The sequence below is a fragment of the Streptomyces erythrochromogenes genome (assembly GCF_040684695.1).
GTDB lineage: Bacteria > Actinomycetota > Actinomycetes > Streptomycetales > Streptomycetaceae > Streptomyces > Streptomyces erythrochromogenes_C.
Genome location: NZ_JBFBGM010000003.1, coordinates 169416 through 283668, shown reverse-complemented (window position 1 = coordinate 283668; position 114253 = coordinate 169416). Strand labels below are relative to the sequence as shown.

Annotated in this window: 101 protein-coding genes and 1 pseudogene (2 of these 102 only partly in view); 53 read left to right on the top strand and 49 right to left on the bottom strand. The window is 73.6% G+C overall.

Annotation, left to right across the window (positions count from 1 at the left end; genetic code table 11):
* The 5 genes in view from AB0O53_RS08505 to AB0O53_RS08485 are tightly spaced (each overlapping or abutting the next) and all read left to right on the top strand, a layout consistent with a single transcriptional unit that may run on beyond the window.
* Positions 1-608: the 3' end of an ABC transporter substrate-binding protein gene (locus AB0O53_RS08505; protein ID WP_365194043.1), read on the top strand. It extends 1060 nt beyond the left edge of the window; 608 of the gene's 1668 nt are visible here — the last part of the coding sequence; the start codon falls outside the window, past its left edge; its stop codon occupies positions 606-608.
* Positions 605-1564: an ABC transporter permease gene (locus AB0O53_RS08500; RefSeq protein WP_365194041.1), complete on the top strand. Its 960-nt coding sequence runs from the start codon at positions 605-607 to the stop codon at positions 1562-1564. Before AB0O53_RS08505 ends, AB0O53_RS08500 begins: the two co-directional genes overlap by 4 nt.
* Positions 1561-2415 (top strand): ABC transporter permease, encoded by an 855-nt coding sequence (locus AB0O53_RS08495; protein WP_350990988.1) that lies wholly within the window; start codon positions 1561-1563, stop codon positions 2413-2415. The genes AB0O53_RS08500 and AB0O53_RS08495 overlap by 4 nt, the downstream gene beginning before the upstream one ends.
* Positions 2412-3431, top strand: coding sequence for an ABC transporter ATP-binding protein (locus AB0O53_RS08490; protein WP_350990990.1), 1020 nt, complete (start codon positions 2412-2414; stop codon positions 3429-3431). Before AB0O53_RS08495 ends, AB0O53_RS08490 begins: the two co-directional genes overlap by 4 nt.
* A complete protein-coding gene (locus AB0O53_RS08485; RefSeq protein ID WP_350990992.1) occupies positions 3424-4227 on the top strand; it encodes an ABC transporter ATP-binding protein in 804 nt (267 codons plus the stop codon). Before AB0O53_RS08490 ends, AB0O53_RS08485 begins: the two co-directional genes overlap by 8 nt.
* Before the next feature lie 117 nt (positions 4228-4344).
* Here AB0O53_RS08485 and AB0O53_RS08480 read toward each other — a convergent pair whose 3' ends face one another.
* Positions 4345-4998, bottom strand: coding sequence for a TetR/AcrR family transcriptional regulator (locus tag AB0O53_RS08480; protein ID WP_365194036.1), 654 nt, complete (start codon positions 4996-4998; stop codon positions 4345-4347).
* Positions 4999-5165: 167 nt separating this feature from the next.
* Between AB0O53_RS08480 and AB0O53_RS08475 the strand changes: the two genes are divergently transcribed.
* Both AB0O53_RS08475 and AB0O53_RS08470 read left to right on the top strand, forming a co-directional pair.
* Complete coding sequence (locus AB0O53_RS08475) at positions 5166-6320, top strand: agmatine deiminase family protein (RefSeq protein ID WP_365194033.1); 1155 nt, start codon at positions 5166-5168, stop codon at positions 6318-6320.
* A gap of 169 nt (positions 6321-6489) precedes the next feature.
* On the top strand, positions 6490-7752 hold the full coding sequence (locus tag AB0O53_RS08470) for an MFS transporter (protein ID WP_365194031.1): 1263 nt from the start codon (positions 6490-6492) through the stop codon (positions 7750-7752).
* On the opposite strand, the gene AB0O53_RS08465 is transcribed toward AB0O53_RS08470, so the two are convergent.
* Together AB0O53_RS08465 and AB0O53_RS08460 are read right to left on the bottom strand one after the other, a co-directional pair.
* Complete coding sequence (locus AB0O53_RS08465; protein WP_365194028.1) at positions 7724-8794, bottom strand: FUSC family protein; 1071 nt, start codon at positions 8792-8794, stop codon at positions 7724-7726. The genes AB0O53_RS08470 and AB0O53_RS08465 overlap by 29 nt on opposite strands.
* Positions 8795-8852: 58 nt before the next feature.
* Positions 8853-9608, bottom strand: a complete 756-nt coding sequence (locus tag AB0O53_RS08460; protein ID WP_350991002.1) for a GntR family transcriptional regulator — start codon at positions 9606-9608, stop codon at positions 8853-8855.
* A 275-nt stretch (positions 9609-9883) separates the two neighbouring features.
* Here AB0O53_RS08460 and AB0O53_RS08455 point away from each other — a divergent pair, with 275 nt between their 5' ends.
* The 5 genes from AB0O53_RS08455 (at position 9884) to AB0O53_RS08435 (ending at position 16256) form a co-directional block, all read left to right on the top strand.
* A complete protein-coding gene (locus tag AB0O53_RS08455; RefSeq protein ID WP_365194186.1) occupies positions 9884-11032 on the top strand; it encodes an ABC transporter substrate-binding protein in 1149 nt (382 codons plus the stop codon).
* Between the two features lie 77 nt (positions 11033-11109).
* Positions 11110-12024, top strand: coding sequence for an ABC transporter permease (locus AB0O53_RS08450; protein WP_403137620.1), 915 nt, complete (start codon positions 11110-11112; stop codon positions 12022-12024).
* On the top strand, positions 12012-12857 hold the full coding sequence (locus AB0O53_RS08445; protein WP_350991004.1) for an ABC transporter permease: 846 nt from the start codon (positions 12012-12014) through the stop codon (positions 12855-12857). The genes AB0O53_RS08450 and AB0O53_RS08445 overlap by 13 nt, the downstream gene beginning before the upstream one ends.
* A gap of 8 nt (positions 12858-12865) precedes the next feature.
* Complete coding sequence (locus tag AB0O53_RS08440; protein WP_350991006.1) at positions 12866-13972, top strand: ABC transporter ATP-binding protein; 1107 nt, start codon at positions 12866-12868, stop codon at positions 13970-13972.
* Positions 13973-14363: 391 nt separating this feature from the next.
* A complete protein-coding gene (locus tag AB0O53_RS08435) occupies positions 14364-16256 on the top strand; it encodes an HAD-IA family hydrolase (protein ID WP_365194023.1) in 1893 nt (630 codons plus the stop codon).
* A gap of 25 nt (positions 16257-16281) precedes the next feature.
* Here the strand turns inward: AB0O53_RS08435 and AB0O53_RS08430 are convergent, their stop codons facing one another.
* Positions 16282-17700, bottom strand: a complete 1419-nt coding sequence (locus AB0O53_RS08430; RefSeq protein ID WP_365194020.1) for an FAD-dependent monooxygenase — start codon at positions 17698-17700, stop codon at positions 16282-16284.
* 46 nt (positions 17701-17746) lie between these two features.
* On the opposite strand from AB0O53_RS08430, the gene AB0O53_RS08425 reads away from it, so the two are divergent.
* The 3 genes from AB0O53_RS08425 (at position 17747) to gdhA (ending at position 20632) form a co-directional block, all read left to right on the top strand.
* A complete protein-coding gene (locus tag AB0O53_RS08425; protein WP_350991011.1) occupies positions 17747-18331 on the top strand; it encodes a TetR/AcrR family transcriptional regulator in 585 nt (194 codons plus the stop codon).
* Between the two features lie 153 nt (positions 18332-18484).
* On the top strand, positions 18485-19129 hold the full coding sequence (locus AB0O53_RS08420; protein WP_350991012.1) for a dihydrofolate reductase family protein: 645 nt from the start codon (positions 18485-18487) through the stop codon (positions 19127-19129).
* Between the two features lie 147 nt (positions 19130-19276).
* Positions 19277-20632, top strand: a complete 1356-nt coding sequence (gene gdhA, locus AB0O53_RS08415) for an NADP-specific glutamate dehydrogenase (protein WP_350991014.1) — start codon at positions 19277-19279, stop codon at positions 20630-20632.
* Between the two features lie 127 nt (positions 20633-20759).
* Here gdhA and AB0O53_RS08410 read toward each other — a convergent pair whose 3' ends face one another.
* Positions 20760-21410: a TetR/AcrR family transcriptional regulator C-terminal domain-containing protein gene (locus AB0O53_RS08410; protein ID WP_350991016.1), complete on the bottom strand. Its 651-nt coding sequence runs from the start codon at positions 21408-21410 to the stop codon at positions 20760-20762.
* Between the two features lie 27 nt (positions 21411-21437).
* Here AB0O53_RS08410 and AB0O53_RS08405 point away from each other — a divergent pair, with 27 nt between their 5' ends.
* Positions 21438-22928, top strand: coding sequence for an FAD-dependent oxidoreductase (locus AB0O53_RS08405; protein ID WP_350991018.1), 1491 nt, complete (start codon positions 21438-21440; stop codon positions 22926-22928).
* Between the two features lie 211 nt (positions 22929-23139).
* Positions 23140-24339 carry a S8 family peptidase gene (locus tag AB0O53_RS08400; RefSeq protein WP_365194014.1) on the top strand — a complete coding sequence of 400 codons (1200 nt, stop codon included), beginning with the start codon at positions 23140-23142 and terminating at the stop codon, positions 24337-24339.
* A 73-nt stretch (positions 24340-24412) separates the two neighbouring features.
* Here the strand turns inward: AB0O53_RS08400 and AB0O53_RS08395 are convergent, their stop codons facing one another.
* From AB0O53_RS08395 to AB0O53_RS08380, 4 genes are all read right to left on the bottom strand, one after another.
* Positions 24413-26167 (bottom strand): SulP family inorganic anion transporter, encoded by a 1755-nt coding sequence (locus AB0O53_RS08395; RefSeq protein ID WP_365194012.1) that lies wholly within the window; start codon positions 26165-26167, stop codon positions 24413-24415.
* Entirely contained in the window at positions 26167-28881 is a 2715-nt protein-coding gene (locus tag AB0O53_RS08390) for a cation-translocating P-type ATPase (protein WP_403137474.1), read from the bottom strand. The genes AB0O53_RS08395 and AB0O53_RS08390 overlap by 1 nt, the downstream gene beginning before the upstream one ends.
* Before the next feature lie 2 nt (positions 28882-28883).
* The gene (locus AB0O53_RS08385) at positions 28884-29783 is read right to left on the bottom strand and encodes a polyphosphate kinase 2 family protein (RefSeq protein ID WP_365194007.1); all 900 of its coding nucleotides are present in this window, start codon (positions 29781-29783) and stop codon (positions 28884-28886) included.
* 99 nt (positions 29784-29882) lie between these two features.
* Positions 29883-30875, bottom strand: a complete 993-nt coding sequence (locus AB0O53_RS08380) for a DUF4436 family protein (protein ID WP_435886621.1) — start codon at positions 30873-30875, stop codon at positions 29883-29885.
* 258 nt (positions 30876-31133) lie between these two features.
* Here AB0O53_RS08380 and AB0O53_RS08375 point away from each other — a divergent pair, with 258 nt between their 5' ends.
* The 3 genes from AB0O53_RS08375 (at position 31134) to AB0O53_RS08365 (ending at position 35148) form a co-directional block, all read left to right on the top strand.
* On the top strand, positions 31134-32690 hold the full coding sequence (locus tag AB0O53_RS08375; protein WP_365194005.1) for an alpha/beta fold hydrolase: 1557 nt from the start codon (positions 31134-31136) through the stop codon (positions 32688-32690).
* A 12-nt stretch (positions 32691-32702) separates the two neighbouring features.
* Entirely contained in the window at positions 32703-34316 is a 1614-nt protein-coding gene (locus AB0O53_RS08370) for an alpha/beta fold hydrolase (protein WP_365194003.1), read from the top strand.
* Between the two features lie 94 nt (positions 34317-34410).
* Positions 34411-35148 carry a class I SAM-dependent DNA methyltransferase gene (locus AB0O53_RS08365; protein ID WP_350991032.1) on the top strand — a complete coding sequence of 246 codons (738 nt, stop codon included), beginning with the start codon at positions 34411-34413 and terminating at the stop codon, positions 35146-35148.
* A 37-nt stretch (positions 35149-35185) separates the two neighbouring features.
* Here AB0O53_RS08365 and AB0O53_RS08360 read toward each other — a convergent pair whose 3' ends face one another.
* Positions 35186-35821 (bottom strand): TetR family transcriptional regulator, encoded by a 636-nt coding sequence (locus AB0O53_RS08360; RefSeq protein ID WP_365194000.1) that lies wholly within the window; start codon positions 35819-35821, stop codon positions 35186-35188.
* A 98-nt stretch (positions 35822-35919) separates the two neighbouring features.
* Between AB0O53_RS08360 and AB0O53_RS08355 the strand changes: the two genes are divergently transcribed.
* Positions 35920-36111 (top strand): hypothetical protein, encoded by a 192-nt coding sequence (locus AB0O53_RS08355; RefSeq protein WP_350991036.1) that lies wholly within the window; start codon positions 35920-35922, stop codon positions 36109-36111.
* 8 nt (positions 36112-36119) lie between these two features.
* Positions 36120-36407 carry a DUF4190 domain-containing protein gene (locus AB0O53_RS08350; protein ID WP_350991038.1) on the top strand — a complete coding sequence of 96 codons (288 nt, stop codon included), beginning with the start codon at positions 36120-36122 and terminating at the stop codon, positions 36405-36407.
* Between the two features lie 40 nt (positions 36408-36447).
* Here the strand turns inward: AB0O53_RS08350 and AB0O53_RS08345 are convergent, their stop codons facing one another.
* The 3 genes from AB0O53_RS08345 to AB0O53_RS08335 all read right to left on the bottom strand — a co-directional run bounded on the left by AB0O53_RS08345 (position 36448) and on the right by AB0O53_RS08335 (position 39305).
* Positions 36448-36786, bottom strand: a complete 339-nt coding sequence (locus tag AB0O53_RS08345; RefSeq protein WP_350991040.1) for a hypothetical protein — start codon at positions 36784-36786, stop codon at positions 36448-36450.
* A 216-nt stretch (positions 36787-37002) separates the two neighbouring features.
* Positions 37003-38838, bottom strand: a complete 1836-nt coding sequence (locus AB0O53_RS08340) for a serine/threonine-protein kinase (protein ID WP_350991042.1) — start codon at positions 38836-38838, stop codon at positions 37003-37005.
* Positions 38839-38927: 89 nt separating this feature from the next.
* Entirely contained in the window at positions 38928-39305 is a 378-nt protein-coding gene (locus AB0O53_RS08335) for an FKBP-type peptidyl-prolyl cis-trans isomerase (RefSeq protein WP_350991044.1), read from the bottom strand.
* A gap of 226 nt (positions 39306-39531) precedes the next feature.
* On the opposite strand from AB0O53_RS08335, the gene AB0O53_RS08330 reads away from it, so the two are divergent.
* Positions 39532-40902, top strand: a complete 1371-nt coding sequence (locus AB0O53_RS08330; protein ID WP_350991046.1) for a DUF5685 family protein — start codon at positions 39532-39534, stop codon at positions 40900-40902.
* 158 nt (positions 40903-41060) lie between these two features.
* Positions 41061-42575, top strand: a complete 1515-nt coding sequence (locus AB0O53_RS08325; RefSeq protein ID WP_365193995.1) for a DHA2 family efflux MFS transporter permease subunit — start codon at positions 41061-41063, stop codon at positions 42573-42575.
* Positions 42576-42872: 297 nt separating this feature from the next.
* On the opposite strand, the pseudogene AB0O53_RS08320 reads toward AB0O53_RS08325, so the two are convergent.
* Positions 42873-43514 (bottom strand): annotated as a pseudogene (locus tag AB0O53_RS08320) (glycosyltransferase 87 family protein); the annotation flags it as partial.
* Positions 43515-44107: 593 nt separating this feature from the next.
* Between AB0O53_RS08320 and AB0O53_RS08315 the strand changes: the two are divergent.
* Both AB0O53_RS08315 and AB0O53_RS08310 read left to right on the top strand, forming a co-directional pair.
* Positions 44108-45250, top strand: coding sequence for a molybdopterin-dependent oxidoreductase (locus tag AB0O53_RS08315; RefSeq protein ID WP_365193993.1), 1143 nt, complete (start codon positions 44108-44110; stop codon positions 45248-45250).
* Complete coding sequence (locus tag AB0O53_RS08310; protein ID WP_365193990.1) at positions 45250-45654, top strand: hypothetical protein; 405 nt, start codon at positions 45250-45252, stop codon at positions 45652-45654. Before AB0O53_RS08315 ends, AB0O53_RS08310 begins: the two co-directional genes overlap by 1 nt.
* Before the next feature lie 81 nt (positions 45655-45735).
* Here AB0O53_RS08310 and AB0O53_RS08305 read toward each other — a convergent pair whose 3' ends face one another.
* The 4 genes from AB0O53_RS08305 to AB0O53_RS08290 form a co-directional block, all read right to left on the bottom strand.
* On the bottom strand, positions 45736-46395 hold the full coding sequence (locus tag AB0O53_RS08305) for a class I SAM-dependent methyltransferase (RefSeq protein WP_350991054.1): 660 nt from the start codon (positions 46393-46395) through the stop codon (positions 45736-45738).
* Positions 46392-47012: a TIGR04282 family arsenosugar biosynthesis glycosyltransferase gene (locus tag AB0O53_RS08300; RefSeq protein WP_365193987.1), complete on the bottom strand. Its 621-nt coding sequence runs from the start codon at positions 47010-47012 to the stop codon at positions 46392-46394. Before AB0O53_RS08300 ends, AB0O53_RS08305 begins: the two co-directional genes overlap by 4 nt.
* Positions 47009-47722: a glycosyltransferase family 2 protein gene (locus AB0O53_RS08295; RefSeq protein WP_350991058.1), complete on the bottom strand. Its 714-nt coding sequence runs from the start codon at positions 47720-47722 to the stop codon at positions 47009-47011. The genes AB0O53_RS08300 and AB0O53_RS08295 overlap by 4 nt, the downstream gene beginning before the upstream one ends.
* Before the next feature lie 279 nt (positions 47723-48001).
* A complete protein-coding gene (locus AB0O53_RS08290) occupies positions 48002-49066 on the bottom strand; it encodes an NAD-dependent epimerase/dehydratase family protein (protein WP_365193984.1) in 1065 nt (354 codons plus the stop codon).
* Positions 49067-49474: 408 nt separating this feature from the next.
* Here AB0O53_RS08290 and AB0O53_RS08285 point away from each other — a divergent pair, with 408 nt between their 5' ends.
* Complete coding sequence (locus tag AB0O53_RS08285; RefSeq protein ID WP_365193981.1) at positions 49475-50728, top strand: molybdopterin-dependent oxidoreductase; 1254 nt, start codon at positions 49475-49477, stop codon at positions 50726-50728.
* Positions 50725-51285 (top strand): hypothetical protein, encoded by a 561-nt coding sequence (locus AB0O53_RS08280; RefSeq protein ID WP_350991062.1) that lies wholly within the window; start codon positions 50725-50727, stop codon positions 51283-51285. Before AB0O53_RS08285 ends, AB0O53_RS08280 begins: the two co-directional genes overlap by 4 nt.
* 44 nt (positions 51286-51329) lie before the next feature.
* On the opposite strand, the gene AB0O53_RS08275 is transcribed toward AB0O53_RS08280, so the two are convergent.
* The 4 genes from AB0O53_RS08275 to AB0O53_RS08260 form a co-directional block, all read right to left on the bottom strand.
* On the bottom strand, positions 51330-53039 hold the full coding sequence (locus AB0O53_RS08275) for a TCP-1/cpn60 chaperonin family protein (RefSeq protein ID WP_365193978.1): 1710 nt from the start codon (positions 53037-53039) through the stop codon (positions 51330-51332).
* A 19-nt stretch (positions 53040-53058) separates the two neighbouring features.
* Entirely contained in the window at positions 53059-53451 is a 393-nt protein-coding gene (locus tag AB0O53_RS08270) for a hypothetical protein (protein ID WP_350991066.1), read from the bottom strand.
* A 203-nt stretch (positions 53452-53654) separates the two neighbouring features.
* Positions 53655-54773 (bottom strand): fatty acid desaturase family protein, encoded by a 1119-nt coding sequence (locus AB0O53_RS08265; protein WP_365193974.1) that lies wholly within the window; start codon positions 54771-54773, stop codon positions 53655-53657.
* 7 nt (positions 54774-54780) lie between these two features.
* Complete coding sequence (locus AB0O53_RS08260; RefSeq protein WP_350991443.1) at positions 54781-55791, bottom strand: ferredoxin reductase; 1011 nt, start codon at positions 55789-55791, stop codon at positions 54781-54783.
* A 133-nt stretch (positions 55792-55924) separates the two neighbouring features.
* On the opposite strand from AB0O53_RS08260, the gene AB0O53_RS08255 reads away from it, so the two are divergent.
* Complete coding sequence (locus tag AB0O53_RS08255) at positions 55925-57064, top strand: PucR-like N-terminal domain-containing protein (protein ID WP_350991070.1); 1140 nt, start codon at positions 55925-55927, stop codon at positions 57062-57064.
* A gap of 50 nt (positions 57065-57114) precedes the next feature.
* Here the strand turns inward: AB0O53_RS08255 and exaC are convergent, their stop codons facing one another.
* The 4 genes from exaC to AB0O53_RS08235 form a co-directional block, all read right to left on the bottom strand.
* Complete coding sequence (gene exaC, locus AB0O53_RS08250) at positions 57115-58638, bottom strand: acetaldehyde dehydrogenase ExaC (protein WP_365193971.1); 1524 nt, start codon at positions 58636-58638, stop codon at positions 57115-57117.
* A 54-nt stretch (positions 58639-58692) separates the two neighbouring features.
* Positions 58693-60003: a transcriptional regulator gene (locus AB0O53_RS08245; RefSeq protein WP_365193968.1), complete on the bottom strand. Its 1311-nt coding sequence runs from the start codon at positions 60001-60003 to the stop codon at positions 58693-58695.
* A 238-nt stretch (positions 60004-60241) separates the two neighbouring features.
* A complete protein-coding gene (locus tag AB0O53_RS08240; RefSeq protein WP_365193965.1) occupies positions 60242-61525 on the bottom strand; it encodes an SWF or SNF family helicase in 1284 nt (427 codons plus the stop codon).
* A complete protein-coding gene (locus AB0O53_RS08235; protein ID WP_365193962.1) occupies positions 61522-64494 on the bottom strand; it encodes an SCO1167/SCO6262 family helicase in 2973 nt (990 codons plus the stop codon). The genes AB0O53_RS08240 and AB0O53_RS08235 overlap by 4 nt, the downstream gene beginning before the upstream one ends.
* Before the next feature lie 127 nt (positions 64495-64621).
* Here AB0O53_RS08235 and AB0O53_RS08230 point away from each other — a divergent pair, with 127 nt between their 5' ends.
* A complete protein-coding gene (locus tag AB0O53_RS08230; RefSeq protein WP_350991080.1) occupies positions 64622-64804 on the top strand; it encodes a tail-anchor membrane protein in 183 nt (60 codons plus the stop codon).
* 130 nt (positions 64805-64934) lie between these two features.
* Here the strand turns inward: AB0O53_RS08230 and AB0O53_RS08225 are convergent, their stop codons facing one another.
* From AB0O53_RS08225 to AB0O53_RS08215, 3 genes are all read right to left on the bottom strand, one after another.
* On the bottom strand, positions 64935-65933 hold the full coding sequence (locus tag AB0O53_RS08225; RefSeq protein WP_365193958.1) for a polyprenyl synthetase family protein: 999 nt from the start codon (positions 65931-65933) through the stop codon (positions 64935-64937).
* Positions 65934-66125: 192 nt separating this feature from the next.
* Positions 66126-66581, bottom strand: a complete 456-nt coding sequence (locus tag AB0O53_RS08220; protein WP_350991447.1) for an SAM-dependent methyltransferase — start codon at positions 66579-66581, stop codon at positions 66126-66128.
* Positions 66582-66691: 110 nt separating this feature from the next.
* Positions 66692-67471, bottom strand: a complete 780-nt coding sequence (locus AB0O53_RS08215; RefSeq protein ID WP_365193955.1) for a hypothetical protein — start codon at positions 67469-67471, stop codon at positions 66692-66694.
* Between the two features lie 135 nt (positions 67472-67606).
* Between AB0O53_RS08215 and AB0O53_RS08210 the strand changes: the two genes are divergently transcribed.
* Positions 67607-68521: an oxygenase MpaB family protein gene (locus AB0O53_RS08210; RefSeq protein WP_365193952.1), complete on the top strand. Its 915-nt coding sequence runs from the start codon at positions 67607-67609 to the stop codon at positions 68519-68521.
* A gap of 89 nt (positions 68522-68610) precedes the next feature.
* On the opposite strand, the gene AB0O53_RS08205 is transcribed toward AB0O53_RS08210, so the two are convergent.
* A complete protein-coding gene (locus tag AB0O53_RS08205) occupies positions 68611-69210 on the bottom strand; it encodes a class I SAM-dependent methyltransferase (RefSeq protein WP_350991086.1) in 600 nt (199 codons plus the stop codon).
* Positions 69211-69387: 177 nt separating this feature from the next.
* Here AB0O53_RS08205 and AB0O53_RS08200 point away from each other — a divergent pair, with 177 nt between their 5' ends.
* From AB0O53_RS08200 to AB0O53_RS08180, 5 genes are all read left to right on the top strand, one after another.
* Complete coding sequence (locus tag AB0O53_RS08200) at positions 69388-70167, top strand: MHYT domain-containing protein (protein ID WP_365194180.1); 780 nt, start codon at positions 69388-69390, stop codon at positions 70165-70167.
* A 61-nt stretch (positions 70168-70228) separates the two neighbouring features.
* Positions 70229-72883 carry a sensor histidine kinase gene (locus AB0O53_RS08195; RefSeq protein WP_365193948.1) on the top strand — a complete coding sequence of 885 codons (2655 nt, stop codon included), beginning with the start codon at positions 70229-70231 and terminating at the stop codon, positions 72881-72883.
* A complete protein-coding gene (locus AB0O53_RS08190) occupies positions 72883-73326 on the top strand; it encodes a roadblock/LC7 domain-containing protein (protein WP_350991090.1) in 444 nt (147 codons plus the stop codon). Before AB0O53_RS08195 ends, AB0O53_RS08190 begins: the two co-directional genes overlap by 1 nt.
* A 17-nt stretch (positions 73327-73343) precedes the next feature.
* A complete protein-coding gene (locus AB0O53_RS08185) occupies positions 73344-73727 on the top strand; it encodes a DUF742 domain-containing protein (protein WP_350991092.1) in 384 nt (127 codons plus the stop codon).
* Positions 73727-74476, top strand: coding sequence for a GTP-binding protein (locus tag AB0O53_RS08180; RefSeq protein ID WP_365193945.1), 750 nt, complete (start codon positions 73727-73729; stop codon positions 74474-74476). The genes AB0O53_RS08185 and AB0O53_RS08180 overlap by 1 nt, the downstream gene beginning before the upstream one ends.
* Before the next feature lie 23 nt (positions 74477-74499).
* On the opposite strand, the gene AB0O53_RS08175 is transcribed toward AB0O53_RS08180, so the two are convergent.
* A complete protein-coding gene (locus tag AB0O53_RS08175) occupies positions 74500-74937 on the bottom strand; it encodes a PPOX class F420-dependent oxidoreductase (RefSeq protein ID WP_350991096.1) in 438 nt (145 codons plus the stop codon).
* A gap of 106 nt (positions 74938-75043) precedes the next feature.
* Between AB0O53_RS08175 and AB0O53_RS08170 the strand changes: the two genes are divergently transcribed.
* Both AB0O53_RS08170 and AB0O53_RS08165 read left to right on the top strand, forming a co-directional pair.
* The gene (locus tag AB0O53_RS08170; protein WP_030657457.1) at positions 75044-75442 is read left to right on the top strand and encodes a roadblock/LC7 domain-containing protein; all 399 of its coding nucleotides are present in this window, start codon (positions 75044-75046) and stop codon (positions 75440-75442) included.
* A 126-nt stretch (positions 75443-75568) separates the two neighbouring features.
* The gene (locus AB0O53_RS08165; RefSeq protein WP_365193941.1) at positions 75569-76417 is read left to right on the top strand and encodes a DUF6397 family protein; all 849 of its coding nucleotides are present in this window, start codon (positions 75569-75571) and stop codon (positions 76415-76417) included.
* Here the strand turns inward: AB0O53_RS08165 and AB0O53_RS08160 are convergent.
* The 3 genes from AB0O53_RS08160 to AB0O53_RS08150 are packed head-to-tail and all read right to left on the bottom strand — an operon-like array spanning position 76381 to position 80289.
* Positions 76381-76782 carry a YchJ family protein gene (locus AB0O53_RS08160; protein WP_350991101.1) on the bottom strand — a complete coding sequence of 134 codons (402 nt, stop codon included), beginning with the start codon at positions 76780-76782 and terminating at the stop codon, positions 76381-76383. The two genes, AB0O53_RS08165 and AB0O53_RS08160, sit on opposite strands and share 37 nt — an antisense overlap.
* A gap of 8 nt (positions 76783-76790) precedes the next feature.
* A complete protein-coding gene (locus tag AB0O53_RS08155; RefSeq protein ID WP_350991103.1) occupies positions 76791-77714 on the bottom strand; it encodes an acyl-CoA thioesterase in 924 nt (307 codons plus the stop codon).
* Positions 77715-77766: 52 nt separating this feature from the next.
* The gene (locus tag AB0O53_RS08150) at positions 77767-80289 is read right to left on the bottom strand and encodes a DEAD/DEAH box helicase (RefSeq protein WP_350991105.1); all 2523 of its coding nucleotides are present in this window, start codon (positions 80287-80289) and stop codon (positions 77767-77769) included.
* 142 nt (positions 80290-80431) lie between these two features.
* Here AB0O53_RS08150 and AB0O53_RS08145 point away from each other — a divergent pair, with 142 nt between their 5' ends.
* Together AB0O53_RS08145 and AB0O53_RS08140 are read left to right on the top strand one after the other, a co-directional pair.
* Positions 80432-81223, top strand: coding sequence for a metal-dependent hydrolase (locus AB0O53_RS08145; protein WP_350991107.1), 792 nt, complete (start codon positions 80432-80434; stop codon positions 81221-81223).
* Positions 81224-81287: 64 nt separating this feature from the next.
* Complete coding sequence (locus tag AB0O53_RS08140; protein ID WP_365193936.1) at positions 81288-82073, top strand: hypothetical protein; 786 nt, start codon at positions 81288-81290, stop codon at positions 82071-82073.
* A gap of 19 nt (positions 82074-82092) precedes the next feature.
* Here the strand turns inward: AB0O53_RS08140 and AB0O53_RS08135 are convergent, their stop codons facing one another.
* The 4 genes from AB0O53_RS08135 to AB0O53_RS08120 all read right to left on the bottom strand — a co-directional run bounded on the left by AB0O53_RS08135 (position 82093) and on the right by AB0O53_RS08120 (position 89350).
* Positions 82093-83874 carry an ABC transporter ATP-binding protein gene (locus AB0O53_RS08135; RefSeq protein WP_350991111.1) on the bottom strand — a complete coding sequence of 594 codons (1782 nt, stop codon included), beginning with the start codon at positions 83872-83874 and terminating at the stop codon, positions 82093-82095.
* Positions 83871-85760 carry an ABC transporter transmembrane domain-containing protein gene (locus AB0O53_RS08130; protein WP_365193928.1) on the bottom strand — a complete coding sequence of 630 codons (1890 nt, stop codon included), beginning with the start codon at positions 85758-85760 and terminating at the stop codon, positions 83871-83873. The genes AB0O53_RS08135 and AB0O53_RS08130 overlap by 4 nt, the downstream gene beginning before the upstream one ends.
* Before the next feature lie 160 nt (positions 85761-85920).
* On the bottom strand, positions 85921-88857 hold the full coding sequence (locus AB0O53_RS08125) for an FAD-binding and (Fe-S)-binding domain-containing protein (RefSeq protein ID WP_365193925.1): 2937 nt from the start codon (positions 88855-88857) through the stop codon (positions 85921-85923).
* 40 nt (positions 88858-88897) lie between these two features.
* Complete coding sequence (locus tag AB0O53_RS08120) at positions 88898-89350, bottom strand: MarR family winged helix-turn-helix transcriptional regulator (RefSeq protein WP_350991117.1); 453 nt, start codon at positions 89348-89350, stop codon at positions 88898-88900.
* A gap of 133 nt (positions 89351-89483) precedes the next feature.
* On the opposite strand from AB0O53_RS08120, the gene AB0O53_RS08115 reads away from it, so the two are divergent.
* Both AB0O53_RS08115 and mltG read left to right on the top strand, forming a co-directional pair.
* Complete coding sequence (locus AB0O53_RS08115) at positions 89484-91346, top strand: ABC transporter ATP-binding protein (protein WP_365193921.1); 1863 nt, start codon at positions 89484-89486, stop codon at positions 91344-91346.
* 71 nt (positions 91347-91417) lie between these two features.
* Complete coding sequence (gene mltG / locus AB0O53_RS08110; RefSeq protein WP_350991121.1) at positions 91418-92263, top strand: endolytic transglycosylase MltG; 846 nt, start codon at positions 91418-91420, stop codon at positions 92261-92263.
* Positions 92264-92293: 30 nt separating this feature from the next.
* Here the strand turns inward: mltG and AB0O53_RS08105 are convergent, their stop codons facing one another.
* The 8 genes from AB0O53_RS08105 to AB0O53_RS08070 form a co-directional block, all read right to left on the bottom strand.
* Positions 92294-92938 (bottom strand): response regulator, encoded by a 645-nt coding sequence (locus AB0O53_RS08105; RefSeq protein ID WP_365193918.1) that lies wholly within the window; start codon positions 92936-92938, stop codon positions 92294-92296.
* Positions 92929-94131: a sensor histidine kinase gene (locus AB0O53_RS08100; RefSeq protein ID WP_403137417.1), complete on the bottom strand. Its 1203-nt coding sequence runs from the start codon at positions 94129-94131 to the stop codon at positions 92929-92931. The genes AB0O53_RS08105 and AB0O53_RS08100 overlap by 10 nt, the downstream gene beginning before the upstream one ends.
* Before the next feature lie 92 nt (positions 94132-94223).
* On the bottom strand, positions 94224-94889 hold the full coding sequence (locus tag AB0O53_RS08095) for a DedA family protein (RefSeq protein WP_350991125.1): 666 nt from the start codon (positions 94887-94889) through the stop codon (positions 94224-94226).
* 184 nt (positions 94890-95073) lie between these two features.
* Complete coding sequence (locus AB0O53_RS08090) at positions 95074-96180, bottom strand: FAD-dependent oxidoreductase (protein ID WP_365193915.1); 1107 nt, start codon at positions 96178-96180, stop codon at positions 95074-95076.
* Positions 96181-96220: 40 nt separating this feature from the next.
* Complete coding sequence (locus AB0O53_RS08085) at positions 96221-97591, bottom strand: cytochrome P450 (RefSeq protein ID WP_350991128.1); 1371 nt, start codon at positions 97589-97591, stop codon at positions 96221-96223.
* A gap of 76 nt (positions 97592-97667) precedes the next feature.
* Positions 97668-98354 (bottom strand): HAD family hydrolase, encoded by a 687-nt coding sequence (locus AB0O53_RS08080; RefSeq protein ID WP_350991129.1) that lies wholly within the window; start codon positions 98352-98354, stop codon positions 97668-97670.
* A gap of 53 nt (positions 98355-98407) precedes the next feature.
* Positions 98408-98887, bottom strand: coding sequence for an Lrp/AsnC family transcriptional regulator (locus AB0O53_RS08075; protein ID WP_350991130.1), 480 nt, complete (start codon positions 98885-98887; stop codon positions 98408-98410).
* A 25-nt stretch (positions 98888-98912) separates the two neighbouring features.
* Positions 98913-99716 (bottom strand): YoaK family protein, encoded by an 804-nt coding sequence (locus AB0O53_RS08070; protein ID WP_350991131.1) that lies wholly within the window; start codon positions 99714-99716, stop codon positions 98913-98915.
* Positions 99717-99740: 24 nt separating this feature from the next.
* Here AB0O53_RS08070 and AB0O53_RS08065 point away from each other — a divergent pair, with 24 nt between their 5' ends.
* The 4 genes from AB0O53_RS08065 (at position 99741) to AB0O53_RS08050 (ending at position 102948) form a co-directional block, all read left to right on the top strand.
* Positions 99741-100334, top strand: coding sequence for a histidine phosphatase family protein (locus AB0O53_RS08065; protein ID WP_350991132.1), 594 nt, complete (start codon positions 99741-99743; stop codon positions 100332-100334).
* Between the two features lie 109 nt (positions 100335-100443).
* Positions 100444-101952 carry an APC family permease gene (locus AB0O53_RS08060; RefSeq protein WP_365193909.1) on the top strand — a complete coding sequence of 503 codons (1509 nt, stop codon included), beginning with the start codon at positions 100444-100446 and terminating at the stop codon, positions 101950-101952.
* Positions 101953-101961: 9 nt separating this feature from the next.
* Entirely contained in the window at positions 101962-102387 is a 426-nt protein-coding gene (locus AB0O53_RS08055) for a universal stress protein (RefSeq protein WP_350991134.1), read from the top strand.
* A gap of 51 nt (positions 102388-102438) precedes the next feature.
* Complete coding sequence (locus tag AB0O53_RS08050) at positions 102439-102948, top strand: GNAT family N-acetyltransferase (protein WP_365193906.1); 510 nt, start codon at positions 102439-102441, stop codon at positions 102946-102948.
* 35 nt (positions 102949-102983) lie between these two features.
* On the opposite strand, the gene AB0O53_RS08045 is transcribed toward AB0O53_RS08050, so the two are convergent.
* The 3 genes from AB0O53_RS08045 to AB0O53_RS08035 form a co-directional block, all read right to left on the bottom strand.
* Complete coding sequence (locus AB0O53_RS08045; RefSeq protein ID WP_365193903.1) at positions 102984-104261, bottom strand: cation:proton antiporter domain-containing protein; 1278 nt, start codon at positions 104259-104261, stop codon at positions 102984-102986.
* Complete coding sequence (locus AB0O53_RS08040) at positions 104248-104868, bottom strand: flavin reductase family protein (RefSeq protein ID WP_350991140.1); 621 nt, start codon at positions 104866-104868, stop codon at positions 104248-104250. Before AB0O53_RS08040 ends, AB0O53_RS08045 begins: the two co-directional genes overlap by 14 nt.
* Before the next feature lie 84 nt (positions 104869-104952).
* Entirely contained in the window at positions 104953-106554 is a 1602-nt protein-coding gene (locus AB0O53_RS08035) for a tryptophan halogenase family protein (protein WP_326476513.1), read from the bottom strand.
* Between the two features lie 183 nt (positions 106555-106737).
* On the opposite strand from AB0O53_RS08035, the gene AB0O53_RS08030 reads away from it, so the two are divergent.
* The 7 genes from AB0O53_RS08030 to AB0O53_RS08000 all read left to right on the top strand — a co-directional run.
* Positions 106738-107736, top strand: coding sequence for an AfsR/SARP family transcriptional regulator (locus AB0O53_RS08030; RefSeq protein WP_365193899.1), 999 nt, complete (start codon positions 106738-106740; stop codon positions 107734-107736).
* Positions 107737-107879: 143 nt separating this feature from the next.
* Positions 107880-109391 carry an aldehyde dehydrogenase family protein gene (locus AB0O53_RS08025; RefSeq protein ID WP_350991453.1) on the top strand — a complete coding sequence of 504 codons (1512 nt, stop codon included), beginning with the start codon at positions 107880-107882 and terminating at the stop codon, positions 109389-109391.
* Complete coding sequence (locus tag AB0O53_RS08020; RefSeq protein WP_350991144.1) at positions 109388-111220, top strand: non-ribosomal peptide synthetase; 1833 nt, start codon at positions 109388-109390, stop codon at positions 111218-111220. Before AB0O53_RS08025 ends, AB0O53_RS08020 begins: the two co-directional genes overlap by 4 nt.
* A 3-nt stretch (positions 111221-111223) precedes the next feature.
* A complete protein-coding gene (locus tag AB0O53_RS08015; protein ID WP_365193896.1) occupies positions 111224-111979 on the top strand; it encodes a thioesterase II family protein in 756 nt (251 codons plus the stop codon).
* Between the two features lie 40 nt (positions 111980-112019).
* Positions 112020-112199 (top strand): MbtH family protein, encoded by a 180-nt coding sequence (locus AB0O53_RS08010; RefSeq protein ID WP_030657510.1) that lies wholly within the window; start codon positions 112020-112022, stop codon positions 112197-112199.
* 1 nt (position 112200) lies between these two features.
* Positions 112201-113415 (top strand): cytochrome P450, encoded by a 1215-nt coding sequence (locus AB0O53_RS08005; protein ID WP_350991149.1) that lies wholly within the window; start codon positions 112201-112203, stop codon positions 113413-113415.
* Positions 113416-113430: 15 nt separating this feature from the next.
* A protein-coding gene (locus AB0O53_RS08000) for a non-ribosomal peptide synthetase (RefSeq protein ID WP_365193892.1) crosses the window boundary here: on the top strand, positions 113431-114253 show its start. Its footprint extends 3116 nt past the window's final position; the window shows 823 of its 3939 coding nt (coding positions 1-823); it begins with the start codon at positions 113431-113433; its stop codon lies beyond the right edge, outside the window.

The window sequence follows — 114253 nt, the reverse complement described above, 5'->3', positions numbered from 1 at the left end:
CCGCCTGGGCCGCCGCACCCGAACGCACCCTGAAGACCGCGTTCGACGGCCTCCCGCCCACCGGCCAGGACATCGCGAAGGCCAAGGCCCTCGTCGAGGAGGCCGGCGCCACCGGAAAGACCCTCACCGTGGCCACCAGCTCCATAGGCCAGGACGTCTCCCTCCTCGCCACCGCCGTCCAGGCCGCCGGCACGCAGATCGGCCTGGACATCCGGCTGAAGACCATCGCCCCGAACGCGTTCACCGCGCTGTTCACCGACCCGCAGGCGCGCGAGGGCATCGACATGTTCCCGCTCACCTACTACGACTCGATCACCGACCCGCTCGACCTGCTGCAGAACTTCAAGACCGGCGCCTACATGAACTTCGCCGGCTACAGCGACCCCGAGTACGACCGGCTCGTCGACCAGGCCACCGCCGCCTACCCGACCGAGCAGCGCATGGACATCGAGGCGAAGCTCCAGCGCCACGCCGCCGAACAGCTGCTGTGGATCCCCGTCTCCGAATGGCCCACCGCGCTCTTCATGAACCGGCGGATCACCGGCGCGCCCACCACCATCTCCTACATGTACCACCCGTGGGCCGCCGACGTGGGGGCCGCGCAGTGAGCTTCGTCAGGTTCGCCGTGCGCAGGGTGGCGGAGATGGCCGCCACCCTCCTCACCGCCTCGTTCGTCGTCTTCGGTGCCATGTACCTGGCACCGGGCAGCCCGGCGAGCTTCCTGCTCGCCGGCCGGTCCGCCTCCCCGGAGGCCCTGGCCGCGATCAACGCCCAGTACCACCTGGACGACCCCTTCCTCGTACGGTACTTCCGCTGGCTCGGGGGCGTGCTCCAGGGCGACTTCGGCCGGTCGATCACCTACCGCACCGACGTCTCGCGCCTCCTGGCGGACCGGCTCCCCGTGACGCTGCTGCTGATCACCATGGCCCTGCTCCTGGTCGTCGCGGTCGGCCTGCTCCTGGGCCGGATCGCCGCCGTCCGCGGCGGCGCCACCGACTCGGCCGTCCTCGTCACCACGACGTTCGCCGTCGGCACCCCGTCCTTCGTCGCGGCGGTCCTGCTCCAGGGCCTCTTCGCCGTACAGCTCGGCTGGTTCCCCAGCAGCGGGGCCGGCGACGGCCTCGGCGACATGCTCTGGCACCTCACCCTCCCCGCGATCGCCCTGGCGCTCTACCTGACGGGCATGCTCGCCCGGGTGACCCGCTCCGCCATGCTCGAAGCGCTCGACAGCGAGCACGTCACCGTCGCCCGCAGCCGCGGGGTGCCCGAACGCCAGGTCATCCGCCGCCACGTGTTCCGCAACTCCCTCGGAACGGTCCTGACCACCGGCGGACTGATCGTCTCGACCCTCCTGGTGTGCACCATCCTCGTCGAGACCGCCTTCGGCATCGGCGGCATCGGCCAGCTCCTGGAACTGTCCACGACCACCAAGGACTTCCCGACCGTCCAGGCCGTCTCCCTGATCATCGTCGCCCTCTTCATGGTCGTGAACCTGGCCGTGGACCTGCTGCTGCCCCTGGTCGACCCCCGGGTCACCCTCGGATCCAGGAAGGCCGCCGCATGACCGCCGTCCTCACCCGCCGCCCCGGCCTGGCCCGGATCCGCGCCACCGGTTCCCCGCTCCACCTGCTCTGCCTGGGGTTCGTCTCCGTCGTCGTCCTCGCGGCCCTGCTCGCACCGCTCCTGGTGCCCTACGACCCCAACGCCGTCGACCTGGGCAACGCCCTCGCGGGCCCGTCCGCGGCGCACCCGCTCGGCGTGGACGCCGCCGGCCGCGACACCCTCTCCCGGCTGCTGCTCGGCGCCCGCACCTCCCTGCTCGGCCCGCTGGGCGTCGTCGTCTTCTCCACCGTCGCCGGCATCGCCGTCGGCATGGCCGCCGCCTGGCGCGGCGGCTGGCTCGACTCCGTCCTCTCCCGCAGCACCGAGCTGGTCTTCGCCTTCCCCGGCATGCTGCTGGCCATCCTGATCATCTCCGTCTACGGGGAGGGACTGCTCGCCCCCGTCATCGCGCTCGCCGTCGCCTACCTGCCGTACGTCAGCCGCCTCACCCGCTCGCTCGTCCTGGCCGAACGCGCCCGGCCGTACGTCAGCGCCTACCTGGTGCAGGGCCACTCGGCCGTGCAGATCTGCCTGCGCCACGTCCTTCCCAACATCGCCCCCGTCGTCCTCGCCCAGTCCACCATCAACTTCGGCTACGCCCTGATGGACCTCGCCGGGCTGTCCTTCCTCGGGCTCGGCGTACCGGCGCTCACCCCCGACTGGGGCCGCATGGTCTTCGACGGGCAGACGGCCATCCAGCACGGCTACCCGCTGTCCGCGATCCTGCCCTGCGCCTTCATGGTGCTGACCGTGGTCGCCTTCAACGTGGTGGGCGAGCGGTGGGCCGACCGTGTCGCCAGGAGAGACCGATGAAGACACCGATGAAGAAGCCGATGAACCCCGCGCAACCGGTGCCCACCCTCGACATCCAGGGCCTGCGGGTCACCCTGCCCGGCACCGCCCGGCCCGTCCTCGACGGCGTCGACCTCAGCGTCGGGGCGGGCGAGACCGTCGCCCTCGTCGGCGAGTCCGGCTCCGGCAAGAGCCTCACCTCCCGCAGCGCCCTGCGCCTGCTGCCGCCCGGCGCGGTCGTCGAGGGCTCCGTACGGGTCGGCGGGGAGGACGTCCTCACGATGGATGCCGACCGGCTGCGCGCCGTACGGGCTGGCTCGGCGGCCATGGTCTTCCAGGACCCGCGCGCCGCCGTCAACCCGCTGCGCCGCATCGGCGACTTCCTCACCGAGAGCGTCACCCTCACCGGGACCACGAGCCGGGCGGACGCCACCGCCCGCGCCGTGGAACTCCTGCGGGCGGTGGGCCTGGACGAGTCCGTCCTGCGCAAGTACCCGGGCCAGGTCTCCGGCGGCATGCTCCAGCGCGTCGTGATCGCGGCGGCCCTCATGGGCGACCCCGCGCTCCTGCTCGCCGACGAGCCCACCACCGCCCTGGACGTCACCAGCCAGGCCGAGGTCATCGCCCTCCTCGCCGCCCTGCGCGAACGCTTCGGCACCGGCCTGCTCTTCGTCACCCACGACCTCGACCTCGCCGCCGCCATCAGCGACCGGGTCTACGTCATGTACGCCGGGCGGATCGTGGAGACCGGCCCCGCCGAGGTCCTCTTCGCACGCCCCCGCCACCCCTACACGGCCGCGCTCCTCGCCTCCACCCCGCGGATGGAGGGACCCCGCGGCCGGCTCGCCGCCATCGAGGGCCAGCCGCCCGACCTGCGCGAGCCCCTGCACGGATGCGCCTTCGCCACCCGCTGCCCGCTCGCCACCGAGGTCTGCGACCAGCGGGCCCCGCTGCCGGCGACGGCCCCGGACCGGCCGGACCACAGGGCCGCCTGCCACCACAGCGACCTGCTCGAAGGGAGCGCCGTCGATGCCTGAGAACGTACTGGAGGTCAGGGGGCTGCGCCGCACCTTCGGGGCGGTCCGCGCCGTGGACGACGTCTCCTTCGCGCTCCCCGCCGGCGGATCGCTGGGCGTCGTGGGGGAGTCCGGCTCCGGCAAGACCACCACCGCCCGCATCGTCGTCGGCCTGGAGCGGGCCGACGGGGGAGAGGTCCTGGTACGCGGCCGGTCCCGGACCGGGCGCGGCCGCACCGGCGGACGGGCCGCGCGGCTCGCCCGAGCGCGGGAGGTGCAGATGGTCTTCCAGGACCCCTACCTCTCCCTGGACCCGCGCACCGGGGTCGAAGCGGCCCTGCGGGAGACCCTCCGGCTGCACTTCCCCGGCCGCGACCACACGCGGCGCGTGCGCGAACTCCTCGACCAGGTGGGCCTGGGCACCCGCGCCGCCGACGCCCTGCCGCGGCAGCTCTCGGGCGGCCAGCGCCAGCGCGTCGCCATCGCCCGGGCCCTCGCCGTCGAGCCGGCCGTCCTCGTACTGGACGAGGCGGTCGCCGCCCTCGACGTCTCCGTGCAGGCGCAGATCCTCAACCTGCTGGCCGACATCAGGGAGCAGACCGGGATCGGGTACCTCTTCATCACCCACGACCTCGGGGTCGTGCGGTGCGTGACCGACGAGATCGTGGTCATGCGCCACGGGGCGGTCGTCGAGCAGGGCCGCACGGAGGAGGTCCTCGCCGCGCCCGGTCATCCGTACACTCGGCTCCTGCTGGAGTCGGTGCCGCGCCCCGGATGGGACCCGCAGGCGATCGCGGCCGCCCGCCGGGCCCTTTAAGCGGTCTGCGGGGCTGCGGAGACCGCGCGGTTGCGGACGCCGCGGCCCGGTCCGGTCCGATCCGATCCGGCCTGATCCGGCTGGATTCGGCTTGATCCGCGAACGGCCCCGCAGGGGTCAGGCGCCCGCGGCGAGCGTACGGACCAGGGTGCGCAGCACCGGGCCGGAGTCGACCTCGGAGCCGAGCGACTCCGCGGCCGCCAGGCCGTCCACGGCGGCGGCCACGGCCTCGCCCAGCGCGAGCGGATCGACTGCGGGGCCGCCGGCCGGGCCCGCGGCCCGTTCGTCGGCCAGGACCTGGAAAAGGGCGACGAAACAGCGGCGCCAGCGCCGGTACTCAGCCTCCAGGCTCTCCCGCACCCGCTCGTCGTTCAGCGCGTGCCAGTGCAACGCGGAATGGAGGTGGGAGAGTTCGGCGCCCTCGGGCCGGGAGAGCAGCTCGACCACCCGCTCGGCCCGCTCGGCGAACGACCCGGGGGCCGCGACCGCCTCCTCCAGGGGCAGGATCCACTCCGGGCGGATGTCCGTGACGACCGCCAGGACGAGATCGGTCCGGTCCTGGAAGTGGTAGTGGCACATCCCGTGCGAAACGCCGCACAGGGCGGCCACGTTGCGCGTCGTGAAGCGTTCGGCGAGACCGCCCGCGAGGAGCGTCCGCGCGGCGGCGATCAGCCGTGCCCGGGTCTGCTCGCCCTTGGCCGAGGCGCGGGGCCGCCCCGTGCGCGCGGGCGGAGCGGACGGGTCCGGTGAGTCGTTCGCGGAGGCTGCCATGGCGTCACTCTAACGAGCCCGCCCGCCGCCACCTGGGGCTTTCCCGGATCCTCCGGAATACCCCCGTCCAAAGTATTGACCGAGCGCTTGGCCAGTTTTAGCTTTCCGGTCAACCCCGCAGTCGGCGCGGGGAGTTCACGGAGCTCACCCCCACAAGGAGACCCCTCATGAACGATCACGCAGCGAACCCGCCCAGTGCGGGCATGGACAGACGCCGGTTCCTCACGGCCGCGGGCGTCACCGCCGCGGCCGCCACCCTCGCGGTGGCCGAGGGCCGGGCCCGGGCCGCGGCCCGCCCGGCCCCCGCCGCGGCGGGAGCCTTCCGCGTACCGATCGAGGACGTCCGCCACACCCGCACCTGGATGGCCTGGCCGGACAGCAGCTCCATCTGGGGCAGCAAGCTCGCCGGCGTCCAGTCGGACATCGCCCTCATCGCCCGCACCATTGCCAAGTACGAACCGGTCTACCTCTGCGCCAACTCCGCCAGTGCCGCGAAGGCCCGGTCCCTGTGCGGCTCCACCGTCACCGTCATCACCACCATCCCCGTGGACGACTGCTGGATGCGCGACTCCGGACCGGTCTTCCGCACCGACGGAGCGGGCGGCCTGGACGCGGTCGGCCTGAACTTCAACGGCTGGGGCAAGAAGCAGGCCCATGCCAAGGACGCCCTGGTGGCGGGCCGGATCGCGGCCCACGTCGGAGTCCCCTTCACCTCCGCCGGCCTGGTGGGGGAGGGCGGCGCGGTCGAACAGGACGGCGCGGGCACCCTGATGGCCACCCGCAGCAGCCTCGTCAACCGCAACCGCAACCCCAACAAGTCGCAGTCGCAGATCGAGGCCGCGCTCTGCACCGCCTACGGCGCGACCAAGGTCATCTGGTTCGACGGGGTGGTCGGCCAGGACATCACCGACGACCACGTCGACGCGACCTCCCGCTTCCTCGCGCCGGGCAGGGCCCTCGTCCAGATGCCGCTGGCCTCGGACAACGACGTCTACGCCAAGGATGCGCGCCAGCAGTACCAGATCCTGTCCGGCGCCACGACCGCCGGCGGCGCCCGGATGTCCGTCGAGCAGCTGCAGGGCCCCGACTACTACAAGATCCGCTCCACCAACCCCGACTTCCTCGCCTCCTTCGCCAACTACTACGTGTGCAACGGCGCCGTCATCAGCGGCCAGTTCGGGGACACCCGGGCCGACCAGGCGGCCAGGGCCACGCTGACCCGCCTCTTCCCGGGCCGCGTCGTCGAACAGCTCAACATCGACCGCCTCGGCACCGGCGGCGGCGGGATCCACTGCGTCACCCAGCAGCAGCCGGTTCCGTAACCCGCCTGCCCCGCCCGCCCCGCCCGCCCCGACACCGCGAGGACGAGGCCGTCGGCCCGCCGGAACCCGGCGGACCGACGGCCTTGCCGGGTTGACCCGCCGTGCGCGGTTCGCTTTGATCCCGGGGGCGGCGCGAAGCCGTCCGTACGGAGAACGGGGCGGGCGGATCATGGTGGGCGGGCGGTCGCTGGGCCGGAGCTTCGGCTGGCTGTGGACCTCGTACGCCGTCAGCACGCTCGGCACCTGGCTCGCCTTCGACGCGTTCCCCCTGATCGCGATCCTCGTGCTGCACGCCGGCACGACCCAGGTGTCCTTGCTGGCGGCCGTGGGGCCGGCGGTCGGCGCGGTGCTGGCGCTCTCGCTCGGGCCGTGGGTGGAGTCCCGCCCCAAGAGGCCGGTGATGATCGCCATGGACCTGGTCCGCTTCGCGGCGCTGACCAGCGTGCCCGTGGCGTTCGCGCTCGGCGGGCTCACCTTCGCCCAGCTGCTGGTCGTCTCGGTCGTCGTGGGCGCGGCCGGCATCGCCTTCACGGCGGCCGGCGGCGCGTGCCTGAAGGAGATCGTCCCGCCGCAGGACCTGCTCGTCGCCAACGGCCGGTTCGAATCGACGACGTGGACCGCCACCCTCCTCGGGCCGCCGCTCGGCGGGGCCGCGATCGCCGCCTTCGGGCCGGTGGCGACCGTCATGGCCAACGCGGTCAGCCACCTGCTCTCGGCGGCGGGGATCCGCGCCATCGGGGGGCCGGAGCCGCGCCCCGTCCCCGACCCCGCCCCTGCCGGACCGCGGAAGCGGCTGCGGGCCGGCGAGGTCTTCGCCGGGTGGCGGCACATCCTGGGCGACTCCGTGCTGCGCCCGCTGTTCCTGAACACCGCGCTGGTCAGCGGCCTGATCATGGCGACTTCGCCGCTGCTGGCCGTCCTCATGCTCGGCCCGCTCGGATTCGCGCCCTGGCAGTACGGACTCGCCTTCGCCGTGCCGTGCGTGGGCGGCCTGATCGGCTCGCGGCTGGCGCCGCGGCTGGTCGAGCGGTTCGGTCGGCACCGGGTCATGCTCACCGCGGGAGCGTTGCGGGCCTGCTGGCTGCCGTGGCTGGCCTTCACCGGCCCCGGCACGCCCGGGCTCGTGCTCGTCATGGCGGTCGAATTCGGACTGATCACCTGCATGGGGGTTTTCAACCCGGTGCTGGCCACCTGCCGGCTGGAGCGGACCCCCGCCGACCGGGCCGCCCGCACCCTGCTCGCCTGGTCGGTCACCGGCAAGGCCGCCATCGCCGCGCTCACCGCCCTGTGGGGCCTGCTGGCCGTGCTCACCGGCCCGCGCGCCGCCATCGCGATCGCCGGCGTCCTGGCCATGGCCACCCCGCTGCTGCTGCCGCGGGCGGTCCCGGCCGAGCGGCCCGCGGTCAGCGGCGGGCCGCGAGGTGGTCGCTGAGGGCCTCGTGCGTCAGGTGCAGGCCCGCCCGCAGGACCGCGTCGTGCCGGGTGGGATGGGCCGAGCGGTGGGCGAGGTCCAGGCCGCGGGCCCGGTCGAGCTCCGCGGCGAACTCCTCGCCGCGCAGGGCCGCGTCCAGGGCCACGGCGGTCGCCCGGACCAGCGGGGCGATGTCGCGCAGCGCGGGATCGGGCGCGGGCGGTGCGTAGGCCGCCGGCGGATCCGGGACCGCCGACGCGTCCGGGGCCGACGGATCCGGGGTCGCCGGGCCGCGGGCCCGCTCCCGGAGCTCCTGCGTGAAGCACTGGAGGGTCACGGCGCTCCGGGCCGCCAGGCTCAGCCGCCCGTCGAGCCCGTCCGGCGGCGTGCGGGTCCGCCGGCGGTGCGCGGCCCGGTCGAAGGCGTCCCGGCAGGCCTGCGGCCGCAGCCACAGCCGCGCCCCCTCGGGCAGCGGGTCCGGGGCGGTGGCCGGCCCGCCGCGGGCGAGCCGGCCGGCCACCCCGTCGAGGAGGTGTCCCACCCCGGCCCGGTAGGCGTCGAGGCCCTCGGCGGCCGACCGGTACGGGTCCGGCGGCCACAGCAGCGGTCCGAGGAGCACCACCACGGCGATGCCGACCAGGGTCTCCGCCAGGCGCGCCAGCGGGTACCCGGGGAGAGCGGTGGCGTAGATCATCAGCGCGGTGATCAGGACCTGCTGGTTGGGGGAACCGGGCCGGCCCAGCAGGTACATGCCGACAGACCCGCACACGAGCACGGCGAGGAAGGACAGGGACGAGGGCGGCAGCCGGTCCAGGAGGAGCGTGCTGAGCACCACGCCGGCGAAGACGCCCAGGAGTCGCTCCCGGGCCAGGCGAGGAGCCGCGTACACGTCCTCACGGAGGATCAGGACGGCCGGCAGGGCGGCGGGCACGGGCGCCGTGCTCGTCCCCCACCACAGGCAGAGGTACCAGGGCACCGCGGCGCAGATCACCAGCCGGGCGCCGGACCGGAGCCTTGCGCCGGCGGAGGGGGCGAGAGGATCGACGGCTACCGTACCGGGCATAACGGACATCGTAGGGTTCGCCGTCCCGTAGTCGGCCGAACCGCGTGACGAACGGCGTTCAGGCGTCGTCGAGGGCCGGGCCCGTGCGGCGGGCCAGGGGGTTGCTGCCGATCGAGTTGTGGACGCTGAAGCCCACCGCGTCCGAGCGGTAGCGGTCGTCCGACCACTCGACCGGCCGGCCGTCGCGCGTGGTGGTCATGCGGCGCACCCGCAACAGGGGGCTGGTGCGCCGTACTTCGAGGAGTTCGGCGTCCCGGGCCCCCGCCGCGACCGCGTCGATCAGGTGCTCCCCGTATGCGAACACCAGCCCCGTGTCGTCCAGCAGACGCTGCGTCACCGACGGGCAGTCCGGCTCGATGCGCTCGACGGCGGGGGCGATCCAGTCGGCGTACACGGTGCGCTCCAGCAGGACGGGCTCGCTGTCCAGTCCGCGCACGCGCAGCACGTGCAGCACGGGTGCCCCGGGCTCCACCTGGAGCCACATGACGTCCCGGTCGGTGGCCGGCCGGTGCTGCGACGCCACCACCCGGCCGGTCGCGGTACGGCCCATGGCCGCGGCCCACTGGGCGAAGCTGCGCAGCTCGCCGAAGCTCTGGCTGCGGCGGCTGGCCAGCACCACGCGCCGGGCGCCCTGCCGGGAGCCGATCAGGCCCTCCGTGGTCAGGGCGAGCACGGCCTGGCGGACGGTGCCCCGGGAGACCCCGAAGCGCGCCGCCAGCTCGGTCTCGGCGGGCAGGAGCGCCCCCACCGCGTACTCCTCGCGGTCGATCGCCCGCCGCAGTTCCTCGGCGATCTCCTCGTGCCGGGCCGTCATCGGCTGTACTCCCGTCCCTCGTCGTGAACGCTTTATGTGCGCAATGCACTTGGCGCCTACAGCGTAAGCGCCGGGCCGCTCGGGCCGAAACGAACGGAGAGTGTCCAGGTTATTGGCCGGAATCCGTCGCTTTCCGTTCACCGGAAGGTCATGGATGCCGGGCCTACTGAGGCCAACTTGTTCAGACAAGTTGGTCTCGGAGCCTTCGAGTCCGCCGTACCCCTCCCACCCCTCCCCGCGCTCCCTCGCGCAACCTCCCAGGAGAGACCGTGTCCCTGCCGAGAAACGCCGCCCTCGCCGGCTGCCTCGCCGTCGTCGCCACCCTCACCCTCACCGCCTGCGGCGCCGCCCCCGAGAAGGCCGACAACAAGACCGCCACCGGCAAGGACGCCGCCACCGCGACCTCCGCGGCGGACTTCGGCGGCATGGACGCCCTCGTCGAGGCCGCCAAGAAGGAAGGCGTCCTGCACGCCATGGCCCTGCCCCGCGACTGGGCCAACTACGGCGCCCTCATCGACGGCTTCACCCAGAAGTACGGCATCAAGGTCGAGGTGGAGAACCCCGACGGCAGCAGCCAGGACGAGATCAACGCCGTCACCAGCCGCAAGGGCCAGGACCGCGCCCCCGACGTCCTCGACCTCGGCACCTCCTTCGCCGTCAGCGGAGCCCAGCAGGACCTCTTCGCCCCCTACAAGGTCGCCTCCTACGGCGACATCCCCTCGGCGCAGCGCGACGACCAGGCGCGCTGGTACAACGACTACGGCGGCTACATCTCCATCGGCTGCGACGCGAGCCGCGTCAAGAACTGCCCCACCACCTTCAAGGACCTCCTCAAGCCCGAGTACAAGGGCCAGGTCGCCCTCAACGGCAACCCCACCAAGTCCGGCTCCGCCTTCGGCGGCGTCTACGCCGCCGCGCTCGCGAACGGCGGCTCCCTCGACGACATCCAGCCCGGCATCGACTTCTTCGGGCAGCTGAAGAAGAACGGCAACTACACGCCCGTCGAGTCCACCCCGGCCACCGTCGAGAAGGGCGAGACGCCCATCAGCATCGACTGGGACTACCTGAACGCCGGCTACGCCGACCAGTTCAAGGGCAAGGGCGTCGACTGGAAGGTCGCCGTCCCCGAGGACGGCAAGTACGCGCAGTACTACGCCCAGGCCATCAACAAGGACGCCCCGCACCCCGCCGCCGCCCGGCTGTGGCAGGAGTGGCTCTACAGCGCCGAGGGCCAGAACCTCTGGCTGAAGGGCTACGCCCGGCCGGTGCTCATGAGCGCCATGGAAGGCGCCGGCACCCTCGACAAGGCCGCCGCCGCCAAGCTCCCGCAGGTCAGCGGCACCCCGACCTTCCCCACCGAGGCCCAGCAGACCAAGGCCAAGGGCGTCCTCGCCCAGAGCTGGGGCAAGGCGGTCGCCGGCTGACCGCCGGCCCGGCCACGGACACGAGAACCGATACGACCTCTGACACGACCACCGATACGACCTCCATGACCACCGACATGACCACACCCCGCACGGCGGCGGCCGCCCCCGCGGCCGCCGCGCCCGCCCCCGCCGCCCGGACCGGGCGGCGGGCCCGCCGCTCCGGCGCACTCGCGGTCGTCCCCCTGCTGCTGTTCACCGCGATCGCCTTCGGCCTGCCCGCCGTCGCCATGCTCGACGGCGCCTTCACCACCCGGGACCCGGCCACCGGCGCCGCCTCGTACGGCCTCGGCAACCTGGCCGCCTCCTGGCAGGGCGCCTACCTCACCGCCCTCCTCGGCAGCGTGAAGCTGTCCGCCACCTCCGCGGTCCTCGCCGCCCTCCTCGGCCTCCTCCTCGCCCAGGCCGTCGTCACCTCCCCGCTGCGGGCCCTGCGCGAAGCCGTCCTGACCGCCTCCGGCGTCCTCGCCAACTTCGGCGGCGTCCCCCTCGCCTTCGCCTTCGTCGCCACCCTCGGCAACTCCGGCGTCCTGACCCGCGAGCTGGGCCTGACCGACAGCGGCTGGAACCTCTACAGCTTCTGGGGCCTGGTCCTCGTCTACCTCTACTTCCTCGTCCCCCTCATGGTCCTCACCATCACCCCCGCCCTCGACGGGCTGCGCACCCAGTGGCGGGAGGCCGCCCAGAACAACGGCGCCACCCACCGCCAGTACTGGCAGCACGTGGCCCTGCCCGTCCTCGCCCCCTCCCTCCTCGGCGGCCTCGTGCTCCTCTTCGGCAGTGCCTTCGCCGCCTACGCCACCGCCGCCGCGATGGTGGGCAGCTCGGTCCCGCTGGTCACGCTCCAGATCGCCGACGCGATCTCCGGCAACGTGCTCATCGGGCAGGAGAACGTGGCCCTCGCCCTCAGCCTCGACATGGTCCTCGTCGCGGGCCTGGTCATGGCGGTCTACCTGCCCCTGCAACGACGGAGCGCCCGATGGCTCGCCTGACCGCCCGACCGACCCCGGCCGCGGCCCCCTGGCGCGCCCTCGTCCTCGCCGCCGCGGCCCTGTACTTCCTGGTGCCGCTCGCCGCCTCCGTCGTCTTCACCGTCGACGTGCCCGGACAGGGCGTGAACCTCGACGCCTACACCCGCATCCTGGACACCGAGGGCTTCCTGCCCAGCCTGCTCCTCTCCCTCGAACTCGCGGCCGCCACCATCGCGGTGGTGCTGCTGCTCATGGTTCCCGCCACGGTGGCGCTGCGGCTGACCGCCTCCAGGCTGCGGCCCGTCGTCGAGGTCGTCTGTTCGCTGCCGCTCGTCGTCCCGCCCATCGCCTTCGTCGCCGGCATCGGCACCGTCCTGAAGTGGGGGCCCGAGCACCTCTCCCGCACCCCGCTCTTCCAGACCTTCGTCGCCGTCCAGAACCCGGACTTCCCCGTCGTCCTCGTCCTCGCCTACGCCGTGATGGCCCTGCCGTTCGCCTACCGGGCCCTGGACGCGGGACTGCGCGCCATCGACGTGCGCACCCTCGTCGAGGCGGCCCGCTCGTGCGGCGCGAGCCTGCCCCACGCCCTTCTGCGCGCCGTACTGCCGAACCTGCGCGGAGCCCTGCTGAGCGCCTCCTTCCTCACCCTCGCCCTGGTCCTCGGCGAGTTCACCACCGCCCAGCTCCTCGGCTTCCGGCCGTTCGCCGTCTGGATCGTCAACATCAGCGGCTCGCAGTCCCAGATGTCCGTCGCCGTCTCCGTCATGAGCCTGCTGGTGACCTGGCTGCTGCTCCTGGTCCTCGCCGGCTTCGGCGGCCGCCGCACCCCCTCCTCGACCACCGACCGGAAATGACACCCCTCATGAGCCTCACCGCACCCGCGCCGGCCGCGAACGGCACGCCCGTACCGTCCGACGCGGCCACCGTCGAACTGCGCGGCCTGCGCCGGGCCTTCGGCACCACCACCGCACTCGACGGACTCGACCTCACCGTGCGCCCCGGTGAACTCCTGGCCCTGCTCGGCCCGTCCGGCTGCGGCAAGACCACCGCACTGCGCATGCTGGCGGGCTTCGAGCACCCCGACGCGGGCGAGATCCTCGTCGACGGCAAGGACATCACCGCCGTTCCCGCGCACCGCCGCGACGCCGGCATGGTCTTCCAGTCCTACAGCCTCTTCCCGCACCTGAACGCCCTCGACAACGTGGCCTTCGGACTGCGGATGCGCCGGGTCCGCACCAGCGAACGGCGCGCCCGCGCCGCGGAACTGCTCGAACTCGTGGGCCTCGCCGACAAGGGCGACCGCTTCCCCCACCAGCTCTCCGGCGGACAGCAGCAGCGCATCGCGCTGGCCCGCGCCCTCGCCCTGCGCCCGCGGGTCCTGCTCCTGGACGAGCCGCTGTCCGCCCTCGACGCCAAGGTGCGCCTGACGCTGCGCGAGGAGATCCGCCGCCTCCAGCAGGAACTGGGCATCACCACGCTCTTCATCACCCACGACCAGGAGGAGGCGCTGTCCATGGCCGACCGCGTCGCGGTCATGCGCGCCGGCCGTCTGGAGCAGTGCGCCGCCCCGGCGGAGCTCTACGCCCGTCCCGCCACCGCCTTCGTCGCGGAGTTCGTGGGCACCATGAGCCGCATCCCGGGCCGGCTCCTCGCCTCCGGCGCGGCCGTCGAGGTCCTGGGCCGCCGCCTCGCCGTCGACGGCACCCCGCCGAGCACCGCGGACGGCGCCGAGGTCGACGTCCTCGTACGGCCCGAGTCGCTCGGGGTCAGCGCCGACGCGGCCGGGGAAGGCCGGGTCATCGGCACCTCGTTCCTGGGCGCCACCGTCCGCGTGTCCGTCGCCCTGGCCGACGGCACCCTGGTCAAGGCCGACGTTCCCGCGCACGACGCGGGCCGGCCCGCCGTCGGCGAGGCCGTTCGCCTGTCGCTGCCGGACCGCCCCGTCCTGGTGGCCCCGCGCGCGGACTGACCCGCGCGGACCGGCGGCGCCGGGCCGTGCCCGAGGCGGCCGGGGTCCCGCCCGGGATCGCCCCGGGCACGGCCCCGCCGCGGTCCCGCCCGCGGCCGGCGCCCCCGTCCGGCGTCCCGCCGGCGCTCCGTCCGCCCGGACGGTCCGTCGGCCGCCCCGCCCCGCGTCCCGCCGTCGCTCCGTCCGTCCGGACGGTTCGCAGGCCCCGCCGCCCCGGCCCCGCGTTCCGCCCCCGCCCGGGTGCACCCGTACCGCACGCCGCCCCGCGTACCGCGGGCGCTCCGTCGGCCGCCCCGGCCCGGGTTCGGCCACCGCCGGGGTCCGCCCGTACCGCGGGCCCGCCCCGACCCCCGGCCCCGCACCCCCTCCGCACCGGAAAGAGAACCCGTTCGTGACGTCCTCGTACACTCCTGCCCCGACCCCGCTGCAAGCCGTCCTCTTCGACATGGACGGCACCCTCGTCGACACCGAGCAGCTCTGGTGGGACACCGTGGCGGAGGCGGCCGAGCGGCTCGGGCACGTCCTCGTCGAGGCGGACCAGCCGGACGTGCTCGGCCGGCCCGTGGAGCACACCGCCGGCGTCCTCGCCGCCCGCAGCGGCGCCCCCGCCGCCGCGATCGCCGCCGAGCTGCACCGGGCCTTCGCCGACCGCGTCCGCACCCGGGTCGTGCTCCGGCCCGGCGCGCTGGCCCTGCTCGGCGCCCTGCGCGACGAGGGCGTCCCCACCGCCCTCGTCACGGCCTCCCCCCGGGAGGTCGCGGAGACCGTCGTGGCCGCCCTCGCGGAGGCCGGCCACGGCGGTTTCACGGTCACCGTCACGGCCGACGACACCGCCCTGACCAAACCGAACCCCGACCCCTACCTGGCGGCCTGCCGCGCGCTGCGGGTCCCGCCCGCCGCGTGCGTGGCCGTCGAGGACACCCCCACCGGCGTCGCCTCGGCCGAAGCCGCCGGCTGCCAGGTCCTCGCCGTGCCCTCCGTCGCCAGGATCGACCCGGCCCCGGGCCGCACCGTGCTGGACTCCCTGGAACAGGCCACACCCGACGGGCTGCGGGCCCTGGTCGCCGACGCCCCGGCGCCCCGGTTCCTCGTCCCCGGGCTCACCACCCGCCGCGCCCGCGCCGGCCGGCCCTTCACTGCCCGTGTCGCGGGCCTCCTGCGCGGCGCGGCCCGTCCCGTGACCTTCGCGGCCGCCGAAGGCCCCGCCTGGCTCACGGTCCACGCCGACGGCACCCTCAGCGGCACCCCCACCCCCACGCCCCCACCGGGCCCGGACGGCGCGGAGGTCGCCGTCGCCGAGGTCGCCGAGGTCGCCGAGGTCACCGCGGTCGACGCGCACGGCGCCACCGCCCGCCTCACCGTCCGCATCCCCGTGGCGGCCGCGGACGCGCCCCCGCTCGACCGGGTCCGGGTGATGAGCTGGAACCTGTGGCTCGGCGGCAGCCCCGTCGACGGCCACCGCGACAAGCAGTTGGCCGTGCTCCTCGCCGCGGACATCGACGTCGTCGGCCTCCAGGAGACCGCCGTGCACGCCGCGCCCGAACTCGCCGAAGCGCTCGGCTGGTTCCACCACAGCGCCGGGGAGAACCTGGCGGTCCTCAGCCGCCACCCCGTCGTCGACACCCTCGGCGACCCCGCGGTCGGCTTCTACGGTGCCGCCGGCGCCCGGATCCGGCTCGACGAGCACCCCGACGGCACCCCGCACGAGCTGGTGCTGTGGACCGCCCACCTCAACTACACGCCGTACGGGCCCTACGACGCCTGCTTCGGCGGCCTCCCGGCAGCCGAACTGGCCGACCGGGAGGGGGAGTCGGGCAGGGTCCGCGAGATCGACGGGATCCTGGCCGCGATGGCGCCGGACCTGGCGGCGGCCGACCGTACGCCGGTCCTGCTCGTCGGGGACTTCAACGCCCCTTCGCACCTGGACTGGACGGCCGCGGCCGCCCCGCTGCACGGCGGGCACGGACCGGTGGACTGGCCCGTCTCCCGCGCCGTGGAACGGGCCGGGCTGCGCGACTCCTACCGCGAGGCGCACCCGGACCCGGTGGCGGCTCCCGGAACCACCTGGTCGCCCGTCCACCCGCGGCACGAGGACGGCAGCGGCCGCCCGGAACCGCAGGACCGCATCGACTTCGTGCTGCACGCGGGCGACCGCCTCGACGTCCTGGACTCCACCGCCCTGGCCACGGGCCGCATCGCCCCCTGGCCGGACGTCGCGGCCAACGACTGGCCCTCCGACCACGCGGCGGTGGTCACCACCTTCCGCTTCGCCCGACGGGGATGACCCGGCGGCCGCCCCCGCCGCCGGGTCACCCCCACCGCCCGGCGACCGCCGCCCGGGCATCGGCTTCGGGACCGTCACCCGCCCAGGCCACGTGGCCGTCGGGGCGGATCAGCGCGGCCGCCACCCCCGCCCAGTCCGCGTGCGGTGCGGCGAGCGGCCCGCGGTGGTGGGTGACGCCCTCGGCCGCAGGGGCCCCGCCGGCCAGGTCCAGCAGCACGTGCCGGCCGGACCGCAGGAGCGCGAACAGCCCGGCGCCGCCGAGCCGGAGGTCGGGGGCGCGGGTGCCGGCGAGCCGGTGGCCGCCCTCGCCGGCCGGGTAGGCGACCGACAGCGCCGACAACCGCTCGGCCAGGGTGCGCGACAGTTCCGGCAGGTCGGCGATGAGCCCGCTCAGCAGGGCTCTCAGCGCCTGTCCTTCGGGGGAGTGGCCGGTCATCAGCGCGGTCTGCGCGCGGGTCGACGCCAGCAACTCGGCGCCGACCGGGTGGCGTTCGTCGTGATAGGAGTCGAGCAGGGCGTCGCCCGCCTCGCCCCTGACCACGGCGGCCAGCTTCCAGCCGAGGTTGGCGGCGTCCTGGACACCGACGTTGAGACCGACGCCGCCGGTCGGGAAGTGCATGTGCGCGGCGTCGCCCGCGAGCAGCACCCGGCCGTTGCGGTAGCGCTCGGCCTGCCGGGTGGCATTGCCGAAGCGGGAGAGCCAGCGCGGGTCGCGCAGCCCGTAGTCGCCCCCGGAGATGGCCACCACCTTGGCCCGCAGCTCGTCGAGGGTCAGCGGGCCGGGCCGGGCGGGGCCGGCGCCGTCCGGGTCCCCGCCGACGATCCGGTGCACACCGCCCGGCAGCGGTACCACCATCAGGCCGCCGGCCGGACCGGAGACGCTGACCGGGCCCCGCGGCGGCGCGTCCAGCACGACGTCGCCGAGCCAGCCCCAGGTGGTGGCGTCCGTTCCGGGGAAGGCGATGCCGGCGGCGCCCCGTACGACGCTGCGCGTGCCGTCGCAGCCGACGACGTGGGTGGCCCGTACCGGGGGCCTCCCGGCGATCTCGACCGTGACGCCGGACGGGTCCTGGGCGAGGCCGGTGACGCGGTGGCCCCGCAGGATCCGGGCTCCGGCGGCCCGCGCGTGCTCCTCCAGCAGCGCCTCCGTACGGGCCTGGGGCAGGGCGAGCGTGAAGGGGAACGGCGTGTCGAGCACGCCGAAGTCCATCCGGTCGTCCAGGCCGCCGAAGTGGCCGTCCGGGATGCGGCGGCCCTCGTCCAGGAACCGGTCCACGATGCCGCGGCACGCCAGCAGCTCCAGGGTGCGGGGATGCACCGTGAGGGCCTTGGAGTGCGGATCCGGCTCCTCCCGGTCCTCCAGGACGGTCACTTCGGCTCCGCCCAGCCGCAGTTCTGCCGCCAGCCACAGGCCGACGGGCCCGGCTCCGACGATGACGATCATCGAGGATCCTCCTTGTTGGTCACTGACCAAGAAGTAGACTTGGTCAGTGACCAAAAAGCAAGACGGTGTGGTGCGGGCGGCGCTGGAGCTCCTGGACGAGCGCGGGGCGGAGGGGGTCTCCGTCCGCGGGGTCGCCGACCGCCTCGGAGTACGGATGAACACCGTGCTCTGGCACGCCAAGTCCAAGGCCCGCCTGCTGGAGCTGATGGCCGACGCGATCGTCGCCGAGGTCTCCCCCGAGGGGTTGCCCGAGGACTGGCGCGAGCGCGTCCACGAGCTCGCCCGCCGCTACCGGCGGGCGCTGCTCTCCCATCGCGACGGCGCGGTGATCGTGGCCGGCACGCACGTCGCGGAACCGGGCACGCTCCGCTTCGCGGACCGGATGGTCGAGGCGCTGCTCGCCGGCGGGTTCGGCGACCGGGAGGCCGCCTGGACCTGCTGGTCGATCGTCTACTTCGTGCTGGGGCTGGCCCAGGAGGAGCAGACCGCGGACCGGGCCCACGGCGAGACCCTGGCCGCGGCCCTGGCGCCCGGCGGATACCCCGCCCTGAGCCGGGTCGGCGCCCACCTGGGCGACGCCTCCTTCGACGAGCGGTTCGAACACGGCATCGGACTCATGACCCGCCGGTGACCGGCCGGTCACCGGCCGGACCGGATGCCGCCCGCGACTCCCGTCGCGAGGTTCGCGGCGATGTCCGTCGCGATGTCCGTCGTGGCGATGAGTTCGCGGGCTCCCGCCGGTCTATCCATGGACGGAAGAAGACCGACGCACCGGGAGCACGTCATGGGACTCATCCACATCGAGCTGTTCGCGACCCTCGACCTCGTCGGGCAGGCGCCCGGCGGCCCCGACGAGGACCCGGTCGGGTTCCCGTTCGGCGGCTGGCAGGCGCCCCTGCTGGACGAGGTGTCCGGGGAGCAGGTCGGCGCCGCGTACGAGGGCACGGACGCCCTCCTGCTCGGACGGCGGACCTACGACATCTTCGCCGCCTACTGGCCCCACCAGGAGGGCGGCGAGGACGACGGCATCGCCACCCTCTTCAACCGCGTCCCGAAGTACGTGGCCTCGCGCGGCCGGCCCGACCTGTCGTGGGCCGGGTCCACACAGCTCGGCCCCGACCTCGCCGCCGCGGTCCGCGAGATCCGCGACCGGCACGAGCACGTGAAGGTCGTCGGCAGCCTGAACCTCGTGCAGAGCCTGCTGCGCGAGAAGCTCTTCGACCGGCTCGACCTCTGGGTGCACCCGATCGTGCTCGGGGTCGGCAAGAAGGTGTTCGACGGGGGAGAGGTGCCCACCAGCCTCACGCTCCTCCAGCCCCCGGCCGCCGGCCCGAAGGGCACCGTGTACCTGCGCTACGGGCTCGCCGACGGGATCCCCGCGACGGGCGACATGAGCGCACCCGACCGCGGCACCGGGAACGGCCGCTGACGCGCTTTTTTGTCCGCAGGGCAGAAGCCTTCACCGGCCCGGCGGCGTGCGCGGTAGCCTCCGCGGAGGAGCCGCTCTGACGGAAGAACTCTTCCGAAAGCGCGCGTTCGCGGCGCGCTGCACGTGGAACCCTACGGAAGGACATACGTGAAGGACTCGAAGGACAGGCTGGAAGCACTGCGGGCCGAGATCGAGCGCCGCAACCCCGCACAGCCCGAGTTCCACCAGGCGGTACGGGAGGTCCTCGACACCCTGGCCCCCGTCTTCACCGCCCGGCCCGAGTACGCCGACCCGGCCGTGGCCCTGGTGGAACGGCTCACCGAGCCCGAGCGGCAGATCGTCTTCCGTGTCCCGTGGCAGGACGACCGGGGCCGGGTCCACGTCAACCGCGGCTACCGCGTGGAGTTCAACAGCGCCCTCGGTCCGTACAAGGGCGGCCTGCGCTTCCACCCCTCGGTGGACATCGGCGTGGTGAAGTTCCTCGGCTTCGAGCAGGTCTTCAAGAACGCCCTGACCGGCCTCGGCATCGGCGGCGGCAAGGGCGGCAGCGACTTCGACCCGCACGGCAGGTCGGACGCCGAGGTCATGCGGTTCTGCCAGTCCTTCATGACCGAGCTGCACCGGCACATCGGTGAGCACACCGACGTCCCCGCCGGGGACATCGGCGTCGGCGGCCGCGAGATCGGCTACCTCTTCGGCCAGTACCGGCGCATCACCAACCGCTGGGAGGCCGGCGTCCTGACCGGCAAGGGCCAGGGCTGGGGCGGCTCCGCGATCCGGCCGCAGGCCACCGGTTACGGCAGCGTGCTGTTCGCCGCCGAGATGCTGGGGGTCCGGGGCGAGTCGCTGGACGGGCTGGCCGCGGTGGTCTCCGGCTCCGGCAACGTCGCGCTGTACACGATCGAGAAGCTCCAGCAGCTCGGCGCGAACCCGCTGACCTGCTCGGACTCCCAGGGCTACGTCATCGACGACAAGGGCATCGACCTGGCGCTGCTCAAGCAGGTCAAGGAGGTCGAGCGGGGACGGGTGAGCGAGTACGCGGCGCGCCGCGGGTCCTCCGCGCGGTTCGTGCCCGGCGGACGGGTCTGGGAGGTGCCGGCGGACATCGCCTTCCCCTCCGCCACGCAGAACGAACTGGACGCGCGGGACGCCCGTACGCTCGTCGCGGGCGGGGTCAAGGCGGTCTCCGAGGGCGCCAACATGCCGACCACGCCCGAGGCCGTGCGGATCCTGCAGGAGGCCGGGGTCGCGTTCGGGCCGGGCAAGGCCGCCAACGCGGGCGGGGTCGCGGTCAGCGCCCTGGAGATGAGCCAGAACGCCGGCCGGGTGGCCTGGAGCGCGCAGCGGGTGGAGGACGAGCTCGCCGGCATCATGCGGTCCATCCACGCCGTCGCCCACGAGACGGCCGAGCGGTACGGGGCCCCGGGCGACTACGTCACCGGCGCCAACATCGCCGGCTTCGAGCGGGTCGCGGACGCCATGCTGGCCCAGGGCGTCATCTGACCGGTTGACCGGACGGCGCCGCCGCGCGCCGGTGCCGTGAGGGAGCGGTCCGGGACGGGTGTCCCGGACCGCTCCGGCGTGTCCGGGCCCGCCGTGCCCGGTGCGTCCGCCTGCCGGCGGCACTCCCTCAGGAGATGCCGTAGCGCGCCTCGATGCCCGCGACGAGCAGGCGCAGGCTCTCCTCGAAGCCCGTGGAGAAGTCCTGGAAGAGTTCCGCCCCCGCGGCCGCCGCCAGGGGGAACTCCGCCATGCGCGCGGCGCGTTCGTCCGGGTCGTAGCCGTCGCGGCGGTCGCCGGGGAGGGGCTCGACCCCCTGTTCCTCGGTGACGAAGCCCAGCGTGAAGTAGTAGGCCGTGGTGAGCGCGCGGACGGCCTGCGGGAGGCCGAAGCCGGCCTCGACGAAGGCCCGGAGGTGCTCCTCCATCTGTACTGCGTGCTCGGTGCCGGTGAAGCGGGAGCCGCTGTAGACCTTGGCGCCGTCGCGGTAGCCGAGCAGGGCGGCGCGCAGTCCGGTGTTGGCGGTCGTCAGCCGTTCCTGCCACGAGGCGTCGGCCGGGATCCGCTGCCCGGCGACCATCCGCCGGTACATCTCGGTGGCCATCTCGTCGAGCAGTTCCTGCTTGTTCTTGAAGTGCCAGTAGAGGGCGGGCGCCTGGACGTCCAGTTCCTTGGCGATCGCGCGCAGGGTCAGGCCGTCGAGGCCGACCTCGTTCAGCAGTCGCAGCGCGGTGTCGACGGCCTGCTTCTTGTCCAGCTTGGGGGGTCTCCGGGTTGCCACGCTTGACAGTTTAACGGCGTTAAATGCATGCTGGCGGTGCCTGAATTTAACAACGTTAAGGAGAGTGTCGTGGGCCTGCAGATCCAGCGCACGGAGGTGCTCGTCGTCGGCGCCGGCCCCACCGGGCTCGCGCTCGCCGTCGACCTCGCCCGCCACGGAGTCGACGCCCTCGTCGTCGAGCGGTCCGGCTCCCTCTTCCCGGGGTCCCGCGGCAAGGGGCTCCAGCCCCGCACCCTGGAGGTGCTCGACGACCTCGGCGTGTACGAGGAGATCCGGGCGGCGGGCGCCCCCTACCCGGTCGGCATGGTCTGGCGGGACGGCGTCCGCGCCGGCGAGCACCGGATGTTCGACGACGTCGCCCCGGACGAGGGCGCCCCGTACGAGGGCCCCTGGATGGTGCCGCAGTGGCGGACCCAGGAGATCCTCGCCGCCAGACTCGCGGAGCTGGGCGGCGCGATCGCCTTCGGCCGGGAGGTGACCGGCGTCGAACAGGACGCCGAGGGGGTGACGGTCGCCTTCGCCGACGGGACGCCCGTCCGCGCGCGCTACGCCGTCGCCGCCGACGGCGGCCGGTCCACCCTGCGGCGCGCGCTGGGCATCGCCATGACGGGCGAGACGGTCGACCCGAGTCCGATGCTCGTCGCGGACCTGCGCATCACCGGCCTCGACCGCGACAACTGGCACGTCTTCCCGCCCGCCGACGGCGGCGGCTTCCTGGCGATCTGCCCGCTGGCCGGTACGGAGGACTTCCAGGCGGTCGCGCAGTTCGCGGAGGGCGTCGAGCCGGACCTCTCGCTCGACGGGATCCGGACGGTGGTCGCGGCCCGCTCCCACCTCGCCCCCGGTGATGTGACGCAGGTGCGCTGGGCCTCGGACTTCCGGCCGCGGGCCGCCATGGCCGACCGGTTCCGCGACGGCCGCGTCCTCCTCGCGGGCGACAGCGCGCACGTGCACTCGCCCGCCGGCGGGCAGGGACTCAACACCAGCATCCAGGACGCCTACAACCTCGGCTGGAAGCTGGCGGCCGTCCTGCGCGCCGGAGTCCGCGCCTCGCTGCTCGACTCCTACGAGGAGGAGCGGCTGCCGGTCGCCGCCGAGATGCTCGGCCTGTCCACCCGCATCCACCGAGGCGAGGCCCGTCGCGGCGCCGCCACCCGGCAGCTCGGCCTCGGCTACCGCGACGGCGCCCTGGCCGTGGAGACCCGTACGGGCCTGGCCGAGGGGGCGCTGCGGGCGGGCGACCGCGCACCGGACGGCATCCGGGGCGGCGTCCGGCTGTTCGAGGAGTTCCGCGGGGCGCACTGGACGCTGCTCGCCGTCGGTGCGGCGGGCGCCGCCGGCCGCAGCCTGCCCGACCTGTCCGGACTTCCCGGGCTCGCGGAGGTCCGTACCGTCCGCATCCCCGCGTACGAGGCCTACGGGGACGGGGTGTTCCTGGTCCGCCCCGACGGCTACGTCGGGTGGGCCGGAGCCTCCGCGGAGGGGCTCGCCTCCTACGCGGCGGGCTTCGCGGGATAGCTCCGGTGTCGCCGCCGAAAGAACGTGCGTATTACACGCGGGAGTTCGTGAGAACGCGTGTGCGAGGTGGAGGAGGTGTGGAGGGGGTTTTAAGAAACCTTGTTGAACAAGTCCTTACCCCCGGTTCGCCCTTGATTTGCTCCTGTCAATCGGAACAGGGTTCTACAGAACGTTTGACGCCCCACACGTCAACACGAGGAGAACCCTCTTCATGGCAACTCACAAGCGATCCAAAGCCCTTCGCAACACGGCGATAGCCGCGTCAGCCGCAACAGCGGTCGCCGCGGGGCTGTTTGCGAGCCCCCTCGCGGGGGCGGCCACACCGGCCGAAGGGACTGTGCACGGCCTCGGCGCCCCGGGCGCCGTGGACGGCAGCTTCGTCGTCATCCTCGACGCATCCGCGAACAAGGAGGACCTGGCGAAGAAGTACGGCGGCAAGTTGGAGCGCGCCTACGGCTCCAAGGTCAACGGTTTCTCCGCCTCCGGTCTGACGGAGAAGGAGGCCAAGCGGCTCGCCGCCGACCCGGCCGTCGGCACGGTCGTGCAGAACAAGCGCTTCACCATCAGCGAGACCCAGGACAAGCCCCCGTCCTGGGGCCTGGACCGGATCGACCAGGCCGCCACGGCCGGCGACCAGAAGTACACGTACCCCGACGGCGGCGGTGAGGGGGTGACGGCCTACGTCATCGACACGGGCGTCCGCACCACGCACAAGGACTTCGGCGGCCGGGCCACCAGTGGCTTCGACGCGATCGACAACGATGAGAGCGCCGACGACGGCAACGGCCACGGAACGCACGTGGCCGGAACCATCGCCGGCGCCTCGCACGGTGTCGCGAAGAAAGCCAAGATCGTCGCGGTGCGGGTGCTGGACGACAACGGCTCCGGCACCACCGAGCAGGTCGTCGCGGGCATCGACTGGGTGACGCAGAACCACTCCGGTCCGTCCGTCGCCAACATGAGCCTCGGCGGCGGCGTCGACGAGGCGCTGGACGCGGCGGTCAAGCGGGCCATCGACGCGGGCGTGAGCTTCGCGGTGGCGGCCGGCAACGAGTCCTCCGACGCCGGGCAGGGTTCCCCCTCCCGGGTGCCCGAAGCCCTCACGGTCGCCTCCAGCACCGAGGACGACCAGCAGTCGGACTTCTCGAACTTCGGCTCGGTGGTGGACCTGTACGCGCCGGGCTCGGAGATCACGTCGGCCTGGAACGACAGTGACACCGGGGTCAAGACGATCTCGGGCACCTCGATGGCCTCCCCGCACGTGGCGGGCGCCGCCGCCCTGTACCTGGCGGCCCACCCGTCCGCGACGCCGGCCGACACGGCTGCCGCGCTGACCGGTGCCGCGACGGAGGGAGCCATCAAGAACCCGTCGTCCGGCACGGCGAACAAGCTGCTGAAGGTTACGAAGTAACGTTTCGGCAGAGTCGTCGGGAGCGGCCCTCCGCACAACGGAGGGCCGCTCCTCTGCGTGCCGCCCGCAGCGGTCAGCGGCCGCCGTCCGTCCACTCGGCCCCGGTGCGCCGGCGGAACTCCGCGACGGCGGCCCCCACGGTCGGGAAGAAGTGCCGGGGGTCGATGGTCCGGGTGAGCTCGTACCGCTCGATCTTCCGCCGCACCGGATCCTTCAGCTCGGCGAACACCAGGTGCACGCCGTCCGCGTTGAGCGCCTCGTCCAGGTCCTCCAGGACGTCAGCGGCGGTGGTGTCCACGTCCGTCATGGGCTCCGCCGCGACCACGATCCAGGCGGGCCGCGGGTCCGCGGCCGCCAGGCGCCTGATCTCGTCGCGGAAGGTCCTGGCGTTGGCGAAGAAGAGCGGCGCGTCGAACCGGTAGATCACCAGGCCCGGCAGCTGCCGGGCCCGCGGGTACGAGCGGACGTCGTGGTAGCCCTCCAGGTCCGGCACCCGCCCCAGTACGGTGCGGTACGGCCACCACGCGCGCCGGAAGACGTTGAGGACGGACAGGGCCACCGCGACGGCGATCCCCGGCAGCACGCCGAGCAGGGCCACACCGGCGAAGGCCGCACAGCACAGCAGGAACTCCGTACGGCTCTGCCGCCACAGCCGCACGCACCCGGGAACGTCCGCGAGGGACAGCGACGCCGTGATGACCACGGCGGCGAGGGCCGGCTGGGGGAGGTCGCGGAACAGGCCCGGGACCAGTACCAGCATCAGGACGATGAGCACGGCCCCGACCACCCCGGTGAGCTGGGTCCTGGCCCCCGCCCGCTCCGCCACCGCCGTACGCGACCCGCTGGTGCTGACGGGGAAGCCCTGGAAGAGGCCGGCCGCCAGGTTGGCCACCCCGACGCCCGCCATCTCCTGGTTGCCGCGCACCTCCTGCCCCGTACGGGCCGCGAACGCCGACGCGTTCGAGATCGTGTCGGTCAGCGACACCAGGGCGATGCCCAGGGCGCCCCCCAGCAGCAGCGGCAGGTCGGAGGGCCGGACGTCGGGGACCGTGAACGGCGGGAAGCCCTCCGGTAGTTCCCCCACCAGCGCGACACCGCGCCCGCCCAGGTCGAGGACGACCGCCGCGCCGATCGCCAGGACCACCATCACCAGCACCGCCGGGACCTGCGGCAGGAAGCGCTGCAGCACCAGCACCACGACGATCCCGCCGATGCCGACCGCGGCGGCGGCCGGTACGGCCGCGCCGCCGGCGAGGCCGCGCACGAAGCCGGCGCACTCGCCGATCAGGCTGTCCGCCTCGACGGAGAAGCCGAGCAGCTTGGGCAGCTGTCCGATCAGGATGGTCAGCGCCAGGCCGTTCATGTAGCCGATCATCGTCGGCCTGGAGATCAGATCGGCGACGAAGCCGAGCCGCGCCACCGAGGCCAGGATCATGACGGCCCCCACCATCAGCGCGAGCACCGACGCCAGCGCCACGGCCCGGTCGGGATCCCCGCCGGCGGCCACCAGCGGCAGGACGGTGGCCGCGATCATCGGGCCCAGCGCGGAGTCCGGGCCCAGCACCAGGATCCGGGACGGCCCGCACACCGCGTAGCCGAGGAGGCACAGGACGCTCGTGTACAGGCCGGTGATGGCCGGCAGACCCGCCAGCTCGGCGTACGCCATGCCCTGCGGCACCAGCAGCGTGGTCAGGACGACCCCCGCCACCAGGTCCTTGACCAGCCACTCGCGGCGGTAGGCCGCGGCCGCGCGGATCCCGGGTACGGCCCGCACCCGGGAGAGGAGCCTGCGGTTCGGCTGCCGGGCCTGCTCGGGCCCCCCGGCCATCAGGTGCCTCGGGACCGGCGGGCCACGAGCTTGCCCAGCTCCCACAGCAGCAGGAGGGCGACGGCGGCGAGCAGCGCCCAGCCGAACTGCCGGGCGTCGATCTCCGTCGTCCCCAGGAGGCGCTGGAAGCCGTCCATCTGGGTCACCAGCACCGCCAGCACGAACTGGGCCAGCGCCACCCAGTTCATCTGCTTGCTGTCGAAGGTGGACGCGGTCAGCACCGAGTCCGTCTCGCTGCGGCACTCGAACGCCGCCACGATCAGACAGAGCGCGAACGCGGTGAACGCGATGGAGCGACCGGTCCCGATGCTCCCGAAGTGGGACTCGCCCAGCGTGATCAGCCCCAGCAGGACGACGGTGATCGCCAGCCCGCCGAGTCCGACCGTGATCAGCACGGGCCGGGTGAGCACCGACTCCCCGCGCGGCCGCGGCGTGCGCCGCATCAGCCCGGGGCTCTCCCGGTCGAAGCCCAGCGCGAAGCCGAAAGAGGCGTTGACGACGAAGTGGATCCACAGCACCTGCGGCGGGGTGAAGGGCTCACCGGCGGCGATGTTGAACACGGTGGCCCCGAGGAAGGTCAGGACGAACGTGACCAGCAGGAGCAGGACGAACCGGATGTACTTGGTGAGGTTGTCGTAGATCCTGCGGCCCTGCTCCACGGCGTAGACGATGGTCGCGAAATTATCGTCGGAGAGGATCATGCGCCCGGCGTTCTTCGCGACGTCCGTACCGCTGCCCATGGCGATGCCGATGTCTGCGGCCTTGATCGCGGGCGCGTCGTTGACGCCGTCCCCGGTCATCGCCACGACATCGCCCCTCTTCTTCAGCGTGTCGGCGAGCAGCACCTTGTGCTCCGGCGCGACCCGCCCCACCACACCGATGCCGTCGATCCGGGCGATCTGCTCCTCCTCGCTCAGGGCGGCGAAGTCGGCGCCGAGGATCGCCTCGCCCGGGATGCCGAGCTGCCGGGCGATCGCCGCTCCGGTCGTGACGTCGTCACCGGTGACCATGCGGACCCGGATGTGCCCCGCGCGGGCGTCGGCCACGGCCGCCTTCGCCTCCTCCCGGGGAGGGTCGACCATGCCGACGAGGCTGGTCATCCGCAACTCCGTGACGTACGCGAGCAGGTCGCCCTGCGGATCGAAGGCGGCCGGGTCCAGGTCCCGGGTGGCCGCGGCCATCACCCGGCGGCCCTCGCCGCCCATCCGCTCGGCCTGCTCCTCGGCCCGCGCGGCCAGCGCGGCGTCCCACGGGACGGTCTCGCCCGCCGCGAGCGCGGTGGCGGCCCGCGCCACCACCGCCGGGGCCGCACCCTTGACGAAGCACCGCACGACCCGCCGTCCGGCGGCGTCGCGGGCCTCGTTGAAGGTGGCCATCAGCTTGTACCCGGGGTCGAACGGCAGGGTGGCCAGCCTGGGCAGGCCCTCCCTGGTGGTGTCGACGTCCAGCCCCGCCTTGTGCGCCAGCACCAGCAGCGCACCCTCGGTGGGATCGCCCACCACCGCGCCGTCCACCAGCTTGGCGTCGCTGGCCACCACGTACGGCAGGATCGCGTCCTCGATGCCGGCCGCGGAGCCCGCCGCGTGGTGGATCCTGCCCTCCAGCCCGTACCCCGTGCCCGAGACCGTGTACCGGTCGGTGGGGCTCAGCACCTCGACGGCCGTCATCTGGTTCATCGTCAGGGTGCCAGTCTTGTCGGAGTTGATCGCCGAGGTGAACGCCAGGGTCTCGACCGACGGCAACTCCTTGACGATGGCGTTCCGCTTCGCCAGGTTGAGGCTGCCGACGGACAGGATCGCCTGCGTCACGGTCGGCAGGGCCTCGGGGATGGCGGCGATGGCCAGCGAGACCGCGCTGACGAACAGCACGTCCCACGCCTGGTCCCGCTGCCTCCCCAGGGCGAACATCACGATCATGGTCAGGCCCGCCGCGGCCGTGATCCACAGCGTCAGGGTGTCGAGCTCCTTGGTGAGCGGCGGCACTTCCTTCTCGGTGGCCCTCAGCATCCCGGAGATCTTGCCGAGTTCGGTGCCGGAGCCGGTCGCGGTGACGACGAGCACGCCGCTGCCGTGGGTGACCGGCGTGTTCATGAACGCCATGTTCGTCCGGTCGCCGGGCGCCGGGAGGGTGCCCGTGAGCGTGCCGGAGTCCTTCGCGGCGGGAACGCTCTCGCCGGTGAGCGCCGACTCGTCGATCTGCAGGGCGCTGGCCCCGATGATGCGTCCGTCCGCCCCCACCTGGTCCCCGGCGGCGATGAGCACCACGTCCCCGACGACGAGCTGCTCCGCGGGGACCTCGGCCTCCGTGCCGTCCCGGCGGACCCGCGCCGTCGCCTTCATCATCGACTGCAGCGCGTTCATCGCGCTCTCGGCCTTGCCCTCCTGGCGCAGGCCGACCACCGCGTTCAGCAGGGTCAGCACGATCAGCAGGACCGCGGTGGTCCACTCCCTGATGAGGAGTGAGACGGCCGCCGCGGCCAGCAGCACGAGCTGCATGTAGCTGCGGTACTGCGCGAGGAACCGGCGCCAGGCCGGGGTCCGCTCCTCCTCGGGCAGCGCGTTCGCTCCGTTCGCGGCCAGGAGCTCAGCCGCCCGCGCCGCGGACAGGCCGACGGCCGGGTCGACGCCGAACGCGGCGACGACCTCCTCCGGCGTGCGCGTGTACCAGGCGTCCCCCGCAGCCGGGGGCCGCCCTCCCGCAGATTCCGCCCGCACCGTCATCGTCCCTCGGCCTCCAGCTCCCGCCGGGTGACGAGCAGCGCCTTGCGCGCTTCCTCCCCCACATCGGGGTACTGGGGATCGATGTCCATCAGGGTGTGCGCGAGGACCGCCGCCGCACAGATCCGGGCGAACCACTTGCGGTCGGCGGGCACCACGTACCACGGCGCCCACTTCGTGCTCGTGGCCGACAGCATCGCGGAGAACGCGTCCTGGTAGTCGTCCCACCGGGCCCGCTCCCGGACGTCGGCCGCGGAGAACTTCCAGTTCTTCTCCGGCCGGTCGATCCGCTTGAGGAAACGCAGGCGCTGCTCCTCCTCGGACAGGTTGAGGAAGACCTTCACGACCTTGAAGCCGTTGTCGGTGAGGTAGTGCTCCCAGCGGTTGATCTCCCGGTAGCGCCGGTCCCACACGTCCGGCCCGCACGCGTCGTGCGGCAGCTTCTGCCGGACGAGGTTGTCGGGGTGGACCCGTACGACGAGGACCTCCTCGTAGTGCGAGCGGTTGAAGATGGCGATCTCGCCGCGCGCCGGCAGCCGGCGGGCGTACCGCCACAGGTAGTCGTGGTCGAGCTCCTCGGCGGAGGGCACCTTGAAGCTGCTGACGCGCACGCCCTGGGGATTGACGCCGCTCATCACGTGGCGGATCGTCCCGTCCTTGCCCCCGGCGTCGATGGCCTGGAGGCAGAGCAGCACGCCGTACGTGTCCTGGGCGGCCAGCCGCTCCTGGTACTCGGCGAGCAACGACACCCCGCCACGCAACAGCTCCGCGCCGTCCCGCTTCTTCAGACCGGCCTTGTAGCGGGGATCGAAGTCCCGGTCGAGGCGTACTTCCGACCCCGGCTCCACCCGCAGCGGCTCGATGAAGTCCGCGATGCGTTCGGCTCTCTCGTCCGCCATCGTGCACCAGTCCTTCGCCGGCCCGTGGCACTGCCGCGGCGCGCGGCGCGCGGCGCGGGGCGCCCGTCCGGGCCGGTCACCGCGCCGGGCGCCTCGTGCTCATTGTCTGCTCGGCCGGCCAAGATCGCCCGCCCCGCCGGGCCCGGGCCCGGCGGCCCCTCCGCCGTCCGGCCCGTCGTCCCGCTCGTCCTCCCCGCCGTCCTCCCGCAGGGCGGTGCGGACGCCGGCGAGGACCACGGCGATCACGCAGAGGGCGATGACGGTCTCGGCCCACAGGAAGGCGAACCAGTCCAGTACGCAGCCGATCGGAGGTGAGCCCGGCGCCGTGTTGCGGAACGCCGCGAGGGCGAACAGGGTGGCCGCCATCCAGCCGAGGGCGGGCCAGACCAGGCCCTCGCCCCGGCTCGTCAGGTACCAGGTCCCGATGAGCACGGACGCCGCCAGCGCCCACATCACGACCATCATGAGGACCGCGAAGACGAGCAGGCTGCCCGAGCGGACCAACTCCACGCCCAGGGCGGCGTCCTGAGGGGAGGGCCAGGGGACCGTGGAGACGGAGAAGAGCGTGTCGTTGTTGGAGAACAACAACCGGACCGGCACCTTCCTGCCGTCCATCTGCGCCCAGAACCCGATGTCGGTCTCGTAGGCGTCGAACGGGTAGTCGGCGACCGACCCGCCCGCCATGACCACCTTGACGTCCTTGGTCGCGAGCCGTTCGTGCGCCCTGAACGACAGGTCGCCGAGGGTCGCCTCGGTGGTCTGGAGGCTGAGGTCCCCGACCGGAGCCGTCCCGTCCTCCTCGCCGAGGCTGCCGCGCGGAGTGACCCGGACCCGCAGCAGCAGCTCCCGGCCCGCGGCGTCGACGCGTTGGACGGTCGCCCGCACGTCGATCCGGTCGGCCGCCGCCGACCCCGCCGTGTGGACCGTGTCGAGCGCCTGCCGCTCGGTGAACTGCAGCCACGACCCCACGCCGACGGCCGCCACGATCAGCACCACGATGGGCAGCAGGACCGGCAGGAGCGACGCCCGCCGGGGGTGCGGCGGCCGGGACGGCCGGGGCGGCCGGGACGGGTCCGGGGGTGTTGGGGCCATGGTGACTCCGGCGAGGTGGGGAGGGCGACGGCCTCGTTCGGCTCGGAGCCGGCGCCGCCGCCGTACGATCCTCCTCGCCCCGACCGGTGATCCGCCGCACCCGGGCGGGTGTGTCGGGCCCGGCCGGGGCCGCCGTCCGGCTCCGCGTGCGCCCGTACGGTCCACCCGGTAGCGTCGAGGAGGAGCGTTCCGCCCAACCGCTGCGGCCCCGGGCCGCCCGGCGGGTCCGCCGCCGATGTCGGCAGAGGGACGAGGCCCATGCCCAAGCACAGCATCCGCGCGGTGCCCGTCGTGGCCGCCCTGGCCTGCCTGACGGCGGTCGGCCCCGCACTCGCGGGCCCCGTGCCCGCAGCCACGACGCCACCGACCCCGTCCGCCCCGCCGGCCTCCCGGTTCGTGCCCGGCGCCTGCCCGGAGCCGCCCGAGCCCGTCGAGGCGCTGAGCGGAGCCCGGTGCGGCGTCCTCCAAGTCCCCGAGAACCGTTCCCGCCCGGGCGGGAAGACCATCGATCTGGCCGTCGCCGTCATCCCGGCCCGCACCCCCGCGAAGCCGGCCCGGGAACCCGTGGTGTTCATGGCGGGCGGCCCCGGCGCCGACGCCTTCGACGACATCCCCTTCCTCGTCGACTCGGGCCTGAACAAGGACCGCGACCTGATCGTCATGGCCCAGCGCGGCAACCTCCACGACCGGCCGAACCTCGCCTGCCCGGAGGTGGACCGGTTCAACGCGCAGTCCGTGGGCCTCGGATACGACGCGAAGCAGGCCGAAGCGCTCCTGCTCAAGGCCGTCAAGGAGTGCCGCGGCCGGCTGACCTCCCAGGGCGTCGACCTGAGCGCCTACAACACCACGGAGAACGCCGCCGACTTCGCCGACCTGCGCAAGGCGCTGGCCATCCCCTCGTGGAACGTCTACGGGTACTCCTACGGTTCCGACCTGGCCCTGACCTATCTGCGCAGGCACCCCGAGGGGATCCGGGCCGTGGCGGTCGACTCGGTCACGCCGCCCCAGTACGCGACCCTGCCGTGGACGTGGAGCAGCGTCGACGAGGGCCTCGACGCCATCCTCGCCGCGTGCGCGGCCCAGCCCGCCTGCAAGGACCGCTACCCGGACCTCCGCCGTACCTTGACCGAGCAGGTGCGCAGGCTGGAGGCGCGGCCCCTGACCCTGAACGTCCCACCGCCGGGCGGGGGAGAGCCCGTCAAGGTCGTCCTCGACGGCGGCGCGCTGCTGAACCTGATCGTCGCCTTCACCCCCCGGCCCAAGGACCTCCCCGCGGCCCTCACCGAACTCGCCGCCGGGAACCCGCAGCGCTTCGCCCAGGCCCGCGCCGCCGGATCGGTCCAGAACGTCGGCGCGTTCGCGCACGGCCTGACGAACTCGGTGGCGTGCGCCGAATGGGCGCCCGGGTACTCCGAGAAGGACGTGCTGAAGGCAGGGCGCGAGGCCTTCCCCGGCTGGCCGGACACCGTCCTCGCGCAGGCCCCGCAACTCCCCTTCCAGTACCCGGTGTGCCGGCTGTGGAACGTCCCGGACCGCGCGTCCGTGCAGCGCGTCGCGACGGCCGGCTCCGTCCCCGTGCTCCTGCTCTCCGGCACCTTCGACGTGAAGACGGGGGCGAGGTGGGCCGAGGAAGCGGCCCGTACCCTGCCCCGCTCGACCACCGTGCAGATCCCCGGGATCGGCCACTGGGTGGTCCCGCAGTCGCCCTGCGCGCAGCGCGTCCTGGCCTCCTTCCTCGACCGTCCGACCGCGCCGCCGGACACCGGCTGCGTGGACGGCCTCGAACCCCAACCGTTCACGATCATCCCCGAATGACCGGGAGGGCAGATGACCACCGCCCGTGCGCCCCGCCGTCGCCACCCCGCAGGCGGCCTCCTCGCCCCGTCATCGGCCGGCCTCGCCGCCGCGCTCCTCGTTGCCGGCCTGCTCGCGGTACCCGCGCGGGCGCAGGGCCGCACCGCCACCGACCCCACCCCGGGAGCACCGACCGGCACCGTCGCCCGGACGGTCGGCGACGCCACGTACGAGCCGGGCCCCTGCCCGAGGACACCCGAACCGATCAAGGCGCTCGAAGGAGCCCGCTGCGGCACGCTCACCGTGCCCGAGAACCGCGAGAAGCCCGGCGGCCGCACGATCGAACTCGGCGTCGCCATCGTGCCGGCGGCGACCGACGCGCCCAAGGCCGACCCGATCGTCTGGCTCGCGGGCGGCCCCGGGGACGACGCGGTGGGGGAGGCGCAGATGGCGATCGACGGCGGCCTCAACCGCGACCGCGACGTCGTCTTCATGTCCCAGCGCGGAACGTACTCGGCCGACCCGAACCTGCTGTGCCCCAACATCGACGCGTTCAACGCCCGTTCCGTCGGCCTCGCCCACGACGCGCCGTCCACCGGGCGCCTGCACGTCGAGGCGACCAAGGCCTGCCGCGACAAGCTCGCGGCCGCCGGCATCGACCTCGGCGCGTACAACGACATCCAGAGCGCCGCCGACTACGAGGACCTCCGCAGGACGCTGGGCATCGACAAGTGGAACCTCTACGGCATCTCCTACGGCACCCACCTGGCACTGGCCTACATGCGCCTGCACCCCCAGGGGCTGCGCTCCGTGGGCATCGACGGCATCCTCCCGCCGTCCAGGGCCGGTTCGGCGGCGACCTGGAGCAGCGCCCGGCAGGGCTTCGACGGCCTGTTCAAGGCCTGCGCGGAGCAGCCGGCCTGCAACAAGCGCTACCCGAACCTGTCCGCCACCTTCGACGAGCTCGTCCGCCGACTGGAGGCCGAGCCGGTCACCACCACCGTCACCCTCCCCGGCAGCGACAAGCCGGTGAAGGTCGTACTCGACGGGGGAGCCCTGGTGAACTGGATGACCTCGGCCACCCACGTGGCACCCCAGGTACCCGCCGCCCTGGACGAACTGGCCCACGGCAAGCCGCAGCGCATCGCCGAGCAGTGGGCGGGCGGCAAGCTCAGCCCCCAGGCCATGGGCCGGGTCGCGCACGGCCTCGTCTACGGCGTCTTCTGCAGCGAGTGGACCCCGTACGAGAGCGAGGACGCGGCGCTCCGCGGCGGACAGGCGGCGTTCCCGTCCTTCCCCCGCTCGGTGCAGGCCCAGGCCCCGCAGCTGGCCTTCCTCCACCCGGACTGCGACGCCTGGAACGTCCCCGCGGCGCCGCCCTCCATCCGTGACGCCACCCGCAGCGACATCCCCACCCTCGCCCTGTCGGGCGGCTTCGACTCCCAGACCGGCGCGGACAACGGCCCGTACGTCGCCCGTACGCTGCCCAACGCCAAGGTCGTCACGGTCCCCTACGAGCCGCACGTGGTCTTCGCGACGTCGAAGTGCGCCCAGGAGATCGCCGTCTCCTTCTTCGACGACCCCTCCGCACCGGACACCGCATGCCTGAAGACCCTCAAGGCACCGGAATTCGACATCGCCCCGTAGGCGGCGCGCCGGCGGCGGAGTCCGAGGCGGAGCCGGCGGCCGGGGGAGGGTAAATGCGTCGACAGTGCCCGCCGCGCCCGGCACAGTGGCCGTCGTGACGAGCAGTGAACTGTGGACCCGCGCGACCGCCGACCGCTACGACGCCGAGGAGGCCGAGGCGTCCTCGGCTGCCGCTCTCGAACCGACCCTCGCCTTCCTCGCCGAACTCGCGGGGGACGGCCGGGCACTGGAGTTCGCCATCGGGACCGGACGCGTGGGCGTCCCGCTCCGGGAACGCGGCGTGCCGGTGGTGGGCATCGAACTGTCCGAGCACATGGCAGCGGTGCTCCGGCGCAAGACCGACGAGGACACGCTCCCCGTGGTCATCGGGGACATGGCCACCACCGTGGTCCCGGGCGGGTTCACCCTGGTGTACCTCGTCTACAACACCATCACGAACCTGCTCACGCAGGACGAGCAGGTCGAGTGCTTCCGCAACGCCGCACGCCATCTGGAGCCCGGCGGCCGCTTCGTCATCGAACTGGGCGTGCCGCCCCTGCGGTTCCTGCCGCCCGGGCAGGTGGCGGTGCCGTTCGACGTCTCCGACCGGCACGTCGGCTTCGACACCTTCGACCTGGTCGAGCAGATCCTCGTCTCGCACCACTTCACCCGCGACGACGACGGCCACTACCGCCGCGACAACTCCCGCCACCGCTACGCCTGGCCGGCGGAGCTCGACCTCATGGCACGGATCGCCGGGCTCGAACCGGAACGCCGTGTCGCGGACTGGGACGGGTCGCCGTTCACCCAGGACTCCGCGAAGCACATCTCCGTGTGGCGCAAGCCGGCCTGAGCGAGGCCGTCGTCACTGGCACGGTCACCCCGCCCGGTCACACCGCCCGGTCGTCCGCCCAGTGCACGCGCCCGACATGGATCAGGCGCAGCTGGGCGAGTGCCGTGCCGGTGGCGGCCGACCAGTCCTCGCCGCGCAGGGACGCGGTCAGGAACGCCGAGGCCGTCATGACCATGTGATCCACCAGCAGTCGCGACAGCATCGTCACCTCGCCGGTGTCCCAGCCCGCGCTCAGGGGATCGCAGCCCAGCGCGGCCCCTATCTCGTCCGCGAAGACGTCGAGTTGCGCGGCGATGGCCTCGCGCACCGCCGGTACACCGCCGTGGCGTTCGCGGACCAGGAAACGGACGTGTGCGGGGCGGTCGCGCACCAGGTCGCCGATGAGCCGCACCACGGCGTCGCCTCGCCGGTCGGCCTCGCCGGTCGCGGTGAGGATCTCCCGCACCGTCCCGTGCAGGCTGGCCAGCGCCTCCTCCACCAGCGCGGTCCCGAGGTCCTCCATGCTCCGGAAGTGCCGGTAGAAGGCGGTGGGGGCGACCCCGGCGGCCCGGGTCACCTCCCGGAGGCCGAGGCTGCCGAGGCTGCGCTCCGCCAACTCCGACAGGGCGGCGTCGAGCAGGGCGCGCCGGGTGCGGCGGCGCCTGGTCTCGCGAAGGCCGGTCTCTGTACTCATGACGCGAAGTCAACCGCGTCACAGTCACCCGCCGCCAGCATGATGCAAACTGAACTGGGTAGTCAGTGAACAACTGTAACCTGAACGGAGGACGTCTCATGCTCTTCCTCGTAGGCGCGTTGCTGGTGCTCGGCGTCGTCCTCGGCGTCGTGGCCCACGTACCCGCTCCCGTCAGCGCGGTCGCCGGTCTCGCCATCGCCCTCTGGCTCGCTCTCTTCGCCGCGCGCGAGCGCCTCTTCGGCCACCGCCGGTCCGGCCGGCTCGGCCACGACCCCCGAGGTGCCCGATGAGCCGGCCGGTGGATTCCCCTACCGCGGTCCGGAACCGGGACCGGGACCGGAACCCGGCCCGTACCCGGGACGCCGATGCGATGGCCGTCACCGGCTTCGTCCTCGGCCTCGTGGGGCTGCTCGTGATGAACCTGATCCTCGGCCCGACCGCCGTCGTCCTCGGCACCCTCGCGCTGCTGCGGCACACGACCAGGCCCGGCCGGGCCCGCCTGGCCATCGGCCTGGGCCTCGCGGACGTGGTGCTCCTCGTCTGCCTGGTCACCGCCGACGGGACCTGGTCGTGGAGCCTGGCCTGAGCCGTCCCGCCCGAAGGCGGTCCGGTTCGGGCGCGCCTTCCTAGGCGGACCTGCGGCGCAGCGCGCGGCGGACGGCGTAGAGGACGACGACCAGCACGATGACGACGAGCAGGACGATCAGCAGGGTCTTGAACAGGCCGCCCTTCTTCTTGCTCTTCTTCTTGCCCTTCTTGTTCCCGGTGATGGCCCGGACCTGGGACGATGCCGGTGCCTGGCGGAGAGCGGACGCCCCGTTGGCGCCGGCGAGCGGACCGCCCTGCGCCGGCGCCGCGGCGGCCGGGGCCTGCCGGGCGGCCGGAGCGGCCGCCGCGGCGGTGGCCCCAGGACCCAGGAGCAGTCCGGCGAGCACGAAGAAGGGCACGATCGCCGCCGCGACCATCGGGCGCTTCCTCGGACGTCTGTTCGTTGTCACTGTTCCCCCAGTTCTCCCCTGCCCCCGTCCCGGGCCCGGTGGGATCCGGCCGGCCGGGGCCTGAAAGCATCGTCGGCGAGTCCGGCCGCTCCTGCAAGGACATGGCGCAGGGCATGGGCAGGACATGGGCGGGACATGGGCAGGACATGGACCGGGCAACGTCGCCGGGTGGGCGTGCGACCGTCAGTTCTTCGCCGCGGGCTCGGCATTGCGCCAGACCGTCAGGTCGACGGTGACGAAGGCGGTCTCCTTCGCCCCGCCCGTCCTGCCGCGGAAGGTCGCCACCGCGATGTGGCCGGCCTTGCTCAGGACGCAGACCTGCGTCCCGTCCGTGAGCTGGTCGAGGCCGATCTTCTCGGTGAAGCGGGTCACGGAGCGGCAGGTCTCCAGCGAGCCCTTCTCGGAGTTGTTCAGTACGACGAGCTTGCCGTTCGTCGAGCCGAACTTCTCGTCCCCGAACAGGGTGTCCCGGAAGTAGAAGAGGTCGGCGTGCCCGTACAGCACCCCGGCCCCGGTCGGCTCCTCGGCCGGGCGCGGCGGATGGTCGGCGAACATCAGCTGGTGGTTCTGGGGGACGTCGATGCCCGGGTACGCGACCGGCTGCGGGTCGGGCCTCCCCGAGGAGGAGCCGGCGGCCCCCCGCGCCCTGTCGTCCCCTTTCCCACCGGAACCGTCCGGCAGCAGGGATCCGATGACCACGAGTCCGACGACCGCCGCCACCACCGCCCCGGCGACGATCAGCCCCGTCCGCCCGGGGCGCGGCCGAGCGGGCGGACCGGCGACGAAGCCCTGCGCGGGGTAGGGCGGCGGCGGGGTGCCGCGGCCCGGGCCGTACGAGGGCTGCGTGTACGGGGGTTGGCCGTACTGCGGCTGCGGCTGTGCGTACGCGTACGGGTGCGGGGCCTGCGCGTACGGCGGCGGTGTCGGGGGGCCCGGCGGTACCGCACCCGAAGCCCCCGGCGCGGGAGCCGTCTGCGTCGGCGCGGCGGCCACACCGGCCGGCGGGTACCCGGGCGCGGCGGGGACCGCGGGCGCACCCGGGACCGGCGGCCGCGGCGGGACCTCCGTCGGAGTCGGCGGAGCCGGGGCAGGGGCAGGGGCCGAGGCCGGCGCGGGCAGCCGCAGCCGCTCGGTGAGGGAACCGGCGACGGCCTGCGGCAACCAGTCCTCCCCCTGGCGCAGCGGAGCCTCCGAGGCCGCGTTGCACCGTTCGATGACCTCGGCCAGGGTCGGGCGGTCGGCCGGATCGCGGCTGAGGCAGCGGGTCACGACCGGTCGCAGTTCCTCCGGCAGGGCGCTCAGGTCGGGGTCCTCGTGCACGATCCGGTAGAGCACCGCGTGCGAGGGGCCGTCACCGAAGACCGATGCCCCGATGGCGGCGAAGGCCGCGATCTGCCCGAGGGCGAAGACGTCGGTGGCCGGGGTGACCGTGCCGGCCGAGGCCTGCTCGGGCGCCATGAACGCCGGGGTACCGACGCTGACGCCGGTACTGGTCAGGGCGGTGGTGTCGGCGGCCCGGGCGATGCCGAAGTCGATGACGCGCGGACCGTCGGAGGCGAGCAGCACGTTGGCGGGCTTCAGGTCCCGGTGGACGATGCCCGCGCCGTGGATGACGTGCAGCGCCTCGGCCACCCCGACGGTCAGCAGCAGCACGCTGCGCACCGGCAGCGCGCCGTGCCGGGCGACGGCGTGGGCGAGCGAGGGGCCGGGGACGTAGGCCGTGGCCAGCCAGGGCAGGGGGCCCTCGGTGTCCGAGTCGATGACCGGGGCGGTGTAGAGCCCCTGGACCCGCTCCGCGGCCCGCACCTCCTGTCGGAAGCGCCGCCGGAACTCGGGGTCCTCGCCGAACTCCGGCCGGATCACCTTGAGGGCGATGGGCCGGCCGCCCGGCGTGTGGGAGAGGTAGACCTTGCCCATGCCGCCCGCGCCCAGCACGGCCGCCAGCCGGTACCCGCCCACGACGGCCGGGTCGTCCGCCCGGAGCGGCTGCAGGAACTCGGCGGAAGGAGCGCTGCTCATGGGATCCGTCTCTGATTGCGGTGGTTCAGCACCTGCCGGCGCCCCGAAGTCGTCGAGAGCGTACCCAATTCCCGGCCCGCCGAAGGTCCTCAGACCACGGAGAGCAGGTCCACCACGAAGACCAGCGTGGAACCCGGCGGGATCAGCGGCGAGGGGGACTGCCTGCCGTAGCCGAGGCGCGGCGGAACGACGATCTCGCGCCGGCCGCCGACCTTCATCCCCCTGATGCCCCGGTCCCAGCCCTTGATGACCCTGCCGCCGCCCACGGCGAACTTGAACGGCTCGCCCCGGTCCCAGGAGGCGTCGAACTCCACTCCGGACTCGAAGGTGACCCCGACGTAGTGGACCCGGACGACCCGGCCCGGCTTCGCCTCGGGGCCGTCCCCGACGACGATGTCCCGGACGGTCAGCTCCTGCGGAGCATCACCCTCCGGCCGTTCGACCGCGGGCTTCGCCGTTTCACTCATCGCACCCTCACCACTCTGCACACTCTCCGCACTCTCCGCCGGCATCCCTCGTACCGGCCGGCCGCCGTACATCTAACCCCACAGGGCGGAGGGCCTAGGATGGCGCCGCGCGTCGATGTCGCACGCGGTTGACGTCACGCCGGGTCGCGCCCCATGCGCGGCTCCGCTCCCGTGAGCCGTCCGACCGGATGCGTCCGGGTAGCTGTTCCTACGGGGGAGAACGTCGATGTTCGGAATCATCAGGCCGTGCCGCCACCGCCTGGGCGAGGGCCTGCGCACCGAGTGGATGGCGCACCTGTGCGGGCTGTGCCTGGCCCTGCGCAGCGAGTACGGACAGTTCGCGCGGGTGGCCACCAACTACGACGGCCTGATCGTCTCGGTGCTGACCGAGGCGCAGTCGGAGCGTGCCGGGGACTGGCGCCGGGGCGCCGGTCCGTGCCCGCTGCGCGGGATGCGTTCGGCGGACGTGGCGCAGGGCGAGGGGGCGCGGCTGGCGGCGACGGTCTCGCTGGTGCTGGCCGCGGCGAAGATGCGCGACCACGTGGCCGACGGGGACGGCCTGGCGGGGCGCCGTCCGGTGGCGCTGGCGGCGCTCCGGATCGCCGACAACTGGAACCGTGTGGGCGCCGCGGGCGGCGAACGACTCGGCTTCGACACCGCGCTGCTGCTCAGGGCGGTCGAGCGCCAGCCGGACATCGAGCGTTCGACCGGGCCCGGTGGCTCGCTGCTGACGGTCACGGAGCCCTCGGAGACGGCGACCGCGGCCGCCTTCGCGTACACCGCGGTGCTCACGGACCGCCCGGGCAACGCCGAACCACTGGCGGAAGCCGGCCGCCTGTTCGGCCGGCTGGCGCACCTGCTGGACGCGGTGGAGGACCTGGACGCGGACGCGGCGTCCGGCGCGTGGAACCCGATCGCCGTGACCGGCGCGGACCGCGCCGAGGTGCGCCGGCTCTGCGACGACGCCGTCCGTGGGATCCGACTCGCCCTGTCCGACGCAGTGTTCGTCGACGAGCGGCTGGTGCGGGCGCTGCTGGGCGGTGAGCTGGAGCGCGCCGTCGACCGGGTCTTCGACCCGCGGCATCGCCACCACCAGCGCCGCCGCCCGGTACGGGGCCCGCGCCTGCTGCCCTGGCTGGGACGCCGTGCGGAGACGGAGACGGAAACGCCGTCGGGGGCGGTCTCGGGCGCGGCCTGCGGCGTGGGGGATCTCGCGGGCGCGGCCGCGGTGGGCGGGGTGACGGCGTCGGGCCGGCCGCAGGAGGGGTACTGCCCGCGGTGCCGCGAGTGGCGCCGGCTGTGCGGGAGGTGCGGGCTGTGCACCGCATGCTGCCGCTGCAACCAGGACGACGGCCAGGACGACGCGGAGTCGTGGCAGTTCGGCGACGGCAACCGCGGCGGCGGTTCGAGCCGGGACGGTTCCAGGGGTGACGGCTGGTCCGGCGGCCAGGGCGGCGGCGGTCACGGGTCCGGTGGATCCGGCGGCGGTCACGGCTCCGGCGGCTCCGGTGGATCCGGCGGTGGCTCGGGTGACGGCTGCGGCGGTGGCGGTGGCTGCTGCAACCCGTGCAAGTGCTGCTGCGACTGCTGCGACTGAACCACGGACGGGCACGGTTTCCCGGTTCTCCGGTTCCCGGTTTCGGCAAAATCGTTTGAGCCGGGGCGGCGGCACCAACAAAATCGGGGAACACCGATGAGTTCTTCCCGGTGCCGCGGTCTGTCACTGTGACCCGCCCACGCTCGGAGGACGCTCACATGACGGAAGGCACCATGTCCGCACCGCTCGCACCGCCCGCCCACTCGCCCGCCCGCGTCACCGCCGTGCTGCGGATCCTCGTGCTGTCCACGTTCGTCGTCCTCCTCAACGAGACGATCATGGTCAACGCGATTCCGCGGCTCATGCGCGATTTCGAGGTCACCGCGGCAGCTGCGGGCTGGCTGTCCACGGCCTTCATGCTCACCATGGCCGTCGTCATCCCGGTGACGGGGTGGTTCCTCCAGCGCGTGACGACCCGCACCGCCTTCGGCCTCGCCATGGCACTGTTCCTCGCCGGCACGGCCCTGGCCGCGGCTGCGCCCGCCTTCCCCGTACTGCTGGCCGCCCGCGTCGTCCAGGCCAGCGGCACCGCCGTCATGATGCCGCTGCTCATGACCACGCTGATGACCCTCGTACCCCCGCACGACCGCGGCCGCGTCATGGGCAACATCACCCTCGTCATCTCCGTCGCCCCCGCCCTCGGCCCCGCCTTCTCCGGTGTGCTGCTGCAGCTGGGGTCGTGGCGCCTGCTGTTCCTGGCCGTGCTCCCCATCGCCGGAGCCATGGCCGTGTTCGGCCGGCGCAAGCTGGTCGACATCGGCGAGCCGCAGGCCGTCCCGATCGACTGGCTGTCCGTCCCCCTGGCCGCAGCGGGCTTCGGAGCCCTGGTCTACGGCCTGAGCGGGCTGGGCGCCGGCGACGCGGCCCAGGCCCCCGTGCACCCGGCGGTCACCACCCTGGTCGGCGCGGTGCTGGTGGGTCTGTTCGTGTGGCGCCAGCTGGCACTGCAGCGCTCGTCCGCACCGCTCCTGGACCTGCGCGCCCTGACCTTCCGCCACTTCTCCGTCGCGCTCGGCCTGATGTGCCTGTCCTTCATGGCCCTCATGGGCGCCTTCATCCTGCTGCCGATCTATCTGCAGGAGGTGTGCGGGCTGTCCTCACTGCAGACCGGGCTGCTCCTCATCCCCGGCGGCCTGACCATGGGCCTCCTCGGACCGCAGGTCGGCAAGCTCTACGACCGGCTCGGCGCACCGCGCCTGGTCGTACCCGGCGCCGCGCTCACGGCGCTCTGCCTCGCCCTGTTCGCCCTCACGGGCGAACAGACCTCGCCGTGGCTGGTGCTCGCCCTGCACGTGGCGCTGAGCGCGGGCATGGCGTTCGTCTTCACCCCCGTCTTCACCTCCGGACTGTCCGTACTGCCGCCGCACCTCTACCCGCACGGCTCCGCCATCCTGGGCTCGCTCCAGCAGGTCGCGGCCGCCGCCGGCACCGCCCTGGTCATCAGCGTCATGTCGGGACACGCCGCCACGGCAGCGGCCGGGGGCGCCGACCCCACCGGCGCCCTCGCCACGGGCGTCCGGTGGGGATTCGGCATCGGCGCCGTGCTCGGCGCCCTGGCCGTGCTGGTCGCGCTGCTGATCCGCACCCCGCCCGCCCCGCCGCAGCCCGCCGCGCCGGAGGTGCAGGACGAGGACGGCTCCACGACGGCCAAGACCGCCCCCACCCCCGGCTGACCCTGCGGTGACGGACGGGCCGGGCCGTCCGGCCGCGGCCCGGCGCCGGAGCCGGCCCGTCACGAGGACGAGGGCGGCTGCGGCACCGTAGGCGATGTTGCTCAGCGACGGCTGGAAGTGGAGCGTCGGGGCGAGCACGTAGACGGCGGCGCCCGCGAGGGGGACACCGAGCCATTCCCACCGTCCGTCCAGGGCGACGAGGGCGATCAGGAGCAGCGCGTACCAGGAATAACCGGGGGTCAGGAGGACGAAGGACCAGCCGGTGACCAGCAGCGCCCCGCTCCAGGGGCGCCGCGGATCGCCGCGCCGCATGACGTGCACGCTCACGGCCGCGACGACGGCCACCAGCACCGGGAACGCCCAGCTGTCGGGCAGGACCAGGCGCAGGAGCGAGTAGCGGGACCCGGCCGAGGGGTCGTCGTAGCCCTCCTCCTCGACGTAGCCGCCGAGGTAGCCGAAGACCGAGCCGCGCGAGAGCAGGACGTACGGCAGGTAGACCAGTACGACGAAGGCCGCGGCCGGCAGCAGGACGGCGACGGCGTCCCGGATGCGGCGGACCCCGGACAGCGCGCCGGGGAGCACGACGGCCGGCATGAGCTTGGTGGCGATGGCGGCGCCGATCAGCACGCCTCCCGCTGCCCGCCGCGTGAGGGCCCGGGAGGCGACGAGGCCGAGTCCGGCCACCGTGAGGAGCACGCCCAGCACGTCGATGTGCGCGTTGTTGACCGCCTCCAGCGGGACGGCGGGGCACCAGGCCCAGTACGCCGCCTTGCGGAGGTCGTCGCCGCGCCGTCGCAGGATCAGCAGGAGCGTCCCGGTCACGCCGAGGGAGACCAGGGCGGCGCCGATCTGGAGCGGCTTGTGCCGGGCGCCGGCGGGGGACAGCCGGTCGACCGCCAGGAAGTACGCCTCGGCGACGGGCGGGTAGATGGTGTGCACGGCGGGTCTGTTGATGCGGGTGCAGTGGCGCGAGCCGTCGGAGGGCGGGACGGGCGCGAGGTCCGGGCCGCCGCACGCGGCGCCGGTGGGGAAGAGCCAGGAGTCACGCAGCGCGGCGAGGGCCGGATCCTGCGGGGTGTGGTCGTACGGGGAGGTCCCGGCGGCCTGCACGCGGCCGTCCCAGGCGTAGCGGTAGGAATCGGTGCTGGTCCGCGGGGGCCCCAGCAGCCCGGTCACGGTGACGGCGACGGCCCCCGCGACGATCAGCCACGCGAGCCGCCGGGGCGCGACCCGGCGCAGCGCGAACAGCGCGACGCCGAACAGCGCCCAGCAGACCGCGTAGCGCCCGAAGAGCCCGACGGCGTCGCCGAAGTAGTCCCCGTACACGACGGTGAGGGCGAGCACCGTCGTGAGTGCGGCCAGGGCGACGGCGGTGGTCACGAACGCGGTGCGAGGGGCGAGCACGGTAAGGGGTTTCACTTGCGGAAGCGTTCCAGGAATCGGACCTCCCGGGGGCCTCGCCACCTCGGTGTCCGTGTTTCGTAAGGTGTTCGCGCCCCCTGCGCGGGCCCCGCCGGGGGTGTGATGGGGACATGCGCTTCACCCTTCCTCCCGGGCCGCCCGTCACCTTCAGGGCGCGCCTGCACGATCCCCGTACCGCGACCCTGATCGGCCGCCTGCTCGGCCCGGCCGTGGTCGTCTGCTTCGCGACCGGTGTGCTGAGCCACTACCTCCAGCACCCGCCGGGGTGGCTGGCCGACCGGCTGCCGAGCCGCCCGTACTGGGGCTACCGGCTCACCCAGGGCCTCCACGTCGCATCCGGTATCGCGGCCGTACCGCTGCTGTTGGCGAAGCTGTGGGCGGTCTACCCGCGGCTGTTCGCGTGGCCGCCGGTGCGGTCCCTGCGGCACGCCCTGGAGCGGATCTCCGTGGCCGTCCTCGTCGCGGCCGCCCTGTTCGAGCTGTTCACCGGACTGCTGAACACCTTCCAGTGGTACCCCTGGCCGTTCAGCTTCGTTCCCGTGCACTACGCGGTCGCCTGGCTCCTGCTCGGCTCGCTGCTCCTGCACGTCGCGGTGCAATGGCCGCGGATCCGGGACCACTTCACCCGACGTTCCCCCGGAACCCTGGCCCTGCCCGCGGCGGACGGGCCGGACCGGCGTCAGCTCCTCCTCGGCGTCACCGCGGCGGTCGGAGCCGTGACACTGACCACCGTCGGACAGTCCGTCACCGCCCTCGGCGCGCTGGAACTGTTCGGTCCGCGCAGCCCCGCCCACGGTCCCCAAGGGCTCCCCGTGAACCGGACCGCCGCCGCGGCGCGCGTCACCGAGGCCTCGCTGGCCGACTGGCGGCTCACCGTCGCCGGCCCGCGCCCGTACGTGCTGACCCTGGACGAGCTGCGCGCGATGCCCCAGTACGAGGTGACCCTGCCCATCGCCTGCGTGGAGGGCTGGAGCAAGTCCGCGCACTGGACCGGCGTACGGGTACGGGACCTCCTGGAGCGCGCCGGCGGCGGTCCGCGCGCACGGGCCCGGGTGGTGTCCCTCGAAGAGGCGGGCGCCTACCGGGTGATGGAGATGGGCCGGCTCTACGCGCAGGACCCGCTCACCCTGCTGGCGCTGCGCCTGAACGGCGAGGTGCTCTCCCTCGACCATGGCTATCCGGCACGGATCATCGCCCCCAACCGGCCCGGTGTGCTCCAGACCAAGTGGGTCGGCCGGCTGGAGGTCGCGTGATGGGGGTGCGACGGGTGGCGGGCGGACTCGGGCTGCTGTGCGCCGCCTGGGGCGGCTGGCTGCTGCTCCGGCAGCCGGAGCCGTGGCGGATCGCCGTGTGGCTCGGGGGCGCGGTCGTGGTGCACGACGGGTTCGTCGCGCCGCTCGTGTTCGCGGTCGCGGCCCTCGCCGCCGCGGCGGGAGCGCGCCTGCGCGGAGTTCCGCGCGCGGCGCTGATCGTAGCGGGATCCCTGACGGCGATCGCGCTGCCTCCGCTCCTGCGCCCCGGCGGCGTGGCCAACCCGACGGTGCTGCCGCTCGACTACCTGCGCAACTGGCTGCTGGCGATGGCGGCCATCGCGCTGTTCACCCTCCTGCACACCGCCCTGCGGGCCCTGACGCGGCGGGCCAGCCGGCGGGACTGACGACCGGCCGCGCGACGAGAACAGCCGGGTGGAGTCCGCACTGCCGCGGACTCCACCCGGCTGTTCCGCGCGGTCCACCGCTCAGCGGGTCAGGTGCACGAAGTGCCGGCCCGCCGCCTCCCAGACGTCGTACGGGGTCCAGCCCGCGGACCTCGCCCCGGTGCACAGGGCGCGGGTGCCGACCCGGGCCCACCAGAAGGAGGCCCCGCGGCCGCCGGTGCCGTCCTCGACGTAGACCTCGACGCGTTCGTCGACGTCGGCGGCCGCCACCTCGACGAGGAGGGATCCGCCGGGTGCGGCCAGGGCGCCGGCCCGGCGCAGCAGGGTGGCCGGGTCGCCGCCGATGCCGATGTTGCCGTCGATGAGCAGGACCGTGCCCCAACCGCCCTCGCGGGGAAGCGGGTCGAAGACGGACCGGCACAGCGCGCTGCCGCCGGCCCGGACGGTACGGGCCACCGCCTCGGGGGTGACGTCCACCCCGAGCGCGGCGTGGCCCCGTCCGGCGAGGGCGGCGACCAGGCGGCCCGGCCCGCAGCCGATGTCGAGGACGGGGCCGGTGCACCGGTCCAGCACGGTCCGGTCGGCCGCGTCCGGCTCGGCGCACCACCGCTCGACTTCGAGGGGGAGCAGCCAGCCGTCGTGACGCCGCAGGTAGAGCGGCCCCTGGCCGGATCGCAGGGCGTCGGCGTACGGGTCGGCCTGCCAGGCCCGGGGGGCGGGCTCGGTGAGCTGCGCGGTCATCGGCTCACCGCGCACAGGCCGGAGTGCAGGGCGGCGAAGCGGGTCCGCGGTGCGGCCGCGGCGACCCGCCGCGCATCCGCGGGGGTGTCCACGTCGCACAGCTCGGGCAGGTCGCGCACAGCGAGCCCCGCGTGCGCCAGCCGTTGCCGCTGGACCTCACCGGTGTGCGCCACGGACATGGGGACGCCGAGCAGCAGGGCCGGGTCGGGCTCGGCCAGGCCGAGGGCCCAGAACCCGCCGTCGTCGGCAGGGCCGAACCAGGCGTCCGTCTCCGCGAAGTCGAGACCGAGCGCGAGGAGGCTCGGGGTGACCTGCGGGGTGTCCATGCCGATCAGCAGGGCCGGCCCCTCGGCCAGGGCGAAGGCGGCGGCCAGCCGGACGTCCAGGCCCCCCGCGCACTGCGCGGCGACCTCGATGCCGGCCGGGATCCACGGCCCCGGCTCTCCGTCCAGGACCAGGACGCGCCGCCGGGCCGGGGTCTCCAGGACCGCCGCCAGGGTGTCCTCCAGCGCGGCGCGCGCCAGGTCCGCGGCCTGCTGCGGGGTGAACTGCGTGGTCAGGCGGGTCTTCACCCGCCCCGGGACGGGGGCCTTGGCGATGACGAGCAGGGTGCTCATGCGGAAATCCCCTCGGTTCGTGCCCGCCGGGCGACCGGCGGCTCGGCCAGGACCCGGCGCATGTCGCGCACGGCGTTCCAGGTGCCCCGCCAGGTCCCGGTGACCTTGGACTTCCCGGAACGCGGCAGGTACGGGACGTCCGTCTCGGCCACCCGCCAGCCCGCGTCGGCGGCCCGCACCACCATCTGGAGCGGGTAGCCGCTGCGCCGGTCGGTCAGCTCCAGGCCGAGCAGCGCCTCACGGCGCGCCACCCGCATCGGGCCGAGGTCGTGCAGCCGCAGCCCGGTACGGCGGCGCAGCATCCGGGCCAGGGCGATGTTCCCGGCCCGGGCGTGGGCGGGCCAGACACCACGGCCCTGCGGACGGCGGCGGCCGAGCAGCAGGTCCGCCTCGCCGGCGGCGACCCGCTCGGCCATCGGTGCGAGCAGACCGGGGTCCATGGAGGCGTCGCAGTCGCAGAAGCAGACGAAGTCGGCGCGGGCGGCGAGCAGCCCGGCGTGGCAGGCGGCGCCGAAGCCGCGCCGGGCCTCGTGCACCACGGTCGCGCCGAGGGAGCGGGCGATGTCGGCCGAGCCGTCGGTGGAGCCGTTGTCGACGACGACGGCCCGCCATCCGGACGGCACCCGCGCCAACACCCAGGGCAGCGCCTCGGCCTCGTCGAGGCACGGAAGTACGAGGTCCGCGCGGAGCGGACGAGCAGGAGGAGTCACCCTCCACACCGTAGGAACCGGACGGCCTCCCAGGGTGCTTTGAGACCTTACGAAACGCGGACACCGTGCCGCACGGCGGCGCCCGCCGGTCCGCACGGGACGGCAAGGGTCCTCCTCGGGGCATGGCAATGAGGGCCCTGGAGGCCTGCGCGGACGACCGCGCGGCGGGATCCCGGCCGCCGCCGCTCCGAACCGGCCCTCCCGGTCCCCGCGCAGGTCACGGGGGGACCGGATCGGGCCGTACGTACCGCCCTGCGCGGTTCCGGCTTCCGGGGAGCCTCAGCCGACGGCGCCCGCCGAGGCCCGTTGCCCGGCCCGGGCGAACTCGGCCATGCCGTCTTCGAAGCCGACCTCCGGCCGCCAGCCCAGCCGTTCGCGCAACCGGGCGGAGTCGGCGGTGATGTGCCGTACGTCGCCCAGCCGGAACTCGCCGGTCACCACCGGCGCGGGCCCTCCGTACGCCGAGGCGAGCGCCGACGCCATCTCGCCGACCGTCCGCGGCTCCCCGCTGCCGGTGTTGTACGCGCCCAGCATGCCGGCGGCCGTGTCCCTGACGGCCTCCAGGGCCACGACGTTCGCCGAGGCGACGTCCCTCACGTGGACGAAGTCCCGCCGTTGCGCGCCGTCTTCGAAGACCCGGGGAGCCTCGCCCCTGGCCAGGGCGGACCGGAAGAACGAGGCCACCCCGGCGTAAGGGGTGTCACGCGGCATCCCCGGCCCGTACACGTTGTGGTAGCGCAGCGCGACCGCACGCCCCTCCGCGCAGCGGGCCCAGGCGGCCGCCAGGTGCTCCTGCGCCAGCTTCGTCGTCGCGTAGACGTTCCGCGGATCCGTCGGCGCGTCCTCGCCGACCAGACCCGCAGCCAGTCCGGCCCCGCAGTCGGGGCACCGGGGCTCGAATCGGCCCGCCTCGAGGTCCTCGGCCAGCCGCGGCCCGGGCCGTACCGTCCCGTGCCGTTCGCAGGTGTAGCGGCCCTCCCCGTACACCACCATCGATCCGGCGAGCACGAGGTCCCGGACCCCGGCGGTCGCCATCTCCGCCAGCAGCACCGCCGTCCCGAGGTCGTTGCAGCCGACGTACGCGGGGGCGTCGGCGAAGTCCTTCCCGAGGCCGACCATGGCAGCCTGATGGCACACCGCGTCCACGCCGCGCAGTACCTCCCGGACCGCGTCCGCGTCCCGTACGTCGGCCCGGACGAACTCCGCGTCGGGCAGCGGCGGGGCACCCGGGTGGGCTGCCGGCAGCAGGGCGTCGAGGACGACGGGGTCGTGCCCGCGGTCCTTGAGGGCGGTGACGATGTGGGAGCCGATGAACCCGGCCCCTCCGGTGACGAGTACGCGCATGCTCCGGACGCTACGCAGCGCCCGGCGCCGGGGACGTCTCCCACGCCTGGACGTAAGGGTTCCGTCATACGGATCCGACGGCGCGCGGCGAGCGCGGAGACCCCGAGCAGCGCGTCGGTGACGGAGGGTTCATTGCGCCATGGGAATGACATTCCGCGGCTCAGCCGGTCCACCCGCGTGGGAACACCGCAGGACGTGTGGCCCGGCTCGCCACTCTGAGCGGGAACGACGGCTCGGCCGGTCGTCCGCCACCAGCCCCAGGACCAGCCCCAGCCCCAGTCCCAGTCCCAGGACAACATCCGGCTCCGCCCCACCGAGGTTCCCTCGCTGCGGCCTGCACCCGCGGCCGGCACCGGAGCCGGGGCCCTGGTCCGACGGGACCCGAACGAGCGCTCCATGGAGGTCCCGATGGACACGAGCGACGGCACAGCGGCGCACCCCGGGTTCTGGCGCAGCCCGTTGCGGGGGCCCTGGCTGACGGGTGTGTTCGGCCTCGTCCTGTTGGCCGGGATCCCCGTGTTGTTCGTGACGGGCCTGCTGTCGTACGCCGCCTACAACCCGGATCTGGCTCCGCGCAACGACCAGACCCCCGACAAGGGACTGCTCGGCTTCTACCTGTTCACCTGGCCCACATCGCCGTACTGGCTCTACCGGCTGACCCAGGGCACCCACACCGTCCTCGGCGTGGTCCTGGTCCCGGTCCTGCTCGCGAAGCTGTGGTCGGTGATCCCGAAGCTGTTCGCGTGGCCGCCGCTGCGCTCGGTCGCCCACGCCCTGGAGAGGATGTCGCTGCTCCTGCTCGTCGGCGGCGCCGGCTTCACCTTCGTCACCGGCATCCTGAACATCCAGTTGGACTACGTCTTCCCGGGCTCCTTCTACGTCCTGCACTTCTACAGTGCCTGGATCTTCATGGGCGCCTTCGTCGTCCACATCGCCTTCCGGCTGCCGCGCGCCGTCCGCGCGGTCCGTTCCGGACGGCACCACCAGCCCGCCGCTGACTCTCCGGAGGCCGCCGGGCTGGTGTCGCCCAGGCCGGCCCCTCCGACGATCTCCCGTCGGGGTGCGGTCGCCATGGTCGGCGCCGGATCGCTCGCGCTGTTCGTCGTGACCGCGGGGCAGAGCATCGGAGGCCGGTGGCGCAAGACCGCCGTACTGGCCCCGCACGGGCGGGACCCCGGCACGGGGCCGAACGGATTCCAGATCAACAAGACCGCCGCCGCCAGCGGTATCCGGCCCAGCGACATCGGGCCCGACTGGCGGCTGACCGTCCGCGCGGGCGGGCGGCAGGTCGTGCTGACCCGCGCGATGCTGCTCGCCATGCCCCAGACGGACTCCGCCCTGCCCATCGCCTGCGTGGAGGGCTGGTCGACCCCGGACCAGGACTGGTCCGGGGTCCGCCTGACCGACCTCGCCGCCCTCGTCGGCGTGGGCACCGACACCCCGCAGGTCCTGGTCGAGTCCGTCCAGCGCGGCGGATCGTTCTCCTCCGTCGTGCTGGCCCCCAACCAGGCCCGGGACGAACGGTCCCTGCTCGCGATGCGGGTCAACGGAGCCGACCTCTCCGCGGACCACGGCTACCCGGCCCGGGTGATCGTCCCGGGTGCCCCCGGTGTCCACAACACCAAGTGGGTGGGCCGCCTCACCTTCGGAGAACCCGCATGAACCGCTCCGCCCGTGGCCCGGTCCTCGCCTCCTTCCGCCGGCGCTACGGCGCCTCGCCCCTCCACCTCCTCCTCGTCCTGGCATCCTTCGCCCTCGCCCTGTACGCGGGGATCCGGCTCCTCAAGGGCGACGCGGTGGGTGTGGCGATCTGGTTCGTCGGCGCCGCGCTCCTGCACGACCTGGTCCTGCTCCCTCTCTACTCGGTGACCGACCGAGCAGCCCAGTACCTGTGGCACGCCGGAGCCGCCCCGACCGGGGCCACGCCCCGAACGAGCATCAACTACTTCCGCGTGCCCGCATTCGTCGCCGGTGTCCTCTTCCTCGTCTGGTGGCCCCTGATCCTGCAGCAGGGCGGCCACTACACCGCGTCCACCGGCCTGCCCGCCGACGGGTTCCTGGCCCGCTGGCTCCTGATCACCGCCGGCCTGTTCGTCGCCTCGGCCGCTGTCCTGATCGTGCGGACCTGGCTGCGCCTGCGCCCCCGCCGCGAAGAGCGCCGAGCGCAGGCCCGTGCCCAGGCCCGGGCCCAGGCCCGGGCCCGAAAGTCCGCGCGGTGACCTCGGCCCGAGCCGTACACCCGCCGTTCGCGGGAACAGCCGGCTCAGAGGAGGTCGAGGAAGCGGGCGGTCGTTTCCACGGCCGAGGTCAGAGCGGTGCGCACACTCTGGGCGGAGTCGAGGATGCCCGCTTCCTCGAAGGGGACCGCCCTGCCACTGAGCACATCGAAACACTGCCCCTGCCGGGCGAAGGACTCCAGGGCCTCCGGTTCGGCGCGGTGGCCGGCGTTCTCGGCCAACGAGGCGGCGGGCTGCCCCAGGGCGGCGAGCAGGACGCGCCAGCCCGACTGCGCTCGTTCTGCCGCGGACAGCGTGTCGAGGAGCGTCGCACGGGTGTGCAGCAGCGCGACTCCACCGCCGGGCACATAGCCGTACCGGGCGGCCCCCCGGGCAACGGAGATGCCCTTGTTGGCTGCCGCCATGCGCTGTGCGAGGTCCGCCTCGGAGAGGGCGCCGACGCGGAGCACCGCTGCGCCGGTCGACAGCTTGGCGCTCCGATAGCCGTACCAGTCCCGTTCCTGTTCCGAGGCCGCACGCTGGGACTTCTTCTGGAGCTGGGTCACCAGCTTGCCGAGTTGCTTGCCGTCCGGGCCGGTGCCGACGAGCTGGGTGAAGGTCTCGCTGATGACGGCCAGGCGCGCCTGCCCCAGTACCGTGAGGTCGGCGCGCTGGAGCAGCTCGGGGCGGTTGACGACATGGCCTCCGGTGGCCAGGGCGAGGTCGGCGAGGAGCTCGGACTGCTGCCGGCCCTGCGAAGGCGCCCGTACGGCGGCCGACTTGAACACCTCACGGCTCTTGTTGACCACCAGGGTGTTGAGGAAGTCCTCCTCGAGCGCGTCGGCGACGACCAGCAGCGGCCGCCCGGTGGGGACCACGTGCTCCAGAAGGGGCAGCACGTCGTAGATGGTGGGTTGGTACTGATCCAGGACCAGCACGTACGCGTCGTCGAGAACCGCGGTGCCACTGAGGTGATCAGTGACGAAGTACGGCGAGTGGAACCCCTGGTCGATCGTGATGCCGGAGGTGTACTGCAGTTCGTACTCCATGGTGTTGGTCTCCTGCGCGACCAGGCCACCGTGCCATCCCACTCGTCCCACGGCATCGCCGAGCAGCCGGCCCACCTCGGGCCGGCCGGTGGCGGTGCGGACCAGGGCCCCGATGTGGTTCGCGTTCTGCACCGGCCGTACGACCGTGTCGAGGAGCGCGGCCGCGCGGTGGCCCGCCGCGCGTAAGTCGCGGGTCACCACGGCGGGGTGCGTTCCCTCGGCCACCACCTGGATGGCCTCGATGACCATGTGATGGGCCAGCACGGCAGCCGTGGCAGAGCCGTCACCGGCCCGCTGGTGCACCTGCTGGACCAACTCGCGCATCATGAGGGCACCGATGCGCTCGCGGGGATCCTCCGTATCGGCGACCGATACGATGCCGAGCGCGGTGGACTCCTCGTGCCGCACCCCCTGGGCGTCCCGCACCGCCGCGCGGCGGCCTGCCGGTCCCAAGGTCCGGCCGATGTGCTGTGCCACCGTGGCGATGCCGGACGCCACCACCATCGGGTGCTCTTCGACCTGTTCGGCCCGTCCGGCCGCCAGCAACTGGTCGGCCACCAGGTCGGTGCTGCCCTGGCTCACGTAGTAGATCAGTTGCTCGACGTTGACCTGCGTGCCCGCGCCCAGGGCGTTGGTCGTTCCCGTGTCGCTCGTCTCGACACGCAGGTTGATCCGTGCTTGCTGCCCGAGGTCGTCCGCCATAGCCATCGTCCCGGTCCCCGCCCGTTCAGTGGTTGTGCTGGGTCCCGGACCCCAGCACGTTCGCCCGGCCCCGGCCGGAGACCTTCACGTCGATGGAGATGTGGCCGACCTGCTCCTTCTCCCCGGCCGACAGAGCGGGCGTGATCCGCTCCTCCAGGAGCAGACGCACCGGTTCGACGAGCTCGGGATGTGCGGCCAGGAGCCCGGCGAACTGCATGCGCCACTCACCGACGAGTTGTTCCTCCCGCTCGGCATCCCCCTCGCGGCGCGCGGCGACGACGCCCTCCCGCGTGCGGTCCAGGGCCTCCTGCACGTCCCCCGGCGCCGGCGAAGGGTTTCTGCCGAAGAAGTCGGCCACGGCCGAGCGCACCGTTCCCCAGGCGTCCGTCGCCATCGCCGAGACAAGAGCCGTACCCACAGCAGCAGCCAACGTAAAAGGATCCACCGGTGTCCCCCACTCCTTGTGATCGCTGCCACAAACCGTAGCCCGAAGCCACAGCCGGCAGAGCGGGAATGACGGGATCCGCCGACTCCGCCCGCGGCCGTGGCTCCGCGGCCTCCGGCGGGGCGCGAGGGGGCCGGCGGGGGCCGGCCCGGGAGGATCCGCACCGGTACCGGGGATCAGGCGGCGACGAGCTCCTGCTCGCGCTCCGGCGCACCGGCCCTGGGCTTCCTGTTCGGCAGCGAGAGCCGGAAGACCTTGCGCCACGCGGAGAACACCTGCTTGGGCAGCGGCCCGGTGACGTACTCCAGCTCGTACTTCTCGAACAGCGCGCGCACCCTCACCGCGACCTCGGCGTACCGGTTGCTCGGCAGGTCCGGGAACAGGTGGTGCTCGATCTGGTGCGAGAGGTTGCCCGTCATGAAGTGCATGGCCTTGCTGCCGCTGATGTTCGCCGAACCCATCATCTGGCGCAGGTACCACTGGCCGCGCGTCTCGCCCTTGATCGACCGGCGCTCGAAGACCTGCACGCCCTCGGGGAAGTGCCCGCACATGATCACCGAGTGCGACCAGAGGTTGCGGACCAGGTTCGCGGTGAACGTGGCGGCGAGCGTGGTGAGGAACGACGGACCCGAGAGCAGCGGGTGGATCACGTAGTCCTTGAGCACCTGCTTGCGGATCTTGCGGCCCACGGCCCTGGCCCGCGCGCGGAACTCCGGGTTCTTGCGGCGGCGCTTGTGCAGGTTCTTGCCGAGCTCCAGGTCGTACGCCGCGATGCCGTACTCGAAGAAGCAGGCGTTGATGAAGTTCCACAGCGGCTGGCCGAGGTGGAACGGGTGCCACTTCTGGTCCTCGTCGACGCGCATGATGCCGTAGCCGAGGTCGTTGTCCTTGCCGATCACGTTGGTGTACGTGTGGTGCAGCTCGTTGTGCGAATGCCGCCACTGGTCGGACGGCGAGACGTGGTCCCACTCCCAGGTCGTGGAATGGATCTTCGGGTCGCGCATCCAGTCCCACTGGCCGTGCAGGATGTTGTGGCCGATCTCCATGTTGTCCATGATCTTCGCCACGGACAGCCCGGCGGTGCCGATCAGCCAGGCGGGCGGGAAGAAGGAGAACAGCAGCACGCCCCTGCTGACCAGCTCCAGCTTGCGCTGCGCCGAGATGACCCTGCGGATGTAGGCGGCGTCCTTCTCGCCCCGGCTGGCGATCACCTCGTCGCGGATCGCGTCCAGCTCGCGGCCGAGCTCCTCGATCTGCTCCGCGGTCAGGTGGGCGGTGGGGTCGATGGCGGTCAAGGTGCTCCTACCGTTCGATGTCGCAGGGGCCCGCGGCGGCGGACACACAGGTCTGGATGAGGACGCCCGGCTCGGCCTCGGTGATCTCGCCGGTGCGCAGGTCGCGGACGGCGCCCGCCTTGAGCGGTGTGACACAGCCGAAGCAGATGCCCATGCGGCACCCGGACGGCATGAGCACGCCGGCCTCCTCGCCGACGTCCAGCAACGGCGTGGCGCCGTCCGCGTCGACGGTCCTGCCGGTGGCGCTGAAGGTGACCTCGCCGCCGTCACCGGCGACGACGACGGCGGCGCGGAAGCGTTCGGTGTGCAGGCGCTCCGCGACGCCGTGTTCGCGCCAGAAGTCTTCGGCGGCGTCGAGCAGGCCCGCGGGCCCGCAGGCCCACGTCTCGCGCTCGGCCCAGTCGGGCACCAGTTCGGCGAGACGGGTGATGTCGAGCACGCCGTCCGTGTCGGTGTGCACCTCGGTGAGCCGCAGCTTCCCGTCCGCGGCCAGGCCGTGCAGTTCGTCGCGGAAGATCACGTCCTGCGGCCGCGGCGCGCTGTGGACCATGACGACGTCGTCGAACTCGGTGTCGCGCAGCATGCCCATCGCGGGCGTGATGCCGCTGCCGGCCGTCAGGTAGAGCACCTTGGCGGGCCGGGCCCCGGGCAGGACGAAGTCACCGGTCGGCTGGTCGAGCTGGACCAGCGTGCCCGGCTGTGCCCTGCGGACCAGGTGGTTGCTGACCTTGCCGTCCGGGATCGCCTTCACCGTGATCGTGACGCGGCCGTCCCGGCGGTTCGTCGGCGAGGTGATGGAGTAGGCGCGCCACAGGCGCCTGCCGTCGACGTCGACCCCGATCCGCACGTACTGGCCGGCCGTGTGACCGCGCCAGCCCTTTCCCGGTCTGATCACGATGGTCGCGGCGTCCCCCGTCTCGGGGTGCACGGCCTCGATGCGCCCCCGCAGGTCCGCGCCCGCACGCAGGGGGCTGACCAGGTCGAGGTAGTCCGACGGCAGCAGCGGCGTCGTGACCATCTCCAGCAGTTTCCACGCCCTACTGCGGAGGGCTGCACTCGTCATGACCCCAGCTTGATGCGCCGCAGGGCGTAAAGTCCTGACCGAAAGACGTAAATCTGGCCGGCTGAATTGTTCGCAGGGAATAAAAGACATGAGCCATCCGATCCGGAGGGTCACCGAACCGGCCCTGGACCGGACGACGGTCACCGCACTCCGGGCCGCGCTGACGACCACCGCCGACGAAGTCGTCCAGGCGATCATCGACGAGGTCCCGCCCTACGCCAACGCCCTTTCGGGCCGCATGGGCGTCACCATCCGCCGAGCGGTCCGCACCGCCCTGGGCCACTACCTGGACCTCGCGAGCGGGAACGCCACGGGCGGCGACGCCGGTGACGCGGCCTACGAGCTGGGCCGGGGCGAGGTGCGCGACGGGCGTTCGATGGACGCCCTGCTCAGCGCCTACCGCGTCGGCGCCCGCGTGGCCTGGCGATGCCTGGCGGCGGGTGCCGTACCCGCGGGTCTGCCCGCCGCCGAGGTCGCCAAGTTCGCCGAGCTGACCTTCGCCTACATCGACGAGCTCTCCGCAGCCAGCGCCGCGGGCCACGCCGACGAACTGGCCGCCCGGGGCCGGGAGCACGAGCGCCACCTGGAACACCTGGCCCGCGACCTCCTCGCCGGCGCGAGCCAGGACGTGCTGCTGGCCTCCGTCCAGCGGGCCGGGTGGCAGCCCCCCGTCTCGCTGACCGCCGTCCTGCTGCCCGCCGCCCAGACCCGGCCCGCCTACCGCACGCTCGACCCGGGCACCCTCGTCCTGGACGACCTGCCGGACGCCTGCGGCGTGCTGCTCGTCCCCGATGCCGACCGGGCGCACCTCCTGCGGCAGCTGACCGACCGCACCGCCGTGGTCGGCCCGGCCCGGCCATGGACCCGGGCGTCCGCCTCGTACGCACGGGCCGCCCGCGCCCGCTCCCTCTCCCCGGACATCCGCGACACCGAGGACCACCTGCCCGAGCTGGTGCTGAGCGCCGACGCGGACGCGTTCGCGGACCTGCGGGCCCGGGCCCTCGCACCGTTGCGGACCGTGTCCGTCGCGACCGCACGGCGGCTGGAGGAGACGTTGCGGGCCTGGCTGCTCCACCACGGCCGGCGGGACGAGGTCGCGGCGGCGCTGTTCGTCCATCCCCAGACCGTCCGCTACCGGATGTCGCAGCTGCGGGAGCTGTTCCCGGACCTCGCATCCCCGCACCGGGTCCTCGAACTGACACTGGCGGTCGGCCTCCGGACCGCCTGACGCCGGCGCCCGACGCGCGCAAGCCCGCGCCGGGCGCCGTCCTCCAGGCCCTAGAAGAAGCCGAGCCGCTTGGGGGAGTAGCTGACCAGGAGGTTCTTCGTCTGCTGGTAGTGCTCCAACATCATCTTGTGGGTCTCGCGGCCGATGCCCGACTGCTTGTAGCCGCCGAACGCGGCGTGGGCGGGGTAGGCGTGGTAGCAGTTCGTCCAGACGCGGCCCGCCTGGATCGCCCGGCCGGCGCGGTAGGCCGTGTTGACGTCCCGGGTCCAGACGCCCGCGCCCAGCCCGTACGCCGTGTCGTTGGCGATGCGCACGGCGTCCTCGAAGTCCTGGAAGGAGGTCACCGACACCACCGGGCCGAAGATCTCCTCCTGGAAGATCCGCATGCGGTTGTCGCCCTCGAAGACGGTCGGCTGGACGTAGAAGCCGCCCGCGAGGTCGCCTTCCAGCTCCTGGCGGCGGCCGCCCGTGAGGAGCTTCGCGCCCTCCCGCTGGCCGATCTCCACGTACGACAGGACCTTCCTCAGCTGCTCCTCCGACGCCTGGGCCCCGATCATGGTGTCCGTGTCCAACGGGTGCCCCGGCACGATCAGTTCGGTGCGTGCCACGGCCGCGTCCAGGAAGTCCCCGTACCGGCCCCGCTCGATCAGGGCCCGCGAGGGGTTCGTGCACACCTCGCCCTGGTTGAGCGCGAACATGGTGAAGCCCTCCAGGGCCTTGTCGCGCAGGTCGTCGTCCTGCGACCAGATGTCGTCGAAGAACAGGTTCGGGCTCTTCCCGCCCAGTTCCAGCGTGACCGGCTTCAGGTGCTCGGCCGCGTACTGCATGATCAGCCGGCCCGTCGCCGTCTCCCCGGTGAAGGCGATCTTCGCCACGCGCGGGCTCGACGCGAGCGGCTTGCCGGCCTCCTCGCCGAAGCCGTTGACGATGTTCACCACGCCCGGCGGCAGCAGGTCCGCGACCAGGCCCAGCCAGTAGTGGACGGAGGCCGGGGTCTGCTCGGCCGGCTTGAGGACCACGGTGTTGCCCGCGGCCAGGGCCGGTGCCAGCTTCCACACGGCCATCAGGATCGGGAAGTTCCACGGGATGATCTGCCCGACCACGCCCAGCGGTTCGTGGAAGTGGTAGGCGACCGTGTCGTCGTCGATCTGGCTGAGCGCGCCCTCCTGCGCCCGCAGCGCGCCCGCGAAGTAGCGGAACTGGTCGATCGCCAGGGGCAGGTCGGCCGCCAGGGTCTCCCGCACCGGCTTGCCGTTCTCCCAGGTCTCCGCGACCGCGAGGGCCTCCAGGTTCTGCTCCATCCGGTCCGCGATGCGCAGCAGGACCGACGACCGGTCGGCTACCGAGGTCCGACCCCAGGCGGGCGCCGCCGCGTGCGCCGCGTCCAGCGCCCGCTCCACGTCCTCGGCGGTGCCCCGGGCGACCTCCGTGAAGGTCTGGCCGGTGACGGGGGAGGGGTTGGCGAAGTACCGCCCGCGGGCGGGCGCGACGTACTCGCCGCCGATGAAGTGGTCGTAGCGCGACGCGTACGACATCAGCGCCCCGTCGGTACCGGGCGCAGCGTAGCGGGCCATGGAGTCCTCCCCTTGCCGGGCGCCGGCCGCCGTCGGACAGCGCTCGGACGGAGGCTAGGAGCGGGCAGGTTGCGGATACGTTGCGGGGCGCCCGCGCCGGCCCGGCCGGACACCCAGCTCGCGGTCCAGGGCGCGTACCCGGGCCAGCGCGGCCGGCCTGCCCTCGGGCGGCAGCGCCGCCGCCAGCGCCCGCCACGCCTCCTGGTCGTCCGCGCCCCACGCACTGCACACCCAGTCGGCCAGCAGCCCCGCGTCGGCCCGCGCGATCAGCGCCGCCCGCGCCTGGTCCTCGATCCGCCGGCGCAGCCGGACCACCCCGGGCGCCGTCGAGGCCGGCAGCAGCGGCCCCGGATAGGGGTGGAGGGCCGCGGAGACCGCTCCGGCCGCCAACTGCCGCGTCAGGGCGGTGAAGTCCGCGTCCAGCGGACGGGCCGTGCGGTAGGGGCGGGACAGCGGTGCCGAAGCCCCCAGCACGGTGCGCAGCCGGGACATCTCGGCGCGCAGCGTCACCGCGGACACCGACTCGTCCTCGTACAGGGCGATCGCCAGCTCCTCGCCCGACAGGCCCCCGTGGTGATGCGCGAGCAGGGCCATGATCTCGCTGTGCCGCCGGCCCAGCCGCACCCGCCGGTCCCCGGTCACCAGCAGCGCCTCGTCCCTGCCGAGGGCCGTGAGGAAGTCCCGCGGGGCCGGCGGCCCCGCGTCGAGCAGGGCCAGCCGGTCCTCCGCGGCCCGGGCGACCGCCCGTACGAACGCCAGGGAGCGGGGGTGCGCGAGGCCGTCGCCGCCGGTGATGTCCACCGCGCCCAGCAGCCCGCCCGTGCGCGGATCCCGCACCGGCGCCGCCGCGCAGGTCCACGGGTGCACCCGGCGGCTGAAGTGCTCGGCGCCGAAGACCTGCACGGGCTCGCCCACCGCCACCGCCGTGCCGGGGGCGTTGGTCCCCATCGCGCTCTCCGCCCAGCGCGTGCCGGGGACAAAGCCCAGGGCCTCGGCCCGCCGCAGGGTGGCCGGTTCGCCCTCCACCCACAGCAGGCTGCCCCGTGCGTCGCACACCGCCAGCAGGTGCGCCCCGTGGGCGGCGAACGCCCCGACGAGGTCCCGGAACAGCGGCATCACCCGGGCGAGCGGGTGCTCTTCCCGGTACGGCCGCAGCTCCGCCTCCGCCAGCTCCACCCGCGGCGCGCACTCCGGGCTCAGCCGGGCCCGCGCGCACCGCCGCCAGGACCGTGCGATCACCGCCCGCACCGGGGTCTCCACCCGTCCGTCGCGGGTGAACGCGGCGTGTGCCCGGCGCAGTTCGCGCGAGCGGGCCGCCGGATCGGCCCCGTCCGGCAGCGCCACCGATGGATCCCGGTCGCCCATGTCACCCTCCCGTGGTGCCGCGGTACCCGGAGCGCCCCCATCGTCGTCGCGCCACCGCGCCCCGGCAAGCGGTACGTCGGCCACGGCGCGCGCCGTGCGTCAGCCGCGCCGCGCACGGTACGCCGGTTGCCCCGGACGTCGGTCGCGCCGCGCACCGTACGCCGGCCGCGGCGCGCCCGCCGGACTCCGGACGGGGCGGGCCGGATCGCGCGCGGGAGGCGGCCCGGCGCCCGCGGCCTCAGTCCGTCGGGCCGGCGGCCTCCAGCGCCGACGCGGGATCGGGCGCCGACGGACCCGCCGGGATCCAGCGGCCCTCCTCGCGGCGGTACGGCCACCAGCGGCCCTCCCGGCCCAGGCGGATCTGGCGGCCCGCCCCCGTCTGCGTCCAGCGCGCCCGGACCCTGCGCAGCACCGGAGCCTCCGCGCCGGCCTCCCCGTCCGTCGGCGCCGCGGCCAGTGCCGCCCGGGCGCGGGCCAGCGCGGCCCGGTCCGGCGTCCAGTCGTCCTCCAGCGCGGCCAGACCCGGGGCCGCGCCGAAGCCCCAGGCGAGCACGGCCCGTTCCATGTCGGCCCGGCTGCGCCCGGTAGCCGCCGCCAGGCGGGAGCGGACCCGGACGTCATCCGCCTCGCGCGTGAGTCGTACGGCGTCCTCCGCCCGCGTGAGCGGGGCCGGCGCGGGGCGGTCGGCATGGCCCGGAGCGAGCGCCTCCGCCAGCATCCGCAAGGCCTCGGCCGCGGCCGCCCGCGCGAGGAACTCCACCGCGTCCACGTCGAGCCCGGCCGGCTCGTCCTCCGTGTCCAGGGCCGGCGGCTGCCCCGCGGTCCGCGGCAGGTCCGGCGGCGGGGGCAGGGACGGCAGTCCGTCCCGAGCCGCCGCGTACGCCTGCTCCGCCGGAACACCCGGGTCGGAGGGCACGCCCCCGTCCGGGGTCCGCGCCCGGGCGTTCGCCGCGCTGCGGGCCTCCAGGCCGTCCAGCAGCTCCCGTTCGCCGCGGCCGCGCAGGAGCAGCAGGACGAAGGGGTCCTGGTCCAGCAGCCGGGCCACCTGGTGGCAGAGCGCGGCCGTGTGCGGACAGTGGTCCCACTCGCCGCAGTCGCAGCGCGGATCGAAGTCCCCGATGCCGGGCAGCAGTTCCACCCCGGCCGCCGCCGCGTCCTGCGCCAGCTCCGGGGGTACCTCCCGGTCCAGCAGCGCCGCGATGTAGCCCGACTCCGCGGCCGCGAGCCCCAGCAGCCGGTCCCACTCGGCGGGCGAGAACTCCTGCACCAGCACGTCCGTCCGGTGCGCCGTCCCGTCCCGGTCGCGCACGACCGCCGTGAGCCCGCCCGGACGCACCGAGACCGCCCCCACCGCGCCCGAGCGTGCGACCCGGCGCCCGTGCCGGACCTGATCGCCGTCGAGCGCGCTCTCCTCCAGGGCGCGCAGCCAGGCTTGGCCCCACCAGGTCCGGGCGAAGGCGCGGCCCGGCGCGGGCGGGAGGGCCGCGAAGGTCTTCTCGTACGGGTCCCCGGTGTCGTTCATCGCCCGCTCCCCTCGGCCGGGCGCAGTGCCACGAGCTCGGCCAGTTCGGCATCGGTCAGTTCGGTCAGCGCGCTCTCGCCGCCCGTGAGGACCGCGTCGGCCAGCGCCCGTTTGCGTGCGAGGAGGCGCGCGATGCGGTCTTCGACGGTGCCCTCGGCGATGATCCGGTGGACCTGGACGGGCTGGGTCTGGCCGATGCGGTGGGCGCGGTCGGTGGCCTGTTCCTCGACGGCCGGGTTCCACCAGCGGTCGAAGTGGATGACGTGGCCCGCGCGGGTGAGGTTCAGACCGGTGCCGGCGGCCTTGAGGGAGAGCAGGAAGACGGGGACCTCGCCGGCCTGGAAGCGGTCCACGAGCTCCTCGCGGCGGGCGACGGGAGTGCCGCCGTGCAGGAGCTGCGCGTCGATCCCGCGGGCGGCCAGGTGCCGCTCGATGAGCCGGGCCATCGTCACGTACTGCGTGAAGACCAGCACCGAACCGCCCTCGGCGACGATCGTGTCGAGCAGCTCGTCCAGGAGTTCCAGCTTGCCGGAACGCGAACGGCCGGTCGCGCCCCCGTCCCCCAGGTAGTGGGACGGGTGGTTGCAGATCTGCTTGAGCGAGGTCAGCAGCCTGACCACCAGGCCGCGCCGTTCCATCCCGTCCGCCTCCGCGATGGCCGCGAGGGTCTCGCGTACGACGGCCTCGTAGAGCGCGGTCTGTTCGCCGGTGAGGGACACCGGATGGTCGGTCTCCGTCTTCGGCGGCAGCTCGGGCGCGATACCGGGATCGGACTTCCTGCGCCGCAGCAGGAACGGCCTCACCAGCGCGGCCAGCCGGGCCGCCGCCTGCGGGTCGCGGCCGCTCTCGGCCGGTTCGGCGTAGCGGGTGCGGAAGGTGCCGAGGCGGCCCAGGATCCCCGGTGTCGTCCAGTCGAGGATCGCCCACAGCTCGGACAGGTCGTTCTCCACCGGGGTACCGGTCAGCGCCACGCGGGCCCGTGCCGGAAGGGTCCGCAGGGCCTTGGCGGTGGCGGATCGGGGGTTCTTGACGTGCTGCGCCTCGTCGGCGACGACCAGGCCCCAGTCGGCGGCGGCGAGGGCGGGCGCGTCGAGGCGCATCGTGCCGTACGTGGTGAGCACGAACTCCGCAGCGCCGGGAGTCGGCCCCGACAGGCTGCGGGTCGGCCCGTGGAAGCGGCGTACGGGGGTGCCGGGCGCGAACTTCTCGATCTCCCGCTGCCAGTTGCCCAGCAGCGAGGCCGGGCACACCACCAGGGTGGGACCCGCGGTGGCCGCGCCCGGGCGGTTGCGGTGCAGGTGGAGCGCGATCAGTGTGACGGTCTTGCCGAGGCCCATGTCGTCGGCGAGGCAGGCCCCGAGGCCGAGCGAGGTCATCCGGACCAGCCAGCGCAGGCCGCGCAGCTGGTAGTCGCGCAGAGCGGCCCGGAGCCCGGGCGGTGCGGCGACCTCGTCGGCCTCGTCGGCCGCGTTGGTCTCCCGCGCGTCGCCGGTGAGAGTTGCGCGCAGGCGCTCCAGCGCACCGGTGGCCTCCACCCGGACCCGCTCGCCGTCGATCTCCGCGGACCCGGTGAGTACGGCGGCCAGCGCGTCCGCGGCGGTGAGCCTACGGTCCTGGAGCGCGCGGGCCCGGCGGGCCTCGGCGGGATCGATCAGCACCCACTGGTCGCGCAGCCGCACCAGGGGGCGGTTCGCCTCGGCGAGGCGGTCCAGCTCGGCGGGGGTGAGGTCGCCCGCGTCGCCGAGGGCGTGGCGCCAGCTGAAGGAGAGCAGCGCGCCGGGCGAGAGCAGACCGGAGGGAAGGGCGTTTCCGGCGCTCCCGGTTCTCCCGGCGGTGTCGACGGTGTCGACGGGTTCGGGGGAGCCGGGGGAGCCCGGGCGGGCCGGGGAGCCGACGACGGCGCGGGCCGAGAGTCCGCGGACGAGCCCGCGCGGCCAGTGCACCTGCACCCCGTCGGCGGCGAGCGCGGCGGCGGCTTCGCCGAGCAGCTCCACGACCTCCTCGTCGGCGAGATCGACGGCGTCCGGGACGGCCGCGCCCAGCAGCGGGGCGAGCGGGGGCCACAGCCGGGCGGCCCGGCGCAGGGCCCGCAGGGCGTCCAGCCGGGCGCCGGCCGGGAAGGCTGCAGCGGCGGCTCCGGCACCGGCCCAGACATCGGCGGCATCGGCGACCAGGGCGGAGTCGGTCGGGCTGTGCATCTGGAGGACGGCGCGAAAGCCCCCGGCGTGCCCGGCAGGCTCGGCGGGCGCGCCGGGTTCCCCGGTGAGCTCGATCCGGAGGGAGAGGCGCACTCCGGCGTCGTGACCGGCGGCCACCTCCGCCGCCCAGTCGCGCAGGTCGGGGCGCGGCTCGGCCGGGCGGGCCGCGAAGGCGGGCCCGCCGACGGCCGCCGGCGCGGCGGGGGAGCGCGGCAGGGTGTCGGCGACCGCGTCGAGGAAGGCGCGCAGCAGCGGCTCCGCCGCGGGCAGCCGGGGCGGCCCGTCCGCATCGAGGGGCACGCAACGGGCGGCGGGCGGCATGGCGGCGGCCAGCGCGCGCACCGCGTCGAGGTCGGCCGCTTCCAGCGGCCCGATCCGCCAGGCGTCGTGGCCGGCGGGGCTGAGGCCGGGCAGCAGCCGGCCCTGCGCGGCGAACCGCAGGGCCAGCAGCGCGGCGGCACCCCAGAAGGCGGCGCCGCCGCTCTCGGCGGTGGTGTCGGTGGCGGCCCGGGCGCGAGCGCGGGTGAGCACGGGGAGGGCCTCGTCCACGGGCAGCACGCGTGCGCGCACGCTGGTGGGCCGAAGGCCGGGGCCGACGACGGTCAGCTCCGACAGGCCGCCGGCGTCGGCGTCCCCGCGGGCGCCCGCGTCCGTTCCGTCCGCCGGCCAGAGGGCGATCCGGCCGGCGCGGGCCGGGTCGCCGGGAAGGAAAACGGCGCAGAGGTGGGTGGGGTCGGAGCGGTGGATGAGGTCGGAGATCTCGGGGAGCACGCATTCCTCAAATTTGACTACTGGAGCCGGGGTGGCCGAGGGTACCTCACGCTTCGTCCCGGGAACGCGCCGTCGGGGCGGCGCGTTGAGGGGGTAGTGGTCGACGTCACAAGGAAGGTGTCCGCAGATGTCCAACAGCGGAAAGGTCGCGGTTGCCGGAGTCGTGGCAGCCATCGTGTTGTTCTGGGCGGTGGGCTTCTGGGCGGGCCTGCTGGTTCTGATCGGGGTGCCGGCCGCGGCCTACCTCCTGCTGGATTCGTCCCAGCGGCGCCGGGTGCGCGGTATGTCCAGGAAGCAGATCGGCCGCTGACGGCCTCACGCCCCGAGAGGTGAGGGGCGGTTCCACGGCGAGGGGTGGCCGGGCTCCGGCCGGTGTGCGGAGCCCGGCGGGCGTGGCCGCGGGACGGGTGTCCGGCGCGGGTTCGCCCGGAGCGGCCGGATCAGGCCGCGCCGCTCACGATGACCGGCGGGAGGTCGGCTTCGAGCAGCATCTGGGACGCGTGGTCCACGAGGTTGCGCAGTACGGGCTGGTAGGACTCGTCGCCGCCCAGCTCGTCCAGGATGCGGTAGGCCTCGGCGCGGAAGCCGTCGATCTCCGCCCGGTAGCGGTCGAGGGCGACGGGCGACCGAAGGAGGCTCGCGAGTTCAGCCCTGGCTTGATGTGACCGGCTCGCGGCGGAGCACAGCCCCAGGATGTGCTCCCGGGAGAGCGGTGACGCGTCCTCCAGGACGGAAGCGAGCAGGTAGGTCACCGTGCCGTTGAGCAGGTCCTCGTCGCGGCCGGACAGGATATCTTCCTGATCATTGAAGATCTGCCACAGGATTCCGAAGACGTAGCCGAATTCGCGCCACAATTCGACCTTCTCGCCCGTGGTGCCGGAGAATATGGCGGCCATTGCCGTGATCATGCCGAAGGGCGCGCCGGATTTGCCGCGGTACGTCTCCACCACCGATGTGCGGGAGGCGTTGCGTATGTCCCCGCGCATGTCGTCTATCTGACCGTCGACGCCTATGATCCAGCCGTTCAGGATCTCGGTTATCAGAGCACCGTGTGCCGCCCCCGGGAGATCCTGCGCCAGGATGATCTGAATGGGGAGAGCATTTCCGGTGATGACGGAGGCGAGCAGCGCTTCGTCCTCGGTGAGCTCGCCGCAGATGGACGCGCCGTCGGCGTCGGCCAGGTCGTCGAGGTAGCAGGCCGACGTCCACCACAGCAGATGCACCGCGGACAGCGGAACGGCCGGCCCGGGCTTCCCCGTTTCTATGGCGTGCGCCAGCAACGGAAGCACCGACAGGGGATGTCTCAGTTTGCGCTGCTCCAAGAGCTTGGCCACGGAGTTCCTGGTGGTCGCCGCGACCGGGCCGAGCCGGTTCAGAGCGGTTTCGATCTCCGTATCGATGTCCTGCGCGACCTTCCGGTGCAGGTCGAGGTACGACATGGAATTCAAGAGTGGCCTCCGTCGGGGAATGAGTGTGGGGGTGAGGTGCGCACCCTTTGAGCCGCGTGACTGGCCGATTCGATCATTCCGGAGGAGGTGGATCCAGAGCGATTTTTGGTCGCTCTGTCCGGATCCCATTAGTTGACGCGTTAAACTACCGGCGGTAACAAGCGTTTTCCGCCATTGAATCGATCAGTAATAGCCATCCATCAAGGTGGTCGCCCACTCGGGCTGGCGCAGCTCGCCGCGTGGCCCGAATTCGGCCATGTAGGGCTTCAGGTCGAGGACCGGTGTGCCGTCCACGGCGTCGAGACCCTCCACATGGACGTCCAGTCCGTCCACCTTCACCACCCGGCACCGCGAGACGCCCAGCCGGTTGGGCCTGTTCTTGCCGCGCTGCGCGAAGATGCCCACCAGGGGCCAGTCCGGGTTGTTGCGCGGGTGCCGCGCACCCGTCTCGACCTTCTCCGCCGGCACCCGGTCGAAGTGGTAGACGACCTCGACGTGGGAGAAGTCCTCCAGCCCGTAGAGGGCTTCCGGGCCGAACCGGGCTCCGTCCAGGCGGATCACGGCCCTCTCCCGTCCCCAGTCGTCGTCCACGACCTCGGCACGGCCCCCCACGACCACAGCCACCGGCTCCGACTCCACCACCGCGTCCCCCTCGTGCCGTCGCTCGCGCGCACGCCGTTCGGTCGTGCGTCGTCCCACGTTCGTGCGCCGTCGTTCGTTCGCGTCCCGCGGCCCGGTCCGGCCGGGGGTCACACCGGCCGGACCGCGACGCGGTCCAGCGCCGCCAGCAGCTCCGGCAGGTCGGGATCCCCCTTCCGGGGGACGGTGAGCACCTCGCCCGGTTCCTCGTCCAGGAGGACGAAGGCCGCATCTCCGGTGCGGGCCACCAGCGACCAGCCGGGTCCGTCCACGCGCAGGGTCCGGGACCCTTCGCCGGCGAAGGAGGACCGCACGCGGCCGGCCGGCGGCGGGGTCCGCGTGTAGTCCAGCGCCTGCTCCAGCGCACGCGCGAGCCCGGGGTGCGCCGCGGCGGCGGCTCCGCCGTCCGTCGCCACGCGCTCGCGCCAGTCGGCCCACTCCCGCGCGATCTGGTCCGCGCCCAGCCGCCGCTGCACCGGGCCCCATGCCTCCGCCGAGGGCGGCGCCAGGGGCACCCGCCCCGTACCGTCCGCGCCCTGCTCCGGATCGTGCGGCTCCGGTATCCCGGGTGCGGCCACCGACAACTCCACCGGCCAGCCCGCCAGCGAGACCACGATCGTCCGCTCGTCGGGCGACAGGTCGTACTCCATGCCGCAGTCCCACGAGGCGATCGCCGCGGCCACGAGCGAGACGTCGTCGACGACGACCGTCCAGCGCGCGCCCTCCTCGTCCTGGCCCAGCACCAGGCCGTACCCCTCGCGGTTGGGCGTCACGCCCAGCAGGGCGCAGGCCTCGGGGAAGTCGTCCCCCAGGAAGCTCGGGAACTGTGCGGGGGTCAGGAGTACGGCGGTCAGCACGTACAGCGAGCCGCCACCCTCGTCGTCGGACACCTGGCCTCCAGCCTGCTCTCTCGTCGGCGCACCTTAACCAGCGGGTAACCCGCGCGTCGAGAGCCTGCGGGCCACGATTTCCAAGGCTGCCACCTGCACGTAGAGTTGGGGGCCCGCCACAGAAAGGGACACCCGGTGCAGCGTTACGACCGGCTGAAGGAGATCCTCCGCCTCGACCCGGACAAGGACTTCCTCACCATCTACCGGCTCACCGCCACCTACGAGTTCCCCTGGGACTTCACCCGCGCCCTGGAGCTCGCGCTGTTCCGGACGTACGCCGTCCCCAGCATCGGCGGCCTCCTGGCCGAGACCGCCGAGTTCACCGACCGCGCCCAGAAGCGCTACGACGACACGGCACTGCTCCTCGACGCGGTCGTCGAGCACGGCTTCGAGAGCGACACCGCGCGCACGGCGATCCGCCGCGTCAACCAGATGCACCGCAGCTACGACATCTCCGACGACGACATGCGTTACGTGCTGTGCACGTTCGTGGTGATTCCGGCACGGTGGCTGGACGCCTACGGCTGGCGCCCGATGACCCACCACGAGCGCCGGGCGAGCGCCAACTACTACGCCACGCTCGGCCGGCACCTGGGCATCACGGACATCCCGGGCTCCTACGAGGAGTTCGAAACCAGCCTCGTCGCCTACGAAGAGGCCCATTTCGGCTGGGACGAGGGCGCCCGCAAGGTCGCCGACTCCACCCTCGACCTGATGGCGTCCTGGTACCCCGCGCCGCTCGCACCCGCCGTGCGCCGCGGAGGGATCGCCCTGCTCGACGATGCGCTCATCGACGCCTTCCGGTACGAGGCCCCCCACGCCGGCGTCCGCAAGCTGGTGCAGGGCGCACTGCGGCTGCGCGGCCGCGCCGTCCGGCTGCTGCCCCCGCGCAGGGCCCCGCACTACGCCCGCCAGAACCCGGAGATCAAGGGCTACCGGGGTGGCTACGACGTGGGCGAGCTCGGCACGTTCCCGGTGCCCGGCTCGGGCGGCTGCCCCGTACCGCATCCGCGCCGGCCCGCCGGAGCCGAGGCCCAGCCCCCGGCCTGATCCCGGGCACCTCCGCGGGCGCCGGGCGCGGTGCCGTCGTACAGGTGTCGTTGTCGTTGTCGTGCCGGGGCGGGGCGGGCGCAGGCGGGTCAGGGCCGGCGTACGGCCAGGGCCAGGAAGCGGTGGTCCTCGTCGGCGTACGAGGTCATGTCCCAGCCGGCGGCGGACAGCAGCGGGCCGAGATTGTGCTCGGCGCGCAGGTCCTGCGGAGTCAGCTCGCGGCCCTGGCGCGCGGCGAGCGCCGCCCGCCCGATCGGGTGGAAGAGCGCCAGCCGGCCGCCGGGGCGCACCACCCGCGACAGCTCGCGCAGGTTCGCCGCCGGATCGGGCAGGTGCGCGATGAGCCCGGCGGCGAACACCGCGTCCAGCGCCCCGTCACGCAGCGGCAGCCGCGCCACGTCGGCCAGCAGCAGTGCGCCCTCGGCGGCGCGCCCGGCCCGCCGCGCGGCGGCCAGCATCTGCGGGGTGAGGTCCACGCCGAGCACGGTCCCCGCAGGTCCGACAGCGGCCCGCAGCGCCCCCAGGGCCCGCCCGGTACCGCAGCCGGCGTCGAGCACGCGGTCGCCGGGCCGCAGACCGAACTCCGTCACCGCGGTGGCGAAGGCGGGCCCGTCCTCCGGGAACTTGCGGTCCCAGTCGTCGGCCCGCGCCCCGAAGAACTCCTGCACGTGCGTGTGGTCTTCGCTCATGGGCCCATGATCCCCCACCCCCGCACGCCGAGGTGTCCGCGGACCGTGCGCAAGGTGGCACGTGGGGTGATCGAAGGTGAACGTAGCTCTGTCATATTCCAGCACTTCCAGCTGCTTTCGGAATGCGCCCCCTGTTCGCGCCCTCACCCGGACTAGCGTCCGTTGGCCATGGGACACCTGGGACATCTGGACCACGCCGCATACGGCTGGCTGACACCCGTGCTGTCATATGTGATGGCATCGATCGGCGCCGCCCTCGGGCTGCGCTGCACCGTCCGCGCGCTCGCCGCGACCGGAGCCGTCCGCCGCAACTGGCTCCTCACCGCGGCCTCCGCCATCGGAACCGGCATCTGGACCATGCACTTCGTCGCGATGCTCGGCTTCGAGGTCACCGGCACGGAGATCCGCTACAACGTGCCGCTCACCATCCTGAGCCTGCTCGTCGCCATGCTGGTCGTCGGCGCCGGAGTCTTCGTCGTCGGCTACGGCAGGGCGCGCCGCCGCTCCCTCGTCCTGGGCGGCCTCACCACCGGACTCGGCGTCGCCAGCATGCACTACCTGGGCATGGTGGCCCTGCGCCTGCACGGCGAGGTCTCCTACGACCCGCTCGTCGTCGGCGTCTCCGTCGTCATCGCCGTGGTCGCGGCCACCGCCGCCCTCTGGGCCGCCCTCAACATCAAGTCGCCCGTGGCGGTCGCCGCCGCCTCCCTGGTCATGGGTGCGGCCGTCAGCAGCATGCACTACACCGGCATGCTCGCCGTCTCCGTCAGCGTCAGTCCCTCGGACGCGGTCCTGCCCGGAGCCACCGCGATGCAGTTCATCTTCCCGCTCGCCGTCGGACTGGGTTCCTACCTGTTCATCACCGCCGCCTTCGTCGCGCTCTCCCCGACGGCCGACGAGCGCGCCGCCTCGGCCTCCGCCCGGCACCTGGGGGAGCCCACCGCGGCCGCGCACTGACCCGTCCCACGCCCCCCACCGAACGACCGCACCCACAGGCACCGCCCGGAACGAGGAGCCCATGCGAACACCCCGCAGAAGACCGGAAGCAGCGGCGCCGCGGCTGCCCGCGCCCCCGGCACGCGGCCGCCGGGCCCACGCCGGCCCACCGGCAGAGGAACCGGCGGAAGACCGCGCCCCGCAGCGGCCGCGCCCGGCGGACGGCACGCGTCCGCCCGGCCCCGCCGTCCCGCGCCGGCGCGGCCCCCGGCTGCGCCCCGCCACCGTCCGCGCGAAGATCGTCTCCCTGCTGATGGTGCCGGTCGTCTCCCTCCTCGCGCTGTGGGCCTTCGCCACCGTCAACACCGCCCAGGACATAGCCCGGCTGGGGCGGGTCCAGCAGGTCGACTCCGAGATACGCGCCCCCGTCGCCGCCGCCGTCACCGAGCTCCAGGCCGAACGGCGCGCGGCCGTCCGCCTCCTGGCCGACCCCGCAGCCGACGCGGGCGCCCTCGACCAGCAGGCCCGCCGCACCGACGGCGCCGTCCGCAGCCTGCGGCTCGGCGACCGCCACACCGTCGCCGACTCCGGCGGCTACCGCTCGGACACCGTGGTCCGGCTGGACGCGTTCGTCGTCGCCGCCGAGGCCCTGGAATCGGCCCGCAAGGACATCACCGACCGCCGCGCCACTCCCGAGGCCGCCTTCGCGATCTACACCCGGGTGGTCGATGCCGCATTCGCCGTGGGCGGCTCGCTCTCGGGCGGGGAGAACGCCGAACTCGGCCCCGACGCGCGGGTCCTGCTCGAATTCGCCCGCGCCGCGGAACTCCTGTCGCGCGAGGACGCCCTCCTCGCCCTGCCGGGCCAGCGCAGCGCCGAAACCATTCGGCAGCTGACCGGGGCCGTCGAGTCCCGCCGCGCGCTCACCGAGACCGCCGCCCGCGACCTGCCGGCCGTCCAGCAGGACGCCTGGCAGTCCGTCGCCAAGAGCGCCGCCTACGCCGACCTCACCGGCGCCGAGGACCGGGCGCTGGCCGCCGGCACCTCCCGCGACGCCCGAGGGGCGCCCGCCGGATGGGAGACCGCCCACAGCGGGATCAGCGCCTCGATGCGCGAGATCGAGCAGGCCGCGCACACCGCGGCCGCCGACCGCGCCGACCCCGTCGCCGAGGGGGCGTTCAGCCCCGCGGGCGCCGCGGTGTTGCTGGGCCTGGCAGCCGTCGCCGCCTCCCTCGTCATCTCCGTCCGGATCGGCCGGGTCCTGGTCGTCGAGCTGGTCTCGCTGCGCAACACCGCCCTGGAGATCGCCCACTGCAAACTCCCGGACGCGATGGACCGGCTGCGCGCCGGGGAGGAGATCGACGTCGCCGCCGAGACCCCGCCCGGCCCGCCCGCCGACGATGAGATCACGCAGGTCGGAGAGGCGCTGGGCACTGTGCACCGGGCCGCCCTCAGCGCCGCCGTCGAGCGGGCGGAACTCGCCAGCGGAGTCTCCGGTGTCTTCGTCAACCTCGCCCGCCGCAGCCAGGTGCTCGTCCACAAGCAGCTCACCCTGCTCGACTCGATGGAGCGGCGCGCCGACGACCCGAACGAACTCGGCGACCTCTTCCGCCTCGACCACCTGACCACCCGGATGCGCCGGCACGCGGAGAGCCTGATCATCCTCTCGGGCGCGGCCCCCGGCCGGGCCTGGCGGACACCCGTCCCCCTCACCAACGTCGTCCGGGCCGCCGTGTCGGAGATCGAGGACTACCCGCGCGTCGAGGTCCGCCATCTCGCCGAGGCCGCTGTGGTCGGCGGAGCCGTCGCCGACCTCACCCACCTCCTCGCCGAACTCATCGAGAACGCCGCCCAGTTCTCGCCTCCGCACACCAGGGTCAGGGTCAGCGGCGAACCGGTCGGCACCGGCTACGTCCTGGAGGTCGAGGACCGCGGGCTGGGCATGGGCCGCGAATCCCTGGCCGACGCCAACCGGCGCATCGAGCAGTCCGAGGACCTCGACCTCTTCGACAGCGACCGGCTCGGCCTCTTCGTGGTCAGCCGCCTCTCGGCCCGCCACGGGGTCAAGGTGCACCTGCGCACGTCGCCCTACGGCGGCACCACCGCCGTGGTGCTCCTGCCCACCTCCATGCTCCAGGGCGCCCTCGACGCAGGAGACCAGGCCGCCGGCCCCGCCGCCGCGGACCCGGGCCCCGCACACCGGGAGCAGCAGCCCGCCGCTTCGGGCCGGTCCGCTTCCGTGTCGCCCCGGGACCGGGGTGCGGCAGCACCACAGCCCCTCGCCGTGGCGGTCGTACGGGACGACGCGCGCGGCCCGGCCGCCGTACGGGACGACGCGCGTCGCATCCCGGCCCGAGACGAGTCCCCCGCGGCCGCCGAGGAGCCGCGTCCCGCACCGGTGGCGCCGCTGCGGCCGCGCTCCGCCGCCGGCGCGGGCACCCGTACGGAGGCCGCCGCACCCGCCTCGGCCCCGGTGGGGGCCTCGACCCCGGCTTCGGCCCCGGCCCCGGCTTCGGCCTCGGTGACGGAACTGCCGCGCCGGGTGCGCCAGGCCAGCCTCGTCCCGCAGCTCCGGGAGGCCCCCACGCCCAAGGAGCCGGACGGCATCCGACTGCCCGAGGATCCGCCCGGGCGCAGCCCGGAGGAGGCCCGGGACCGGATGGCGGCCTACCGGGCGGGATGGGTCCGCGGCGCCGAGGAGAACTCCCCCCACGCAGGCAGCGAAGGAGAAGTGTGATGATCGAACACCAGAGGGTCGGCCACGACGGCATCCGCAGGTCGGGGGAGCTCGACTGGCTCCTCGACGACCTGGTGCACCGGGTCCTCGAGGTCCGGCACGCCGTCGTCCTCTCCAACGACGGCCTGGCGGTCGGCGCCTCCAGCGCGCTCAGCCGGGAGGACGCCGAGCACCTGGCGGCGGTGGCCTCCGGCTTCCACAGCCTGGCCAAGGGCGCGGGCCGGCACTTCCACGCCGGGGGCGTGCGCCAGACGATGGTCGAGATGGACGAGGGATTCCTCTTCGTCGCGGCGGCGGGCGACGGCTCCTGCCTGGCCGTGCTCAGCGCCGGCGGCGCCGACATCGGCCTGATCGCCTACGAGATGGCCCGGCTCGTGAAGCGGGTCGGCGAGCACCTCTACACGCCGCCCCGGTTCGCGGCGCGGCCGCCGGCCGCAGGCTGAGGGCGGCGGTCCGGCCCATGAACGGCCACTGGTACGACGCCGAAGCGGGCCCGCTCGTCCGTCCCTACGCCATGACCGGGGGGCGTACCAAGCCGGGGCCGCACGGGGTCCGCTTCGACCTGATCGCCCTGGTCGCGGTGGATCCGCAGGGCGGTGCGGACGAGGCGGCCGAGTCGCTGCTCGGCCCCGAACACCGGGCACTGCTGGGGCTCTGCCGGTCCGAGACCCAGTCGGTGGCGGAACTCGCCGCCGACGCCGACCTGCCCGTGGGAGTCGTGCGGGTGCTCCTCGGGGACCTGCTGGAGGGCGGGCACGTCAGGGTCAGCCGCCCGGTACCGCCCGCCCAACTGCCCGACGAGCGGATTCTGCGTGAAGTCATCGAGGGATTGAGAGCGCTTTGATGGGACAGCACGACGACCGAACCTTCGGAACCCCCGGTTCTTCCGGGTCCTCCGGTCCTTCCGGTTCCTCCGGGTGGGCCGGTGACGCCGCCGCCGCCGGCGCCGGCAGCGGCGCGCAGACCCCGGAAGCGGAGCCGGGAACGGTGGAGGAGGACGCCGAACTGGCCGCGCTCGCACTGAAGATCCTCGTGGCGGGCGGCTTCGGGGTGGGCAAGACCACGCTGGTCGGAGCGGTGAGCGAGATCCGGCCGCTGCGCACCGAGGAGCAGCTGAGCGAGGCGGGTGAACTGGTCGACGACACGGGCGGCGTCGCCCAGAAGACGACCACGACCGTGGCCATGGACTTCGGGCGGATCACCATCCGGTCCGGGCTGTCCCTCTACCTGTTCGGCACACCGGGGCAGGACCGGTTCTGGTTCCTGTGGGACGAGCTGTCCACGGGGGCCCTGGGCGCGGTGGTGCTGGCCGACACGCGGCGGCTGGAGGACTGCTTCCCGGCGGTCGACTACTTCGAGCACCGGCGCATCCCTTTCGTGGTGGCCGTCAACTGCTTCACGGAGGCTCGGCGGTACGGGGCGCACGACGTCTCCCGCGCGCTCGACCTGGAGCAGGGGACGCCGGTGGTGCTGTGCGACGCACGGGACAAGGACTCGGGGAAGGAAGTACTGATCAGGCTGGTCGAGTACGCCGGGCGGGTGCACACCGCCCGGCTGCTGGACTCGGTGGGCCCGCAGGCCGGTTCGGGGTGAGCCGGACCTGCCGCGGGGGTGGGTCAGTCGGACACGCCGGCGACGGCGAGCACCTTGTCGATCGGGACGCGGACCAGGAGCTCGCCGGGGACCGCGTTGCGGCGGCCGAACGCCTCGGCCTCCGCCTCGCCCATGTAGCGGGCGGCGATGCGGGTCGCCCAGGTGAGCATCTCGTCCGCGGCGTCGGCGTATTCGCTGATCTCCGCGCGGCCCTGGAGGACGACGTAGGAGAAGGGCGGCCGGTCGTCGTCCACGCAGAGTGCGACGCGGCCGTCCCTGGCCAGATTGCGCCCCTTGACCGTGTCCTTCCCGGTGTTGAAGACGAAGGAATCGCCGTCGAGTACGAACCAGATGGGGGCGACGTGCGGACTTCCGTCCGCGCGGACGGTGGAGAGCTTGCCGGTACGGGTGGAATGGGAGACGAAGGCCCGCCATTCCTCTTGAGTCATCTTCTTCGCCATGGGCACATCCTCCTTGCCGGAAAGGCGCTGGTGGGGAAGGCTGGCGGCACGACTACGCGGGGTGGGGCGCGGCCGAACGGGCCGCGTCGACGGGGAGGGGCTTGGAATGGCACTGGACAAGCAACTGGACTGGCTGCTGGACGACCTGACACGCAGGGTCCCGCAGGTGCGGCACGCGGTGGTCCTGTCCAATGACGGCCTGGTGACGGGGGCGAGCGCGGGGCTGCCGAGGGAGGACGCGGAGCACCTGGCGGCGGTCGCGGCCGGGCTGCAGAGCCTGGCGAAGGGCTCGGGGCGGCACTTCCGGGCGGGCGAGGTCCGCCAGACGATGGTCGAGTACGACGACGGGGCGCTGTTCGTCATGGCAGCGGGTGCGGGCAGTTCCCTGTGCGTGCTCAGTGCCGCCGAGGCGGACATCGGGCAGGTCGCGTACGAGATGACGCTGCTGGTCAACCGGGTCGGCGAGCACCTGGGAGTGGCGGAGCGGCGCATCACCGGGGGCTGAGCCGGACGTCGCGGCGGAGGTTGGGCCGACGGCCGCGCGGAGGTTTTCCACAGGCCTCGCGGGATGTCGTTGCAGCGCGTTACGGTCTTCACACAGAGTAATCGCTGCTCGTGGGGGAGGACCGTGATGACGCAGATGGTGACCGCGCCGCCGCAGGACAGGGCCACGCGTGAGGGGGAGGGGCCGGCCGCCGGGGCCGGTGGCGCCGCGGAGGCGCTGCTGGGCAGTGCGCGGGCCGCGGAGGAACTCGGACTGACCCGGGGCGAGTTGGCCAGGGCGGTCCAGCTGGGGATCGTACGGGCCGGGCCGCAGACGGCCGGCGGGGCCCCGCGCTTCGCGCGGGCGGAGCTGGCGCGAGTGCGGGCCGCGGACTCCGGGCGGCCGGACGCGCTGCGCCGACAGGTCGAGACCGTGGCCGGGGCCCAGGCGGCGGCCGAGGCGCTGGGGGTCGGCCCGAGCCGTTTCACCCGGCTCGCGCGCTGCGGACACCTCACCCCCGTCGGCTACCGCATCAACCGCTACCGGGCCGTCGTCTGGCTCTATCTGACCGCGGAATTGCGGGAGTTCGCCGACCGGGAGCCGGGGATGCTGCGCGGGACGGCACCCGCCGAGGACCGGGAACTGATCGCCGCCAAGGGGGACCTGCGCCCGCGCACCTGGCGCGGACGGCACGTGGGGCTCCTGCTGAGACGGACCGCCGATCCCTGGGCGCGCGCGGCCGTGCTGGCCTGCGTCCTCCCCGAGGAGGAGCTGCGCGGGGCCGTGCCCGATGCGGCGGAGCGGATCGTCCTGGCTGCGCTCGCCCCGCCCCCGCCGTACGGGCATCCGCAGGTCCCCGCGGCCGCGGCGGTGGCGGAGGGGCTGCTGCGGGCGGGCCCGCCGGACGAGGTCCACTGGTACCGCACCAGCCTGGAGTTCGCCCTGACGGGTGCCCGGGGTCAGTCGAAGTCGACGGGTGAGAGGGGGCCGACGTAGACCCAGGCACCGGCCTCGCGGCCGAAGCCGCTGTGCTCGTGCAGCGAACCGGTGTGCCGGCCCTCGCGGTAGTGCGCGCGGAACTCCACCGAGCCTTCCGTCTCGAACATCCCGCCCCGCTCCGTGGCGAGGATCTCCAGCCGCTCCCAGCGCTGCCCGGGATCCAGGTCGAGGACGGCCGGGCGCGTCGAGGGGTGCCAGGAGCGCAGCAGGTAGGCGGTGTCACCGACGGCGAAGGCGCTGAAGCGGGAGCGCATCAGCAGCTCGGCGGTGGGCGCCTGCCGTTCACCGGAGTGGAAGCGGCCGCAGCACTCCGGATAGGCGGCGGGCAGACCGCAGGGGCACGGCATGGCGGGGGTGGGCATGGGTCTGCTCAGTTCTCCGGTGCGGGATCGGACGGCGGGCCCGCCTGGTCCGGGCTGGCCGGCTTGGCGGGGTACGGGCGGAAGAGGCCTTCCTGGACCACGGAGACCAGCAGCCTGCCCTCCAGGTCGTAGATGCGGCCACGGGCAAGGCCGCGGCCGCCGTGCGCGATGGGCGACTCCTGGTCGTACAGGAACCACTCGTCCGCCCGGAACGGCCGGTGGAACCACATGGCGTGGTCGAGCGAGGCCATGTCGAAACCGCGCATGCCCCACAGGGGTTCCACGGGGATGCGCACGGCGTCGAGGAGGGTCATGTCACTGGCGTAGGTGAGGGCGCAGGTGTGCACGAGCGGGTCGTCGCCCAGCGGGCCGACGGCGCGCATCCACACCGCGCTGCGCGGATCGGCGCCCTTGAGTTCCTCGGGAGTCCAGCGGAGCCGGTTCACATAGCGGATGTCGAAGGGCTGGCGGCGGGCCATCCGCTCCAGCGCCTCCGGCAGCGCCCCGAGGTGCTCGCGGATCTCGTCCGCGACCTTGGGGAGCGTGTCGGGATGCGGACAGTGGTGGGGAGGCAGCTGGTGCTCGATGCTGCCCTCCTCCGGATGATGGAAGGAGGCGGTGAGATTGAAGATCGTCTTGCCCTGCTGGACCGCGGTGACCCGGCGCGTGGTGAAGGACCGCCCGTCGCGCACCCGCTCCACCTGGTACACGATCGGCACCCCGGGCATCCCGGGGCGCAGGAAGTACGCGTGCAGCGAGTGGACCGGGCGGTCGCTCTCGACGGTGCGGCCCGCGGCCACCAGCGCCTGGCCGGCGACCTGGCCGCCGAAGACGCGCTGGAGGGACTCCTGCGGGCTGGCGCCGCGGAAGATGTTGACCTCGATCTGCTCCAGGTCGAGCAGATCGACCAGTCTCTCGGCGGGGTTCGTCATCAGAGGATCTCCACTGTCGGGTCCGGGCGGTCCGGCGGCGTGCCGGATCAGGTCACAGGGCGCCGAGCTCGCCGACCGAGGTGACCCGGACGACCGCCCGGCCCTCCTCGTCGGACGCGGCCAGGTCGACCTCGGCGCTGATGCCCCAGCCATGGTCGCCGTTCGGGTCGGCGAAGGTCTGGCGGACGCGCCACAGGCCGTGCGCGGTGTCCTCCTCGATCTGGAGGAGCTTGGGGCCGCGGGCGTCGGGGCCGGTGCCCAGGTCGTCGTACTCGTCCCAGTACGCGTCCATGGCCTCGCCCCAGGCGTCGGCGTCCCAGCCCGACTCGGCGTCCAGCTCGCCCAGCGCGTCGACGTTGTCGAGCGCGGCCAGCTCCACGCGGCGGAACATGGCGTTGCGGACCAGGACGCGGAAGGCGCGCGCGTTGGCGGTGACCGGCTTGACCTGGTCGGCCTTCTCCTGGGCCTGCTCCGCCGTCTCCACCTCCGGGTTCGCCAGCTGCTCCCACTCGTCGAGCAGGCTCGAGTCGACCTGGCGGACCAGCTCGCCCAGCCAGGCGATCAGGTCCTCCAGGTCCTCGGACTTGAGGTCGTCGGGGATGGTGTGGTCCAGCGCCTTGAACGCACTGGCCAGGTAGCGAAGCACGATGCCCTCGGTGCGGGCCAGTTCGTAGAAGGAGGTGAACTCGGTGAAGGTCATCGCGCGCTCGTACATGTCGCGGATGATCGACTTCGGGGAGACGGGGTGGTCGCGCACCCACGGGTGGCTCTTGGCGTACACGTCGTAGGCGTGGGAGAGGAGTTCTTCCAGCGGCTTGGGATAGCTGACGTCCTGCAGCCGCTCCATCCGCTCCTCGTACTCGATCCCGTCGGCCTTCATCTGGCCGACCGCGATGCCGCGCTCCTTGTTCTGCTGGGCGGCCAGGATCTGGCGCGGGTCGTCCAGCGTGGACTCCACGACGGAGACCATGTCCAGCGCGTAGGAGGGGGACTCGGGGTCCAGCAGGTCGAAGGAGGCCAGCGCGAAGGTGGACAGCGGTTGGTTGAGCGCGAAGTCCTGCTGGAGGTCCACGGTGAGCCGGATGGTGCGGCCCTCCGCGTCCGGGGTGTCGAGCTTCTCCACGACGCCGCCGTCCAGCAGCGAGCGGTAGATCGCGATGGCCCGCCGGATGTGCCGCAGCTGGGCCTTGCGCGGCTCGTGATTGTCCTCAAGGAGGTGGCGCATCGCCTGGAAGGCGTCGCCGGGCCGGGCGATCACCGACAGCAGCATGATGTTGGTGACCTTGAAGCGCGAGGTCAGCGGCTCCGGGTCGGCGGCGATCAGCTTCTCGAAGGTGGTGTCCGACCAGGCGACGAAGCCCTCGGGAGCCTTCTTGCGGACCACCTTGCGGCGCTTCTTCGGGTCGTCGCCCGCCTTCGCGAGCGCCTTCTCGTTCTCGATGACGTGCTCGGGCGCCTGGGCGACCACGAAGCCCGCCGTGTCGAAGCCGGCCCGGCCGGCGCGGCCGGCGATCTGGTGGAACTCGCGGGCCCGCAGCGTGCGGACCCGGTTGCCGTCGTACTTGGTGAGCGCCGTGAACAGCACCGTGCGGATCGGGACGTTGACGCCGACCCCGAGGGTGTCCGTACCGCAGATGACCTTCAGCAGACCGGCCTGCGCGAGCTTCTCCACCAGACGCCGGTACTTGGGCAGCATGCCGGCGTGGTGCACGCCGATGCCGTGCCGCACGTAGCGCGAGAGGTTCTGGCCGAACTTCGTGGTGAAGCGGAAGTTGCCGATCAGCTCCTGGATCTTGTCCTTCTCCTCGCGGGTGCACATGTTGATGCTCATCAGCGACTGCGCCCGCTCGACCGCCTGGGCCTGCGTGAAGTGCACGATGTAGACCGGGGCCTGCCGGGTCTCCAGCAGCTCGGTGATCGTGTCGGTGATCGGCGTGGTGACGTACTCGTAGGACAGCGGTACGGGCCGGGTGGCGGAGCGGACCACCGAGGTCGGGCGGCCGGTGCGCCGGGTCAGGTCGTCCTCGAACCGCTTCACGTCGCCGAGCGTCGCCGACATCAGGACGAACTGCGCCTGCGGCAGCTCCAGCAGCGGGATCTGCCACGCCCAGCCGCGGTCCGGCTCGGCATAGAAGTGGAACTCGTCCATCACGACCTGGCCGATGTCGGCGTGCTTGCCGTCCCGCAGGGCGATGGAGGCGAGCACCTCGGCGGTGCAGCAGATCACCGGCGCGTCCGCGTTCACCGAGGCGTCGCCAGTCAGCATGCCCACGTTCTCGGTGCCGAAGAGCTTGCACAGGTCGAAGAACTTCTCCGACACCAGCGCCTTGATCGGGGCGGTGTAGAAGGTCACCTTGTCCTGGGCCAGGGCGGTGAAGTGCGCACCGGCCGCGACCAGGCTCTTGCCGGAACCCGTCGGGGTGGACAGGATCACGTTCGCCCCGGAGACGACCTCGATCAGCGCCTCCTCCTGAGCCGGGTACAGGGTGATGCCCTGGTCCTCCGCCCACGAGGAGAAAGCCTCGAAGAGGGCGTCGGGGTCGGCGGTCGGCGGGAGCTGATCAATGAGGGTCACGCCCCCATCTTGCCTGGCTTCCCCCCGGATCAGGGAACCGGAGGACGCAAGGAAGATCACCGACTGTACGCTGTGCCGTCGATGCGGCCCGAACGAACCGGTCAACAGGGCCCGACACACACCAGCGGGGCGGGGAACGACCATGATGGGTCCGGCGCACTCACTGTCCGGGGCGGCGGCCTGGCTGGGGGTGGGCGCGGCCACAGCCGCAGCCGGCCACCCCATGCCCTGGCCGGTCCTCGTCGTCGGCGCACTGATCTGCGCCGGTGCGGCCCTCGCACCCGACCTCGACCACAAGTCGGCGACGATCTCGCGTGCCTTCGGTCCGCTGTCCAAGGGCCTGTGCGAGGTGGTCGACAAGATCTCCTACGCCGTCTACAAGGCCACCCGCTCCACGAAGGACGCCCGCCGCACCGGCGGCCACCGCACCCTGACGCACACCTGGCTCTGGGCCGTGCTGATCGGCGGCGGAGCCTCCGCGCTCGCCGTGACGGCCGACCGCTGGGGCGTGCTCGCGCTGCTCTTCGTGCACCTGGTCCTCGCGGTCGAGGGCCTCCTGTGGCGGGCGGCCCGGATGTCCAGCGACGTCCTGGTGTGGCTGCTGGGCGCGACCAGCGCCTGGATTATGGCCGGGGTCCTCGACCAGCCTGGAAACGGTGCGAACTGGCTGTTCACCGAGCCGGGGCAGGAGTACCTCTGGCTCGGCCTGCCGATCGTGCTCGGGGCCCTGGTCCACGACATCGGCGACGCGCTGACGGTCTCCGGCTGCCCGGTCCTGTGGCCCCTGCCCATCGCCGGCAAGCGCTGGTACCCGATCGGCCCGCCGAAGGCCATGCGCTTCCGCGCCGGCAGCTGGGTGGAGCTGAAGGTCCTCATGCCGGTCTTCATCCTGCTGGGCGGCTTCGGAGGCGCCTCGGCCCTCGGTTTCATCTAGGCCGTCCCCACCGACCGGGGCGGGCCCTGTCTCCCGACCGGACGGGGCCCCGTAGCCTGGGCCGATGTCCGAGACACACCGCCTCTGGCCGCAGGCTCCGTCCGCCGAGACCGACTGGCTGACCGAGCTCTGCGGTGACGGCACGACCGGCTTCGAGCCGCCCCGGCGTCCCGATGCGGTCTGGGTGCTGAACGCCATGTACGAGCACGAGAGCGGACCCGGCGGCCTCTCCCACCACGAACTGCGCCGGGCGGCCCTCGCCGCCGGTGCCATCGACCCCGCCCGCCTCGGGAACATCGACCTCGAGATCGGCACCGCCACCGGCGGCGGTCTCGGACGCGCCGAGCATCCGGGGCCCGCCTACCGCCGACTGCGTTGGGCCGAGCTCTCCGCCCGGTGCGGGGACCCTATGGTCCCCGAGGGGAAGTACCCGTCCTTGCGGTGCTTCCCCTCCGCGCGGCGGGACGGCAGCTGGCCCGTCGGCATCGAGCCGCCCACCGAGGGTAGCCTCGACCGCCCCACATGGGACCGGCTCGTCGACGTGCTCGTGGCACACAGCACGCAAGGACCGGACACCCGGGCCCTCGCCTACTACAACCCGCTGATGCTGCCCGCGGTCGATTTCGACAACCTCCACGTCCGCACCGGCCGGCTGGGCGACGCCCACGCCCTCTACGACAACCCGGACGCGGACTTCAGCCCGTCCAACCTGTGGCCCGAGGACCGCTCGTGGATCCTGTGCACCGACTACGACCTGTGGGCCACCAAGGTCGTCGGCCCCGAGCACCTGGTCGAAGCACTGCTCCGTGACCCGGTGATCGAGGCCGTACGACTTCCCTGGACCAGCTGACGGGCCCCGCGCCGCGGGATCAGCCGTGCCAGGAGCGCCACAGGGCCGCGTACGCCCCGTCAGCCGCGACCAACTCGTCGTGCGAGCCGAGTTCGCTGATCCGGCCGCCCTCGACCACCGCGATCACGTCCGCGTCGTGGGCCGTGTGGAGCCGGTGGGCGATCGCGATCACCGTGCGGCCGTCCAGCACCCTGGCCAGCGAGCGTTCCAGATGCCGCGCGGCCCGCGGGTCCAGCAGCGAGGTGGCCTCGTCCAGCACCAGGGTGTGCGGATCCGCCAGGACCAGCCGGGCCAGGGCCACCTGCTGCGCCTGCGCCGGGGTGAGCGCCGTGGCGCCGGAGCCGACCTCGGTGTCCAGACCGTCCGCCAGGGCCCGGGCCCAGCCGTCCGCGTCCACCGCGCCCAGCGCCGCCCACAGCTCGGCGTCCTCGGCACCCGTCCGCGCGAGCCGGAGGTTGTCGCGCAGCGACCCCACGAACACGTGGTGCTCCTGGTTGACCAGGGCCACGTGCTCGCGCACCCGCTCCGCCGGCATCCGCGACAGCCGCGCCCCGCCGAGCGTGACCTCGCCGGTGCGGGGCCCGTAGATGCCCGCGAGCAGCCGCCCCAGGGTGGACTTGCCCGCGCCCGAGGGGCCGACGAGCGCCATCCTGGTGCCCGGCGGCACCGACATCGACACCTGGTGCAGGACGTCCACGCCCTCCTTGTAGCCGAAGCGGACCTCCTCGGCCCGGACGTCCCGGCCGTCCGGCGTGACCTTGGCGTCACCTGCGTCCGGTTCGATCTCCCGCACGCCCACCAGACGGCCCAGTGACACCTGGGCGACCTGCAGCTCGTCGTACCAGCGCAGGATCAGGCCGATCGGATCGATCAGCATCTGGGCCAGCAGCGCGCCCGTGGTCAGCTGACCCACCGACATCCAGCCCTGCAGCACGCAGTAGCCGCCGATCAGCAGCACCGAGCCGAGGATCGTCACGAAGGTGACGTTGATGACGGGGAAGAGGACGGTCCGCAGGAACAGCGTGTACCGCTCCCACGCCACCCACTCCGTGATCCGGCGCTCGGACCTGGCGATCCGCTCCGGACCCAGCCGGTGCGCCTCGACCGTGCGGCCCGCGTCCACCGTCTCGGTGAGCACGGCCGCGACCGCGGCGTAGCCCGCGGCTTCCGAGCGGTACGCCGAGGGCGCCCGCCGGAAGTACCAGCGGCAGCCGATCACCAGGACCGGCAGCGCGACCAGCGCGGCCAGCGCCAGCGGCGGCGCGGTCACGGCGAGGGCGCCGAACAGCAGCCCCGCCCAGACCACGCCGATGGCCAGCTGCGGTACGGCCTCGCGCATCGCGTTGGCCAGCCGGTCGATGTCGGTGGTGATCCGCGACAGCAGGTCACCGGTACCGGCGCGCTCCAGCACGCCCGGCGGCAGCCCCACCGACCGCACCAGGAAGTCCTCGCGCAGATCGGCGAGCATCTCCTCGCCCAGCATCGCCCCCCGCAGCCGCACCAGCCGCACGAAGCAGGTCTGTACGGCGAGTGCCAGCGCGAACAGCAGCGCCATCCGGCCCAGTTGCAGCTCCCGCGCCCCCGCCGCGAGGTCGTCCACGACCCGGCCCAGCAGGTACGGGCCGACCATGGAGGCGATCACCGCGACCGCGTTGACGCCCACCAGCACCAGGAAGGCCCGCCGGTGGCGCCGGAACAGGCCGCGCACATAGCCCCGTACGGTCGCCGGCGTGCCCACGGGCAGGGTCGCGGCCGTCTCGGGGGCCGCCGGGTCGTACTCCGGCGGCGCCACGCCGATCATGCGGATTCCTCGATCTCTGTGAGTGCTTCTTCCAGCTCTGTCAGTCCGAGCCCGGCGAGGCGCTGTTCCTCGTCGGTCTCGCGGGTCACGACCGCCCGGTAGAGCGGCTCGCGGTGCAGCAGTTCGCGGTGGGTCCCGACGGCCGCCACCGTGCCGTCGTCGATGAGCACGACCCGGTCCGCGCGGTCGAGCAGCAGCGGCGAGGACGCCAGTACGACCGTGGTCCGCCCGGCGCGCAGGTCCGCGATCCCGTCCGCGATCCGCGCCTCGGTGTGCGAGTCGACCGCCGAGGTCGGCTCGTCGAGCACCAGCACCTCCGGGTCGGTGACCAGGGACCGGGCCAGTGCGAGACGCTGGCGCTGGCCGCCGGACAGCGACCGGCCGCGCTCGGTGATCCGGGCCTCCATCGGGTCGTCGACCCCGTCAGGCGCCGACTGCAGCAGCGCGTCCAGTACGTCCGCGCACTGGGCGGCGGCCAGAGCCGCGCCCGGGCCGACCGCGCCGGAGGCCGGTACGTCGAACAGCTCGCGCAGCGTCCCCGACAGCAGGACCGGGTCCTTGTCCTGGACGAGGACCAGCCTGCGGGCGGTGTCCAGTTCGAGGTCGTCCAGCGCGACTCCGCCGAGGAGCACCGAAGGAGCGTCCTTCGCCCCCTGCCCGCCGTCCCGGTCCCGGTCCACGTCCCCGTCGCCGCCCCGGTCCGCGTCCTGTTCCTCCATGGCATGGCCGCCGAGGCGTTCCGCCAGCCGGCCCGCCAGGTCCGGGTCCCCGCAGACGACCGCGGTGAACCGGCCGGCGGGTGCCAGCAGCCCGGTCCGCGGGTCGTACAGGTCCCCGCCCGCGGCCGGCTCCTCCGCCGGCGCGACCTGCGCGGGACGCTCGGCCGCGTCCGTCCGGGTCAGCGACAGCACCCGGGCGGCCCGCTTGGCGGAGGGCCGCGAGAAGGAGTAGGCCATGGCGATCTCCTCGAAGTGGCGCAGGGGGTAGAGGAGCGTCGCCACCGCGCTGAACGCCGCGACGAGTTCACCCACCGCGATGCGCCCGTCCAGGGCCAGCGAGGCGCCGTACCAGACGACCGTGATCAGCAGCAGGCCCGGGAGCACCACCTGGATCGCGGAGATCAGCGCCCACATCCGGGCACTGCGCACGGCGGCCGTGCGGACCTCCTGCGAAGCCTCGCGGTAGCGGCCGAGGAACAGCTCCTCGCCGCCGATGCCGCGCAGCACGCGCAGGCCCGCGACGGTGTCCGAGGCCAGCTCGGTCGCCTTGCCGGCCTTCTCCCGCTGGATGTCGGCGCGCCGGGTGGCGCGCGGCAGCAGCGGCAGCGAGGCCAGGGCGACGACGGGGACCCCGATGGAGACGACCACGCCCAGCTCGGGCGCGTAGAACAGCAGGCCCACGCAGACCAGGACGACGGAGAAGACGGCGGCGAGGAAGCGGGAGACCGCCTCCACGAACCATCCGATCTTCTCCACGTCGCCGGTGGACACCGCGACGACCTCACCGGCGGCGACCCGGCGGGTCAGGGCGGAGCCCAGCTCGGCGGTCTTGCGGGCGAGGAGCTGCTGCACGCGGGCGGCGGCCGTGATCCAGTTGGTCACCGCGGTGCGGTGGAGCATGGCGTCGCCGACCGAGATGGCCACGCCGATCAGGACGAGCAGTCCGCCGACGAGCAGCAGGCGGTTCGCCTCCCGGTCCACGACCGCGTCGACGCCCAGACCCACGGCGTACGGCAGTCCGGCGACGCCGCCGAAGTGCAGCATGCCCCAGCACAGGCTCTTGACCTGTCCGCCGAGCTGACCACGCCCCAGCCACAACAGGAACCGGGGGCCCGAACGAGCGTCTGGCACTCCCGGATCCGGATACGGAAGATCGCTGATCTGCATGACGCCCCATGACTGGTCGAGTGGTCCAAACCGTGCAAGGTTCGCCTTCCGGACCGGGGCCGGGCAATTGATTTTCCCTCCCGCGGGCGCCGGGGAAAAGAGGTTTTCGCGCGCGGGCACCGGCGGGGTGCCTGGTCACGGGGGTCGCGCGCACCGGCGCTCACGGACGGGTGGCGCGCTCCAGTTCGACGAGGGCCGAGTGGTAGCTCCGGCCGGTGGCCCGGTCCATGCCCACCTCGCACATCCGGTTCGCCGACAGGTGGGCGTCGAAGGGCCGCGCCGTCACCTCCGCGGCCTCCCGCGCCGTCGCCGCGGCCGTCAGTTCCGGGTGCAGCATGCCCCGGTCGCCCGCGAAGGCGCAGCATCCGGCGTCGTCGGGGACCACCACCTCGTCGGCGCACGCCTCGGCGACCGCCCGCAGCTGCGGCTCGTCGCCCAGGTGCCGCATCGAGCAGGTGGGGTGGAGGACGGCGGAGCCCACCGTGCGCCGGACCTCCAGGTGCGGGAGCAGCTCCTGCGCGGCCCACACGACGGAGTCGACGATCCGCAACTCCCCGTGCAGCGAACGGTTGTCCGGCGTCAGGTACGGGACCACCTCCCGGGCGATGCCCAGGGTGCAGGAGGAGGCGTCGACGACCAGCGGCAGCCGTCCACCGGCCGTCCACCCCCAGGCCGCCTCGACGATCCGGTTGGCCATCACCCGGTTGCCCTCCTCGTAGCCCTTGGAGTGCCAGATCGTCGCGCAGCAGGTGCCGGTCACGTCGCGGGGGATCCAGACCGGCCTGCCGGCCCGCCGCGACACGGCCACCAGGGCCTGCGGCAGCGACGGACCGGGCCGGCCCTCCGGGCCGCCGAAGATCCGGTTGACGCAGGCCGGGTAGTAGACGGCCGCGGCGCCCGAGCGCCGTGTCTCGGGCAGCTCCCTGGGGGCGGCGCCCGGGATCTGCGGCAGCCAGCGCGGGACCAGGTCCGGTCGTACGGCTCTGCGCGCGGCCCCGGTCACCGCCCCCAGCAGCCGGTCCGCGACCCGGTCGGGGATCCGTGCGGCGGTGGCGACGGCCGCCCGGGCGGCGGTCTCGACGGTCCGGAAGTGCCGGGCGGCCAGCGCGGCGGCGGCCTCCTCGCGCGCACCGTGGCGGCGGTGGCGGAAGTCGTTCATCAGCGCCCCGGTGTCGATCCCCACCGGGCAGGCGAGCCGGCAGGTGGAATCGCCCGCGCAGGTGTCCACCGCGTCGTAGCCGTAGGCGTCGAGCAGTCCGTCGAGCAGGGGCGAGCCCGGCTGCTGGCGGACCATCTCGCGGCGCAGCACGATGCGCTGGCGCGGAGTGGTCGTCAGGTCCTCGCTCGGGCAGGTCGGTTCGCAGAACCCGCATTCGATGCACGGGTCCGCCACCGCTTCCACCTGCGGAATCGTCTTCAGGCCGCGCAGATGGGCCTGCGGGTCGCGGTCGAGGAGGATCCGCGGGGCGAGCACCCCGTCCGGGTCGACGAGCCGCTTGGTACGCCACATCAGGGCGGCGGCCCCGGGGCCCCATTCCAGTTCCAGGAAGGGGGCCATGTTGCGGCCGGTCGAGTGCTCGGCCTTCAGGGAGCCGTCGAAGCGTTCCACGGTGAGCCGGCAGAAGGCCTCCATGAAGGCCCCGTACCGGGCGACATCGGCCGGGTCGGCGGCGTCGAAGGCGAGCAGGAAGTGCAGGTTCCCGTGGGCGGCGTGGCCGGCGACCGCCGCGTCGAACCCGTGCTCCGCCTGGAGTTCGAGAAGGGCCGCGCACGCCTCGGCCAGCCGGGACGGCGGTACCGCGAAGTCCTCGGTGATCAGGGTGGTGCCGCGGGCACGGGCGCCGCCGACGGCGGTGACGAAGGCCTTGCGGGCCTTCCAGTAGCCGCCGATGGTTCCGGGGTCGCCGGTGAACCGGTTGGTGACCGAGGGCACCGGGGCGACCAGGTCGAGCCCTTCGAGGGCCGCCGCGGCGCGGCGTGCGCACTCCTCCCGGCCGGCCGGGTCCGGAGCCCGGAACTCCACGAGCAGGGCCGTGGTCGTCCCCGGCAGCCCGGCCCAGTCGGCGGGCACCCCCTCGACGCCGGCCGCGGCCCGCAGGGTGTTGCCGTCCATCAGCTCGACGGCGAGGGCGCCCGCCTCGTTGAAGCGGGGAACGGCGGCGGCCGCGGCGGGCAGCGAGGGGAAGAAGAGCAGGGCGGTGCACAGTTCGCGGTCCAGCGGCAGGGTGTCGAAGACGACTTCGGAGATGAACCCGAGGGTGCCCTCGGAGCCGACCATCAGCCCCCGCAGGATCTCGACGGGGGTGTTGCCGTCCAGGTAGGCGTCGAGCCGGTAGCCGGTGGTGTTCTTGATCTCGTACTTGGCGCGGATGCGGGCGGTCAGCGCGGGATCGGCCTCGATCTCCCGCTTGATCTCCATCAGCCCCCGGCACAGGGCCGGTTCCGCGCGCGCCAGTTCCTCGTCGGCCAGCGGGTCGGCCGTGTCCACGACCGTGCCGCCGGGCAGTACGAAGGTGAGGGAGGACAAGGTGCGGTAGGAGTTCCTCGTGGTGCCCGCCGTCATTCCGGAGGCGTTGTTGGCGACGACCCCGCCGACGGTGCAGGCGATGGCGCTGGCCGGGTCGGGGCCGAGGATCCGCCCGTGGCGGGCCAGGGCGGCGTTGGCCCGCAGCACGGTGGTGCCGGGCCGGATGCGGGCCCGCCGGCCCTCCTCCAGCACCTCGACGCCGGCCCAGTGGCGGCGTACGTCCACCAGGATGTCCTCGCCCTGCGCCTGGCCGTTGAGCGAGGTCCCGGCGGCGCGGAAGACGACCTCGCGCTGCCGGCCGTGGGCGTAGGAGAGGACCGCGGAGACGTCGTCGATGTCCTCGGCGATCACCACGACCTGGGGCACGAACCGGTACGGGGAGGCGTCGGAGGCGTAGCGGACCAGGTCGGAGACCTTCCACAGCACCTTCTCGGCGCCCAGCAGCTCGGTCAGCTCGGTGCGCAGGGGCTCCGGTGTGCCGCCGGCCCGGTGCGCAGGGACCCGGTCGGGGGAGGGGCCGCTGATGCTGCGCGGGCGCAGGGCCCCCGGCTCCGGTTCCAGCAGCGGCATGTGCGACCCCTCGCCTCGGGACGGCCCTCGTACGGCCCAGTCAGCAGGTGCGCTCCGCCGGGGCGTCCGACAGGGCGTTCAGCAGACCGCCGAGCACCTCGCGCTGGTCGGCGGTCAACGGAGCCAGGATCTCCTCTGCCGCGTCGGTCCGCGCGTTGCGCAGCCGGCGCAGCGTGGCGCGCCCGGTGTCGGTGAGCTCGATCCTGATGACGCGGCGGTTCGCCGGGTCGGGAACGCGCCGTACGCACGCGGCCGCCTCCAGGCCGTCCACGAGGGTGGTGACCGCGCGGGGGACCACTTCGAGCCGGGCGGCGAGGTCCGCCATCCGGGGCGGCTGCTCGCCCTCGTAATGCGAGACGAGGCGCAGCAGCCGACTCTGGGCGGGAGTGATCCCGAGCGGCACCATGTGGCGCTTCTGGATCCGGTGGAGCCTGCGCGTCAGGCGCAGGAGCTGTTCGGCGAGGAGGCGATCGGTGTCGGAGGCGGAGCTCATGCGGGAACAATATCAGGACCCCGTTCATTGTGAGTATAGGTAACAATGACCTATGCTCTCATGGTGCCGGCTCTGTCCGAGCCTGCGCCGCGAAGGCCTTCGACCCCCGTCCCCCGACCCCGAGAGGGTGCCCATGCCACACGACGAACCGAAGTGGACCCCATCGAAAGACCCCCTCGATCCGACCCGGCCCGCCCCGGCCGAGCAGCCCCGCGAGCTGCGCCGGATCGTCGGGCTGTTCCGCCCCTACCGCGGCCGGCTCGCCGTCGTCGGCCTGCTCGTCTGCGCCTCCTCGCTGGTCGGCGTCGCCTCTCCGTTCCTGCTCAAGGAGATCCTCGACGTCGCGATCCCGCAGGGCCGCACCGGGCTGCTCAGCCTGCTCGCGCTCGGCATGATCGCCACCGCCGTCGTCACGAGCGTCTTCGGCGTGCTCCAGACGCTGATATCCACCACGGTGGGCCAGCGCGTCATGCACGACCTGCGCACCGCCGTCTACGAGCAGCTCCAGCGGATGCCGCTCGCCTTCTTCACCCGGACCCGCACCGGAGAGGTGCAGTCCCGCATCGCCAACGACATCGGCGGCATGCAGGCCACCGTCACCTCCACCGCGACCTCGCTCGTCTCCAACCTGACGTCCGTCATCGCCACCGTGGTCGCCATGCTCGCGCTCGACTGGCGGCTCACGCTGGTCTCGCTGCTCCTGCTGCCCGTCTTCGTGTGGATCAGCCGCCGCGTGGGCAACGAGCGCAAGAGGATCACGACGAAGCGGCAGAGGCAGATGGCCGCCATGGCCGCGACGGTCACCGAATCGCTCTCGGTGAGCGGCATCCTCCTCGGCCGCACCATGGGGCGCTCCGACTCGCTCAGCGCCGCCTTCTCCGCGGAGTCGGAGAAGCTCGTCGACCTCGAGGTGCGCTCCAGCATGGCCGGGCGCTGGCGGATGTCCACCATCGGCATCGTCATGGCCGCCATGCCCGCGCTCATCTACTGGGCCGCGGGCATCGCGCTCCAGACCGGCGCCCCCTCGCTCTCCGTCGGCACCCTCGTCGCCTTCGTCACCCTCCAGCAGGGACTCTTCCGGCCCGCCGTGAGCCTGCTGTCGACCGGCGTGCAGATACAGACCTCGCTGGCGCTGTTCGCCCGCATCTTCGAGTACCTGGACCTGCCGGTGGACATCACCGAGCGCGCCGACCCGGTGCGGCTGGACCGCGCCAAGGGCGAGGTCGCCCTGGAGGGCGTGCACTTCGCCTACGACGCCGAGAACGGCCCCACCCTCTCCGGGATCGACATCACCGTCCCGGCCGGCGGCTCCCTGGCCGTGGTCGGCCCGACGGGCTCCGGGAAGAGCACCCTCAGCTACCTCGTGCCGCGGCTCTACGACGTCACCGGCGGGCGCGTCGCCATCGACGGCGTGGACGTGCGCGACCTCGACTTCGACTCCCTGGCCCGCTCCATCGGGGTGGTCTCCCAGGAGACCTACCTCTTCCACGCCTCGGTCGCCGACAACCTGCGTTTCGCCAAGCCGGACGCCACCGACGAGGAGATCGCCGAAGCGGCCCGTGCCGCCCAGATCCACGACCACATCGCGTCGCTGCCCGACGGCTACGACACCCTGGTCGGCGAGCGCGGCTACCGGTTCTCGGGCGGCGAGAAGCAGCGCCTCGCCATCGCCCGCACCATCCTGAGGGACCCCCCGGTGCTCATCCTCGACGAGGCCACCAGCGCCCTCGACACCCGTACCGAGCACGCCGTCCAGCAGGCCATCGACCACCTGTCGGCGGGCCGCACCACCATCACCATCGCGCACCGCCTGTCCACCGTGCGCGACGCGGACCAGATCGTCGTCCTCGACGGCGGCCGCATAGCCGAGCGCGGCACCCACGAGGAACTCCTCGCGGCGGACGGCCGGTACGCGGCCCTGGTCCGCCGGGACCGGGACGCCGCTCTCGCCCCCGAGCCGCCGAAGGAAGCGCAGCTCGCTCCGGTGAACGTGTGAACGTATGACTGTGTGACCGGCACGCGGGTCGGATGTCGGAAAAGTGGCGGTCTGCGGGTTAGGTTTCCCGCATGAGTCATGAGTACCGGCCGCCCCGGCGCCGATCCCGGCTCACCCGCCGGGGCCGACTGGCCCTCTTCCTCGGCATGCTGACCGCGACCGGCGCAGTGGTCCTGCTCCCCGTACTGCGGGGCGGGCACGGGCCGGAGGAGCCGCGCCGGCTGACGATCCCCGAGGGCTGGCGCGCGGCGCAGGTGTACGCCGCGGTCGACCGCGAACTGAAGCTCCCGCCCGGATCCGCCAAGTCGGCGGTGTCCTCCGTCGCACCGGGCCTGCCCGCGGAGGCCAAGGGCAACCCGGAGGGGTACCTCTTCCCGGCGACGTACCCGGTGACCTCGAAGACGACCCCGGCCGCACTCCTCGCCCACATGGTGCGCACGGCCAACGAGAAGCTCGCCACCAAGGCGGTGGCCGACGGCGGCAAGGCCCACGGGATGACCCCGTACCAGACGGCGACGATGGCCAGCGTCATCGAGGCCGAGGCCGATTCCCGCGCCGACATGGGCAAGGTCGCCCGGGTGGTGCACAACCGGCTCGCGAAGTCGATGCCGCTCCAGATGGACTCCACCCTCAACTACGCGCTGAACCGCACCACCCTCCACACGACGCTGAGCGACACCCGGATCGACAACCCCTTCAACACCTACGAACGCCAGGGCCTGCCGCCCACACCGATCGACAGCCCGGGCCTGGAGGCGATGGCCGCCGCGGTCGCGCCGACCCCCGGCGACTGGCTGTACTTCGTCACCGTCAAGCCGGGCGACACCCGCTTCTCCACGACGTACGCGGAGCACCGCAAGCACGTGGCGGAGTTCAACAAGCACCGCGCCGCCCCGGCGGGCCCCCGCGCCGGGTGACACCGCCCAGCAAGATCCGAAAGAGACGGCCTAGGTCTCCAGATAGCGGAGGACCGCGAGGATGCGGCGGCTGTAGCCGGTGGTGTGCGACAGTTCCAGCTTGTCGAAGACCGCGTTGAGGTTCTTCTCCACCGAACTCAGCGAGATGTGCAGCTCGTTGGCTATGGCCGTGTTGGTCAGGCCCTGGGCCAGGGCCTCCAGCACCGTGCGTTCGCGCGGAGTGAGCCGGGCCAGCGGGTCGCCGTGGGTGGTGCGGACGACCAGTTGCCGCACCACCTCCGGGTCGATCACGGCCCCGCCCGTGCGGATCCGCTCCAGCGCGTCGAGGAACTCCTCCACCTGCGCCACCCGGTCCTTGAGCAGGTAGCCCACCCGCTCCGCGTTCGACGCCAGCAACTGGGCCGCGTAGTTCCGCTCGACGTGCTGCGACAGCACCAGCACCCCCACCTCCGGGAGGCGTTCGCGGATCTCCACCGCGGCCCGCAGTCCCTCGTCGGTGTGCGTCGGCGGCATCCGGATGTCGACCACGACGACGTCCGGCCGCCGCACCTCCACCTCCTTCAGCAGTGCGACGGCGTCGGGCAGCGCGGCGAGCACCTCGTGGCCCTCCTCCACGAGCAGCCGCACCAGGCCCTCTCGCAGCAGGGTCGAGTCCTCGGCGAGGATCACGCGCACGGCAGCTCCGCGGTGACGGTGGTGGGTCCCCCGAGGGGGCTGTCGACGTGCAGCAGGCCGTCGAGCGCAGCCACCCGGCTGAGCAGGCCGGTCAGGCCGGTGCCCGCCGGGTCCGCGCCGCCCCTGCCGTCGTCCTGTATCCGTACGGTCAGGATGGGGCCGAGCCGCGCCACCCGTACGGAGACCGAGGTGGCCCCCGCATGCTTGGCGGCGTTCGTGACGGCCTCGGAGACCACGAAGTAGGCGGCGGTCGAGACCGGTTGGGGCAGCGGTCCCACGACGGCGAACTCGGTGCGCAGCGGGACCGCGCAGCGTTCGGCCACCCCGCCCAGCGCCTCCTCCAGGCCCACGCTGTCCAGCGCCGAGGGGTACACCCGCCAGGCCACCTCGCGCAGTTCGGTCAGGACCTCCTGCGACTGCCGGTGCGCCTGGTCCAGCAGGGCGTCGGCCTGCCGGGGGTCGCGCTCGCGGCCGCGGCGGGCCCGGCCCAGCAGCATGGCGAGGGCCACCAGCCGCTGCTGGACCCCGTCGTGCAGATCACGTTCGATGCGCCGGCGCTCGGCGTCCACGGCCCGCACGACCGCGGCCCGGCTGGTGGCCAGTTCGTCGATGCGCCGCCGCAGCAGCTCGCTCTCGGAGGGGCCGAAGCACTCGCGGGCCAGCCGCGCGTCCAGGGCGGCCAGCGAGGCCAGGCCCTGTACGTCGAGGAAGAGCAGGACCCCGCCCAGCAGCACCTGGGTCAGGAGCTCGGTCCAGGCCGGTGTGCCCCGTACCGCCGCGCCCAGGAGCAGGGCGGCCAACACCGTGCCGAACCCCAGCAGCCCGAGCACGACCGAGCACAGCAGCCCCGTGCAGCAGCGGGCCAGGAGGAAGCGCAGGGTCTTCCCGCCGGTGGTCTCGTACGCGTCGGGGAAGCGGTCGCCGAAGAACACCGAGCGGCGCGCCCGCTCCAGGGCCGCCAGCCGGTGGGCACCGCCGGAGAGGATGCCCAGCGCGTCCGGGCGCGTACGGGGCCACAGCAGGAAGGGGCCGAGCGCGATGCCCGCGACGAGGAAGTACGCGAGGCCGGCCAGGGCGGTGCCGCAGCCGAGCAGTACGCCGAGCCACCGTCGCGGCCACGGCGGGCGGCGGGTCGCGGCCCGGTCCTCGGGATCGCGGCCTTGCGCCGCCGCCCCCGGTAAGTCCCCTCGCACGGGGCCCGAGCCTAGTGCGGCCGGACCGCCCGGACAAGATCGTCCGGGCGGTCCGGGGAGCACAGGGCGACCCGCCGGGGTGCCGCCGGCGGTCACGAGGCACGGCGGTGCCGGGCGGAGCCGCGGCCGCGCAGGCGCACGGCCAGGTAGGCGACGAGTGCCACGGCCACCAGCGCCAGCACCACCTTGGACAGCACGCCGACGTAGCCCTCCACCAGCTCCCACCGGTCGCCCAGCCAGTAGCCGGCCATGACCAGGGCGCCGTTCCAGATCAGGCTGCCCAGCGTCGTCAGCATCAGGAAGACCGGCAGCGGCATGCGCTCCACCCCGGCCGGTACCGAGACGAGGCTGCGGAAGATCGGCACCATCCGGCCCAGGAAGACGGCCTTGGTGCCGTGCCTGACGAACCACTCCTCGGTGCGGACCAGGTCGGAGGCCTTCACCAGGGGCAGCCTGGCCCAGATCGCGTGCATCCGCTCCCGGCCGAAGAGCGCGCCGAGCCAGTAGAGGGCGAGCGCGCCCGCCACCGAACCGAGGGTGGTCCAGAACAGGGCCGAAGCCAGACTGAGCACGCCCTGCCCGGCCGCGAACCCGGTCATCGGCAGGATCACCTCGCTGGGCAGCGGCGGGAAGAGGTTCTCCAGGGCGATGGCGAGGCCGGCTCCGGGGCCGCCCATCGTGTCGACGAGGTCGGTGGCCCAGCCGGCGAACCCGCCGGCGGGCTCATGGGGGAGCGCCGTGGTCATGACGTGCGGCATGGTGAGGTCTCCAAGGAGGTGCGGGGGCTGCCCGGGGTGGCTGCCCCGCTTGCACCTCCACGCTAGAAACCGCAGCTCAGAGCCGGTATGCGGGTTTCCGTCCGGCGTACCTGCGGTTTTCCGCAGGTACGGGACTGCGGAAAACCGCAGGGTCCGGGGGCCGGGCCGCAGGGCCCGGGCCGGATCAGTGCGCGGGCGCGGGCGCCGGTTCCCGGGTCAGCAGGCGGCGGATCTCGCGGACCGCCGCGCCGCCCGCGCGGTTGGCGCCGACGGTCGACGCCGACGGGCCGTAGCCGACCAGGTGGATCCGCTCGTCGCGGACGGCACGGGTCCCCTCGACGCGGATGCCGCCGCCCGCCTCGCGCAGGCGCAGCGGCGCCAGGTGGTCGACGGCCGCGCGGAACCCGGTGGCCCACAGGATGACGTCGGCGTCCACGCGGCGGCCGTCGTCCCAGGCCGCGCCCGTGGCGGTGATCCGGTCGAACACGGGCAGCCGGCTCAGGACCCCCGAGTCCAGGCCCGCCCGGACGGCCGCGTTCAGCGGGAGGCCCGTCACGCTGACCACGCTCTGCGGCGGCAGCCCCCGGCGTACCCGCTCGTCCACCAGGGCCACCGCGGCCCGCCCCTCGGCCTCGCCGAAGTCGCCGTCGCGGAAGACCGGGGGCCGCCGGGTCACCCAGGTGGTCCGCTCCGCCACCTCGGCGATCTCCAGCAGGTGCTGGACCGCCGACGTGCCGCCGCCCACGACGATGACCCGCGCACCGGCGAACTCCTGCGGCCCGGGGTAGTTCGCCGTGTGCAGCTGGCGGCCGCGGAACGTCTCCTGCCCCGGGTAGCGCGGCCAGAACGGCCGGTCCCAGGTCCCGGTCGCGTTGATCAGGGCGCGCGCCGACCAGAGCCCGGCCGAGGTCTCCACCCGCAGCCGTCCGCCGTCCCCCTCGCGCACGGCCGACACGTCCACGGGACGCCGCACGCGCAGGCCGAAGTGGTCCTCGTAGGCCGCGAAGTACTCCCCGACCACCTCCGACGAGGGCCGCAGCGGGTCCGCGCCGGTCAGTTCCATGCCGGGCAGGGCGTGCATCCCGTGGACCTTGCCGTAGGTGAGCGAGGGCCAGCGGTACTGCCAGGCCCCGCCCGGGCGGGGCGCGTGGTCGAGGACCACGTGGTCGAGCCCGGCCCGCGTCAGGTGGTAGGCGCTGGACAGGCCCGCCTGCCCGGCCCCGACGACCACCACGTCCACATCCGCGTGCACGTCCGTGCCCGCGCCCGCATCCCGCCTCAGATAGTTCACGGTTCTACCAACTCGTGGCGGTCCCGGGATCTTCCCGCCGCTACGCCTCCCGCGCGCCGGCGGGCCGCAGCACGGCCAGGACCGGCCGGTCCGGCTGGAGCGTGAGGCCGGGGAAGACCCCGGCCCGTTCGCTCCCGCTGTCCAGGTGGAACCGCTGTCCCAGCACGGCCAGCACGAGCGCCGCCTCCACCAGTGCGAACCGCGCGCCCAGGCAGGCCCGCGGCCCGCCGCCGAAGGGGAACCAGGCGTGCTCGGGCACCCCGTGCGGGGCGTCCTCGTCCCAGCGCTCGGGGCGGAAGGCCTCCGGGTCCGGGAACCACCGCCGGTCGCGGTGCACCGACCAGGGGCTGGTCCACACCGACGTCCCCGCCGGCACCGGACGGCCGCCGAGGGTCGCGCCCTCGGTGGCCACCGCCGAGATCAGCCAGATCGGCGGATAGATCCGCAGCGTCTCCTTGACCACCTGCCGGGTCCAGGGCAGCAGCGCGTAGTCGTCGTACGTCGGCAGGCGCCCCCCGAGCACGCGGTCCAGCTCCTCCGTCAGCCGGGCCCGCGCCGCGGGCGCCCCCGACAGCAGCTGCCAGGCCCAGGTCAGGGTCGTCGAGGTGGTCTCGTGCCCGCCGATGTAGAGGGTGATCGACTCGTCCCGCAGCTCCTTGCGCGACAGCGGCCCGCCGTCTTCGTCGCGCGCCGCCAGCAGCCGGCTCAGCAGGTCGTCGCGCTCCGCACCGGCCGCCGACGCCGCCTCGTGCTCGGCTATGACGTGCTCGATCTCCCGGTCCAGGACCGCCACGGCCTCGCGCATGCGGCGCCGCCCGGGCGTGCGCACCCACGGCGGCAGGAACAGCGTCAGCCCGCGGAACTCCGCCCCCAGTTCGCGCTGCGCCGTGGCCATGGCCGCGCTGATGGGCGCCTCCCGGCCCGCGGCGTCGCTGCCGAACAACGTGCGCACGGCGATCCGCTGGGTGAGGGCGGCCATCTCCCGGTGCACGTCGATCCGCGCGCCGTCCCGCCAGCCGCCGGCCAGCGCGTCCGCGCACTCCACCATCGTGGCGGCGTACGCGCGCACCTGGCGCGGCCGTACCGCCGGCTGGACCAGGGCCCGCTTGCGCCGCCAGTCGTCGCCCGTGGCGACGACCACCCCGTCGCCCAGCAACTGGTGGAAGGCCCAGCCCAGTTCGGTCGGCCTGAAGGTGGATTCGACGGCGCCGAGCAGTTCACCGGCGTGCTCGGGCAGGGAGACCAGCACGTTGCGCTTCGGGCCGAGGGACCAGGGCACCCAGTCGCCGTAGTCGTCGCGCAGGGACTCGAAGAAGGCCAGCGGATCACGGGCGAAGGCGGGCAGGTTCCCGAGCAGGGGCCACCGGCGCGGGCCGCCGCCGCGGGTGTCCGGGTGCAGGGTCGCGGTCACGCACGCATGGTGGCAGCCGGGCCCGCAGGGCACCAGAGGCCGGAACGGTCCGCCCGGAGTTCTCGCCGACGCTCCGTCAGGCGGCCCGGTGCGCCGCCCGCGCGCGCAGCCACTCGTAGGCGGCGTCCGCGCCGAACTCCGGCTGCCCGCCCCGGAAGAGGAGTCCGGCGGTCGCGAAGGCCGGGTCGTCCGCGATCTCCGCCGCGTACGGGACCACGATGCACCCCATGCCCGCGGCGTGGGCGGCCGCTGCCCCCGGCGCCGCGTCCTCCACGACCACGCAGTCGGCCGGCGAAGCGCCCAGCCGCCGGGCCGCCTCCAGGAACACGTCCGGAGCGGGCTTGCCCCGGGCGACCTCCTCCGCGGACACCACCGTGGTCAGCAGCGCGTCCAGGCCGGTGCCCGCCAGTACGGCGTCGATCGCCTCGCGCGAGGAACCGGAGGCCACGGCCAGCGCCGCCCCCTCGGCGCGCAGCCGCTCGACGAGCCTGCGCATCTGCGGGAAGACCTCGGTCCGGGTGCGCGCGAGCTCCAGGTAGGAGGCGTTCTGCTCGGCGAGCAGCTGATCGACCGGAGCCGGGATCCCGTACCGCTCCTTGAGGATCTCCAGCGTCTCCAGCGTGCCGATGCCGATGAAACGGGAGTGCTGCTCCCACGTGAAATCGGGTACGCCGTGCCGCTCCAGCGTGCGGCGCCCGGACTCGTAGTAGTTCGGCTCGCTGTCCACGAGGGTGCCGTCGAGATCGAATATGACGGAGATCATCCGCTTGCCCGTCCTGCCTGTCGCGTCCAGCCGGTCCAGTACGGGCCATCCTGTCAGGTTTTGCGGGCGTTCCTCCCCACTGCTTCGACCAGGGGCAGCAGCCGGTGGGGGACCCGTTCGCGCAGTGCCACCTCGGTCCGGGTGCGGACCACGCCGGGGAGCTGGATCAGCCGCTGGATCACGTCCTCCAGATGTGCGTTGTCCCGGGCCGCCACCCGGGTCAGCAGGTCCCCGCCACCGGTGATGGAGAAGGCCTCGATGATCTCCGGTACGGCGGCCAGCGCGTCGCCCACGTCGTCCAGATGGCCCTGGGTGACCTCGATGTGCACGAACGCCAGCACCGGGTGGCCCAGCGCCGCGGGGGAGAGCACAGGCCCGGTCCCCGTGATCACTCCCGTGCGCTCCAACCGGTCCAGCCGGGCCTGGAGGGTGCCGCGCGCGACACCGAGGATCCGGGCGTACTCACGGACGCTGGTGCGCGGCTGCTCGATCAGCAGGCGCAGGATTCTGGTGTCGAGCTCGTCCACCGCCATGCCGGGACTCTACCAACGGCACAGGTCACCGGGACCGTTCCCGGCCAGTGGCCTGCCCGGTGTGCAGCGGAGGCTGCCCCCGGTAGGCCAGGCCCACCACCAGCACCGCGGCGGCGGTCGGCAGCAGCAGCCAGCCGACGGTCCAGCCGGCCCGGATCAGCAGCGCCCCGAGGACCCCGCCGGCGAACATGGCGAGAACGGACAGCCCGCGCAGCTTCCAGCCGGCCGACCCGTATCCGTAGACGGCGTCGCGTCCCATGGCGGAGCCGCCGAGGAAGGCCGTCATGGACCGGGTGACGAGCGTCGTCGGCACCCCCGGCACGTTCGCCCGCATGATCGTGGTGTTGCGCATGCCCATCGCCAGCGCCAGGACCGCCATCACCGCCAGGTGCCGCGGGGTCGGCGACCCGTACTGCGGCACGAGCCCCCACGCCGCGGCCGCGGCGGCCAGGATCAGCCCGGACTCGACGATGAGGCCCATGACGAACCAGCGGCGCCCGCGCGCCTCCGTCACGGACTCCAGATGGGAGCCGCAGACCACGCCCAGGACGAACGCGGCCAGCGAGATCCCGGCGGGCAGCGTCGGCAGGTCGGGTGCCTGCGCGACGCCGAAGGCCAGGAACAGCACGTTGCCGGTCTGCATCGCCGTGAAGGCGGGCCCCAGCGCCAGCAGGCTCACCGCCTCGACCACCCCGGTCACCGCGGTCAGGGAGACCATCAGCGCGGGCATGCGCGGCGGGAGCCGCGAACCGGCCGTCCGCGCGGCCCTCCGGTCCTCGTCCATGACGCCCGACAGTGACACGCCCTCCGGGCCCCGCGGCGCCGACATGCCGGAAGGCGTAGGGTCCGTGGGGTGAGTGATCTTCTGCTGGTGAGGCACGGTGAGACCGCCTGGAGCGCCAATGGGCGGCACACCGGGCGCACCGACATTCCGCTGACCGCCCGCGGGGTCGAGGAGGCCATCTCCATCGCCCCCTACTTCCACGACCGGCGGCCGGCCCTGGTGCTGACCAGCCCGCTGCGCCGGGCCGTCGCCACCGCCGAACTCGCGGGCCTGCCCGGTGCCGGCATCGACTCCGACCTCTACGAGTGGGACTACGGCGGCTACGAGGGCATCACCACCGCGGAGATCCACCGGACCACGCCCGACTGGTCCCTGTGGACCCACGGGGTCCCGCCCGGCGACGCGGACCACCCCGGCGAGAGCGCCGCCCAGGTGGGTGCCCGCGCGGACCGGGTGCTGGCCCGGGTCGCCCCCGTGCTCCGCGCGGACGACGGCGACGTGGTGCTCGTCGCCCACGGCCACTTCCTGCGCGTCCTGACCGCCCGCTACCTGCGCCTGGACCCCGAACACGGCCGGCTCTTCCTGCTGCGCACGGGCAGCGTCAGCACGCTCTCGACGGAACACGGCCTCCCGGTGATCGCGGGCTGGAACGCCCGCTCCTGAGGCCCCTCCCGGCCCCGCCCCCGACCCGGTCGCGGACACCGCCGCCCGACCGGGTCGGGCGGCCCCCGCTCGCCTCGCGCGCCGGGGCCGCCTGCGTGACCATTCGTACATGAGCCATGACGGTGCGGGCGACGGCCCCAGGACGCCCACCCGGGAAGCGGGGCTCAAGGCCAACGCGATCGGCTTCCTCGACGCGCTCGTGATCGGCCTGAACTCGACCTCGCCCGCCTACTCCCTCGCCGCCGTCCTCGGGCCGATCGTGGCCCTCGTCGGGATCTACGCGCCGGGCGTGATGCTGGCCTCCTTCGTGCCGATGCTGCTCATCGCGGCCGCCTTCTACTACCTGAACAAGGTCGACCAGGACTGCGGGACGACCTTCTCCTGGGTGACCCGGGCCATGGGCCCGTGGGCCGGCTGGCTCGGCGGCTGGGCGATCGCCATGACGGGCGTGCTGGTCATCGGCTCGCTCGCGGACGTCGCCGTCAACTTCGGGCTGCTCGCCTTCGGACTGGACGACTGGGCCGCCAACGCCTGGATCCGGCAGGGCCTCACCGTCGCGGTGATCCTGGCCATGACCGCGATCTGCGTCATCGGCACCGAGCTGTCGGCCCACCTGCAGGACATCCTCATCCTGGCCCAGGTCTTCTTCCTCCTGACCTTCGCGGTGGTCGCCATCTACCGCATCTACGCCGGCACCAGCACCCTGGAGGAGATCGAGCCGAGCATCAGCTGGCTCAACCCCTTCGGCGCCGGCGGCGCCGCCCTCACCGGCGGACTGCTGCTCGGCGTGTTCATGTACTGGGGCTGGGAGTCCGCGGTCAACCTCACCGAGGAGGTCGAGAACTCCGCGACGGCGCCCGGCAAGGCCGGCATCTGGTCCACGGTGATCCTCCTGGTCACCTACCTGTCCGTGGGCTTCGCGGTCGTCGGCTACGCCGGCACCGCCTTCCTCGCCGAGAACGCCGCCGAGGAGGAGGCCATCTTCGCCGTCCTCGCCCACGAGGTCATGGGCGGCTGGGACTGGGTGGTGCTCCTCGCCGTCTGCACCTCCGCCCTCGCCTCCACCCAGACCACGATCATCCCCGCCTCCCGCACCGCCCTGTCCATGGCCCGCCGGCACGCCCTGCCCCCGCACCTCGCGCACATCCACCCGCGGTTCCGCACCCCCGACGTGAGCACCTGGTGGGTCGCCGGCATCGCCATCGGCTGGTACCTCGTCGTCAACCAGATCAGCGAGAACGCGCTCCTGGACTCCCTCACCGCGCTGTCCCTGCTCATCGCCTTCTACTACGCCCTCACCGGCCTGGCCTGCGCCGTCTACTACCGCCGCCACCTGATGGAGAGCCCGCACAACCTCCTGCTCATCGGCGTCGGCCCGGTGATCGGCGCCGCACTGCTGATCTGGCTGCTCATCGAGTCCATCGGCGACATGTCCAACCCGGAGAACTCGGCGAGCGGCGTCTCCTGGTTCGGGCTCGGCCCGCCGCTCGTCATCGGCATCGCGATCGCCCTCGTCGGCGTGCTCGTCATGTGCTTCTGGCGGGTCCGGGACGGCCGGTTCTGGCAGGAGCGCCGCGGCGTGGTCGACCCGGCCCTCGTCCACACCCGCAAGCGCTGAGGAGTCCCGATGTCCGTGGTCCTCGGATACGACGAATCGCCCGGCGCCGAGCGGGCCCTGCAGGTCGCGCTGGAGGTGGCCACCGCCTTCGGTGAACCCCTCGTCCTCGTCTACGGCGCGGCCGCCCCGGGCCCGACCGGTGAGGAGTCCCGCGCCCACCGGGAGGCCGTCCGCCAGGCGGGCCGCAGTGCCCTCGCGCACGCCGTCCAGGAGGCCGACGCCGCCGGAGTGCCCTCGACGGTCGAGGTGGCCGACGAGAAGCCCGCCCAGGCCCTGCTCGACGCCGCCCGGCGCCACGACGCCCGCGTCATCATCGTCGGCAGCTGGGGCGACAGCCCGATGCGCGGCGCCCTGCTCGGCTCCACTCCGCACAAGCTCCTGCACCTCTCGCCGATCCCCGTGCTGTGCGTACCGACGGAGAGCGCGCCGCGCTGAAGCGGACGGACGAACGGGCCGGCGGGCCGCCGACCTGCCTACGATGCCCCGATGACGGAACTCCAGCGGCTCCGAGCCGAACACGCCCCGGCCCTGCTCGCGTTCGAACGCGCCAACCGCGCCTACTTCGCGCGGTCGGTGCCCGACCGGGGGGACGCGTACTTCGCCGACTTCGACACCCGCCACGGCGAACTCCTCGCCGGGCAGGACGCCGGCCGGGACCACCTCCACCTGATCATCGGCGGCGACGGGGAGGTCCTGGGGCGGGTCAACCTGATCGACGTCGCGGACGGCTCCGCCGAACTGGGCTTCCGCGTCGCGCAGGAGGCCGCCGGCCGGGGCCTGGCCACCAGCGCCGTCCGGCAGGTCCTGGTGCTCGCCGCGGACACCTACGGGCTGCGGACCCTGCGCGCCGCCGCCACCGTCGACAACGCCGGATCGCGCACGGTCCTGGTGCGCACCGGCTTCCTGCAGGTGGGGGAGACCGTCCTGGACGGCCGTCCCGCGCTCCGCTACGCACGGGACCTGGCGGCGGTACGGCAGCGGCCGGCGGGCGCCTGAACAGCCGTCAGGCATCCGCCGGCCGGGACCGGTCGTCAGGGGCGGGAGAGCGCGCCCTCGGGCGGGGCCGGCGCCCCTTCGGGTGGAGTCACCTCCTTGGCGCGCAGCCGGGTCAGTGCCGGGCTGGTGATCGCCGTCGTCACCAGTGCCATCAGCACGAGCATGGTGAACAGCTGCGGTCCGATGACGCCGAGCTCCAGGCCCACGTTGAGGACCACCAGCTCGGTCAGCCCCCGGCAGTTCATCAGGGCGCCGATCGACAGGGCCTCCCGCCACGGTCTTCCACAGGCGCGCGCCGCGCCCGCGGCGCCGCCCCACTTGCCGAGGAAGGCGACCGCCAGGATCGCGGCCGTCCACAGCCACAGCTCGGGCGAGGCCGTCAGCCCCCCGATGTCGGTGCGCAGACCCGTGTGCACGAAGAACAGCGGCAGCAGCACGGGCACGGTGAAGGCCCGCAGCCGGGCCGCCGAGACCTCGATGCGCCCCCCGGTGCGCGGGGTGATCACGCCGAACAGGAACGCGCCGAACAGCGCGTGCACGCCGATCAGGTCGGTGGCCAGCGCGGACACGCTCAGCCCGCTGAACAGCGCCACCAGGACCGCCGCGTCCCCGGCCCGGTCGGCGCGGGCCGCCCAGCGGGCCAGCAGCGGCCGTACCGCGTACAGCATGAACAGCGTGAAGGCCACCGCGAGGGCGGCAGTGGTGGCCGCCTCCATCGGGGACCCGGCCGAGGAGAGGGCCACCACCAGGGCCAGCAGGCACCACGCGACGACGTCGTCCACGGCCGCGCAGGCCATGGCGAGCGCTCCGAGCGGGGTCCCGTACAGCCCCCGGTCGATGAGGATCCGGGCCAGGACCGGGAAGGCCGTGATGCTCATGGCCACCGCGATGAACAGGATGAACGGCATCCGGCCCACGCCGTCCGGGGCGAAGCCGTCGTACATGGCTATCGCCAGGAGCGCGCCCAGGGCCAGCGGCAGCAGCATCCCGGCCTGGCTCACCGCGACCGCGACGCGGGTGTGGCCGCGCAGGTTCTTCAGGTCGAGCTCCAGCCCGACCAGGAACATGAAGGCGAGCAGGCCGAGCTGGCCGAGTACGGAGGTGTACGGCAGGACGGACGCGGGGAACAGCGCGTGCTGTGCCTGCGGCCAGATCCAGCCCAGCAGCGAGGGGCCCAGCAGGATGCCGGTGGCGATCTCGCCCACCACCGGGGGCTGGCCGAACCGCCGGCAGACGGAGGCCCCGACCTGGCAGGCGAGGATGACCGCCGGGACGGCGACCAGCAGGGCCGGCAGCGGATCAGCGGACGACACGGGCGTCTCCTTCGGGGGCTCCGGGGCGGAGCGCGGCGGACGGGTCGAGTCGGGCGGCCGGCGGCGGTATCGCGGCCGCCTGCGACCACTGGGCGTACCGGCGCAGGCCGTACAGCAGGGGCTGCGGATCCTCCCGTACGGTCACCCGGTGGACCTCGGCGAACACGGCCGTGTGGTCCCCGAAGCCGACGGTCCTGACGACGGCGCAGTCCGCGACGGCGTGCGCGTCCGCGGTCAGGTGCGGCCCGCCCGCTCCCAGCGGCAGCCGCCACTCGACGCGCTCGAAGCGGTCGGGCGCGCCGGAGGCGAACAGGTCGGAGGCGCCGCGGGCCCGCTCGTGCAGCAGGTTGAGGGCGAAGGCCCCCTGGTCGAGGATCACCGCGAGGGTGGGGCTCGCCGCCCGGACGCACACCACCAGCGTGGGCGGATCGAGTGCGACGCTCGCGACGGAACTGCAGGTCAGGCCATGGGGCACGGTGTCCGGATCCAGGGTGGTGACGATGGACACCCCGCTGGGGAAGGCGGACATGAAGGGCCGGAGGTCCGCGCGGCGGTCTCTGGCCGACTCGTCCGGCGCGGCGGGATGGGGCGCGGAGCGGTGGGGCATGTCTGACTCCTGAGATGGCTGGAAGCGACTGCGGCCCGGCAGCCGGCGGAGTGCCGTGCTGCCGGGCCGCGGTCGCGGAGGGCCTTACGCGCCGTGCAGTTGGCGCAGGTAGTCGTACGCGCTGGGGAGGGTCTCCAGCAGGTTCTGCTGCTGGCGCTTGACGGTGTCGAAGAGGGGCTCGGCGCCGGCCACCGACTCGGGCCGGTGCGCGAGGGTGGGCAGCGGGGCGTCCGGCTCCAGACCGAGGCCGGCGAAGATGCAGTAGTAGCTGCCGTTGGTCCAGAAGTTGCGGAACTCCGCCTCGAAGTTGCCGTAGTACGTGGACTCGTCGGTGATCGGGGAGTTGATGGGCAGACCGGCCTTGTAGGCGGAGATCTTCTGCTTGATGTTGTCGGGGAGGACCAGCTTCTTGTTGGCCTGCCAGAACGGGGTGTCGTTGCGCGGCGCGTAGAAGAAGTGCGCCTGGATGAAGTCGCGGGTGTCGTCGAACATCACCTCGATCTCGTGGTTGAAGCTGTTGACCAGACCCTCGTTGAAGGTCTTGTCCGGGAAGTGCTTGGCCAGCTGGTAGATCGCGGCGGTGATGAAGTAGATGCCGGTCGACTCCAGCGGCTCCAGGAAGCAGGACGACAGGCCGATGCTGACGACATTCTTCACCCACGCGCGGCGGTTGCGGCCGACGCGGAAGCGAATGTGGTTGAACTTCGTCTCCTCCACGTCCAGGCCCCACATGTCCGCGAACTCGCGGGTGGCGGTGTCCTGGTCGGTGAACTTGCTGGAGTACACGTAGCCGGTGCCGAAGCGGCCCAGCATGGGGATCTTCCAGGCCCAGCCGGAGGACATGGCGATCGCCGAGGTGTACGGCTCCACCCCGTTCGCCTCGTCGTCGTGCGGGACGGCCGTGGCCACCGCGCTGTCGCACAGCAGGTGGTCGCTCATGTCGATGAACGGCTCCTGCAGCGCCTGGTTGATCAGCAGCCCGCGGAAGCCCGAGCAGTCCACGAACAGGTCGGCGTCGAGGGCCAGCCCGCCCTTGGTGTGCAGGGTCGTGACGTACCCGCGGGAGTCCTGCTCGACCCGGACCATCTCGTCCTGGACGTGGTTGACGCCCTGCTTCTCGGTGGCGAAGCGGCGCAGGAAGTCGGCCACCAGCTGGGCGTCGAAGTGCCAGGCGTACCGGGTCGCCGGGCGGCCGTCGAGCCAGCGCGGGGCCTTCATCGCGTCCATCACGGGGGGCTCGCGGAAGCAGGCGTAGTCGAACGGCTCGGTGGTGCGGCCCTCGTACTTGCGCTTGAACCAGTAGTGCGACAGCGGCGTCTGGTCGTAGTCCGGCAGCAGCCCGAAGGGGTGGTAGAAGTGGTCCGGGCCGCCGCCCGGCAGCTCACGGGCCGTCGACTCGCCCTGCCCGTCGGTGCGCCAGTTCACGAAGCGCACGGCCATCTTGAAGCTGGCGTTGCACTCCCGCATCCACTCGTCCTCGGCGATCCCCAGGTAGTCGAAGAACGAACGCTGGAGATTGGGCACGGTCGCCTCGCCGACCCCGATGCGGGGGATCGTCGGTGCTTCGAGCACGGTGATGTCGACCGTTCCCTGGAGCGCCTTGCCGAGATACGCGGCCGTCATCCAGCCGGCCGTGCCGCCTCCCAGGATGACGACCTTCTGAAGCCGGGTGTCGGTGCTGGTCATGAAACAGCCCTCATTTCGGAGTCGGCGGTTCGGGTGTTCGGGTGGTCGTGCTCATCAGTGTCGAAAAACGCCCTATCACCGCCCTACACCGCAAAGATCCGGCCGTTGTAGGCCCGATATAGACCCTCCGAACAGACTCTTCGCAGGCAGAGCGGCAGGCGGGACGACGACCGGGAGGACGCGATGACCACCGCAGCGACCGAGACAGCGGGGCCGGCGGTACGCGTCCGCTTCCTGGGCGATTTCGAGCTGACCGTGAACGGCACCCCCGTACGCCGCTGGCGGGCCGGCAAGGCCCGCGGCCTGTTCCAGTACCTCGTGGTCCACCGCGGCCAGATGCTCACCCGCGACCGGCTCTACGAGTCCCTGTGGCCCGGCACCGACAGCACCGCGGGCAGCTCGCTCAAGGTCGCCGCCCACGCCCTGCGCCGGGTGCTCGACGCCCACCCCGACCGCCCCGGGGACTCCGGGATCCAGCTGGTCTACCGCGACTTCGGCTACGTCCTGCACGTCACCGGCCTGTGGTCCGACCTCGACCGCTTCCAGGAGCTCGTGCACGCCGGCCTGCGGGCCGCCACCGCCGGCGACACCGCGCTCGCCCGGACCCGGCTGCGGGCGGCGATCGCCCTGTACGGCGGCGAGTTCCTGCGCGGGGAGAGCGCCGACTGGGTCGTCGAACAGCGCGAGTACCTCAGGGCGCTGGTCCTGCGGGCCCTGGGCGTGCTGCGCGCCGACGCCGAGGACCGCGAGGACTTCGTGGAGCTCATCGAGCTCTGCAGGCGCACGCTGGAGATCGACCGCCACCACGAGGAGACCTACCGCGCGCTGATGGCCGCGCACGGCCGCCGCGGCGAACTGGCCTGCGTACGCCGCTGGTACGAGCTGTGCGCCCGCCGGATGCGCGACGAGCTGGCCGTGGCGCCCGGCCACGAGACCCAGCGGCTGCTGCGCACCCTGATCCCGGCCGCCGCCCGCGCCGCCGCGCCCGCCCAGGCCCCGGCCTCCGTCGGCGGCGCCCCCGCCACGGTCCGCGCGCTGCGGCCCGCCGGGCGCCAGCCCGGAACACCCCCGTGGAGCACGGAGGTCCGCAGTCCCGCCCTGGCCCGCCCCGTCCGCAGGGCCAGGCCCGACAACCGGGCCCCGGCCGTCCTGGCCCGCACCGCGGACCCCGCGACCGCGTGACCGCGTGACCCCGCGACCGACGCAGCTGTTCAGCGAGCCCGTGAATCCCGTGACCGAGTGAGGAACCCACCGTGACCGTGCTGACCGTGCCGACCGCGCCGCAGGACTCCAGACCATCCGGCGGCGAACCGAACGCGGCCCCCCTGCCGCCCCGTTACACCGACCAGTGGATCGGCGGCGCCTGGGTGGCCTCCGAGGCCGAGGGCCTCCTCGTCGTGACCGACCCCGCCACCGAGCGCGCCCTGGCCACCGTGCCCGCCGGCACCGCACGGGACGCCGACCTCGCGGCCCGCGCTGCCGCCGCGGCCTTCGAGGGCTGGGCGGCCACCCCGCTGCGCGAGCGGACCGCTCTGCTGCGCAGGGTCGTCGAGGCCATGGAGGTACGGGCCGAACGCTTCGCCGAGGTGATCACCGCCGAGGTGGGCGCGCCCACCCGGATGGCCCGCCACACCCACGTCGGACTGTCCCTCGGCATGGCCGCGCACTGCGTCGAGACCGCCGCCTCCTACGCCTTCGAGGAGCGGGTGGGGCACTCCCTCGTCGTGCGCGAGGCCGCCGGGGTGGCCGCCTGCATCACCCCGTGGAACACCCCCCTGCTGCTCACCGTGCAGAAGATCCTCCCGGCGCTCGCGGCCGGCTGCACCGTGGTGCACAAGCCGAGCGAGATCACCCCGCTGCACGCCCGGCTGCTCGCCGAGGCCGTCGCCGAGGCGGACCTGCCGCCCGGCGTCTTCAACATGGTCGTCGGCACCGGCGACACCGTCGGCACGGCGCTGGTCACCCACCCGCTGGTCGACGTGGTCTCCCTGACCGGCTCCACCCGGGCCGGACGCGACGTCTCCGCGCTCGGCGCCGACCGGATCAAGCGCGTCCACCTCGAACTCGGCGGCAAGAACGCCAGCCTCGTCCTCGACGACGCCGACCTGGCCCCGGCCGTCGCCGCCACCGTCGACCAGATGCTCTTCAACACCGGCCAGACCTGCCTGCAGTGGAGCCGGCTGCTGGTGCCGCGCGAGCGCCAGGACGAGGCCGTCGAGCTCGCCGTCCGGGCCATGGAGGGCTACGTCACCGGGGATCCGCGCGATCCCGCGACCGACCTCGGCCCGCTGGTGTCCGCGGCCGCGCACGCCCGCGTCACCGGATACGTCCGCCGCGGCGTCGAGGAGGGCGGGGCCCGCCTGGTCCACGGCGGCCCCGACCGGCCCGCCGGCCTGGACACCGGCTACTACGTCCGGCCGACGGTCTTCGCCGACGTCGACCCGCTCACCACGATCGCCCAGGAGGAGATCTTCGGACCGGTGCTGTCCGTCATCCCCTACGACGACGAGGAGCAGGCCGTCCGGATCGTCAACGGCACCCGCTACGGACTGCACGGCGCGGTCTGGTCCGGCGACGACGCCCGCGCCGAGAAGGCGGCGCGCCGCTTCCGCTCCGGCCTGGTCGACGTGAATGGCGGCCAGTTCAACCCGGCCGCGCCGTTCGGCGGGTTCAAGCAGTCCGGGATCGGACGCGAGTGCGGCACGGCCGGACTGGAGGCCTTCCTGGAGACCAAGTCGATGCAGCTCCCGCAGGGCGCGGGGGGCCAGGTGGTCGGCCCGCGGCTGCGGGCCACCGAGGCCGCCCGCCCCGCGGACACCGAGAGGAACGACGGATGACCGAGCCCCATGCCGGGCCGGCCGGGGCGCACGCCCCGGGCGGGCTCCCGCCGCTGTTCGCCCGCCTGGAACGGTGGACCCGCGAACAGCCCGACGAGACCGCGGTCAAGGCCGTGGACGGCACCTACACCTACGCGGCGCTGACCGCCCGCACCGCCCGCTACGCCGCCGCCCTCGCCCGCGCCGGAGTCGGCCCGGAGACCGCGGTCGGACTCCTGCTGGGCCGGTCCCGGGAGAGCGTGCCCGCCCTGCTCGCCGTCTGGAGCCTGGGCGGGACCGCCGTACCGCTGGACCCCGGGCACCCCGTGGAGCGCCTCGGCGGCGTCCTGCGCGACGCCGGGGCCGCCGTCCTCGTCGCCACCGAGGTGCCCGCCGGCCTGGAAGCCGGCGGGACCGTCCTCCTGGCCCCCCGCGAGGTCCGCCGCGGCGCCCCCGGGGCGCTCGCGGTGTCCCCGCCCGCACCCGACGGCTGCGCCTACCTCATCTACACCTCCGGAACCACCGGCCGCCCCAAGGGCGTCGAAGTGACCTACCGCGGCCTGGACACCTTCGTCGAGGCCCTCGGAGGCCTCGGCCTGCCCGCCGGCGGCCTCGGACTCAACGCCGTCTCGCCCGCCTTCGACGGCTGGCTCTGGTGCACCCTGCTCTACCTCGTCCACGGCCAGGGGGTGGCCCTCACCGACCTCTCCCTCGACGGACTGCGCCAGGCCGCCGCGGAGGGCCGCGAGCCGCTGCCCGCCGGACTGCGCACCGTCTCCCTCACGCCGTCGCTGCTCGCCGCCCACGGCGCGGGACTCGACTGCGCCGAAGTGGTCGTCGTCGCGGGCGAGGCCTGCCCGGCCGCCCTGGCCGAGCGGTTCGCCCAGGGCCGCCGGCTGCTCAACGTGTACGGGCCGACGGAGGTGACCATCGCCGCCACCTGGGCCGACAGCCGACGAGGGGACGACGTGACCAGCATCGGACGACCGCTGCCCGGCTACCGGGCGTACGTGCTGGACGAGGAGCTGCGGCCGGTTCCCGCGGGCACCGAGGGCGAGCTCTACCTCGGCGGGCCCGCGGTCGCCCGCGGGTACCGGGGCCGCCCCGGACTCACCGCGAGCCGCTTCCTGCCCGACCCGTTCCAGGGCGGCGGCACCCGCATGTACCGCACCGGGGACGTCGTGGTCCGCCGCGACGGCGGCGAACTGGAGTACCGGGGCCGCCGGGACGACCAGGTCAAGATCCGCGGTCACCGCATCGAGCTCGGCGAGGTCGAGCGCGTCGCCGCCGAACTCCCCGAGGTCGTCGCCGCCGCCTGCTGCCCGCTGGCCGCGGGCCAGACCCTCGGCCTCGCCGTCGTCGCGGCGCCCGGCACCGTCGACCCGGCCGGGCTCGCCACCCGCGTCGTGGAGCGCTGCCGCAAGCAGCTGCCCGCCGCGGCGGTACCGGCCACCGTCCGGGTCCTGGACCGGATCCCGACCCTGACCACAGGAAAGGCCGACCGCGCCGCGCTGGCCCGGGCCCTGGAGGAGCCCGAAGGCGGCGACGGACCCGGCGCGAGCGGGGGCGGCGCGGTGAGCGCGAGCGAGCGCACCGTGATGACCGTGTGGGCCGAGGTGCTCGCCACCGAGGTCCCCGGCCCCGAGTCGGACTTCTTCGACCTGGGCGGCCACTCCCTGGCCGCCGCCCGCGCGGTGTCGGAGCTGCGCCGCACCACCGGACTGCGCGTCGGCCTGGGCGCGCTGCTGGCCCGGCCGACGGTCGCCGACGTCGCCGCCGAGATCGACCGGCTCGCGGCCGAAGCCGGCGCACCCGCGCCCGACGCGGCCGCCGCCGCCGAAGGGGCGTAGGCCATGGGTACCTGGATCTCCACCTGGACGGCCGACCCGGCCGCCCCCGCCGACCCGGCCCTGCCGGTGCTGCTCTGCCTGCCCCCGGCCGGGGCCGGCTGCCAGCAGTTCCGCGCCTGGCAGCCCGCGCTGGACGGCATCGCGCAGGTGTACGGCGTACAGCTGCCGGGCCGGGAGAACCGCTGGCGCGAGCCCATGCCGGACACCTTCGACGAGGCCGTCGACGCCATCGCGGTCGAACTGGCGTCCACCGTCGGCAGCCGGCCGCTGATCGTCTTCGGCCACAGCTTCGGCGGCCTCCTCGGCTACGAGGTCTCCCGCCGGGTCACCCCGCGCGCCCTCGTGGTCAGCGGCTGCCGGGCCCCCGGCCACTGGACCGGAGCCGGCCGCGGCATCGTCGACGACGGGGAGGAGCTGGACAAGCTCTTCGACACGGCCGACCTCGATCCCCGCCTGCTCGACGAGGACACCCGGGCCCTGATGGTCGGGATGCTCCGCAAGGACGCCCAACTGTCCCTGAGCTACGTCCACCAGCCGGGAACCCGCCTCTCCGTACCCGTGCACGCCTGGGGCGCCGACGGCGACGAGACCGTCAGCGCGGCCGACCTGGACGGCTGGGCGGCGGTCACCACCGCCGGTTTCACCCGGCACACCACCACCGGCGGACACCACGCCGTACTGCGCCGCCCGCAGCCCGTACTGGAGCACCTCAGCGCCCTGCTGCGGGGCGAGGGAGCCACCCTCGCCCCGACCGCCTGACAGCCCGCCCGCACCCATCGGCCCGAGCCCGGAGGACACCGTGCCCACCACCCACCAGGTCCTCGTGAATCACGAGGGGCAGTACGCGCTGTACCCCGCCACGCGCGAGACGCCCGACGGCTGGACGCCGGCCGGCTTCGACGGCACCGAGGACGAATGCGCCGCCTTCGTCGACGCCCACTGGCCCGACATCCGCCCGCTCAGCCTGCGAGGAGCCTGAGATGGAGATCGACCTGCTCGACCCGGGCCCCTTCGGCCGCAACGACTTCTGGCCGACCTTCACCTGGCTGCGCGCCAACTCGCCGGTCCACTGGCACCCCGAGGCCGGCAGCGCGGACGGCGGCTTCTGGGCGCTCAGCCGGCACCGCGACATCATGAAGGTCTACGCCGACAGCGACACCTTCCTGTCCGCCCGCGGGATGCGGCTGGGCAGCGACCCCGCCGCCGTCGCCGCGGTCGCCCAGCGCATGCTCATCGTCTCCGACGTCCCGCACCACACCCGCCTCAAGCGGGCCCTCGGACAGGCCTTCGGCCCCCAGCAGATGCCGCGCCTGGAAGCCCTCGTCGAGCAGGTCGTCGCCGACCTGGTCACCGAGGCCGCCGAACGCGACGAACTGGACTTCATCGACCTCGCCAAGCAACTGCCCAACCGGGTGGTCTGCGCCATCCTCGGCATTCCGCGCGCCGACTGGGCCTGGATCGGAGCCCTGACCACCGACGCCTTCGACTCCCCGGACGAGGCGGTGCGCAGCAGCGCCCACTCGGAGATCTTCCTCTACTTCATCGAGCTGCTCGCCGAGCGCCGGGCCCGCCCCGGCGACGACCTGGTCAGCCAGATCGCCCACGACACCCTCGTGGACGAGGGCGACGGCAGCGAACGCCCCCTCAGCGACCACGAGATCGTCTTCAACCTCAACGGCGTCCTGTCCGGCGCCAACGAGACCACCCGCTACTCGGCGGCCGGCGCGGTCCACATGTTCGCCGAGCACCCCGACCAGTGGCGGCTGCTGCGCGGCCTCGGACCCGACGGCATCGCGCCGGCGGTCGAGGAGATCCTGCGCTGGACCACGCCCGGGGTGCACGCCCTGCGCACCGCCGCCCGAGACACCGAGATCAACGGCATCCCCGTCGCCGCGGGCGCCCGGGTGACGCTGTGGAACGTCTCGGCCAACCGGGACGAGGACGTCTTCGCCGATCCGCACTCCTTCCGGGTCGACCGCCGCCCCAACCGGCACGTCGCCTTCGGGCACGGCCGCCACCTCTGCCTCGGCGCCCGCCTCGCCCGCTTCGAACTCGGCGCCCTGCTCACCGAGATGCTCGCCGTACTGGACGGGTTCGAACTGACCGGTCCCGCCACCTTCAACTCGTCCAACTTCACCTGGGGGATCAACAGTCTCCCCGTGCGGCTGCTGCGCAGCCGAGCCTTCGCGAAGTAAGAAAGGGCCCGTACTGTGACCACCGCACTCGTCGACTTCAACCGTTCGGACGCCGCGTTCCCGACGACCGGGTACCCGGAACTCCTCGCCGGACAGGCCGCCCGCACCCCCACGGCCACGGCCCTCGCGCAGGGCGACCGCACCTGGACCTACGCCGAACTGGAAGCCGCCACCAACCGCCTGGCGCACGCGCTGATCGCCCGCGGCGCCGGTCCCGGCACCCGGATCGGCCTCTGCCACCCGCGCAGCGCCGAGTACGTCCTCGGCTCCCTGGCGATCCTCAAGACGGGCGCCGCGATCGTCGCCCTCGACCCGGTCAACCCCGACGACCGGCTCGCCGCGATGATCGCCGACGCCGAACCGCTGCTCGTGCTCACCCCGGCCGAACTCGCCCGCCGGATACCCGAGGACGTCGAGCGGGCCGATGTCGCCACCGCCGGCCAGGGCCACCCGGACACCGCGCCCGCGTCGGTGACCGGGCCCGACACCGTCAGCCACCTCATCTACACCTCCGGCTCCACCGGCACCCCCAAGGCGGTGCTGGAGCGGCACGGCGCGCTCACCAACCTCGTCCACTGGACCACCCGCGCCTACGCGGTCCGGCCCGGCGACCGCGCCTCCTGGATGTCCACCCCGGGCTTCGCCGTCCAGATCATGGAGTGGCTCGCCTTCCTCCCCGCCGGCGCCGCGATCCACATCCCCGAAGCGGGCCAGGCCCAGACCCCCGAGCAGATCCGCGACTGGCTGGCCGGCGAGGGCATCACCCACACCATGCTGGTCGCCGCGCTGGCCGAGCCCGTATGGGGCCTGCAGTGGCCCGCGGACACGGCCCTGCGGA

Coding starts and splice junctions, on each gene's coding strand:
- AB0O53_RS08495 (WP_350990988.1), top strand. CDS start 1,561: ATGACCGCCGTCCTCACCCGCCGCCCCGGCCTGGCCCGGATCCGCGCC.
- AB0O53_RS08490 (WP_350990990.1), top strand. CDS start 2,412: ATGAAGACACCGATGAAGAAGCCGATGAACCCCGCGCAACCGGTGCCC.
- AB0O53_RS08485 (WP_350990992.1), top strand. CDS start 3,424: ATGCCTGAGAACGTACTGGAGGTCAGGGGGCTGCGCCGCACCTTCGGG.
- AB0O53_RS08480 (WP_365194036.1), bottom strand. CDS start 4,998: ATGGCAGCCTCCGCGAACGACTCACCGGACCCGTCCGCTCCGCCCGCG.
- AB0O53_RS08475 (WP_365194033.1), top strand. CDS start 5,166: ATGAACGATCACGCAGCGAACCCGCCCAGTGCGGGCATGGACAGACGC.
- AB0O53_RS08470 (WP_365194031.1), top strand. CDS start 6,490: ATGGTGGGCGGGCGGTCGCTGGGCCGGAGCTTCGGCTGGCTGTGGACC.
- AB0O53_RS08465 (WP_365194028.1), bottom strand. CDS start 8,794: ATGCCCGGTACGGTAGCCGTCGATCCTCTCGCCCCCTCCGCCGGCGCA.
- AB0O53_RS08460 (WP_350991002.1), bottom strand. CDS start 9,608: ATGACGGCCCGGCACGAGGAGATCGCCGAGGAACTGCGGCGGGCGATC.
- AB0O53_RS08450 (WP_403137620.1), top strand. CDS start 11,110: ATGACCACACCCCGCACGGCGGCGGCCGCCCCCGCGGCCGCCGCGCCC.
- AB0O53_RS08445 (WP_350991004.1), top strand. CDS start 12,012: ATGGCTCGCCTGACCGCCCGACCGACCCCGGCCGCGGCCCCCTGGCGC.
- AB0O53_RS08440 (WP_350991006.1), top strand. CDS start 12,866: ATGAGCCTCACCGCACCCGCGCCGGCCGCGAACGGCACGCCCGTACCG.
- AB0O53_RS08430 (WP_365194020.1), bottom strand. CDS start 17,700: ATGATCGTCATCGTCGGAGCCGGGCCCGTCGGCCTGTGGCTGGCGGCA.
- AB0O53_RS08420 (WP_350991012.1), top strand. CDS start 18,485: ATGGGACTCATCCACATCGAGCTGTTCGCGACCCTCGACCTCGTCGGG.
- AB0O53_RS08405 (WP_350991018.1), top strand. CDS start 21,438: ATGCTGGCGGTGCCTGAATTTAACAACGTTAAGGAGAGTGTCGTGGGC.
- AB0O53_RS08400 (WP_365194014.1), top strand. CDS start 23,140: ATGGCAACTCACAAGCGATCCAAAGCCCTTCGCAACACGGCGATAGCC.
- AB0O53_RS08395 (WP_365194012.1), bottom strand. CDS start 26,167: ATGGCCGGGGGGCCCGAGCAGGCCCGGCAGCCGAACCGCAGGCTCCTC.
- AB0O53_RS08385 (WP_365194007.1), bottom strand. CDS start 29,783: ATGGCGGACGAGAGAGCCGAACGCATCGCGGACTTCATCGAGCCGCTG.
- AB0O53_RS08380 (WP_435886621.1), bottom strand. CDS start 30,875: ATGGCCCCAACACCCCCGGACCCGTCCCGGCCGCCCCGGCCGTCCCGG.
- AB0O53_RS08375 (WP_365194005.1), top strand. CDS start 31,134: ATGCCCAAGCACAGCATCCGCGCGGTGCCCGTCGTGGCCGCCCTGGCC.
- AB0O53_RS08370 (WP_365194003.1), top strand. CDS start 32,703: ATGACCACCGCCCGTGCGCCCCGCCGTCGCCACCCCGCAGGCGGCCTC.
- AB0O53_RS08360 (WP_365194000.1), bottom strand. CDS start 35,821: ATGAGTACAGAGACCGGCCTTCGCGAGACCAGGCGCCGCCGCACCCGG.
- AB0O53_RS08355 (WP_350991036.1), top strand. CDS start 35,920: ATGCTCTTCCTCGTAGGCGCGTTGCTGGTGCTCGGCGTCGTCCTCGGC.
- AB0O53_RS08345 (WP_350991040.1), bottom strand. CDS start 36,786: ATGGTCGCGGCGGCGATCGTGCCCTTCTTCGTGCTCGCCGGACTGCTC.
- AB0O53_RS08340 (WP_350991042.1), bottom strand. CDS start 38,838: ATGAGCAGCGCTCCTTCCGCCGAGTTCCTGCAGCCGCTCCGGGCGGAC.
- AB0O53_RS08335 (WP_350991044.1), bottom strand. CDS start 39,305: ATGAGTGAAACGGCGAAGCCCGCGGTCGAACGGCCGGAGGGTGATGCT.
- AB0O53_RS08330 (WP_350991046.1), top strand. CDS start 39,532: ATGTTCGGAATCATCAGGCCGTGCCGCCACCGCCTGGGCGAGGGCCTG.
- AB0O53_RS08325 (WP_365193995.1), top strand. CDS start 41,061: ATGACGGAAGGCACCATGTCCGCACCGCTCGCACCGCCCGCCCACTCG.
- AB0O53_RS08315 (WP_365193993.1), top strand. CDS start 44,108: ATGCGCTTCACCCTTCCTCCCGGGCCGCCCGTCACCTTCAGGGCGCGC.
- AB0O53_RS08310 (WP_365193990.1), top strand. CDS start 45,250: ATGGGGGTGCGACGGGTGGCGGGCGGACTCGGGCTGCTGTGCGCCGCC.
- AB0O53_RS08305 (WP_350991054.1), bottom strand. CDS start 46,395: ATGACCGCGCAGCTCACCGAGCCCGCCCCCCGGGCCTGGCAGGCCGAC.
- AB0O53_RS08300 (WP_365193987.1), bottom strand. CDS start 47,012: ATGAGCACCCTGCTCGTCATCGCCAAGGCCCCCGTCCCGGGGCGGGTG.
- AB0O53_RS08290 (WP_365193984.1), bottom strand. CDS start 49,066: ATGCGCGTACTCGTCACCGGAGGGGCCGGGTTCATCGGCTCCCACATC.
- AB0O53_RS08285 (WP_365193981.1), top strand. CDS start 49,475: ATGGACACGAGCGACGGCACAGCGGCGCACCCCGGGTTCTGGCGCAGC.
- AB0O53_RS08280 (WP_350991062.1), top strand. CDS start 50,725: ATGAACCGCTCCGCCCGTGGCCCGGTCCTCGCCTCCTTCCGCCGGCGC.
- AB0O53_RS08275 (WP_365193978.1), bottom strand. CDS start 53,039: ATGGCTATGGCGGACGACCTCGGGCAGCAAGCACGGATCAACCTGCGT.
- AB0O53_RS08260 (WP_350991443.1), bottom strand. CDS start 55,791: ATGGTCACGACGCCGCTGCTGCCGTCGGACTACCTCGACCTGGTCAGC.
- AB0O53_RS08255 (WP_350991070.1), top strand. CDS start 55,925: ATGAGCCATCCGATCCGGAGGGTCACCGAACCGGCCCTGGACCGGACG.
- exaC (WP_365193971.1), bottom strand. CDS start 58,638: ATGGCCCGCTACGCTGCGCCCGGTACCGACGGGGCGCTGATGTCGTAC.
- AB0O53_RS08245 (WP_365193968.1), bottom strand. CDS start 60,003: ATGGGCGACCGGGATCCATCGGTGGCGCTGCCGGACGGGGCCGATCCG.
- AB0O53_RS08240 (WP_365193965.1), bottom strand. CDS start 61,525: ATGAACGACACCGGGGACCCGTACGAGAAGACCTTCGCGGCCCTCCCG.
- AB0O53_RS08230 (WP_350991080.1), top strand. CDS start 64,622: ATGTCCAACAGCGGAAAGGTCGCGGTTGCCGGAGTCGTGGCAGCCATC.
- AB0O53_RS08225 (WP_365193958.1), bottom strand. CDS start 65,933: ATGTCGTACCTCGACCTGCACCGGAAGGTCGCGCAGGACATCGATACG.
- AB0O53_RS08205 (WP_350991086.1), bottom strand. CDS start 69,210: ATGAGCGAAGACCACACGCACGTGCAGGAGTTCTTCGGGGCGCGGGCC.
- AB0O53_RS08195 (WP_365193948.1), top strand. CDS start 70,229: ATGCGAACACCCCGCAGAAGACCGGAAGCAGCGGCGCCGCGGCTGCCC.
- AB0O53_RS08190 (WP_350991090.1), top strand. CDS start 72,883: ATGATCGAACACCAGAGGGTCGGCCACGACGGCATCCGCAGGTCGGGG.
- AB0O53_RS08185 (WP_350991092.1), top strand. CDS start 73,344: ATGAACGGCCACTGGTACGACGCCGAAGCGGGCCCGCTCGTCCGTCCC.
- AB0O53_RS08180 (WP_365193945.1), top strand. CDS start 73,727: ATGGGACAGCACGACGACCGAACCTTCGGAACCCCCGGTTCTTCCGGG.
- AB0O53_RS08175 (WP_350991096.1), bottom strand. CDS start 74,937: ATGGCGAAGAAGATGACTCAAGAGGAATGGCGGGCCTTCGTCTCCCAT.
- AB0O53_RS08170 (WP_030657457.1), top strand. CDS start 75,044: ATGGCACTGGACAAGCAACTGGACTGGCTGCTGGACGACCTGACACGC.
- AB0O53_RS08165 (WP_365193941.1), top strand. CDS start 75,569: ATGACGCAGATGGTGACCGCGCCGCCGCAGGACAGGGCCACGCGTGAG.
- AB0O53_RS08160 (WP_350991101.1), bottom strand. CDS start 76,782: ATGCCCACCCCCGCCATGCCGTGCCCCTGCGGTCTGCCCGCCGCCTAT.
- AB0O53_RS08155 (WP_350991103.1), bottom strand. CDS start 77,714: ATGACGAACCCCGCCGAGAGACTGGTCGATCTGCTCGACCTGGAGCAG.
- AB0O53_RS08145 (WP_350991107.1), top strand. CDS start 80,432: ATGATGGGTCCGGCGCACTCACTGTCCGGGGCGGCGGCCTGGCTGGGG.
- AB0O53_RS08140 (WP_365193936.1), top strand. CDS start 81,288: ATGTCCGAGACACACCGCCTCTGGCCGCAGGCTCCGTCCGCCGAGACC.
- AB0O53_RS08135 (WP_350991111.1), bottom strand. CDS start 83,874: ATGATCGGCGTGGCGCCGCCGGAGTACGACCCGGCGGCCCCCGAGACG.
- AB0O53_RS08130 (WP_365193928.1), bottom strand. CDS start 85,760: ATGCAGATCAGCGATCTTCCGTATCCGGATCCGGGAGTGCCAGACGCT.
- AB0O53_RS08125 (WP_365193925.1), bottom strand. CDS start 88,857: ATGCCGCTGCTGGAACCGGAGCCGGGGGCCCTGCGCCCGCGCAGCATC.
- AB0O53_RS08120 (WP_350991117.1), bottom strand. CDS start 89,350: ATGAGCTCCGCCTCCGACACCGATCGCCTCCTCGCCGAACAGCTCCTG.
- AB0O53_RS08115 (WP_365193921.1), top strand. CDS start 89,484: ATGCCACACGACGAACCGAAGTGGACCCCATCGAAAGACCCCCTCGAT.
- mltG (WP_350991121.1), top strand. CDS start 91,418: ATGAGTCATGAGTACCGGCCGCCCCGGCGCCGATCCCGGCTCACCCGC.
- AB0O53_RS08095 (WP_350991125.1), bottom strand. CDS start 94,889: ATGCCGCACGTCATGACCACGGCGCTCCCCCATGAGCCCGCCGGCGGG.
- AB0O53_RS08080 (WP_350991129.1), bottom strand. CDS start 98,354: ATGATCTCCGTCATATTCGATCTCGACGGCACCCTCGTGGACAGCGAG.
- AB0O53_RS08075 (WP_350991130.1), bottom strand. CDS start 98,887: ATGGCGGTGGACGAGCTCGACACCAGAATCCTGCGCCTGCTGATCGAG.
- AB0O53_RS08070 (WP_350991131.1), bottom strand. CDS start 99,716: ATGTCGGCGCCGCGGGGCCCGGAGGGCGTGTCACTGTCGGGCGTCATG.
- AB0O53_RS08060 (WP_365193909.1), top strand. CDS start 100,444: ATGAGCCATGACGGTGCGGGCGACGGCCCCAGGACGCCCACCCGGGAA.
- AB0O53_RS08055 (WP_350991134.1), top strand. CDS start 101,962: ATGTCCGTGGTCCTCGGATACGACGAATCGCCCGGCGCCGAGCGGGCC.
- AB0O53_RS08050 (WP_365193906.1), top strand. CDS start 102,439: ATGACGGAACTCCAGCGGCTCCGAGCCGAACACGCCCCGGCCCTGCTC.
- AB0O53_RS08040 (WP_350991140.1), bottom strand. CDS start 104,868: ATGCCCCACCGCTCCGCGCCCCATCCCGCCGCGCCGGACGAGTCGGCC.
- AB0O53_RS08035 (WP_326476513.1), bottom strand. CDS start 106,554: ATGACCAGCACCGACACCCGGCTTCAGAAGGTCGTCATCCTGGGAGGC.
- AB0O53_RS08030 (WP_365193899.1), top strand. CDS start 106,738: ATGACCACCGCAGCGACCGAGACAGCGGGGCCGGCGGTACGCGTCCGC.
- AB0O53_RS08020 (WP_350991144.1), top strand. CDS start 109,388: ATGACCGAGCCCCATGCCGGGCCGGCCGGGGCGCACGCCCCGGGCGGG.
- AB0O53_RS08015 (WP_365193896.1), top strand. CDS start 111,224: ATGGGTACCTGGATCTCCACCTGGACGGCCGACCCGGCCGCCCCCGCC.
- AB0O53_RS08005 (WP_350991149.1), top strand. CDS start 112,201: ATGGAGATCGACCTGCTCGACCCGGGCCCCTTCGGCCGCAACGACTTC.